The 115,343-nt window shown below is 55.9% G+C and carries 99 protein-coding genes and 4 pseudogenes (2 of these 103 only partly in view); 69 read left to right on the top strand and 34 right to left on the bottom strand.

The features are described from left to right. Together AC4ICF_RS13835 and yebS are read right to left on the bottom strand one after the other, a co-directional pair. Nucleotides 1-2,571, bottom strand: partial view of a PqiB family protein gene (locus tag AC4ICF_RS13835; protein WP_163329877.1) — the 5' portion only. Its footprint begins 63 nt before the window's first position; 2,571 of the gene's 2,634 nt are visible here — the first part of the coding sequence; its start codon is at nt 2,569-2,571; its stop codon lies off the left edge, out of view. Next, complete coding sequence (gene yebS / locus AC4ICF_RS13830) at nt 2,540-3,823, bottom strand: membrane integrity lipid transport subunit YebS (protein WP_320720316.1); 1,284 nt, start codon at nt 3,821-3,823, stop codon at nt 2,540-2,542. The genes AC4ICF_RS13835 and yebS overlap by 32 nt, the downstream gene beginning before the upstream one ends. Nucleotides 3,824-3,955: 132 nt before the next feature. Here yebS and AC4ICF_RS13825 point away from each other — a divergent pair, with 132 nt between their 5' ends. The 4 genes from AC4ICF_RS13825 to htpX all read left to right on the top strand — a co-directional run bounded on the left by AC4ICF_RS13825 (nt 3,956) and on the right by htpX (nt 8,379). Next, a complete protein-coding gene (locus tag AC4ICF_RS13825) occupies nt 3,956-4,453 on the top strand; it encodes a GAF domain-containing protein (protein WP_116339238.1) in 498 nt (165 codons plus the stop codon). A 96-nt stretch (nt 4,454-4,549) separates the two neighbouring features. After that, nucleotides 4,550-5,236, top strand: coding sequence for an RNA chaperone ProQ (proQ, locus tag AC4ICF_RS13820; protein WP_014884292.1), 687 nt, complete (start codon nt 4,550-4,552; stop codon nt 5,234-5,236). 19 nt (nt 5,237-5,255) lie between these two features. After that, nucleotides 5,256-7,304 (top strand): carboxy terminal-processing peptidase, encoded by a 2,049-nt coding sequence (gene prc, locus AC4ICF_RS13815; protein ID WP_116339242.1) that lies wholly within the window; start codon nt 5,256-5,258, stop codon nt 7,302-7,304. A 193-nt stretch (nt 7,305-7,497) separates the two neighbouring features. Next, nucleotides 7,498-8,379 (top strand): protease HtpX, encoded by an 882-nt coding sequence (htpX, locus tag AC4ICF_RS13810; protein WP_010432647.1) that lies wholly within the window; start codon nt 7,498-7,500, stop codon nt 8,377-8,379. 50 nt (nt 8,380-8,429) lie between these two features. Here the strand turns inward: htpX and AC4ICF_RS13805 are convergent, their stop codons facing one another. Continuing rightward, nucleotides 8,430-9,803, bottom strand: coding sequence for an MFS transporter (locus AC4ICF_RS13805; protein WP_116339244.1), 1,374 nt, complete (start codon nt 9,801-9,803; stop codon nt 8,430-8,432). A gap of 178 nt (nt 9,804-9,981) precedes the next feature. Here AC4ICF_RS13805 and kdgR point away from each other — a divergent pair, with 178 nt between their 5' ends. Further along, complete coding sequence (gene kdgR, locus AC4ICF_RS13800) at nt 9,982-10,773, top strand: DNA-binding transcriptional regulator KdgR (protein ID WP_116339246.1); 792 nt, start codon at nt 9,982-9,984, stop codon at nt 10,771-10,773. Nucleotides 10,774-10,838: 65 nt separating this feature from the next. Here kdgR and AC4ICF_RS13795 read toward each other — a convergent pair whose 3' ends face one another. After that, entirely contained in the window at nt 10,839-11,078 is a 240-nt protein-coding gene (locus AC4ICF_RS13795; RefSeq protein ID WP_163329881.1) for a YobH family protein, read from the bottom strand. Between the two features lie 159 nt (nt 11,079-11,237). Here AC4ICF_RS13795 and mgrB point away from each other — a divergent pair, with 159 nt between their 5' ends. The 7 genes and pseudogenes from mgrB (at nt 11,238) to rlmA (ending at nt 16,470) form a co-directional block, all read left to right on the top strand. After that, nucleotides 11,238-11,381: a PhoP/PhoQ regulatory lipoprotein MgrB gene (gene mgrB / locus AC4ICF_RS13790; RefSeq protein WP_006175995.1), complete on the top strand. Its 144-nt coding sequence runs from the start codon at nt 11,238-11,240 to the stop codon at nt 11,379-11,381. Nucleotides 11,382-11,455: 74 nt separating this feature from the next. After that, nucleotides 11,456-11,746, top strand: a complete 291-nt coding sequence (locus AC4ICF_RS13785; protein ID WP_316379581.1) for a YebO family protein — start codon at nt 11,456-11,458, stop codon at nt 11,744-11,746. A gap of 23 nt (nt 11,747-11,769) precedes the next feature. Continuing rightward, nucleotides 11,770-12,759, top strand: coding sequence for an MBL fold metallo-hydrolase (locus tag AC4ICF_RS13780; protein WP_316379582.1), 990 nt, complete (start codon nt 11,770-11,772; stop codon nt 12,757-12,759). Between the two features lie 524 nt (nt 12,760-13,283). After that, a pseudogene (locus AC4ICF_RS13775) lies at nt 13,284-13,428 on the top strand (DUF2627 domain-containing protein). Between the two features lie 13 nt (nt 13,429-13,441). After that, on the top strand, nt 13,442-13,651 hold the full coding sequence (gene cspE / locus AC4ICF_RS13770) for a transcription antiterminator/RNA stability regulator CspE (protein ID WP_001062678.1): 210 nt from the start codon (nt 13,442-13,444) through the stop codon (nt 13,649-13,651). 217 nt (nt 13,652-13,868) lie between these two features. Continuing rightward, nucleotides 13,869-15,587 carry a peptidoglycan glycosyltransferase FtsI gene (gene ftsI, locus AC4ICF_RS13765; protein ID WP_116339254.1) on the top strand — a complete coding sequence of 573 codons (1,719 nt, stop codon included), beginning with the start codon at nt 13,869-13,871 and terminating at the stop codon, nt 15,585-15,587. 67 nt (nt 15,588-15,654) lie between these two features. After that, nucleotides 15,655-16,470 carry a 23S rRNA (guanine(745)-N(1))-methyltransferase gene (gene rlmA, locus AC4ICF_RS13760; RefSeq protein ID WP_316379585.1) on the top strand — a complete coding sequence of 272 codons (816 nt, stop codon included), beginning with the start codon at nt 15,655-15,657 and terminating at the stop codon, nt 16,468-16,470. Here the strand turns inward: rlmA and mntP are convergent. The 5 genes from mntP to manX all read right to left on the bottom strand — a co-directional run bounded on the left by mntP (nt 16,467) and on the right by manX (nt 20,626). Further along, on the bottom strand, nt 16,467-17,033 hold the full coding sequence (mntP, locus tag AC4ICF_RS13755; RefSeq protein WP_316379587.1) for a manganese efflux pump MntP: 567 nt from the start codon (nt 17,031-17,033) through the stop codon (nt 16,467-16,469). The two genes, rlmA and mntP, sit on opposite strands and share 4 nt — an antisense overlap. A gap of 399 nt (nt 17,034-17,432) precedes the next feature. Continuing rightward, nucleotides 17,433-17,891 carry a DUF986 family protein gene (locus AC4ICF_RS13750; protein ID WP_316379589.1) on the bottom strand — a complete coding sequence of 153 codons (459 nt, stop codon included), beginning with the start codon at nt 17,889-17,891 and terminating at the stop codon, nt 17,433-17,435. Between the two features lie 54 nt (nt 17,892-17,945). Next, nucleotides 17,946-18,797, bottom strand: a complete 852-nt coding sequence (locus AC4ICF_RS13745) for a PTS mannose transporter subunit IID (RefSeq protein WP_006810994.1) — start codon at nt 18,795-18,797, stop codon at nt 17,946-17,948. Between the two features lie 12 nt (nt 18,798-18,809). Next, nucleotides 18,810-19,610, bottom strand: coding sequence for a PTS mannose transporter subunit IIC (manY, locus tag AC4ICF_RS13740; RefSeq protein WP_003859914.1), 801 nt, complete (start codon nt 19,608-19,610; stop codon nt 18,810-18,812). Nucleotides 19,611-19,657: 47 nt separating this feature from the next. Continuing rightward, a complete protein-coding gene (manX, locus tag AC4ICF_RS13735; RefSeq protein WP_163329887.1) occupies nt 19,658-20,626 on the bottom strand; it encodes a PTS mannose transporter subunit IIAB in 969 nt (322 codons plus the stop codon). Between the two features lie 461 nt (nt 20,627-21,087). On the opposite strand from manX, the gene yoaE reads away from it, so the two are divergent. Further along, a complete protein-coding gene (yoaE, locus tag AC4ICF_RS13730; protein WP_116339262.1) occupies nt 21,088-22,647 on the top strand; it encodes a CNNM family cation transport protein YoaE in 1,560 nt (519 codons plus the stop codon). Nucleotides 22,648-22,897: 250 nt separating this feature from the next. On the opposite strand, the gene sdaA is transcribed toward yoaE, so the two are convergent. From sdaA to pabB, 3 genes are all read right to left on the bottom strand, one after another. Then, on the bottom strand, nt 22,898-24,262 hold the full coding sequence (gene sdaA, locus AC4ICF_RS13725) for an L-serine ammonia-lyase (protein ID WP_166711534.1): 1,365 nt from the start codon (nt 24,260-24,262) through the stop codon (nt 22,898-22,900). Between the two features lie 184 nt (nt 24,263-24,446). After that, nucleotides 24,447-25,025: a CoA pyrophosphatase gene (locus AC4ICF_RS13720; RefSeq protein ID WP_316379590.1), complete on the bottom strand. Its 579-nt coding sequence runs from the start codon at nt 25,023-25,025 to the stop codon at nt 24,447-24,449. Between the two features lie 2 nt (nt 25,026-25,027). Continuing rightward, complete coding sequence (pabB, locus tag AC4ICF_RS13715) at nt 25,028-26,356, bottom strand: aminodeoxychorismate synthase component 1 (RefSeq protein ID WP_316379592.1); 1,329 nt, start codon at nt 26,354-26,356, stop codon at nt 25,028-25,030. 61 nt (nt 26,357-26,417) lie between these two features. On the opposite strand from pabB, the gene AC4ICF_RS13710 reads away from it, so the two are divergent. After that, the gene (locus AC4ICF_RS13710) at nt 26,418-26,600 is read left to right on the top strand and encodes a YoaH family protein (RefSeq protein WP_008500497.1); all 183 of its coding nucleotides are present in this window, start codon (nt 26,418-26,420) and stop codon (nt 26,598-26,600) included. A gap of 6 nt (nt 26,601-26,606) precedes the next feature. On the opposite strand, the gene AC4ICF_RS13705 is transcribed toward AC4ICF_RS13710, so the two are convergent. Next, nucleotides 26,607-26,951 carry a RidA family protein gene (locus tag AC4ICF_RS13705; RefSeq protein ID WP_008500498.1) on the bottom strand — a complete coding sequence of 115 codons (345 nt, stop codon included), beginning with the start codon at nt 26,949-26,951 and terminating at the stop codon, nt 26,607-26,609. Nucleotides 26,952-27,084: 133 nt separating this feature from the next. Here AC4ICF_RS13705 and yoaA point away from each other — a divergent pair, with 133 nt between their 5' ends. The 5 genes from yoaA (at nt 27,085) to rnd (ending at nt 33,464) form a co-directional block, all read left to right on the top strand. Continuing rightward, nucleotides 27,085-28,995: a DNA repair helicase YoaA gene (gene yoaA / locus AC4ICF_RS13700; RefSeq protein WP_023325496.1), complete on the top strand. Its 1,911-nt coding sequence runs from the start codon at nt 27,085-27,087 to the stop codon at nt 28,993-28,995. Nucleotides 28,996-29,061: 66 nt separating this feature from the next. Further along, nucleotides 29,062-29,757, top strand: a complete 696-nt coding sequence (gene tsaB, locus AC4ICF_RS13695) for a tRNA (adenosine(37)-N6)-threonylcarbamoyltransferase complex dimerization subunit type 1 TsaB (protein ID WP_163329890.1) — start codon at nt 29,062-29,064, stop codon at nt 29,755-29,757. A gap of 37 nt (nt 29,758-29,794) precedes the next feature. Next, complete coding sequence (locus tag AC4ICF_RS13690; protein ID WP_163329891.1) at nt 29,795-30,376, top strand: Slp family lipoprotein; 582 nt, start codon at nt 29,795-29,797, stop codon at nt 30,374-30,376. 203 nt (nt 30,377-30,579) lie between these two features. Next, nucleotides 30,580-32,265: a long-chain-fatty-acid--CoA ligase FadD gene (gene fadD / locus AC4ICF_RS13685; protein WP_162874940.1), complete on the top strand. Its 1,686-nt coding sequence runs from the start codon at nt 30,580-30,582 to the stop codon at nt 32,263-32,265. 83 nt (nt 32,266-32,348) lie between these two features. Next, nucleotides 32,349-33,464: a ribonuclease D gene (gene rnd / locus AC4ICF_RS13680; protein WP_316379675.1), complete on the top strand. Its 1,116-nt coding sequence runs from the start codon at nt 32,349-32,351 to the stop codon at nt 33,462-33,464. Between the two features lie 86 nt (nt 33,465-33,550). On the opposite strand, the gene minE is transcribed toward rnd, so the two are convergent. Genes minE through minC form a run of 3 tightly spaced genes read right to left on the bottom strand, consistent with a single transcriptional unit; the run spans nt 33,551 to nt 35,364 of the window. Next, nucleotides 33,551-33,817 (bottom strand): cell division topological specificity factor MinE, encoded by a 267-nt coding sequence (gene minE / locus AC4ICF_RS13675; RefSeq protein ID WP_024909868.1) that lies wholly within the window; start codon nt 33,815-33,817, stop codon nt 33,551-33,553. Nucleotides 33,818-33,820: 3 nt separating this feature from the next. Continuing rightward, entirely contained in the window at nt 33,821-34,633 is an 813-nt protein-coding gene (gene minD, locus AC4ICF_RS13670) for a septum site-determining protein MinD (RefSeq protein WP_008500505.1), read from the bottom strand. A gap of 23 nt (nt 34,634-34,656) precedes the next feature. After that, nucleotides 34,657-35,364, bottom strand: coding sequence for a septum site-determining protein MinC (gene minC / locus AC4ICF_RS13665; RefSeq protein ID WP_192984522.1), 708 nt, complete (start codon nt 35,362-35,364; stop codon nt 34,657-34,659). 123 nt (nt 35,365-35,487) lie between these two features. Between minC and AC4ICF_RS13660 the strand changes: the two genes are divergently transcribed. The 3 genes from AC4ICF_RS13660 (at nt 35,488) to ycgN (ending at nt 37,004) form a co-directional block, all read left to right on the top strand. Continuing rightward, complete coding sequence (locus tag AC4ICF_RS13660; RefSeq protein WP_024909870.1) at nt 35,488-35,763, top strand: YcgL domain-containing protein; 276 nt, start codon at nt 35,488-35,490, stop codon at nt 35,761-35,763. A gap of 47 nt (nt 35,764-35,810) precedes the next feature. Then, nucleotides 35,811-36,470: a fumarylacetoacetate hydrolase family protein gene (locus AC4ICF_RS13655; RefSeq protein ID WP_116339277.1), complete on the top strand. Its 660-nt coding sequence runs from the start codon at nt 35,811-35,813 to the stop codon at nt 36,468-36,470. 93 nt (nt 36,471-36,563) lie between these two features. Next, on the top strand, nt 36,564-37,004 hold the full coding sequence (gene ycgN, locus AC4ICF_RS13650) for a cysteine cluster protein YcgN (RefSeq protein ID WP_023336059.1): 441 nt from the start codon (nt 36,564-36,566) through the stop codon (nt 37,002-37,004). Nucleotides 37,005-37,037: 33 nt separating this feature from the next. Here the strand turns inward: ycgN and dsbB are convergent, their stop codons facing one another. Both dsbB and nhaB read right to left on the bottom strand, forming a co-directional pair. Continuing rightward, a complete protein-coding gene (dsbB, locus tag AC4ICF_RS13645) occupies nt 37,038-37,568 on the bottom strand; it encodes a disulfide bond formation protein DsbB (protein ID WP_028013517.1) in 531 nt (176 codons plus the stop codon). 46 nt (nt 37,569-37,614) lie between these two features. Beyond that, the gene (nhaB, locus tag AC4ICF_RS13640) at nt 37,615-39,153 is read right to left on the bottom strand and encodes a sodium/proton antiporter NhaB (protein WP_116339278.1); all 1,539 of its coding nucleotides are present in this window, start codon (nt 39,151-39,153) and stop codon (nt 37,615-37,617) included. 199 nt (nt 39,154-39,352) lie between these two features. Between nhaB and fadR the strand changes: the two genes are divergently transcribed. Beyond that, nucleotides 39,353-40,072, top strand: coding sequence for a fatty acid metabolism transcriptional regulator FadR (fadR, locus tag AC4ICF_RS13635; RefSeq protein ID WP_023336056.1), 720 nt, complete (start codon nt 39,353-39,355; stop codon nt 40,070-40,072). A 114-nt stretch (nt 40,073-40,186) separates the two neighbouring features. On the opposite strand, the gene AC4ICF_RS13630 is transcribed toward fadR, so the two are convergent. Next, nucleotides 40,187-41,719 (bottom strand): SpoVR family protein, encoded by a 1,533-nt coding sequence (locus tag AC4ICF_RS13630; protein ID WP_100170101.1) that lies wholly within the window; start codon nt 41,717-41,719, stop codon nt 40,187-40,189. A 321-nt stretch (nt 41,720-42,040) separates the two neighbouring features. On the opposite strand from AC4ICF_RS13630, the gene AC4ICF_RS13625 reads away from it, so the two are divergent. The 3 genes and pseudogenes from AC4ICF_RS13625 to AC4ICF_RS13615 all read left to right on the top strand — a co-directional run. After that, nucleotides 42,041-43,339, top strand: a complete 1,299-nt coding sequence (locus tag AC4ICF_RS13625) for a D-amino acid dehydrogenase (RefSeq protein ID WP_116339282.1) — start codon at nt 42,041-42,043, stop codon at nt 43,337-43,339. A gap of 9 nt (nt 43,340-43,348) precedes the next feature. Then, nucleotides 43,349-44,419 (top strand): catabolic alanine racemase DadX, encoded by a 1,071-nt coding sequence (gene dadX / locus AC4ICF_RS13620; RefSeq protein WP_163329895.1) that lies wholly within the window; start codon nt 43,349-43,351, stop codon nt 44,417-44,419. A gap of 9 nt (nt 44,420-44,428) precedes the next feature. Beyond that, a pseudogene (locus AC4ICF_RS13615) lies at nt 44,429-44,533 on the top strand (hypothetical protein); the annotation flags it as partial. Here the strand turns inward: AC4ICF_RS13615 and AC4ICF_RS13610 are convergent. Together AC4ICF_RS13610 and ldcA are read right to left on the bottom strand one after the other, a co-directional pair. Continuing rightward, nucleotides 44,534-46,168 (bottom strand): annotated as a pseudogene (locus AC4ICF_RS13610) (potassium/proton antiporter); the annotation flags it as partial. Between the two features lie 121 nt (nt 46,169-46,289). Beyond that, nucleotides 46,290-47,204 (bottom strand): muramoyltetrapeptide carboxypeptidase, encoded by a 915-nt coding sequence (gene ldcA / locus AC4ICF_RS13605; RefSeq protein ID WP_316379600.1) that lies wholly within the window; start codon nt 47,202-47,204, stop codon nt 46,290-46,292. Nucleotides 47,205-47,310: 106 nt separating this feature from the next. On the opposite strand from ldcA, the gene emtA reads away from it, so the two are divergent. Next, on the top strand, nt 47,311-47,922 hold the full coding sequence (gene emtA / locus AC4ICF_RS13600) for a membrane-bound lytic murein transglycosylase EmtA (protein WP_116339290.1): 612 nt from the start codon (nt 47,311-47,313) through the stop codon (nt 47,920-47,922). A 36-nt stretch (nt 47,923-47,958) separates the two neighbouring features. Here the strand turns inward: emtA and ycgR are convergent, their stop codons facing one another. Continuing rightward, nucleotides 47,959-48,690 carry a flagellar brake protein YcgR gene (gene ycgR, locus AC4ICF_RS13595; protein WP_116339292.1) on the bottom strand — a complete coding sequence of 244 codons (732 nt, stop codon included), beginning with the start codon at nt 48,688-48,690 and terminating at the stop codon, nt 47,959-47,961. A 207-nt stretch (nt 48,691-48,897) separates the two neighbouring features. Here ycgR and AC4ICF_RS13590 point away from each other — a divergent pair, with 207 nt between their 5' ends. Together AC4ICF_RS13590 and AC4ICF_RS13585 are read left to right on the top strand one after the other, a co-directional pair. Continuing rightward, a complete protein-coding gene (locus AC4ICF_RS13590) occupies nt 48,898-49,152 on the top strand; it encodes a GlsB/YeaQ/YmgE family stress response membrane protein (protein ID WP_192984515.1) in 255 nt (84 codons plus the stop codon). A 112-nt stretch (nt 49,153-49,264) separates the two neighbouring features. Continuing rightward, a complete protein-coding gene (locus AC4ICF_RS13585; RefSeq protein ID WP_316379603.1) occupies nt 49,265-51,367 on the top strand; it encodes a TonB-dependent siderophore receptor in 2,103 nt (700 codons plus the stop codon). Between the two features lie 62 nt (nt 51,368-51,429). Here AC4ICF_RS13585 and AC4ICF_RS13580 read toward each other — a convergent pair whose 3' ends face one another. After that, complete coding sequence (locus AC4ICF_RS13580; protein WP_316379604.1) at nt 51,430-53,115, bottom strand: alpha,alpha-trehalase; 1,686 nt, start codon at nt 53,113-53,115, stop codon at nt 51,430-51,432. Nucleotides 53,116-53,529: 414 nt separating this feature from the next. On the opposite strand from AC4ICF_RS13580, the pseudogene AC4ICF_RS13575 reads away from it, so the two are divergent. After that, a pseudogene (locus tag AC4ICF_RS13575) lies at nt 53,530-54,870 on the top strand (carbohydrate porin). A gap of 14 nt (nt 54,871-54,884) precedes the next feature. On the opposite strand, the gene AC4ICF_RS13570 reads toward AC4ICF_RS13575, so the two are convergent. Further along, complete coding sequence (locus AC4ICF_RS13570) at nt 54,885-55,841, bottom strand: AraC family transcriptional regulator (protein ID WP_116339300.1); 957 nt, start codon at nt 55,839-55,841, stop codon at nt 54,885-54,887. Nucleotides 55,842-55,956: 115 nt separating this feature from the next. Between AC4ICF_RS13570 and AC4ICF_RS13565 the strand changes: the two genes are divergently transcribed. Beyond that, nucleotides 55,957-57,144 (top strand): MFS transporter, encoded by a 1,188-nt coding sequence (locus AC4ICF_RS13565; RefSeq protein WP_116339302.1) that lies wholly within the window; start codon nt 55,957-55,959, stop codon nt 57,142-57,144. Nucleotides 57,145-57,185: 41 nt separating this feature from the next. Here the strand turns inward: AC4ICF_RS13565 and gap are convergent, their stop codons facing one another. Next, nucleotides 57,186-58,196: a type I glyceraldehyde-3-phosphate dehydrogenase gene (gene gap, locus AC4ICF_RS13560; protein ID WP_316379607.1), complete on the bottom strand. Its 1,011-nt coding sequence runs from the start codon at nt 58,194-58,196 to the stop codon at nt 57,186-57,188. 78 nt (nt 58,197-58,274) lie between these two features. Continuing rightward, on the bottom strand, nt 58,275-59,255 hold the full coding sequence (locus AC4ICF_RS13555; protein ID WP_163329905.1) for a GlxA family transcriptional regulator: 981 nt from the start codon (nt 59,253-59,255) through the stop codon (nt 58,275-58,277). A 149-nt stretch (nt 59,256-59,404) separates the two neighbouring features. Here AC4ICF_RS13555 and AC4ICF_RS13550 point away from each other — a divergent pair, with 149 nt between their 5' ends. The 3 genes from AC4ICF_RS13550 to AC4ICF_RS13540 all read left to right on the top strand — a co-directional run bounded on the left by AC4ICF_RS13550 (nt 59,405) and on the right by AC4ICF_RS13540 (nt 63,729). Then, the gene (locus tag AC4ICF_RS13550; RefSeq protein WP_316379609.1) at nt 59,405-60,376 is read left to right on the top strand and encodes a fatty acid desaturase; all 972 of its coding nucleotides are present in this window, start codon (nt 59,405-59,407) and stop codon (nt 60,374-60,376) included. Next, nucleotides 60,369-61,127, top strand: a complete 759-nt coding sequence (locus tag AC4ICF_RS13545; protein ID WP_316379611.1) for a phosphate/phosphite/phosphonate ABC transporter substrate-binding protein — start codon at nt 60,369-60,371, stop codon at nt 61,125-61,127. The genes AC4ICF_RS13550 and AC4ICF_RS13545 overlap by 8 nt, the downstream gene beginning before the upstream one ends. Nucleotides 61,128-61,467: 340 nt before the next feature. Next, nucleotides 61,468-63,729 (top strand): GGDEF domain-containing protein, encoded by a 2,262-nt coding sequence (locus AC4ICF_RS13540; RefSeq protein WP_316379612.1) that lies wholly within the window; start codon nt 61,468-61,470, stop codon nt 63,727-63,729. Between the two features lie 178 nt (nt 63,730-63,907). On the opposite strand, the gene AC4ICF_RS13535 is transcribed toward AC4ICF_RS13540, so the two are convergent. Together AC4ICF_RS13535 and AC4ICF_RS13530 are read right to left on the bottom strand one after the other, a co-directional pair. Next, nucleotides 63,908-64,810, bottom strand: coding sequence for a LysR family transcriptional regulator (locus AC4ICF_RS13535; RefSeq protein ID WP_316379613.1), 903 nt, complete (start codon nt 64,808-64,810; stop codon nt 63,908-63,910). Between the two features lie 23 nt (nt 64,811-64,833). Continuing rightward, the gene (locus tag AC4ICF_RS13530; protein WP_316379615.1) at nt 64,834-67,122 is read right to left on the bottom strand and encodes an FdhF/YdeP family oxidoreductase; all 2,289 of its coding nucleotides are present in this window, start codon (nt 67,120-67,122) and stop codon (nt 64,834-64,836) included. Nucleotides 67,123-68,101: 979 nt separating this feature from the next. Here AC4ICF_RS13530 and AC4ICF_RS13525 point away from each other — a divergent pair. The 31 genes from AC4ICF_RS13525 (at nt 68,102) to AC4ICF_RS13375 (ending at nt 104,854) form a co-directional block, all read left to right on the top strand. Then, the gene (locus AC4ICF_RS13525; RefSeq protein WP_163329910.1) at nt 68,102-68,596 is read left to right on the top strand and encodes an SH3 domain-containing protein; all 495 of its coding nucleotides are present in this window, start codon (nt 68,102-68,104) and stop codon (nt 68,594-68,596) included. Between the two features lie 23 nt (nt 68,597-68,619). Further along, nucleotides 68,620-69,123, top strand: a complete 504-nt coding sequence (gene tssJ / locus AC4ICF_RS13520; RefSeq protein ID WP_116339318.1) for a type VI secretion system lipoprotein TssJ — start codon at nt 68,620-68,622, stop codon at nt 69,121-69,123. Between the two features lie 28 nt (nt 69,124-69,151). After that, on the top strand, nt 69,152-70,495 hold the full coding sequence (gene tssK / locus AC4ICF_RS13515) for a type VI secretion system baseplate subunit TssK (protein WP_316379617.1): 1,344 nt from the start codon (nt 69,152-69,154) through the stop codon (nt 70,493-70,495). A 17-nt stretch (nt 70,496-70,512) separates the two neighbouring features. Then, nucleotides 70,513-71,751, top strand: a complete 1,239-nt coding sequence (locus AC4ICF_RS13510; RefSeq protein WP_166711502.1) for a DotU family type VI secretion system protein — start codon at nt 70,513-70,515, stop codon at nt 71,749-71,751. A 3-nt stretch (nt 71,752-71,754) separates the two neighbouring features. Further along, nucleotides 71,755-75,375: a type VI secretion system membrane subunit TssM gene (tssM, locus tag AC4ICF_RS13505; protein ID WP_252075305.1), complete on the top strand. Its 3,621-nt coding sequence runs from the start codon at nt 71,755-71,757 to the stop codon at nt 75,373-75,375. A gap of 16 nt (nt 75,376-75,391) precedes the next feature. Next, nucleotides 75,392-76,108 carry a type VI secretion system-associated protein TagF gene (tagF, locus tag AC4ICF_RS13500; protein WP_116339326.1) on the top strand — a complete coding sequence of 239 codons (717 nt, stop codon included), beginning with the start codon at nt 75,392-75,394 and terminating at the stop codon, nt 76,106-76,108. Between the two features lie 11 nt (nt 76,109-76,119). Next, on the top strand, nt 76,120-77,136 hold the full coding sequence (gene tssA / locus AC4ICF_RS13495; protein WP_163329920.1) for a type VI secretion system protein TssA: 1,017 nt from the start codon (nt 76,120-76,122) through the stop codon (nt 77,134-77,136). Between the two features lie 75 nt (nt 77,137-77,211). Then, entirely contained in the window at nt 77,212-77,736 is a 525-nt protein-coding gene (tssB, locus tag AC4ICF_RS13490; protein ID WP_008502644.1) for a type VI secretion system contractile sheath small subunit, read from the top strand. 3 nt (nt 77,737-77,739) lie between these two features. Beyond that, a complete protein-coding gene (gene tssC / locus AC4ICF_RS13485; RefSeq protein WP_014884232.1) occupies nt 77,740-79,239 on the top strand; it encodes a type VI secretion system contractile sheath large subunit in 1,500 nt (499 codons plus the stop codon). 374 nt (nt 79,240-79,613) lie between these two features. Next, entirely contained in the window at nt 79,614-80,096 is a 483-nt protein-coding gene (locus AC4ICF_RS13480) for an Hcp family type VI secretion system effector (RefSeq protein WP_008502640.1), read from the top strand. Nucleotides 80,097-80,154: 58 nt separating this feature from the next. After that, complete coding sequence (locus tag AC4ICF_RS13475) at nt 80,155-80,646, top strand: type VI secretion system amidase effector protein Tae4 (RefSeq protein WP_121424099.1); 492 nt, start codon at nt 80,155-80,157, stop codon at nt 80,644-80,646. After that, entirely contained in the window at nt 80,643-80,996 is a 354-nt protein-coding gene (locus AC4ICF_RS13470) for a T6SS amidase immunity protein Tai4 family protein (protein ID WP_316379620.1), read from the top strand. The genes AC4ICF_RS13475 and AC4ICF_RS13470 overlap by 4 nt, the downstream gene beginning before the upstream one ends. An 86-nt stretch (nt 80,997-81,082) precedes the next feature. Then, nucleotides 81,083-82,843, top strand: a complete 1,761-nt coding sequence (gene tagH, locus AC4ICF_RS13465) for a type VI secretion system-associated FHA domain protein TagH (RefSeq protein ID WP_163329924.1) — start codon at nt 81,083-81,085, stop codon at nt 82,841-82,843. After that, a complete protein-coding gene (locus tag AC4ICF_RS13460) occupies nt 82,840-83,637 on the top strand; it encodes a PP2C family protein-serine/threonine phosphatase (protein WP_023336024.1) in 798 nt (265 codons plus the stop codon). The genes tagH and AC4ICF_RS13460 overlap by 4 nt, the downstream gene beginning before the upstream one ends. A gap of 16 nt (nt 83,638-83,653) precedes the next feature. Continuing rightward, nucleotides 83,654-84,646, top strand: a complete 993-nt coding sequence (locus AC4ICF_RS13455; protein ID WP_302218064.1) for a hypothetical protein — start codon at nt 83,654-83,656, stop codon at nt 84,644-84,646. A gap of 9 nt (nt 84,647-84,655) precedes the next feature. Then, nucleotides 84,656-85,468 (top strand): type VI secretion system accessory protein TagJ, encoded by an 813-nt coding sequence (locus tag AC4ICF_RS13450; RefSeq protein ID WP_316379623.1) that lies wholly within the window; start codon nt 84,656-84,658, stop codon nt 85,466-85,468. Beyond that, the gene (tssE, locus tag AC4ICF_RS13445) at nt 85,461-86,024 is read left to right on the top strand and encodes a type VI secretion system baseplate subunit TssE (RefSeq protein ID WP_116339346.1); all 564 of its coding nucleotides are present in this window, start codon (nt 85,461-85,463) and stop codon (nt 86,022-86,024) included. The genes AC4ICF_RS13450 and tssE overlap by 8 nt, the downstream gene beginning before the upstream one ends. Before the next feature lie 2 nt (nt 86,025-86,026). After that, on the top strand, nt 86,027-87,898 hold the full coding sequence (gene tssF / locus AC4ICF_RS13440) for a type VI secretion system baseplate subunit TssF (protein ID WP_316379624.1): 1,872 nt from the start codon (nt 86,027-86,029) through the stop codon (nt 87,896-87,898). Further along, nucleotides 87,895-88,938 (top strand): type VI secretion system baseplate subunit TssG, encoded by a 1,044-nt coding sequence (gene tssG / locus AC4ICF_RS13435; protein ID WP_316379626.1) that lies wholly within the window; start codon nt 87,895-87,897, stop codon nt 88,936-88,938. Before tssF ends, tssG begins: the two co-directional genes overlap by 4 nt. 38 nt (nt 88,939-88,976) lie before the next feature. Continuing rightward, entirely contained in the window at nt 88,977-91,592 is a 2,616-nt protein-coding gene (gene tssH, locus AC4ICF_RS13430) for a type VI secretion system ATPase TssH (protein WP_116339352.1), read from the top strand. A gap of 24 nt (nt 91,593-91,616) precedes the next feature. Continuing rightward, on the top strand, nt 91,617-93,038 hold the full coding sequence (locus AC4ICF_RS13425; protein ID WP_316379628.1) for a serine/threonine protein kinase: 1,422 nt from the start codon (nt 91,617-91,619) through the stop codon (nt 93,036-93,038). A gap of 20 nt (nt 93,039-93,058) precedes the next feature. Then, on the top strand, nt 93,059-93,862 hold the full coding sequence (locus AC4ICF_RS13420) for a DUF8093 domain-containing protein (protein WP_045630818.1): 804 nt from the start codon (nt 93,059-93,061) through the stop codon (nt 93,860-93,862). Then, nucleotides 93,846-94,298, top strand: a complete 453-nt coding sequence (locus tag AC4ICF_RS13415; RefSeq protein ID WP_041909560.1) for a hypothetical protein — start codon at nt 93,846-93,848, stop codon at nt 94,296-94,298. The genes AC4ICF_RS13420 and AC4ICF_RS13415 overlap by 17 nt, the downstream gene beginning before the upstream one ends. 71 nt (nt 94,299-94,369) lie before the next feature. Further along, nucleotides 94,370-96,955 (top strand): type VI secretion system Vgr family protein, encoded by a 2,586-nt coding sequence (locus tag AC4ICF_RS13410; protein WP_316379630.1) that lies wholly within the window; start codon nt 94,370-94,372, stop codon nt 96,953-96,955. A 1-nt stretch (nt 96,956) separates the two neighbouring features. Continuing rightward, the gene (locus AC4ICF_RS13405) at nt 96,957-97,463 is read left to right on the top strand and encodes a hypothetical protein (RefSeq protein ID WP_226857675.1); all 507 of its coding nucleotides are present in this window, start codon (nt 96,957-96,959) and stop codon (nt 97,461-97,463) included. Nucleotides 97,464-97,557: 94 nt separating this feature from the next. Next, nucleotides 97,558-98,112, top strand: a complete 555-nt coding sequence (locus AC4ICF_RS13400; RefSeq protein WP_316379632.1) for a hypothetical protein — start codon at nt 97,558-97,560, stop codon at nt 98,110-98,112. Nucleotides 98,113-98,115: 3 nt separating this feature from the next. Continuing rightward, complete coding sequence (locus AC4ICF_RS13395) at nt 98,116-98,817, top strand: Ivy family c-type lysozyme inhibitor (RefSeq protein ID WP_316379633.1); 702 nt, start codon at nt 98,116-98,118, stop codon at nt 98,815-98,817. A 75-nt stretch (nt 98,818-98,892) separates the two neighbouring features. After that, complete coding sequence (locus AC4ICF_RS13390; protein WP_163329930.1) at nt 98,893-99,333, top strand: DcrB-related protein; 441 nt, start codon at nt 98,893-98,895, stop codon at nt 99,331-99,333. Nucleotides 99,334-99,336: 3 nt separating this feature from the next. Beyond that, the gene (locus tag AC4ICF_RS13385; RefSeq protein WP_316379634.1) at nt 99,337-103,752 is read left to right on the top strand and encodes an RHS repeat-associated core domain-containing protein; all 4,416 of its coding nucleotides are present in this window, start codon (nt 99,337-99,339) and stop codon (nt 103,750-103,752) included. A gap of 8 nt (nt 103,753-103,760) precedes the next feature. Then, complete coding sequence (locus AC4ICF_RS13380; protein WP_316379635.1) at nt 103,761-104,204, top strand: DUF6386 family protein; 444 nt, start codon at nt 103,761-103,763, stop codon at nt 104,202-104,204. Between the two features lie 434 nt (nt 104,205-104,638). Continuing rightward, nucleotides 104,639-104,854, top strand: coding sequence for a hypothetical protein (locus AC4ICF_RS13375; RefSeq protein ID WP_439209866.1), 216 nt, complete (start codon nt 104,639-104,641; stop codon nt 104,852-104,854). A gap of 498 nt (nt 104,855-105,352) precedes the next feature. Here the strand turns inward: AC4ICF_RS13375 and ychF are convergent, their stop codons facing one another. Continuing rightward, on the bottom strand, nt 105,353-106,447 hold the full coding sequence (gene ychF / locus AC4ICF_RS13370) for a redox-regulated ATPase YchF (protein WP_010432886.1): 1,095 nt from the start codon (nt 106,445-106,447) through the stop codon (nt 105,353-105,355). 126 nt (nt 106,448-106,573) lie between these two features. After that, nucleotides 106,574-107,158: an aminoacyl-tRNA hydrolase gene (gene pth, locus AC4ICF_RS13365; RefSeq protein WP_047652242.1), complete on the bottom strand. Its 585-nt coding sequence runs from the start codon at nt 107,156-107,158 to the stop codon at nt 106,574-106,576. Nucleotides 107,159-107,432: 274 nt separating this feature from the next. On the opposite strand from pth, the gene ychH reads away from it, so the two are divergent. Continuing rightward, nucleotides 107,433-107,708 (top strand): stress-induced protein YchH, encoded by a 276-nt coding sequence (ychH, locus tag AC4ICF_RS13360; RefSeq protein ID WP_008499505.1) that lies wholly within the window; start codon nt 107,433-107,435, stop codon nt 107,706-107,708. 121 nt (nt 107,709-107,829) lie between these two features. Then, nucleotides 107,830-108,888 (top strand): MerR family transcriptional regulator, encoded by a 1,059-nt coding sequence (locus tag AC4ICF_RS13355; protein WP_316379636.1) that lies wholly within the window; start codon nt 107,830-107,832, stop codon nt 108,886-108,888. On the opposite strand, the gene dauA is transcribed toward AC4ICF_RS13355, so the two are convergent. The 4 genes from dauA to lolB all read right to left on the bottom strand — a co-directional run bounded on the left by dauA (nt 108,874) and on the right by lolB (nt 113,228). Next, nucleotides 108,874-110,553, bottom strand: a complete 1,680-nt coding sequence (dauA, locus tag AC4ICF_RS13350) for a C4-dicarboxylic acid transporter DauA (RefSeq protein ID WP_491466094.1) — start codon at nt 110,551-110,553, stop codon at nt 108,874-108,876. The two genes, AC4ICF_RS13355 and dauA, sit on opposite strands and share 15 nt — an antisense overlap. Nucleotides 110,554-110,677: 124 nt before the next feature. Further along, nucleotides 110,678-111,625, bottom strand: coding sequence for a ribose-phosphate diphosphokinase (gene prs / locus AC4ICF_RS13345; protein ID WP_003856663.1), 948 nt, complete (start codon nt 111,623-111,625; stop codon nt 110,678-110,680). A 125-nt stretch (nt 111,626-111,750) separates the two neighbouring features. Further along, nucleotides 111,751-112,620 carry a 4-(cytidine 5'-diphospho)-2-C-methyl-D-erythritol kinase gene (gene ispE, locus AC4ICF_RS13340; protein ID WP_316379637.1) on the bottom strand — a complete coding sequence of 290 codons (870 nt, stop codon included), beginning with the start codon at nt 112,618-112,620 and terminating at the stop codon, nt 111,751-111,753. Beyond that, nucleotides 112,617-113,228, bottom strand: coding sequence for a lipoprotein insertase outer membrane protein LolB (gene lolB / locus AC4ICF_RS13335; protein WP_316379639.1), 612 nt, complete (start codon nt 113,226-113,228; stop codon nt 112,617-112,619). Before lolB ends, ispE begins: the two co-directional genes overlap by 4 nt. A gap of 201 nt (nt 113,229-113,429) precedes the next feature. Here lolB and hemA point away from each other — a divergent pair, with 201 nt between their 5' ends. After that, on the top strand, nt 113,430-114,686 hold the full coding sequence (gene hemA / locus AC4ICF_RS13330) for a glutamyl-tRNA reductase (RefSeq protein ID WP_316379640.1): 1,257 nt from the start codon (nt 113,430-113,432) through the stop codon (nt 114,684-114,686). A gap of 41 nt (nt 114,687-114,727) precedes the next feature. Then, nucleotides 114,728-115,343, top strand: the 5' portion of a protein-coding gene (prfA, locus tag AC4ICF_RS13325; RefSeq protein WP_021240360.1) for a peptide chain release factor 1. 467 nt of this gene lie beyond the right edge of the window; 616 of the gene's 1,083 nt are visible here — the first part of the coding sequence; its start codon is at nt 114,728-114,730; its stop codon lies off the right edge, out of view.

Genomic DNA, 115,343 nt, shown 5'->3' with positions numbered 1-115,343 from the left:
GTGTTTACCCGGCTGCGCTTTCGGCGCCAGCGGCGTTCCCGGCGGGGTGGCAAACGCAATACCGCCGCGGATGAACTGGTTGAAGGTACCGGTTTTCACCACGCCACCCGTCAGGCCGAAGTCCAGCGAATAGCCAGACGCCAGCCAGAACACCGAGTTATTACGGACCAGGTGCTGGTAACGCTCGCTGATGCGTAACGCCACCATCACGCGGTCGGAGAGCGTGCCGAGCGTGAGACCCGTTACCGTACCCACCTCAATGCCGCGGAACAGTACCGGCGTACCGATGCCAAGCGAGCCTGCTTCCGGTACTTCGACCACAATGCTCAGGCCGCCAAGGTAGCGTGAGTCGGTGATGGTGGCTTCCTGCAGCTCGAAATCACGACGGGCTTTACCCTGGCCGGGCTCGACGTTGATGTAAGGCTGCAGAATGGTGTCGAGATGCTCAACGCCTGCGGCTGAAATCTGCGGGGTTACCACCGAGAAGCGTGAACCCGTTCGGGCGAAGGTCTGCACATATTCCGGATAAAGCACTGCGGTGGCCTGCACCTCGTTGCGCGAGGTGATCAGCGTCAGCTTCTGGATCTGCCCGATATCAATGCCCAGGTAGCGAATTGGCATGCCTTCTGCCAGCTTGCCGGCATCGAACGCATGCAGGGTAATCTGTCCACCCACGGCACGTGCGGCGGTTTCGGACGGGAAGAGAATTCGCTTATCGCCTTTGCGCAGGTTCGCGCCTGCGCCGCTGAGGTTATCGAAGCTGATTGCCCCGCGCAGCGCGCGAGAGAGCGGGGAGGCCTGCACGGTCAGCCCGTTACCGTTAAGCTGCACCTTCGCGCCGCCCTCGGCCCAGAAGACGCTGTTTGGCGTCAGCAGCTTACGGTATTCGGGTTTGATATGCAGTTCGATATCAAACGCGTCCGCACGAGGGCGAACGGCGATCACCTCCCCGACCTCAAACTTGCGGTAGAGCACCACGGAGCCCGCCTGAACGTCCGGCAGCGTCTCGGCGCTTAAGGTCAGGGTAGTAGTTGGCAAATCGCTCAGGCTGTTTTCAATCGCTTTGTCCAGGTTGGCGTAGAGCGGGTAGCTGTCGCGAACGGGGCCTTTATTGCCCGGCAAAATGCGAATGCCGCCGTTAACCCATTCGCTGGCGCTCGCACCGAGGAACTCCACGCCGTCCAGGCCCACCTTCACATCGACGCGGCTGTTCACCACGAATTTACTGTCGCCATGGACGAGGTTGCTGTATTGCGGATCGATAGCAACCGAGAAGCTCACGCCATTTTCGGAGAGCGTTCGCTCCAGCACCTGACCCACCTGTACGCCGTGCAGAATCAGCGGCTGACCGGCCTCAATGCCGTAACTTTCGGGCGCATTCAGCGTAACCGTCACGACGCCCGGTTTTTGCAGCAGCGCTTTATCCGCCGGGGCAATGACGAAGCTGTTGCTTGGCTCACCTTCACCAGGGATCAGTTCAAAGGTATTTCCGGTAAGCAGTGCGCTGAGGCTGGCATCGTTCAGGGAGAGCTTCGGACTGCGCATTTCGATGCGCGTTTTCTCGCGCAGGAGATCGACCACGCTCGGGTCGACCGTCATTTCGCCGGTCACCGAACCGCCCGGATTAAGCGTCATTTTGGTGAGCTGGCCGACCTGCAGTCCCTGGTACATCAGCGGCGTGGAACCCGCTTTCAGTCCTTTAGCATCAGGCAGAACAAGCTTAACGATCACGCCACGCTGGCTGTGCGCCAGGTCCGGGTATAAACCGAACGTGTCATCGGCCGTGGCAGGGCTTGAATTTTCCGGGGAGTCAAAGGCAATGGCACCATTCACCAGCGCGGCCAGGCTCTCAAGCTTCACTTTTGCACCGCTCAGGCTGAGGTCGGCGTCCACGCCGGAGACATTCCAGAAGCGGCTGCCTTTTTTCACCAGATTGGTGAACCGACGTTCGATCAGCACATCAATGGTTACGCCCTGTTTGTTCGGGTTGATGGTGTAATCATACACGCGGCCAACCGGAATCTTGCGGAAGTAAACCAGCGAGCCGCTGTTCAGCGAGCCCAAATCCGGTGCCTGAAGATGGATCATCAGATCGCCGTTATTGAGGCGGTATTTCGGCTGCGTATCCAGCGCGACAAAGTGATCCTGCGGTTCACCTTTACCCGGCATCATACCAATGTAGTTACCGCCAACCAGCGCATCCAGCCCGGAGACGCCGGCCAGAGAGGCTTTCGGCGTCACCAGCCAGAACTGCGTTTCGCTGCGAAGAGCATCCTGCATGTCAGATTTGATACTGACCCGCACCTGAATCTTGTTAAGCCCTTTGCCAAGGGAGATGTCCTGAACCGTACCGACTTCTACCCCCTGAAAACGAACGGGGGTTCGCCCGGCGACGATGCCGTCGGCGGTCTGAAAATCAATGGTGACGGTACTGCCGCGATCTTCATAGCTCGTCCAGATAAGCCAGCCTGCAATCATCAGCGCGATGACGGGCAGCAACCAGAATGGCGAAATGCGGCGTTTAGTTTTAATTCTCGCTTCAGTCGGCGAAGCGGGGGTTTCCTGACTCATGTGCATCCCAAAGTAAGCGGCTATCCAGCCATTCCACAGCAAGAATAGTCAATATCACCGCAGAGCCGAAATAAAAAGCCGCGGGTCCCATAGTAAAAGCAAGAAGCTGGTCGCGATTGATCAGCGACATCATCAGCGAAATCACAAACAGATCCAGCATTGACCAGCGGCCAATCCAGGTGACGAATCGCAGAAGCAGAATACGGGTACGTAAACCTTGTTCACACTTAAAGTGAATGCTGACCAGCAGGGTAAACATCACCACCACTTTGGTAAAGGGAACCAGGATACTGGCAATAAACACGATGGCCGCCACCCCAACGTTGCTGTGCGCAAGGGAGATAATACCGGAGAGGATAGTATCTTCCTGACGGCTACCGTTCACGTAGATAATGGAAATCGGCAGCATATTGGCCGGGATCAGAAACACCAGTGAGGCAATCAGCGCCGCCCAGCATTTTTGCAGGCTGTTGTTGCGCCGTAGCCTCAACGGTATATGGCAGCGCGGGCAGCGTCCACGCTTGTCGGGCAGCCCGGTGTAATGGCATCCCAGACAGACGCGAAGGTTCTCATCCGGGCGGGTGGCAGGGCGCTGAGGGTAAAAACGCTCCCAAAGCTGCTCAACGTTCAGATGGATCAGCGTCAGGATACTGAGCAATACCAGGCAGATAAAAGCAAAAAGCCCGACGCCCGGCTGCAGAAAGGCATAGTCCTGCACCTTGATGGATGCCACGCCCACGCCCACCAGATAGATATCCAGCATGACCCACTCTTTGAGCTTTTCCAGCATCAGCAATACCGGACGCAGGTTCATCCCCAGAATGTTGCCAAACCACAGGTAAGCAATGGCGGCAACCAGCACCAGCGGCGCGCCGACAACGCAGAACAGCACCATGGCAGCGGTGAGAGGATCGCCCTGGCTCGTCATCTGCCAGATACCCTGCAGCACGTTGGCGTCAATGCGCACACCAAGCAGGTAGAGTTTTAGCAGCGGTTCGCTCCACGCGAAGGGCATCAGCAGCAGCATGGTGACGGCCATGGCGGCGAGGCGCGTTAACGACCAGTCGCGGCCGTCACGAATTTTAGCGTCGCAGCGGGGACAAAAGGCGCTTTGGTGCGATTTCATCTTCGGCAACATAAAAAGCGTATCGCACTGGGGGCAACGCTGATAATGTGCACGAGGCAAAGCTTCGCTTACCGTATGGACAGTTATCTTTTTTGTCGGCGTAATTTTGGTTGTTTTTAAGGCCATCAGCTGCGCGCAAATAAGTATTGTTGAACGTTATATTAACTCATGAACGGATTCATCTTGAGCATGAGCGCATTTATTGCTTATTTTAATAGGCTATGCGGTAATTTTGTAAGACAACTAAGTGATTGAATAATGAACAAAACAGAATTCTACGCGGATCTGAACCGCGATTTTAAGGCATTGATGGCAGGTGAAACCAGCTTCTTAGCCACTCTGGCAAATACTAGCGCATTGCTGTTCGAACGGCTATCCGATGTGAACTGGGCTGGCTTTTATCTCCTGGAAGGTGAAACGCTGGTGCTGGGCCCGTTTCAGGGCAAACTGGCCTGCGTGCGCATTCCGGTAGGGCGCGGCGTATGCGGTACCGCGGTGGCCGAGAATCAGGTTCAGCGCGTGGAAGACGTGCATGCGTTTGACGGGCATATTGCCTGTGATGCTGCCAGCAATTCAGAAATCGTTCTGCCGCTGGTGGTAAAAAATCAGATTATTGGCGTTCTGGATATCGACAGTACGGTCTTCAGTCGCTTTACAAGCGAGGACGAACAGGGGCTGCGCGAGTTGGCAGCGAATCTGGAAAACGTCCTCGCTGCAACCGATTATCAAAAATTCTTTGCGAGCGTCGCAGGATAATCAACGGATAACGTAGCATTTACTGATAGCGTCATTATAATGACGCCTGTTCATGCCTGCGCTTGTTGGCAACGTCCGTTGTAATCAGGAAATTTCATGGAAAATCAACCTAAGTTGAATAGCAGTAAAGAAGTTATCGCATTTCTGGCCGAGCGTTTCCCGCAGTGCTTCAGCGCGGAAGGTGAAGCTCGTCCCCTGAAAGTCGGTATTTTTCAGGATCTGGTGGCGCGTGTTGAAGGGGAAATGAACCTCAGCAAAACTCAGCTGCGTTCTGCCTTACGTCTTTATACTTCGAGCTGGCGTTACCTGTACGGTATCAAACCGGGCGCAACCCGCGTGGATCTCGACGGCAACCCTTGCGGTGAGCTGGACGAGCAGCATGTTGAGCACGCGCGCAAGCAGCTGGAAGAAGCCAAAGCACGCGTTCAGGCACAACGTGCAGAACAGCAAGCGAAAAAACGCGAAGCCGCAGCGGCAAACGGCCAGGAAGAAGCGCCTCGTCGTGAGCGTAAACCACGCCCAGCGCCGCGTCGTCACGACAATAACGATCGCAAACCGCGTGCAGACAAACCAGCAGCGAAAGCCCCTCGCGCGCCTCGTGAAGAGCCGCGTCATACTCCGGTTTCTGACATTAACGCCCTGAGCGTGGGTCAGGCTCTGAAGGTAAAAGCGGGCAACAACGCTATGGACGCCACCGTACTGGAAATCACCAAAGATGGCGTTCGTGTACAGCTGACTTCTGGTATGTCAATGATTGTACGCGCAGAACACTTGTTGTTCTGAAACGGAGGCCAAGCCTGGCATGAACACTTTTTTTAAGCTCACCGCGCTGGCGGGCCTGTTTGCCATAACAGGCCATGCTTTCGCAGTGGACGATATCACACGTGTTGATCAAATTCCGGTACTCAAGGAAGAGACGCAGCACGCGACGGTAAGCGAGCGTGTAACCTCTCGCTTTACCCGCTCGCACTATCGTCAGTTCGATCTCGATCAGGCCTTTTCGGCCAAAATCTTTGACCGCTATCTGAACTTGCTGGATTACAGCCATAACGTTTTGCTCGCCAGCGATGTCGAGCAGTTCGCTAAGCGCAAATCCGAGGTGGGTGATGAGTTGCGGTCAGGCAAGCTGGATCTGTTCTACGATCTCTACAACCTGTCGCAAAAGCGCCGCTTTGAGCGCTATCAGTACGCGCTGAAAGTGCTCGAACGTCCGATGGACTTCACCGGCAACGACACCTTTAATCTCGATCGCAGCAAAGCGCCCTGGCCGAAAGACGAAGCCGAGCTGAACGCGCTGTGGGATGGCAAGGTCAAATACGACGAACTGAGCCTCAAGCTGACCGGTAAAGATGAGAAAGAGATCCGCGACACGCTGACGCGTCGTTACAAATTTGCCATTCGTCGTCTGGCGCAGACCAACAGTGAGGATGTTTTCTCACTGGCGATGACCGCCTTTGCGCACGAAATCGATCCGCACACCAACTATCTTTCTCCACGCAACACCGAACAGTTCAATACCGAGATGAGCCTGTCTCTGGAAGGTATTGGCGCGGTGCTGCAGATGGACGATGACTACACGGTGATCAACTCCATGGTTGCAGGCGGCCCGGCATCCAAAAGCAAAGCGATTAGCGTAGGCGATCGCATTGTGGGCGTAGGACAAACCGGTCAGAGCATGGTTGACGTTATTGGCTGGCGTCTGGACGATGTGGTTGCGCTGATCAAAGGTCCGAAAGGGAGCAAAGTTCGCCTCGAAATTCTGCCGGCCGGTAAAGGCACCAAAACCCGTATCGTGACCCTGACCCGTGAGCGGATCCGTCTGGAAGACCGCGCGGTGAAAATGTCGGTGAAAACCGTGGGTAAAGAGAAGGTGGGGGTCCTGGATATTCCTGGCTTCTACGTGGGGCTGACCGACGATGTAAAAGTTCAGCTGCAGAAACTTGAGAAGCAGAACGTGAGCAGCGTTATCATCGACCTGCGTACGAACGGTGGCGGTGCGCTGACTGAAGCGGTGTCGCTCTCTGGCCTGTTTATCCCGTCTGGCCCGGTGGTACAGGTGCGTGATAACAACGGTAAAGTTCGTGAAGATGCCGATAACGACGGTGTGGTCTATTACAAAGGCCCGCTGGTGGTCCTGGTTGACCGCTTCAGCGCGTCCGCATCTGAAATCTTTGCCGCTGCAATGCAGGACTATGGCCGCGCGCTGATCGTGGGTGAACCCACCTTCGGTAAAGGTACCGTTCAGCAGTATCGCTCGCTGAACCGTATTTACGATCAGATGCTGCGTCCGGAATGGCCTGCGCTGGGCTCCGTTCAGTACACCATTCAGAAGTTCTACCGCGTTAACGGCGGCAGTACGCAGCGTAAAGGCGTAACGCCGGATATCATGATGCCGACCGGCACGGAAGAGACCGAAACCGGCGAGAAGTTTGAAGATAACGCGTTGCCGTGGGACAGCATCAACGCTGCGACGTTCGTTAAAGCCGGTGATATGACGCAGTTTGGTCCTGAGCTGCTGAAAGCGCATAATGACCGCATCGCGAAAGATCCGGAATTCCAGTACATCATGAAGGACATTGCGCGTTTCAATGCCCTGAAAGATAAGCGGAATATTGTTTCTCTGAACTACGCTCAGCGTGAAAAAGAGAACAACGAGGACGATGCAACGCGTCTGGCGCGTATCAACGATCGCTTCAAGCGAGAAGGTAAACCTCTGCTCAAGAAACTGGACGATCTGCCAAAAGATTACCAGGAGCCGGACCCGTACCTGGACGAGACGGTGCATATCGCGCTCGACCTGGCGAATCTGGAAAAAGAGAAGCCTGCCGTACAGCCCGCTCCGGCAAAATAATCTCCCAACAGGCACAAGAAATTGTGCCTGTTTCTTTTTGTTATGCATCCTTCCGTCAGGCTGATTTCCAATTGTGTAAAGTTGTGTCTTTCTGGTGACTTACGCCTATCGGATGCTTGAAAATAGCCGTAATACCCATACGATGTGGGTAATCGCATAGTGCGTTTTGTTAAACTGAGGTTAAAAGAAAATTATGATGCGAATCGCGCTCTTCCTGCTCACCAACCTGGCGGTGATGGTGGTTTTCGGGCTCGTGCTAAGCCTGACAGGAATTCAGTCGAGCAGCGTTCAGGGTCTGTTGATTATGGCGCTGCTGTTTGGTTTTGGTGGCTCTTTCATTTCCCTGCTGATGTCAAAATGGATGGCGCTGAAATCCGTAGGCGGTGAGGTGATTGAACAGCCGCGTAACGATATGGAACAGTGGCTGATGAATACGGTGGCACAGCAGTCTAAGCAGGCAGGCATTGCGATGCCGCAGGTTGCTATTTACCATGCCCCGGATATTAACGCGTTTGCCACGGGTGCCCGTCGTGATGCGTCACTGGTTGCCGTGAGCACCGGATTGTTGCAGAACATGAGCCGTGACGAAGCCGAAGCGGTTATCGCGCATGAAATCAGCCATATTGCCAACGGTGACATGGTAACCATGACGCTGATTCAGGGCGTGGTGAACACCTTCGTTATCTTTATCTCCCGTATCCTGGCGCAGATTGCGGCTGGCTTCATGGGCGGCAACCGCGATGAAGGTGAGGAGAGCAACGGTAACCCGCTGATCTACTTCGCCGTATCCATGGTGCTGGAACTGGTGTTCGGTATCCTGGCGAGCATTATCACCATGTGGTTCTCTCGTCACCGTGAGTTCCATGCGGATGCTGGCTCTGCGAAGCTGGTGGGGCGTGAGAAGATGATTGCAGCCCTGCAGCGTCTGAAAACCAGCTACGAGCCGCAGGAAGCGAACAGCATGATGGCCTTCTGCATCAACGGCAAATCAAAGTCGCTGAGCGAGCTGTTTATGTCTCACCCTCCGCTGGATAAACGTATTGAAGCGCTGCGCAGTGGGGAATACCTGAAGTAACGCTAAGAGCGTAAATAAGCCGGGCAGGAGAAGACTCCGCCCGGCTTTTTTTATGCCTGAACGCCGGGTTGGGTCACGCGCAGACCGCTGACGATGGCTGCCAGGGTGGCAAGGGCGCCTGCGGTGAGAAGCGCAACGTGATTACCGTTTTGCCCGGCAAGGTTAAACATCAGGGCAACCAGCGCCGCACCGGTGCTTTGTCCCAGCAGACGCGCGGTCCCCAGCATGCCACTGGCACCTCCGCTGCGATGTCGCGGCGCCGCGGTAATAATGGTGTGGTTGTTGGGGGACTGGAACAGGCCAAACCCGGCACCGCACAGAACCATGCGCCAGATAATGTCCAGATCGCCTGGCGATGACGGAAGCAGCGCCAGCGCAAAAAGACCGGTTGCCATCACTGCCAGCCCCACCGCACCCAACAAACCGGCATGTACACGTTCTATTAAATAACCGGCAAGCGGTGCCATCACCATCGTCGCCAGCGGCCAGGGGGTTAACAGCAGCCCGGTCTCCACTTCGGAACGTCCTATCACGCTTTGCAGGAAGAAGGGCAGAGAAACCAGAGCCAGCATCTGGGCGCAGAACGAGCAGACGGAGGTGCAGATGGAGAGCGAAAAGAGGGGGATACGCAGCAGATCGACCGGCAGTAAAGGTACCGGCAGGGCAAGCTGTCGGCGAACAAAGAAGAAGCCCGTCACCAGCAGGGCAACAAGCTCCGCGGCGGTAAGCAGCAGAGATTGACCCTGCGCAAAGCCGCTCAGGGCGGTAATCAGCAGACCAAAGGTGAGCGCATTCATCACTGCACTTGCCACGTCAAAGCGCGGCATGGTGCTTTTCGGGCCGTTAGCGGGGAGATAACGCAGGGCAAAGAAGATGGCCACGATACCCAGCGGCACGTTTATGGCGAACAGCCATTGCCAGGAGGCGACAGAAAGTATAGCGGCCGCAATGGTTGGCCCGGCGGCAGATGAGACCGCGACAATAAACGAGTTTATCCCCATGCCGCGCCCCAGATGACGCTGCGGATAGATTAGGCGGATTAGCGCCGTATTGACGCTCATCAGCGCCGCGCCGCCAAAACCTTGCGCGATGCGCGCCAGCGTCAGCGTATGCAGAGAGTCCGAAAGGGCGCACAGCAGTGATGTGAAAGTAAATACCACCAGCCCGCACTGATATACCCGACGGTAGCCGAACATATCGCCCAGAAAAGAGAAGGAGAGCAGGGAAACCACAATCGCAATCTGATAGGCATTAACAATCCATATCGAACTGGCCGGGGAAGCATGCAGATCGGTAGCAATGGTGGGAAGGGCAACGTTCGCAATCGCGCCGTCAAGGACGGCCATTGAGATACCAATAATTATCGTAGCGATAGCGCCATACCGCTGGGGCAAAGGCAGGCCATCGGAAAGGTTCTTTTCCATTGGGGATAAATAGCTCAGAGTGAAATTATTCTCAGGGTAACTATTTTAGCATCGTCAACACCGTTTTATGTCGCAGATTTGTAACGAAGTAAACGCGGATTGATTGCAGGTAACATGACGGGAATTTATAATAAAAACCGGTTCTGATTTTTATAAAACACTCTCTATGAGGTGGTAAATGGCAATTGCGGATTTGGATAAACAGCCAGATTCTGTTTCTTCCGTGCTGAAGGTGTTTGGCATCTTACAGGCGCTCGGGGAAGAGCGTGAAATTGGTATCACAGAGTTGTCACAGCGCGTGATGATGTCGAAAAGCACCGTTTATCGCTTTTTGCAAACCATGAAATCACTGGGTTACGTTGCACAGGAAGGGGAGTCTGAAAAATACTCTCTGACGCTGAAACTGTTTGAACTGGGTGCCAGGGCATTACAAAACGTGGATCTGATCCGTAGCGCGGATATTCAGATGCGTGAGATTTCCCGCCTGACCAAAGAGACTATCCACCTGGGTGCGCTGGATGAAGACAGTATTGTTTACATCCATAAAATCGACTCCATGTATAACCTGCGTATGTATTCACGCATTGGTCGTCGCAACCCGCTTTACAGCACAGCAATTGGTAAGGTTCTGCTGGCGTGGCGCGATCGTGAAGAGGTAAAACAGATCCTCGATGGCGTGGAGTACAAACGCAGTACTGAACGCACCATAACCAGCACCGAAGAGTTATTAACGGTGCTCGACAAGGTGCGTGAACAAGGGTATGGCGAGGATAACGAAGAGCAGGAAGAAGGGCTGCGCTGTATTGGCGTTCCGGTGTTTGACCGCTTTGGCGTCGTGATTGCGGGGTTGAGCATCTCTTTCCCAACGCTGCGCTTCTCGGAAGAGCGCCTGCACGAGTATGTGGCTATTCTGCATACCGCCGCGCGCAAGATTTCAGAACAGATGGGTTACCACGACTATCCGTTTTAAGCCTGGTTAGCATAAAAAACGCCGCATCTTTGCGGCGTTTTTTTATTCGGCATTCACGCTGTGGATCAGCCATTATCAATCACGACGGAAGTCTTACGCAGTACCGGGCAGTTGGTTAAACCAACGATCCCGCTGTCCGAATGGAGATACTGCGCGGTGCTGACTCCCTGTGCTGTTAAGTATTTACATTGTATGCCCAGCCCTGCTGCGTTTTCGGTGCTTCCCACCAGCACGCCATAACCCGTTAACAGAAGGCCTATCCAGAGAATCGCCAGTGCAACAATTGTTCGAATAATTAAGCGCATTATTACCTCTTTTTCATTGTTATCATAACGCCAGACTAAACGGTTTACGTAATGAAACAAGTGCAGGATTCTGAAAAGAGCCTGATGGCGCTACAGTTAGTCCTTGTTTAAGATAACCGTGATAACCTGGTTGCATCAGGTCTTTATACGGAGTGTGGAGTGAAAAAAATACGCTGGGTGATTCTGATTATCGTGCTGATAGCGTGCGTGGTGTTATGGACGCAGACTATCAACGTGATGTGCGATCAGGATGTACAGTTTTTTAGCGGCGTTTGCGCAATCAATAAGTTTATTCCGTGGTAGCACGCATTTTTTCTTCAGGTGATTTCCTTCCTTCGCGCCAGTGGTAAAATAGACGCTTTTATTGAGGTGGTGAAATGGGTGAGTTACTGAATTCAGGGCTGCTAAATATGGCATCCCTGACGATCTCTTTGGTTGTTCTGCTGGTGGGGCTGGTCATTTGGTTTTTCGTAAACCGTGCCAGTTCACGTACTAATGAGCAGATCGAACTGCTGGAAGCGCTGCTTGAACAGCAAAAGCGACAGAATGCGCTGTTGCGTCGTCTGTGCGAGGCTAACGAGCCGGAAGAGAAAGACGTGCCAAAAGAGGCGGTCGCTGAAGAGAACAACAACCAAGACGATTTTATCCGCCTGGTGGCTGAGCGCTAATCGTATCATTCCGGGAGGTGGCTGTGGTCTGGAAAAATCCCTGGTATGACCCCTCCCTGAAACATCACACCCCAAACGGTTTTCGTAATACGACTTCTGCAGGACACCAGCCCGGCGACCTTGACCGCTGGCGCAAAGAACGTAAAGAAGCCGGCCTGCCGAAGCCGCCCGCCCTCGGTTACGATGACTTTATCCGGCAGTGGTGGCAACCGGCCAATCTTCAGCAACCACAGGGGGATGGGGCGTGGTGGCTCGGACATGCGAGCATACTGCTGCAGCTGGACGGCAATATCCTTCTTACCGATCCCGTTTTTTCACGGCGCGCTTCTCCGCTCCCTTTCTTAGGGCCGCAGCGTAAAACGCCTCCGGCACTGTCTGTCGATCAACTGCACCAACTTGACGCAGTCGTCATCTCGCATAATCATTACGATCATCTTGATGAACTCACCATTCGCCACATTCTCAAACGCTTTCCCGACGTCAGCGTATTTGTTCCTTTAGGTCTGGGCGGCTGGTTTCGTCGCCGGGGTGCAAAACAAGTGGTTGAGCTCGACTGGTGGCAGAGTTTTACCTGGCAGGGGATGACATTGTCAGCCGTACCGGCGCAGCACTGGAGTATGCGCACGCTCTGGAACCGCAATCGCTCATTATGGTGCGGCTGGGTCTTTGAAGGGCGACATCACCGGTTCTGGTTTAGCGGCGATACCGGCTATTCGCCTGAGCTGCTGTTGATACCGGAACGTCTGGGGCAGATTGATGTGGCAGCATTGCCCGTTGGTGCCTATGCCCCGCGATGGTTTATGGCCGTACACCATATGGATCCCCAGTCTGCCGTTGCGTTGTGGCAGCAGTTAGGTTGCCCTCTGGCGTTCCCTGTTCACTGGGGCGTGTTTGAACTGGCAGATGAAGCGCTGGATGACCCGATAAAAGAATTAACTGACGTGCTGGATAATGTAGCGTCAGTTAATAATCCTTTCAGGATACTGAAAATTGGCGAATATTTACCCTTATAAACGAAGCGATGCATTGTTGCATATATTGTGTATGTATTCGTTGTCAGGAATGTTTTATTTTTATCGAAACGTTTTGCTTGCCTTGTTTTGATGCAGAGTCATAAAAATTTCATTATTTTGGTGCATAATCCTGTTTATTATCTGGTGCATTTTAATACAGCGGGTCGTGGTTTATTAACATCGTTTTTGCCTGAAACAATACGGTCACGTTACAATGATTTAAGCATAAGTTTTCACAATTTGTTCTAACTCAATCAACGCCGAAGATTTCTTTTCCCGTCTGCTGGACGCATTGTAATGATTGAGCTATGTTAAAAAAGTCTTAGATTACAGCGGTTGCGCAAGCAGCGTTGAGTCTGTGTAAGGGAGTAAAGCCGTCTGTTTGTGAAGCGCATAATTGTGCAAATCCTTACAGACAGTGTTCGAATTTGTGCGGCGGATCGAGACATGTTTAAAAATGGCTTGCCATATTAAACATAGTGTGTGATAACACGTTTTGGGTCAAACGAGGTACAGTTCTGTTTATGTGTGGCATTTTCAGTAAAGAAGTCCTGAGTAAACACGTTGTCGTTGAATACCGCTTCTCTGCCGAACCTTATATTAGTGCCTCATGCAGTAATGTCTCAGTTTTATCTCAGTTAATGCCTGCGGGCTAAGAAAACACTCTAAGGAATTTTGCAAAATGGCAAAGATTAAAGGTCAAGTTAAGTGGTTCAACGAGTCTAAAGGTTTTGGTTTCATTACTCCTGCTGACGGCAGCAAAGACGTGTTCGTACACTTCTCTGCAATCCAGGGTAACGGCTTCAAAACTCTGGCTGAAGGCCAGAACGTTGAGTTCGAAATTCAGGACGGCCAGAAAGGCCCAGCTGCAGTTAACGTAACTGCTATCTGATCGAACCGCTGCTGACTGGGGCGCATAGCGCTTCAATCTCAGACATAAAGCCTCGCATCATGCGGGGCTTTTTTATTCCCTTTCTTTCAAAATATTGCAATCTCCGGCCTTGTTAGCAACTTGTTGCAAAGCTGCGAGGTTAGTTGCACAGTTTCGCCTCCCAAAGCGCATCTTTTCTCGTTAAATCAGGGCGTTGTTTAACAGTCCCGGGGTTCAGGTGAAGAAGAAATTGATAATAACCGCTGGCAATTTCACGCCGGCGCGTTTTGCGCTGCTCTGTTTCGCTATTTTCTGCAGTCTGGCCTTCTTACTTGGCCGCGTTGCCTGGCTACAAATCATTAAACCCGACAATCTGGTGAAGCAGGAAGATATGCGATCCCTCCGTCAGCTGGCGATTGATGCGCCGCGTGGGATGATTATGGATCGCGAAGGCCGCCCGCTGGCGGTCAGCGTGCCTGTCCGGGCCGTTTGGGCCGATCCTAAAACCGTGCGGGCGAAAGGGGGCGTCGGTTTTGATGAACGCTGGCAGGCGCTGGCAAATGCGCTGCATCTTTCACTGAACACGCTTGCTTCGCGAATTAACGCTAATCCCCAGGGCCGCTTCATCTACCTGGCGCGTCAGGTCGATCCAGCACAGGCAAAGTGGATTGATAAACTCAATTTGCCCGGCATTAATTTACGCGATGAATCCCGCCGTTTTTACCCGGCAGGCCACGTGGCGGCAAATCTGATTGGCTTCACCAATATTGACGGACAGGGCATTGAAGGGGTGGAAAAAAGCTTCAATGCGCAGCTGACGGGTAAAGCGGGTATCCGACAGGTAAGGGAGGATCGCTACGGGCGCGTGGTTGAAAACCTGACGGAAGTGGCGCCCACGCCGGCGCATAACATCCAGTTGAGCATTGACGAGCGGCTGCAAACCATTACCGAAGACGCGCTGGATAATGCCGTCGCCTGGAATAAGGCCGAGTCAGGGGCCTCCGTGTTAATCAATATCCCCACCGGGGAAATACTCGCCATGGCGAGCTATCCTGATTTCAACCCCAATAACCGGGAAGGTGCGACGATAAACGATTTTCGCAACCGCGCGATCAGCGATACGTTCGAGCCTGGTTCGACCGTCAAGCCGCTGGTGCTGATGACGGCCCTGCAGCAGGGGCTGGTCCAGCCGGACAGCGTTATTGATACCCACCCGTATACCCTTGACGGGCATCGTATCCGCGACGTGGGTTATTATCCTGAGCTGACCATGACCGGGATCCTGCAAAAATCGAGCGACACCGGCGTATCCCGACTCTCGCTGGCGATGCCTGTTCAGCATCTGATTGATACCTATCGAAACTTTGGTTTTGGTACCAACACGGGGCTTGGCCTAACGGGTGAGAGCGCGGGGCTGCTGCCACAGCGTAAATACTGGAGCCAGCTCGACCGCGCGACCTTTGCCTTTGGCTACGGCCTTATGGTCACGCCGCTCCAGCTGGCCCACGTCTACGCGACGATTGGCGGCTTCGGTCTTGAGCGTCCACTCTCCATCACCCGCATCGATCCCCCCGTTATCGGACACCGCGTCATGCCGGAAGAGATCGCGCACGAGGTGGAGCACATGATGGAGAGCGTTGCGCTGCCCGGCGGCGGGGGCGTTAAGGCGGCCGTTCGCGACTATCGCGTGGCGGTGAAGACCGGGACGGCGAAGAAAATTGATGATAGCGGCAAATATGTCGATAAATACGTCGCCTATACCGCAGGCGTTGCGCCTGCCAGCGACCCGCGTTTTGCCCTGGTGGTGGTGATTAACGATCCTCAAAACGGGGCCTACTATGGCGGGGCAGTTTCCGCACCGGTCTTCAGCGAAATTATGGGCAACGTTCTGCGCCTGGAGAACGTGAAGCCTGACGGGCTGCCTGCCGGTTCTGACCACCTTATCGTGATGCGGTAATCCAGCCGTTTTATAGCGGGGCGAATAGCGGTACACTTCGCCCTTTGGTTTATCTCCCGGAGTTGTCATGTCCTTCAGCTGTCCCCTTTGCCACGCGTCCCTGACGCGCTCAGATAAAAGTTATGCCTGTCCGCAGGGACACCAGTTTGATATGGCGAAAGAAGGGTATGTGAATCTTCTTCCGGTGCAGCACAAGCGCTCCCGCGATCCGGGCGATAGCGCAGAGATGATGCAGGCGCGCAGGGCGTTTCTCGATGCCGGACACTATCTGCCGCTGCGGGAAACGGTAGCGCAGATGCTGAATGACATGTTGCCTGATTCGGCGTCCGCCATGCTTGATATCGGCTGCGGGGAAGGGTACTACACCGCACGGTTTGCGGATGTGGTGCGTGAAAAGGGGGCCGTGACATTCGGTCTCGACGTGTCGAAAGTGGCGATCCGCGCGGCGGCTAAACGTTACGCTGGCGTGACGTTCTGCGTGGCATCCAGCCACCGGCTGCCGTTTGAGGATGTCAGTATGGACGCCGTTATCCGCATTTACGCGCCGTGTAAAGCAGAAGAGCTGGCGCGCGTGGTGAAGCCCGGAGGCTGGGTGATAACCGTCACGCCGGGCCCGCGTCACCTGATGGAGCTGAAAGGGCTCATTTACGACGAGGTGCGTCTGCATGCCCCGCACTCTGAACAGCTGACAGGCTTTACGCTGAAGCAGGAGCAGTCAGTGGTGTATGAAATGAATTTAAACGGGGAAGAGGCGGTAGCCCTGCTGCAAATGACGCCGTTCGCGTGGCGGGCAAAACCGGAAGTATGGGATGCGTTAGCGGCTCGGACGACGTTTGGCTGCCAGACGGATTTCAGTATCCACGTCTGGCAGCGCGACGCTTAAGGCGCGAAGTGTGCCCAGAGGATCTGGGCACCAATGCCGATCAGCACAATACCGCCTAAGATCTCGGCGCGTTTACCCAGCAGCGGGCCGATAAACCGTCCAACCATCATGCCCAGCGTGGACATAATCAACGTTGCACAGCCGATGGCCAGCGCGGTAGCGATAATATTGACCTGCAGGAACGCCAGACCCACCCCGACGGCCATGGCGTCCAGGCTGGTGGCGATTGCCGTAGTGACCAGCAGCCAGAAACCGTGGCGGTGCAGCGGTGTTTCATCTTCATCATCATTCCCGCGAAAACCTTCAATCACCATTCGGCCACCGAGAAATACCAGCAGGACGAACGCAATCCAGTGGTTCCACTCCAGCACGAACTGGCTGGCGAGCATGCCCAAACCCCAGCCAATGAGCGGCGTCAGCGTTTCGATGGCACCAAAGATCAGACCGGTGCGCAGAGCTTCTGAGAATTTAGGTTTGTGAAGCGTGGCGCCTTTGCCGATGGAAGCCGCAAATGCGTCCATGGACATGCCAAAAGCGAGAAGGATCGTAGCGGAGATGTTCATAAGAGCGTCCAGACCGGGGATATCCATATGACACATCACTGCCCCCAGTAAACAGCAGTTGATGTATCTATGGTCTCGCCTGATCCCTTTTGCACGGTAAGTGTGCTGAAAGCGATCCGTACGCGCCACGTTTTTCAACGAGTATGTTGACACGTACATTTCCTGCGTGCAGGAAATCGGCTACTCCCCAACGACGGGCGCAACCTTAACATATTTTGAGAATATAAAACAACAATGATAAAGGCTTAATTTATTCGCCTTTTTGATAACGATTTTCATTTAGATTTATGCGTGAAAATATCGTTAATAAATATAAGTCAATGAGGAGGGAAGATATAGCAACGGCTATATTTTTTGCGAAAGAATATCACAATATATAGCCGAGGTTATAATAATAACTCATTGAGTTTTAACGAGTAAGTTGTAGATTTTTTCAAGGTCATCAATATTTTTGACCCGGATGAGCAGGCGGCGTTGTTCTAATTGCATCACTAACACGCCGTCTTCGGATAAATTCATCTCTTTAATACGGTTATATTCTATCCATATGTTGGCGAAGAAGAATCCGTGTTTTTTAAAAATGAGTTTTGGCGAGCGGATCCAGAAAAGGTAAATCGCCATTAATGCCAGCGCACATAATAACCATGTGGTTAATATTGCACCGTGGCTGGTCACGTTACTGTATATCAGAATGACCACCAGGCCCGCGAAGATAAACGCATCAATGCGTCCTCGGCGCAAGAGGGGAAGGGACAGCAGCGTCTCGCCGTGGCGGCGAGGCATTATGAACTCGTCATAGATCGCGTAAGCCAGAAGGGCAACAATAAATAAAACCAGTACGATGTCCGTAACAGTCATTCATCCTCCAGATAAAAAGACCGGGGGCAAGCCCCCGGTCGATAACGCAATGTCTTACAGGCCCAGCAGGCCGACAGCGTAGCCCGCGATACCGATGACGAAGAAGCCAACGATGATCCACAGCGGGTTCACTTTCTTACGCAGCAGCCACATACACGCGAAGGTCAACAGCAGCGGCACCAGGCCAGGCATCAGCTGGTCCAGAATCGTCTGCACGGTGGTGACGCGGGTCTGACCATCCTGACCGGTGATGGTCGAAACCACCAGCGGGATGTTCACGTGCGTCCACTTGTTAACCAGCGCCCCCATCACAAACAGGCCGAGAATTGACGCCCCCTCGGTCAGTTTCTGCAGGAAGCCGCCGCCCATATCCTTAACGATGTCCACGCCCTTACGGTAGCCGTACGCCACGCCGTAGTAACGGGTCAGCAGACGCACCGCGTTGAACAGGATGAAGAACAGCAGAGGACCGAGCAGGCTGCCGCTCATCGCGATCCCGGCACCCAGCGCCGCGAAGACCGGGCGAACGGTACCCCAGAAGATAGGGTCGCCCACGCCGGCCAGCGGACCCATCAGACCGACTTTGATACCGTTGATGGCACCATCGTCAATCTCCGCGCCGTTCGCACGCTGCTCTTCCATCGCCAGCGTCACGCCCAGAACAGGAGCCGCGACGTAAGGATGGGTGTTGAAGAATTCCAGGTGACGCTTAATCGCCTGACGACGCGCTTCGTTGTTTTCCGGATACAGGCGTTTGATCGCCGGTACCATGGAGAAGCAGAAGCCCAGCGCCTGCATACGTTCGAAGTTCCATGAACCCTGAAACAGGTTAGAACGGATGAACACGCCACGAATATCACCCGGAGTGAGTTTTTTCTCGGTGGTAGTTTTTGTCATATCAACCATTTCGCTCACCTGTTAGTCCAGTTCGTTATCGAGATCGTTGTTACCAGCAGCCTGCGCTGGGGCACCCGCAACGCGGTTATATTTCGGGCTGAGCTGGATGTAGAGAATCGCCATCACGGCACCAATCACACCCAGTGCAACCAGGTTGAAGTTGGTGAAGGCGGCGGTGACGAAGCCGAGGTAGAAGAACGGCATCAGGTAGCCTGCGCGCATCATGTTGATGACCATTGCGTAACCCACCACGACGATCATACCACCCGCGATGTTCAGACCGCTGGTGACCACTTCAGGGATCGCATTCAGCATGCCCTGAACTTCGCTTGTGCCGACAGAAATCGCAACGATAACCGCCGGGATCGCGATACGCATCGCCTGCAGGAACAGGGACGAAACGTGGATCCAGGAGAGTGCCGTGAGGTTGCCATTTTCGGCCGCCTTATCCGCCGCATGCTGGAACGCAACGGTGATGGTACGCACGATAATAGTCAGCACCTGGCCCGCTGCGGCAAGAGGAATGGCCAGGGCGATACCTGCACCGATACTCTGATGACCGGCAATAACCAGAACGGTCGAGATGATAGAGGCCAGCGCGGCATCGGGCGCAACGGCAGCACCGATGTTCATCCAGCCGAGGGCGATCATTTCCAGCGTACCGCCGATGATGATACCGGTTTTCATATCACCCAAAACGGCACCAATCAACGTACAGGCCACCAGAGGGCGGTGGAACTGAAATTCATCAAGTACGGATTCCATACCCGCAATACACGCGACGATGAACACCAGCACAATCTGAAGAGTGGTAATCTCCATTGTACTTCTCCTATGACATAAGCTTTATGTGAAAAACCGGCGCGGGCTTATTTCCCAACTTTACCGATCAAATCCATCATTTTCAGTTTCGGGTCAGTGGAAACTTTACGGGCTTCCAGCTCAATACCGCGGGCATTCAGCTTGTTGAACGCCTCGATATCTTTCGCATCGACTGAAATCGCGTTGTTGACCTGCGTTTTGCCCTGACGGAAAGCCATACCGCCGATGTTCACGGAGGTAATTTTCACGCCGCCTTCAACAATGCGCTCGACGTCTGTCGGGTTAGTAAACAGGAGCATCACGCGCTCACCCGCATATTTCGGGTTGTTGTAAACGCGGATCATCTTGGCGACATCCACCACGTGCGCGGTAACGCCCGGTGGAGCAACCTGGGTCAGAAGGGTTTTACGGACGGTATCAGCGGCCACTTCGTCGCTGACGACGATGATGCGGCGAACGTTGGTCTCTTTGGTCCAGCGTGTCGCCACCTGCCCGTGGATTAAGCGGTCATCAATACGCGCAAGGCCGATAACCATGTAATCGTTCGGTCCCATCGGTTTTGCCGGTGCCGCCGCTTTCGGTGCCGCCGCAGCCGGGGCAGGGGCAGGTTTTTCAACCGGCTGCGCTTTCAGGGCTTTCACGCCTTCACGACCGGTTTCAACGGCCAGCGCGACCAGCTCATCGAAGCTCGGGTTGTCGTCGCGCGCCATAAAGGTTTCCACCAGCATGGGAATGTTAACCCCGGCGACGACTTCATAATGCTCTTTATCGACGACAATGCGGCTGGCAGCGTTAAACGGACTGCCGCCCCATGTATCGACGAGAAACAGCACGCCTTTGCTGGTATCCAGCTTCGCGAGTTGAGCGTTGTACTTCTCAATCAGCGTCTCGGCATTTTCACCGGGAACGAAATCGATCCAGCCGACGTTTTCCTGCTCGCCCAACAGCATCTCTGCCGTTTTGAGTAGCTGCTCAGCAGCCCAACCATGTGTGCCTATGACAATAGCAATGGTCACTTGCTACCTCCTTTTATTATCATTAATACGCCTGCCGGGCAGACGTACTGAGAATCGTATTGGCGAACCGAATCGATTCAGATAAGGGTTAGAGTTCAAAAACTAAGACTTCCGCGAATTATTTTAGATAGTGAAAAAATAATTTATGTGATGAAGATCCGTAATTTAGCTACACGCAACAGATTTATCTTAAGGGTACAGCCACTGTGTTACAGATCTTTGCAAAGGAACGTAAATCTTTGCTAAAAATGCATTGTGTCTGATATGTTTAGCCTCCGTTTAATTGTTCAGGAGTATAGGGCCACAGCCCACTATATGGACCGTCACCGACGTCAGTCATCTACCAGGCCATTCCGCGCCTTTTTCACCGGCGAACCACGCCACGTATCGACTCTGTCTGCCTTATATTTGCCCACGTTGAGTGGGGCACCGTTTTGTCATTCCTTTAGCAGGAGCTTGTCATGGAATTCTTAATGGACCCGTCAATCTGGGTGGGACTGCTCACGCTGGTCGTACTGGAGATCGTTCTCGGTATTGATAACCTGGTGTTTATCGCCATCCTTGCGGACAAACTGCCGCCAAAACAGCGTGATAAAGCGCGTCTGATTGGTCTGTCGCTGGCGCTGGTCATGCGACTGGGGCTGCTCTCCGTCATCTCCTGGATGGTCACGTTGACCAAACCGCTGTTCTCCGTCATGGATTACACCTTCTCCGGGCGTGATTTGATCATGCTGATCGGGGGGATATTCCTGCTGTTCAAAGCGACGACGGAGCTACATGAACGGCTGGAAAACCGTCAGCACGATGATGGGCACGGTAAAGGCTATGCCAGCTTCTGGGTCGTGGTACTGCAAATTGTGGTGCTGGATGCGGTCTTCTCGCTGGATGCGGTTATTACTGCAGTCGGTATGGTGAACCATCTGCCGGTGATGATGGCGGCTGTGGTCATTGCTATGGCGGTAATGCTGCTGGCCTCGAAACCGTTGACGCGCTTCGTCAACCAGCATCCGACGGTGGTCGTGCTCTGTCTGAGCTTCCTGCTGATGATTGGTCTGAGCCTGGTGGCGGAAGGTTTTGGCTTCCATATTCCGAAAGGCTACCTGTACGCCGCGATTGGCTTCTCGATTCTGATCGAACTGTTCAACCAGATTGCGCGCCGTAACTTTATTAAGCAGCAGTCAAATCAGCCGCTGCGCGCCCGTACGGCGGACGCCATTCTGCGCCTGATGGGAGGGCGTCGCCAGGTGAACGTCCAGTCTGATTCCGAAAACCGTAACCCGGTGCCGGTCCCGGAAGGGGCGTTTGTGGAAGAGGAGCGCTACATGATTAACGGCGTGCTCTCCCTTGCCTCCCGCTCGCTGCGCGGCATCATGACGCCGCGCGGGGAAATCAGCTGGGTGGATGCGAACCTGAGCGTAGATGAAATTCGTCAACAATTGCTCTCTTCACCGCACAGTCTGTTCCCGGTATGCCGCGGTGAGCTGGATGAGATCATCGGCGTCGTGCGGGCAAAAGAGATGCTGGTGGCGCTGGAAGAGGGCGTCAACGTAGAGGCGATTGCAGCTTCGTCGCCGGCGATTGTCGTGCCGGAAACGCTGGATCCGATCAACCTGCTGGGCGTATTGCGTCGCGCGCGCGGTAGCTTTGTTATCGTCACCAACGAGTTTGGTGTGGTACAGGGGCTGGTGACGCCGCTGGACGTGCTCGAAGCGATTGCCGGTGAATTCCCGGATGAAGACGAAACGCCTGAGATTGTGGCCGACGGCGAAGGCTGGCTGGTCAAAGGTGCGACCGACCTGCACGCGCTTTCGCACACGCTGGGGCTGGAAAACGTGGTTAACGACGAAGAAGACATCGCAACCGTGGCGGGTCTGGTTATCGCCGTAAACGGTCAGATCCCGCGCGTCGGAGATGTAATCGAGCTTCCTCCGTTGCACATCACTATCGTGGAAGCCAACGACTACCGCGTCGATCTGGTCCGCATTGTTAAAGAACAGTCTGCACACGACGAAGATGAATAAGTCTGCTTAACGGGTACGATGTGCCCGTTATGATGTGCTGGCGGGGAGGAGTTTCCCGCCTGCCATTGTGGCGTTAATACCGCCTCCGCTTCTCTCAACCCCTTTCGCAACGAGTCCAATACTTAGCCGCTGCCTGATATCAGGCAGTGCGCGAGCAGCCGCGACCGTAAAAGTGTAGTGGGGAAAGAAGGAAGAGACGAGAATGAAGGGAGAAATTCGCCCATCCGCTGCGGATGGGCGAAAGAGAGGATTAGTCGCACTGCACCTTAATGGCCAGACCGCCGCGCGACGTCTCACGGTACTTCGCGTTCATGTCTTTGCCGGTTTCGTACATGGTTTCGATTACCTTATCCAGCGACACGCGTGGTTCGCTGGTACGGCGCATCGCCATGCGCGAGGCGTTAATCGCTTTGACGGAAGCAATCGCGTTACGCTCAATGCACGGCACCTGCACCTGGCCAGCGACCGGGTCACAGGTCAGACCGAGGTTATGCTCCATGCCAATTTCCGCCGCCACGCAAACCTGTTCAGGGCTTGCACCCAGCAGCTCGGCCAGACCGGCCGCCGCCATGGAGCAGGCTACGCCCACTTCACCCTGACAGCCCACTTCAGCGCCTGAAATGGACGCATTCATCTTGTACAGCGCGCCAATAGCGCCTGCCGCGAGGAAATAACGGATATAGATATCCGGCGTCACGGGCTCAATAAAGTGATCGTAGTAGGCCAGCACAGCCGGGACGATCCCGCACGCACCGTTGGTTGGCGCAGTCACGACGCGACCACCCGCAGCGTTCTCTTCGTTTACCGCGAGGGCAAACATGTTAACCCAGTCGACCACGTTCATCGGGTCGTTAGAGAACTTGTCGGTGGTCACCAGCATACGGCGCAGGGCAGAGGCACGACGCGGCACGCGCAGTGGCCCAGGCAGGACGCCTTCGGTGTTCATCCCGCGGTCAATACAGGCGCGCATGGTTTGCCACACGTTGGCAAAATAGTCCTCGATCTCTTTTTTGCTGTGCAGCGCCAGTTCGTTCTGCATCACCATGCCGGACAGCGACAGACCGGTTTCTTTGCAGTAGCCCAGCATTTCGGTGGCCGATTTGAACGGATAGGGCACATTCACGTCGCCCGCGCTCTCTTTACCAAAATGCTCTTCGTCAACGATGAAGCCACCGCCGATGGAGTAGTAGGTTTTGCTGTAGATCTCTTTTTCGGCGCTCCAGGCGTGGATAGTCATGCCGTTTTCATGCAGCGGCAGGTTGTCGCTGCGAAAACGCATGCCGTCATCCTGCGGGAAATCCACTTCGTGCTGACCGTTAGCCAGCAGCAGGCGGCCGCGCGCTTCCACGTCGCGGATGAATGCCGGGATGGCATCAATATCAACAGTGTCCGGCATATTGCCCGCCAGACCCATAATAATGGCGATATCGGTGTGGTGGCCTTTACCCGTTAATGACAGTGAACCGTAAACGTCTACGGCGACACGGGTAACGCTTTCCAGTAATCCTTTTTCGACCAGATCATCGACGAACTGTTTACCGGCCTTCATCGGCCCTACAGTGTGGGAAGAAGAAGGACCAATCCCCACTTTGAACATGTCGAATATACTAATCACTTTCACACTCCTGACAGGGTTACCGGGGTTCCAGTAACGATGTTATAACTGCGCATAGTGTAAGAGGGAACACCGACCTCGGCTTAACTATTCACATGAATTAAACTAATGGTTGACGATGGGTTTTGCTAATAGCGCGACGCGGATCGCAAACCTGCAAAAAAGGATGGAATGTAAAGTATAGTCAAGGCTTCAGGCCGATTTGCAGCGCCAGTTCACGAATAATGCCCGCCGTCATGCCCCAGACAAAATAATGCTGATACCAGGACAACCAGACCCGATGGTCATGCCCCCGGCGATGGATATCCAGCGGATGATAGCGACTTAGCCGGAGCGCCTCTTCAAGCGGCATTTCAAACACCGCCGAGACTTCGTTGACGCTGGCGTGATACTGCAGGCCAGGCGGGATAATGCCGACCACGGGTGTGACCTGAAAGCCGGTGACGCTGTCGACCGGCGGCAGCACGCCGATGACCTCGACCTTTTCAGGAGGAATAGCCACCTCTTCCTGCGCTTCCCGCAGCGCGGCGGCAATCAGCGACGCATCGGTGCTGTCCACCGCGCCTCCCGGGAAGGCCACCTGACCGGCATGTTTGCGCATATGCGGCGAGCGCTGCGTAAGCAGCAGGCCTGGCTGTTCCCGACGCACCACCGGGATCAGCACCGCCGCCTGGCGCTGATTCAGCGCCTCGCGGTTGACCTGTGGCCGCAACAGCTGAAAGCGCGACAGAAAATCATCCAGCGTCAGGTTCTCTTTCTCCACCGTTAGTTCTCCAGTTGTTTCAGGATACGGTTCACCTTATCAAAGGTTTCCTGATATTCCGCCTCGACCTGGCTGTCCGCCACAATGCCGCCGCCCGCAGAGCAGTACAGATTGCCGCCGCAGGCCGTCAGCGTGCGAATGGTAATGCTGGTATCCATGGTGCCGCACAGGCTGATATAGCCGATGCTGCCGCACCAGGCGTTGCGGCGGTGCGGTTCCAGCTCGTCGATGATTTCCATGGCGCGAATTTTTGGCGCGCCGGTGATGGAGCCGCCCGGAAATGCGGCGCGGAGCAGATCGCAGGCGGTGCGAGAGGCGGGCAGACGCGCGGTAATGGTACTGACCAGATGATGCACCGCCGGGAAAGGCTCGACGACGAACAGTTCCGGCACGCGCACGCTGCCTGGCTCGGCGACCCGGCCAATATCGTTACGCATCAGGTCGACAATCATCAGGTTTTCGGCACGATCTTTCGGTGATGCGGCGAGTTTTTCCGCCTGCCGGCGATCGGCATCAGGGTCGGCAAGACGCGGTAGCGTGCCTTTAATCGGGCGGGTTTGAATCATGCCCTCCGCGAGATGAATAAAGCGCTCCGGCGACAGGCTAAGGACCGCCCCCTGTTCCAGACGTACGAACGCGCTGAACGGCGCCCTGTTGCTGGCATTGAGACGGATAAAGGCCTGCCACTCGTCCCCCTGATACGTCGCCTGAAAACGCTGGGCGAGGTTAACCTGATAGCAGTCGCCGCTTTGCAGATACGACTGAACGCGCGCGAATTTTTCGGCGTATTCCGCTGAGGTCATGTTCGAGCGCCAGCCGGAGGTCAGGGTAAACGCCTCGGCTGGGGCAGGCTGCTGCGCCTCAAGCCAGGCCAGACGCGCCTGCACGTCTTGATGGCTCAGCAGGGAGACCGTTTTTTTCTGGTGATCGACAATTAACGCCCAGTCGTACAGCCCCACGGCCATGTCCGGCAGGGAAATATCCGCCTGCGCATGCTCCGGCAGCGTTTCGAAGCGGCGACCCAAATCGTAGCCAAACAGGCCCAGCGCACCGCCCTGGAAAGGCAGGTCCAGGTTAGGGGTAGCGGATAAGCCCAGTGCGTTAATGGCTTGCTGAAGCTGCACCAGCGGATCGTCCGTCGTCGACAGATCGTCGGTTGTCAGCGTCTTCACCGGATCGGCCACCAGAATATCGAAGCGGCTATAGGGGTGGTCCGCATGACCGGAATGCAGCAGCATCGCAAACGGACGATGGCTCAGGCGGGCAAACCAGAATTCAGCGGCGTCTGCACGCCAGGGCAAGGTAATAACAGTGGGGAAGCGCATGTTCATGTGTGGCATACTACCGGGCAGCGTGAAATAATTAGCGCGAATAATTTAGCAGGAGTTGACGATGTTTGCAGGTTTACCTTCTCTGAGCCATGAACAGCAGCAGAAAGCGGTTGAGCGAATCCAGGAACTGATGTCCCAGGGGATGAGCAGCGGACAGGCGATTTCCCAGGTGGCGGAAGAACTGCGCGCCACGCATACCGGCGAGCGGATCGTGGCGCGTTTCGAGGATGAAGATGAAGAGTAATCGGGCTTAAACTGCCGCGATAATCTTAATCTCAACCTTATATTCCGGTTTCATCAACGTGGCCTGTACGGTGCAGCGTACGGGGGCGTGCCCCGCCACTACCCATGCATCCCAGGCTTTGTTCATCGCCGCGAAATCATCTTTATTGGCCAGGAAAATGGTCGCATCCAGAATCCGGGATTTGTCGCTGCCCTGTTTTTCCAGCACGGCATCAATCTGCGCCAGGGTATTAGCCGTTTGTTCGAACGCGTCCGCGTCCAGGTTAGCGGGTACGCCGGTGTAGTAGAGCGTCTGGTTATGGATCACCACATCAGACCAGCGGGCTTCGGCATCAATGCGCACAATTGTCATAAACGTTTCCTCGTTATTTTTCGTCGTCAGGCGGCAAGACTGCCATATTGTTCCACTGTCGTCACTATTTGGGGTGGCACAGGAGAGAATGGGCTGACATAATCCCTGTGCAAAAATACAGTGAGAGAGCAACGTGGCAGACGATTTTTCCCCTGAAGGTCAATTAGCGCAGGCGATCCCCGGCTTCAAGCCCCGTGAGCCTCAGCGTCAGATGGCGCACGCCGTTGCACGCGCCATCGATAAGGCTCAGCCGCTGGTGGTCGAGGCCGGAACCGGCACGGGTAAAACCTATGCTTACCTTGCGCCTGCGCTGCGCGCGAAAAAGAAGGTGATTATTTCCACCGGATCGAAAGCGCTGCAGGATCAGCTCTACAGCCGCGATCTGCCTACCGTAGCAAAAGCGCTGAAATACAAAGGACGCCTGGCACTGCTGAAAGGGCGCTCAAACTACCTTTGCCTGGAGCGACTTGAACAGCAGGCGCTGGCGGGTGGCGATCTGCCGGTACAAACCCTGAGCGACGTCATTATTCTGCGTGCCTGGGCGAACCAGACCGAAGAGGGCGATATCAGCACCTGCGCGAGCGTGCCGGAAGATTCCCCGGCCTGGCCGCTGGTAACCAGCACCAACGACAACTGCCTCGGCAGCGACTGCCCGCTGTATAAAGACTGCTTTGTGGTGAAAGCGCGTAAAACCGCGATGGATGCAGACGTTGTGGTGGTGAACCACCACCTGTTCCTCGCGGACATGGTGGTTAAGGACAGCGGTTTTGGCGAGCTGATCCCGGAGGCGGATGTGATGATCTTCGATGAAGCCCATCAGCTTCCGGATATCGCCAGCCAGTATTTCGGCCAGTCGCTTTCCAGCCGCCAGCTTCAGGATCTGGCAAAAGATTTCACCATTGCCTACCGGACCGAACTCAAAGATACCCAGCAGTTGCAGAAGTGCGCCGACCGCCTGGCACAAAGCGCGCAGGATTTCCGCTTACAGCTTGGCGAGCCGGGCTATCGCGGCAACCTGCGCGAGCTGCTGGCGGACAAAAATATCCAGCGCGCGCTGCTGCTGCTCGATGATGCCCTGGAACTATGCTACGACGTGGCGAAGCTGTCCCTCGGACGCTCGGCGCTGCTTGACGCCGCCTTCGAGCGCGCCACACTGTATCGCGGTCGGTTGAAACGGCTGAAAGAGATCAATCAGCCTGGGTACAGCTACTGGTACGAATGTACCTCGCGCCACTTTACCCTGGCGCTCACGCCGCTGACGGTGGCCGATAAATTCAAAGAGGTGATGGCGCAGAAGCCGGGAAGCTGGATCTTCACCTCCGCCACCCTGTCGGTCAATGACGATCTGCACCACTTCACCGAGCGCCTCGGCATTGAGCAGGCGGAATCACTGCTGCTGCCCAGCCCGTTTGATTACGAAAAGCAGGCGCTGCTGTGCGTGCCGCGCAATCTGCCGCTGCCGAACCAGCCGGGTGCGGCGCGGCTTCTCGCGGCGATGCTCAAGCCGATGATTGAGGCCAACAACGGGCGCTGCTTTATGCTCTGCACTTCACACGCCATGATGCGCGACCTCGCCGAGCAGTTTCGCGCCACCATGACCCTGCCGGTTTTGCTGCAGGGGGAAACCAGCAAAGGGCAGCTGCTCCAGCAGTTTGTCAGCGCCGGTAACGCCCTGCTGGTGGCGACCAGCAGCTTCTGGGAAGGGGTGGACGTGCGCGGCGACACGCTCTCGCTGGTGATCATCGATAAGCTGCCGTTCACGTCGCCGGACGATCCGCTGCTCAAAGCGCGGATGGAGGACTGCCGCCTGCGCGGGGGCGATCCGTTTGACGAGGTTCAGCTACCGGATGCGGTCATTACCCTGAAGCAAGGGGTAGGGCGCCTGATCCGCGACGTCACCGATCGCGGCGTGCTGGTCATTTGTGATAACCGGCTGGTTATGCGTCCTTACGGTGCGACCTTCCTCGCCAGCCTGCCGCCCGCCCCGCGTACGCGGGACATTAAACGCGCGGTGCGCTTTCTGGCAAACCCAACGGCGGAGTAATTCGTCCCGGAGTGTGCTAAGATGCGCGCCATTTTGTGACTGACCCTTGCGAGAGCGCGACGACTGATGCGAATTCTGGCTATTGATACCGCGACAGAGGCTTGCTCTGTTGCTCTGTTGAACGACGGTGCTGTTTCTGCCCATTTCGAAGAGTGTCCCCGGGAACACACCCAGCGTATTCTGCCCCTGGTAAAAGCCATTTTAACCCAGGGCAATACCGCCTTAACCGACCTCGATGCCCTGGCCTTTGGCCGCGGTCCCGGCAGCTTTACGGGCGTACGTATTGGCATTGGTATTGCGCAGGGGCTCGCGCTCGGCGCTGAACTGCCGATGATCGGCGTCTCTACGCTCGCCACGATGGCGCAGGGGGCCTGGCGCATGACGGGCGCGACCCGCGTGCTCGCCGCTATTGATGCCCGCATGGGCGAAGTTTACTGGGCGGAATATACCCGCGATGAAAACGGCGTCTGGCACGGCGAAGAGACGGAAGCGGTGCTTAAGCCTGAAGCCGTGACTGAACGCCTGAAGCAGCTGTCCGGCGAGTGGGCGACGGTCGGCACGGGCTGGCCGGCGTGGCCGGAGATGGCGAGCGGCACAGGCGTGACGCTGGTGGACGGCAACATGCTCCTGCCAGCGGCAGAAGATATGCTCCCGATTGCCCGTCAGCTGCTTGCGGAAGGAAAAACCGTTGCCGTTGAACATGCGGAGCCGGTTTATTTGCGAAACACCGTCGCGTGGAAGAAACTTCCGGGCCGCGAGTGAATCTCAGTAACAGGAACTGAGAAAAAGGAGTCGCATCATGGCGGTTCAGACTAAAGTAGTACGCCTTTTTATGGCAGGCGCGGTTGCCATAGCACTGAGCGGTTGCGTAACCGTACCTGATGCGATCAAGGGCAGCAGCCCGACGCCACAGCAGGATCTGGTTCGGGTGATGAATGCGCCCGAGCTTTACGTCGGCCAGGAAGCCCGCTTTGGCGGGAAAGTGATCGAGGTGCAGAACCAGCAGGGGAAAACCCGTCTGGAAATCGCCACCGTACCTCTCGACAGCGGCGCGCGGCCCGTCCTCGGTGAAGCCTCTCGCGGGCGTATCTATGCTGACGTGAATGGCTTCCTCGATCCGGTCGATTTTCGCGGACAGCTGGTGACCGTCGTCGGACCGATTACCGGTTCGGTGCAGGGCAAAATCGGCAACACGCCGTACAAATTTATGACCATGCAGGTGAACGGCTATAAGCGCTGGCGGCTCGCACAGCAGGTGGTGATGCCGCCTCAGCCAATCGATCCGTGGATGTGGGGTCCACATCCTTATCGTTACGGTTATCCGGGATGGGGATGGTATAACCCGGGCCCTGCACAGGTGCAAACGATCGTAACTGAGTAACTTACTGTTATTATTAGGAAAGAGACAGCGGCTCAGCCGCTGTCTCTGTTTTTTTACGGATAAAACGAAAAAAAAGAGTGACGCGCTTCGCAACCTGCAATCTGAACAATTAATAAACTGGTACGCTGAGTTAATATAATGTTAACAAACTGTTTATTATCGGGGCTGTGATGACGACGAACACTCATTTCAGAGGTGATGCATTGAAAAAGGTTTGGCTTAACCGTTATCCCGCAGATGTGCCTGCGGAGATCAATCCTGACCGTTATCAATCCCTGGTTGAATTATTTGAGCACTCGGTAAGACGTTACGCAGACCAGCCCGCGTTTGTGAATATGGGCGAGGTGATGACGTTCCGTAAGCTTGAGGAGCGTAGCCGGGCGTTTGCGGCTTATCTGCAGGAAGGGCTTGGGCTGCAAAAAGGGGATCGCGTCGCGCTGATGATGCCGAACCTGCTGCAATACCCGGTGGCGCTGTTCGGCATCCTGCGTGCCGGGATGATTGTCGTCAACGTCAACCCGCTTTATACGCCGCGCGAGCTGGAACACCAGCTGAACGACAGCGGGGCGGTGGCGATTGTGATTGTTTCTAACTTTGCCCATACCCTGGAAAAAGTGGTCGACAAAACCCAGGTGAAGCACGTCATCCTGACGCGCATGGGCGATCAGCTTTCCACCGCCAAAGGGACGCTGGTTAACTTTGTCGTTAAATACGTCAAACGTCTGGTGCCCAAATACCATCTTCCGGACGCTATCTCTTTCCGCCGCGCGCTGCATGCGGGCTATCGCATGCAGTACGTCAAGCCGGAAGTGGTCTCAGAAGACCTGGCCTTCTTGCAATACACGGGCGGCACAACCGGCGTGGCCAAAGGGGCGATGCTTACACATCGCAACATGCTGGCGAACCTTGAGCAGGTCAATGCCACCTACGGGCCGCTGCTCCATCCGGGCAAAGAGCTGGTGATCACCGCGCTGCCGCTGTATCACATTTTCGCGCTGACCATGAACTGCCTGCTGTTTATTGAACTGGGCGGGCAAAACGTACTGATCACCAACCCGCGCGATATCCCGGGGCTGGTGAAGGAGCTGGCGAAATATCCGTTCACCGCCATGACCGGGGTGAACACCCTGTTCAACGCGCTGCTCAACAACAAAGAGTTCCAGCAGCTCGATTTCTCCACGCTGCATCTCTCTGCGGGCGGCGGCATGCCGGTTCAGCAGGCGGTGGCCGAGCGCTGGGTGAAGTTAACCGGGCAATATCTGCTGGAAGGCTATGGCCTGACGGAGTGCGCGCCGCTGGTGAGCGTCAACCCGCACGATATCGACTACCACAGCGGCAGCATCGGCCTGCCGGTGCCGTCCACGGAAGCAAAGCTGGTGGATGATGAGGGTAACGAAGTGCCGCACGGTGAGCCAGGCGAGCTGTGCGTCAGAGGGCCTCAGGTGATGCTGGGTTACTGGCAGCGCCCTGATGCGACCGACGAGATCCTCAAAGACGGCTGGCTGCACACCGGCGATATTGCGGTGATGGATGACGAAGGCTTCCTGCGCATCGTCGATCGCAAAAAAGATATGATCCTGGTCTCCGGCTTCAACGTCTACCCGAACGAAATCGAAGACGTGGTGATGCAGCACAGCGGCGTGCTGGAAGTGGCGGCAGTCGGCGTCCCTTCCGGCAGCAGCGGTGAAGCGGTGAAGATTTTTGTGGTCAAGAAAGATCCTTCTCTTACCGAGGAAGCGCTGATAACGTTTTGTCGTCGTCAGCTGACGGGCTATAAAGTACCGAAGCTGGTGGAATTCCGCGATGAGCTGCCGAAATCCAACGTCGGGAAGATATTACGACGAGAATTACGTGACGAAGCCCGTGCCAAAGTAGACAATAAGGCCTGAGCTTCACGTTAATCGCCCAGACGCCGGTTAAGCCGGCGTTTTTTATGGGCGCAAACAAAAGAGAATCCGATTTGAATTACCAGATGATCACGACCAACGACGAGCTGGCTTCGCTCTGCGAAGTAACGCGCGACTTTCCTGCCATCGCTCTGGATACCGAGTTTGTCCGTACTCGCACCTATTATCCACAGCTGGGTTTGATTCAGATATACGACGGTAAGCACGTCTCGCTGATCGACCCTCTCGGCATTACCGACTGGGCGCCGATGCGTGACCTGCTGCTGGATACTGCGGTAACGAAATACCTGCACGCGGGCAGTGAAGATCTGGAAGTCTTTCTGAATACCTTTGGCATCATGCCTCAGCCGCTGATTGATACGCAGATCCTTGCGGCGTTCAGCGGTCGTCCGCTGTCGTGGGGATTTGCCGCCATGGTGGAGGAGTACACGGGCCTGACGCTGGATAAAAGTGAATCCCGTACCGACTGGCTGGCGCGTCCGCTTACCGAGCGCCAGCTGGAATATGCGGCGGCAGACGTGTTTTACCTGCTGCCGATTGCCGGACAGCTGATGAAAGAGGCGGAAGCCTCCGGCTGGCTGTCAGCCGCGCTGGACGAGTGCCGTATGACACAGCAGCGTCGTCAGGAAGTGGTTGATCCGAAAGAAGCCTGGCGCGACATCAGCAACGCCTGGCAGCTGCGTACGCGTCAGCTGGCGTGCCTCCAACTGTTAGCCGACTGGCGCTTACGCAAAGCGCGCGAACGCGATTTGGCTGTTAACTTCGTGGTTCGCGAAGAGCATCTCTGGGCGGTCGCACGCTATATGCCGGGCAGCCTGGGCGAACTGGACAGCATCGGGCTTTCGGGGAGCGAGATCCGCTTCCACGGTAAAACCCTGCTGGCCCTCGTCGCCAAAGCGCAGGAGCTTCCGGAAGAGGCGCTGCCTGAGCCGTTGCTGAATCTGATGGATATGCCGGGCTACCGCAAAGCGTTTAAGGATATCAAAGTGCTGGTGCAGGATGCCGCAACGGAAAGCAAACTGAGTGCAGAACTGCTGGCGTCACGCAGGCAGATTAACCAGCTGCTGAACTGGCACTGGAAGCTAAAACCGCAGAATGGCGTGCCGGAACTGATGGCGGGCTGGCGCGGGGAATTGATGGCCGATCGCCTGAATACGCTGCTGGAAGCATACCCACGCTAAAGAATTGTAGCCCCGGTAAGCGTAGCGCCACCGGGGAGATTGCCGGGCGGCGCTACGCTTGCCCGGCCTACAAAACCACAAACGGTTTAACGCGACTCTTCCGCTTCCGGTAGCGTCACGTTCAGCTCCAGTATCGAAATATCCCCGTCTTTTTGCTCCAGTTGCACCGTCACCATCTCCGGGTCAATCTGTACATACTTACAGATCACTTCCAGGATGTCTTTGCGCAGCTGCGGCAGGTAGTGAGGCTCGGCGTCGCTACGACGACGCTCCGCAACGATAATTTGCAGACGTTCTTTTGCGATGTTGGCGGTGTTCTTTTTCCGCGAGAGAAAAAAGTCCAGTAATGCCATAACTTATCCTCCGAACAGGCGTTTGAGGAAACCTTTCTTCTCTTCTTCAATGAAGCGGAAAGGACGTTCTTCTCCCAGCAGACGGTCAACGGTATCCGCATACGCTTTACCTGCATCTGCCATTGTATCAAGGATCACGGGCTCGCCCTGGTTAGACGCGCGCAGCACGGACTGATCTTCCGGGATGACGCCAACCAGTTTAATGCGCAGGATCTCCAGCACGTCTTCCATGCTCAGCATGTCACCTTTGTTTACGCGACCCGGGTTATAGCGGGTCAGCAGCAGGTGCTCTTTAATCGGATCCTCGCCATTTTCCGCACGACGGGATTTGGAGGCGAGGATGCCGAGAATACGGTCTGAGTCACGCACGGAGGAGACTTCAGGGTTGGTGGTGATAATCGCTTCGTCAGCGAAGTAGAGCGCCATCAGGGCACCGGTCTCGATGCCGGCAGGGGAGTCGCAGACAATGAAGTCGAACTCCATTTTTTTCAGCTCGTCGAGCACCTTTTCCACCCCTTCACGGGTCAGGGCGTCTTTGTCACGCGTCTGAGAGGCCGGAAGGATATAGAGGTTCTCGGTGCGCTTGTCTTTAATCAGCGCCTGGTTCAGCGTGGCATCGCCCTGAATGACGTTCACGAAGTCATACACGACGCGACGCTCGCATCCCATGATGAGGTCGAGGTTACGCAGACCGATATCGAAGTCGATAACGACGGTTTTCTTTCCCTTCTGGGCCAAACCAGTAGCGATGGCCGCGCTGGAGGTGGTCTTGCCAACGCCTCCTTTACCCGAAGTAACAACAATAATGCGTGCCATAGAAATTCCTTGTTAAAAAGGGATCAATTCAACGGTTGAACGGTCAACGCGTCGTCTGCCAGAAGCAGGCGAGCCGCTTTGCCATAAAATTCGGCTGGGATCTTGTCGCTCAGCCAATATTCACCTGCGATGGACACCAGTTCCGCCGTCAGGTGAGTACAAAATATTTGCGCGTCCCGATCGCCACTTGCGCCTGCGAGCGCACGTCCACGCATCATACCGTATACGTGAATATTGCCATCTGCAATCAGCTCTGCGCCAGCGCTGACGTGGCTTGTAACAATCAGATCACAGTTTGGTGCATAAATGCGCTGACCGGAACGAACCGGCACATCAATCATTCGCGTTTTTGTGAGAGCGGTAACGTTTTGCGCCGCAGGAGGGGGCGTTTGCACGGCAGCAGGTGCTGCACGTGGGGCTTTTTCTTTGCCTTCATTAAGAAGCGGCAGCCCCGCGCGCTCAATTTCTGCTTTCAGCTCGGTATCTTTGCAGCCGCTGATGCCGACAATACGCAGCCCGGTTGAGGAGACCGCCTGCTGGAGAAGTTTCCAGTTCACCGGCGCCTCAAGACCGCTGACGTTGATAACAACAGGGGCGTGCTTCAGAAAGGCGGGAGCCTGGGCGATTTTGTCTTCTAACGCCTGACGAATAACCTCGGGTTTTGCATCATGCAAATGTACCACTGATAAGGTGAAGCTACTGCCTTTAAGCTCGATGGGCGTGTTTGACATCCTGGCCTTACTCAATTTGCTATTAACCGCAGCCATTCGCTGCGATATTCCGAAGAGTATCAGGCATGTTATAGTCAGGAGTATATTGAGGCAAGCAACCACCCATTAATTCAGAGTAAAAACATGTTTTGTGTGATCTACAGAAGTACAAGCCGTGACCAGACCTATCTTTATGTCGAAAAGAAAGACGATTTTTCACGCGTGCCGGAAGAATTAATGAAGAACTTTGGCCGACCACAGCTGGCGATGCTGCTGCCGCTGGACGGCCGTAAGAAACTGGTGAATGCCGATCTGGAAAAAGTGAAAACGGCATTAGCCGAGCAGGGCTATTATTTACAGCTTCCACCGCCGCCTGAGAATTTATTAAAACAGCATCTTGAGGCGAACGGGAAAAAATAGCCTCAGCTGTTTTCGGGCATAACACATCAACCGATTAGGGGTCGAGCATGTATCAACATCATAACTGGCAAGGTGCATTACTGGATTATCCCGTCAGCAAAGTGGTCTGCGTGGGCAGCAACTATGCTAAGCATATTCAGGAGATGGGCAGCGCAACGCCAGAAGAGCCGGTCCTGTTTATTAAGCCCGAGACGGCACTGTGCGACATCCGCCAGCCGCTGGCGCTGCCGCAGGGGCTGGGGTCGGTGCATCACGAAGTGGAGCTTGCTGTGCTGATCGGCGCGACGCTGCGCCAGGCTTCCGAAGAGCATGTCGAGAAAGCGATTGCCGGTTACGGCGTGGCGCTGGATCTGACCCTGCGTGACGTGCAGGGCAAAATGAAGAAAGCGGGGCAGCCGTGGGAAAAAGCCAAAGGCTTTGATAACGCATGTCCGATTTCAGGATTCGTTCCGGTGAGTGAATTTACCAACGATCCGCAGGACACCCCGCTCAGCCTGAAGGTGAATGGCGAGGTCCGCCAGCAGGGCACTACGGCGGACATGATCCACAAGATTGTGCCGCTGATCGCCTACATGAGCCGTTTCTTTACCCTGAAGCCGGGCGATGTGATCCTCACCGGCACGCCGGAAGGCGTGGGCCCGCTCGCCAGCGGGGATGAGCTTGAGGTCGGTTTTAACGGCCTGTCGCTAAAAACCCGCGTGCTGTAACCGCATTTTGCCGCCTGAAGAGGGCGGCAAAACTTGCAACAGCGTGCCAGACTCGTTATAAGGTGCGCTTTCTTTTGACGTGTGGACATCCTGATGAACGACATCCCTTTCTGGCAAAGCAAAACTCTTGACGACATGACCGACGCGGAATGGGAATCCCTGTGCGACGGCTGCGGTCAGTGCTGCCTGCATAAGCTGATGGATGAGGACTCCGACGAGATCTATTTCACCAACGTTGCCTGCAAGCAGTTGAACATTAAAACCTGCCAGTGCCGCAATTACGAACGCCGCTTCGAGTACGAGCCGGACTGCATCAAGTTAACCCGTGAAAATCTGCCGACTTTTGAGTGGTTACCGCATACCTGCGCGTATCGTCTGCTGGCGGAAGGAAAAGATCTGCCGAAATGGCATCCGCTACTGACCGGTTCAAAAGCGGCGATGCACGGCGAGCGTATCTCTGTGCGCCACATTGCGGTGAAAGAGTCTGAGGTGCGGGACTGGGAAGACCACATTATGAATCACCCGAATCGGTGAGAATAAAAAACCCGCCGAGGCGGGTTTTTGCTTTTACCTTCCAAACAAATCGCGTTTCTTCGGTTTGAACGGCTGAGCGATCAGCACCAGCAGCGCCACCACGAAGTAGGCCACAAAAATCCCCACCAGCCACTGCGGCATCTCCAGCGTCAGGAATTCCCACTGACGTACGGAGCAGTCACCGGATGCGACGAACACCTGCGGCAGCCACTTATCCAACGGCAGCCAGCTCGGGAAGCGGGCGGCGAAATCACAGGTCATAAACGGTGACGGATGCAGCTGCATCATGGTGTGCTGCCAGGAAAGCTCAATCCCTTTCCAGGCGCTGTACAGCCAGATTGCAATACCCACATAGCGCAGCGGCGTTTTCGGGGCAATCGCACCCACCAGGCCTGCCCCCATAATGCCGAACAGTGCGCAGCGCTCATAGATGCAGAGCACGCAGGGCTTGAGTCCCATTACGTGCTGGAACCACAGCGCAACCATTTCCAGCGCAAAGGCGGTCAGGGCCATCAACAACCACGCTCCGCGACCGCGGGAGCACTGGTTTAAAAATCTCAACATAATCATTTCCCTGGAACATGCTTAGAAAGCGCAGTGTAAACGAATTTTAATGCGCCGCAAGTATACCCGCTTGTAGCAGCCATTGCGTACAGGGAACAAGAGTAATTTTGATGCACAGCAAACCAACAGCGGTAAGCACCAGCGTGTATGGCAGCGCCATCCAGACCATTCTCCCATAAGAAAGTCGTATGAGTGGCGCCAGTGCCGAGGTCAGCAGGAAAAGAAATGCCGCCTGGCCGTTCGGTGTTGCAACGGAGGGCAGATTTGTTCCGGTGTTAATGGCCACCGCCAGCAGTTCAAATTGCCCGGTGCTGACAATACCTTGCTCCATCGCCGCTTTGGCCTCATTGATGTACACCGTCCCGACAAAGACGTTATCGGAAATAGAGGACAACAGCCCGTTAAATAAATAGAACAGCGTAAGCTGCGAGTCCGGCGAGGCCTGGAGCACAAATGCGATAATCGGTGCGAAAAGGTGTTGGTCAATAATCACCGCCACGACCGCGAAGAAGACCGCCAGCAGCGCGGTAAACGGCAGGGCTTCGGTAAAGGCTTTGCCGATAGCATGTTCGTCCGTTACCCCGCTAAAGGTGGTCGCAAGAATAATGACGGAGAGGCCAATCAACCCGACTTCGGCAAGATGCAACGCCAGCGCGGCGATAAGCCAGATGCCGATGATCCCCTGCGCAATCAGACGCAGCGTCTCCTGGCGCGTGCGCTGTTTGCGGCTCTGCTCGTCAAATTTATGCAGTTCGTTGCGGACCGGCTCAGGCAACTGTGCGCCGTAGCCGAACAGCCTGAATTTTTCGACAAGAATGCAGGTTGCTAACCCGCAGACCAGCACAGGCACGCTGACGGGGGCCATGCGCAGGAAAAATTCGCCAAAATGCCATTCTGCCGCTTTCGCGATGATCAGGTTTTGCGGCTCGCCCACCATGGTCATCACGCCGCCCAGCGCCGTACCGACCCCCGCGTGCATCATCAGGCTGCGCAGAAATGCGCGGAACTGTTCCAGCACGTCGCGGTTATGCGCCTCGACGTGGCTATCGTCCTGCAAATCATCACTCGGGCGAGAAGAGGCCACGCGGTGATAAATGCCGTAAAATCCAACGGCGACGCTGATCACCACCGCGACGACGGTGAGCGCATCCAGGAAGGCCGACAGAAAGGCGGCGGCAAGGCAAAACGCCAGCGAGAGGATGGTTTTTGACGGAATGCTCAGCAGCAGGCGGGTGAAGATAAACAGCAGCAGCTGTTTCATAAAATAGATACCGGCCACCATAAAAATAAGCAGCAGGAGCACTTCAAGATTGGAGGCCAGCTCTGCTTTGACATGCTCTGCTGACGTCATGCCGATGACCACGGCCTCAAACGCCAGCAAACCGCCGGGCAGCAGGGGATAGCACTTCAGTGCCATTGCCAGGGTGAAGATAAACTCCGCCACCAGCAGCCACCCGGCGATAAACGGATCCACACTAAAAATGAGGGGATTAACGACCAGGAAAACCAGCAGTATCAGTTTGTACCAGTCAGGAGAATGACCTAAAAAATTGCGCCATAGCGCGCGCCCAAAAGAAATTTCCACAACAGACGTCCTTCCCGTCAAGTAATACAAAACATCAGTATACGCAAAAATCGCGGCCCGGAGGCGGATAAGCCCGCATTGTAAATTTCACAAAAATGAAACGGCGATCCCCTTTTCTCACTTTGCCGCGCTACCTGCCGCTGCGCGCCTCTGGTATGATGAGTCCAATTTGCAAAAGCTGTGTAATGGAAATCTCACTATGGTCATTAAGGCGCAGAGCCCGGCGGGTTTCGCGGAAGAGTACATCATTGAAAGCATCTGGAATAATCGTTTCCCTGCGGGGTCCATTCTTCCGGCTGAACGCGAACTCTCTGAACTGATTGGCGTCACTCGCACCACGCTGCGTGAAGTGCTTCAGCGACTGGCGCGTGATGGATGGTTGACGATCCAGCACGGCAAGCCAACAAAGGTAAATAACTTCTGGGAAACCTCGGGGCTGAACATTCTTGAAACACTGGCGCGCCTCGACCACGAAAGCGTGCCGCAGCTGATTGATAATCTGCTCTCCGTGCGCACCAACATCGCGACTATCTTTATTCGTACCGCTTTCCGTCAGCATCCGGAGGATGCGCTTGCGGTGCTGGCCAGCGCGAATGAAGTTGAAGATCACGCCGATGCCTTTGCCACCCTCGATTACAACGTGTTCCGCGGCCTGGCGTTTGCCTCCGGCAACCCGGTTTACGGCCTGATCCTCAACGGCATGAAAGGGCTCTATACCCGCATTGGTCGCCACTATTTTGCCAATCCTGAAGCCCGCAGCCTGGCGCTGGGCTTCTACCATAAGCTGAGCAAGCTCTGCACAGAAGGCCTGCACGATCAGGTTTATGAAACCGTGCGCCGCTACGGCCACGACTCCGGCGAAATCTGGCACCGTATGCAGAAAACGCTGCCGGGCGATTTAGCGATTCAGACCCGCTAAAAGAAAAAACCTCTCATACGAGAGGTTTTTTTTGTCGGGTGGCGGCTACGCCTTACCCGACCTACGGGTTTTGTAGGCCCGATAAGCGCAGCGGCACCGGGCAAAAAAGCTGCACTACAGGGTATTCAACCGCGCCGGGCACCGATCCAGCAGCTCCACGCTGCCGTCTTCATTCTGCTGCTCCAGCTGCACGTCAAAGCCCCACAGGCGGTGCACGTGCTTCAGCACCTCTTTACGTCCTTTATCGAGCGGCGCGCGGTTATGCGGGATATAGCGCAGCGTCAGGGAACGGTCGCCGCGCAGGTCCACGTTCCACACCTGAATATTGGGTTCAAGGTTGCTCAGGTTGTACTGGGAAGAGAGGCGAGAGCGGATCTCACGGTAGCCTTCCTCGTTGTGGATCGCCGAGATTTCCAGATAGTTGTTACGGTCATCGTCCAGCACGGTGAAGAAGCGGAAATCACGCATGATCTTCGGCGACATAAACTGGCTGATAAAGCTCTCATCCTTAAAGTCGCGCATCGCAAAATGCAGCGTTTCCAGCCAGTCAGAGCCGGCGATATCCGGGAACCAGTACTTGTCCTCTTCCGTCGGCGACTGGCAGATGCGTTTAATATCCTGGAACATCGCAAAGCCCAGCGCATACGGGTTAATCCCGCTGTACCACGGGCTGTTGTAGGGCGGCTGGAACACCACGTTAGTATGGCTGTGGAGAAATTCCATCATGAAACGCTCGGTGACTTTCCCTTCGTCATACAGGTGGTTGAGAATGGTGTAGTGCCAGAATGTCGCCCAGCCTTCGTTCATCACCTGGGTCTGTTTCTGCGGATAGAAATACTGGCTCACCTTGCGCACGATGCGCAATATCTCACGCTGCCATGGCTCCAGCAGCGGGGCATTCTTCTCCATAAAATAGAGCAGGTTTTCCTGCGGCTCGGACGGATAACGACGCGCTTCGGCGATCGTTTTTTCCTCCTCACGCTTCGGCAGGGTACGCCACAGCATGTTCACCTGGCTCTGAAGATACTCCTCGCGGCTTTTCTGCCGGGCTTTCTCCTCCTGCAGAGAGATTTTCTGCGGGCGTTTATAGCGGTCCACGCCGTAGTTCATTAGCGCGTGGCAGGAGTCGAGCAGCTTCTCCACCTCGTCCACGCCGTAGCGCTCTTCGCAGTCGGTAATGTATTTACGCGCGAAGATCAGGTAATCAACGATGGAGCTGGCGTCCGTCCAGCTGCGGAACAGGTAGTTATTTTTAAAGAAGGAATTATGCCCGTAGCAGGCGTGCGCCATCACCAGCGCCTGCATGGTAATGGTGTTCTCTTCCATCAGATAGGCGATACACGGATTGGAGTTAATGACGATCTCATACGCCAGCCCCTGCTGGCCGTGCTTATACAGCCGCTCCGTTTCAATGAATTTTTTACCAAACGACCAGTGCGGATAGTTGATCGGCATCCCGACGCTGGAGTAAGCGTCCATCATCTGTTCGGAGGTGATCACCTCAATCTGATGGGGATAGGTATCCAGGCGATACAGCTTTGCCACCCGGTCGATTTCGGCGAGGTAGACATCCAGCAGCTCGAAGGTCCAGTCGGGTCCATCGCTCAGACGTGTGTTGTCCTTGTTCAGGGAATCAATAGTAGCCATTAGCGCGCCCTCGTTGTGGGTGCTCTCTCTGTCTGGAGAGCCTCCTTTCAAGCATAGATCAACGTGTTAAAAAGCGTGCTGGCGCAGAAATTTTTTCTTTGCGATTTCTCGTTTTTGATACGGCAAAAAAAGGGTGTGCATCAGCATTTTATGCTGGTTAAAAATAAAGCTCAGCAGGAGATCCCAAATTATCCCTGTCCCCTGATGCTGGGGGATGTGTGAGGTAAGTCACCATAAAAAAGTCGTATGTTGAATAATATTTTCAACTAGGTTATCAATCTGTAATTAGATGATTGTTCTTTTGCTCATAATGGAGTGGCTATGCGTGTTGTCATACTGGGAAGTGGTGTCGTTGGCGTAACCAGCGCCTGGTATTTAAGTCAGGCGGGACATGAGGTTACCGTTATCGATCGTGAATCCGGCCCGGCGCTTGAAACCAGCGCGGCAAACGCCGGTCAAATCTCTCCCGGCTATGCGGCCCCGTGGGCGGCACCGGGCGTGCCGCTGAAGGCGATCAAATGGATGTTCCAGCGCCACGCGCCGCTGGCCATCAGCCTTGACGGCACGCAGTTCCAGCTGAAGTGGATGTGGCAGATGCTGCGCAACTGCGACACCCGCCATTACATGGAAAACAAAGGGCGTATGGTACGTCTGGCGGAATACAGTCGCGACTGCCTCAAAGCCCTGCGCGCCTCGACGGGTATCGAGTACGAAGGCCGTCAGGGCGGCACGCTGCAGCTGTTCCGCACCGAACAACAGTATGAAAACGCCACCCGCGATATCGCCGTGCTGGAAGATGCCGGCGTACCTTACCAGCTGCTGGAGGCCAGCCAGCTGGGTCAGGTTGAACCCGCGCTGGCCGAAGTGGCCCACAAGCTGACCGGCGGTCTGCGTCTGCCGAACGACGAAACCGGCGACTGTCAGCTCTTTACCCAGCGTCTGGCGCACATGTGCGAGCAGGCAGGCGTGACGTTCCGCTTCAACACCTCTGTCGATAAATTGCTGTCGGAAGGCGAAAAAATTTACGGCGTGAAGTGCGGCGACGAGGTGATCAAGGCGGACGCCTACGTGATGGCGTTTGGCTCATACTCCACCGCCATGCTGAAAGGCATTCTTGATATTCCGGTCTACCCCCTGAAGGGCTACTCGCTGACCATCCCGGTGAAAGAGGAGAGTGGGGCGCCCGTGTCGACCATCCTGGATGAAACCTACAAAATCGCCATTACCCGCTTTGATAACCGTATTCGCGTCGGTGGCATGGCGGAGATTGTCGGCTTTAACACCGAACTGCTGCAGCCGCGTCGTGAAACGCTGGAGATGGTGGTGGGCGATCTCTTCCCGCGCGGTGGTTTTGTTGAGCAGGCGACGTTCTGGACCGGCCTGCGTCCGATGACGCCGGACGGCACCCCGATTGTCGGGCGCACGCCGTTCAAAAACCTGTGGACCAATACCGGACACGGCACGCTCGGCTGGACGATGGCCTGCGGATCGGGCCAGCTGCTGAGCGACCTGATTTCCGGGCGCACGCCGGCAATTCCGTTTGACGATTTAAGTGCTGCGCGCTATCAATCAGGATTCACGCCAGCGCGTCCTCAGCACCTGCACGGCGCGCATAACTAAGGAGTTGTCATGTCCCGTCCTGTTCTGGCTCAGCTGGATCTGCAGGCCCTGAAGGAAAACCTGCAAATTGTTCGCCGGGCAGCACCTGGTTCGCGCGTCTGGTCGGTCGTCAAGGCGAACGCCTACGGCCACGGTATCGATCGTATCTGGAGCGCGCTCGGCGCGACCGACGGCTTTGCGTTACTCAATATCGAAGAGGCCATCCTGCTGCGCGAGCGCGGCTGGAAAGGGCCTGTTCTGCTGCTGGAGGGGTTCTTCCACGCGGACGATCTGCCGCTGCTGGATAAGTACCGATTGACCACCAGCGTGCACAGCAACTGGCAGATTAAAGCCATTCAGGATGCGAAGCTCCACGCTCCGCTGGATATTTATCTCAAGGTAAACAGCGGCATGAACCGCCTGGGCTTCCAGCCCGAGCGGGTTCATACGGTCTGGCAGCAGCTGCGCGCTCTGAAAAACGTCGGCGAAATGACGCTGATGGCGCACTTTGCCGATGCGGAAAAACCGGACGGCATTGCGGATGCCATGGTCCGCATTGAGCAGGCGGCAGAAGGGCTCGATTGCCCGCGCTCGCTGTCAAACTCGGCGGCCACGCTGTGGCATCCTGAAGCTCACTATAACTGGGTACGTCCGGGGATCGTTCTGTACGGTGCGTCTCCTTCAGGGCAGTGGCAGGATATCGCCAACAGCGGCCTGAAGCCGGTTATGACCCTGCGCAGCGAGATCATCGGCGTGCAGACGCTGAAGACGGGCGACACGGTAGGCTACGGCAGCCGCTACCGGGCGAAGGGCGAGCAGCGTATCGGCATCGTCGCGGGCGGTTATGCCGACGGCTACCCGCGCATCGCGCCGACCGGTACGCCGGTCTGGGTGGATGGCGTTCGCACGGGCACGGTAGGGACGGTCTCAATGGATATGCTGGCGGTTGACCTCACGCCATGCCCGCAGGCAGGGATCGGTTCTCCGGTCGAGCTGTGGGGCAACGAAATCAAAATTGATGACGTGGCGGCCGCGGCGGGAACGGTTGGCTATGAACTGATGTGTGCGCTGGCACCGAGAGTGCCGGTTGTGACGGTGTAACTTGTACGTGTGCCGGGTGACGCGAAGCCGCCACCCGGTAAAAAAACGCTACTCCGCGTCCTCTTCCATCGGCCTCAAACCGACCTTCCGCACCGCGTTATCTTCTTTTTCGGCAACCGTCCAGATCATCCCGGCAAACTCAACCTGATCGCCCACGACCGGGGCAGCGCCAAGCCGCTGCTGGATGATTTCGCCCAGCGTTTGCGGGTTATCACCCTCTTCAGCTCCTTCATCCAGGCCATAAATCAGCGCCACATCTGCAAATTTTGCGCTGGCTTCCAGAATAAAGTCGCCGAAGAAGCGCTGATCCAGCGCCACGGGAGGCGACTGGCTGAACAGCTTGCCCAGCGCGGGCAGGTCGCGCTCGCGGCCAATCACGCAGAGAATATCCCCTTCGCGCAGGCGGGTGCTGCCGGTAGGGTGCAGCAGGACATTATCGCGGAACAGGGCGGCAATGCGCGTTTCGGCCGGCATATGCAGATCGCGCAGCGAGGCCCCCACGCACCATTTATCAGCGCTCAGCTGGTAGACGAACTGTTCCCACGGGTTTTCCGGATGAATATCCAGCCCCACGCGCGAAACCGGCCAGCCCACGGGGGGCACCACCACTTTGGCTTTTTTTGCCGCCCATCCGAGCGAGGTTCCCTGGAACAGCAGGGAAATCAGCACCACGAAGAACGCCACGTTGAAGAACAGCCGCGCGTTATCCAGACCGGCCATCATCGGGAAGACCGCAAGAATAATCGGCACCGCGCCGCGCAGGCCAACCCAGCTGATAAAGACGCGCTCGCGCAGGTTAAAGCCGCGAAACGGCAGCAGACCCGCAAACACGGACAGCGGACGGGCGAAGAAGATCATCCACGCCGACAGCAGAAGCGCCGGAACGGCAATCGGCAGCAGGTCAGATGGCGTCACCAGCAGGCCCAGCACCAGGAACATGCCGATTTGCGCCAGCCAGGCCAGCCCGTCGAAGTTCTGCAAAATGGCGTGACGGTTACGAATAGGGCGGTTGCCCATCAGGAACCCGCAGAGGTAAACCGCAAGAATACCGCTGCCATCCAGCGCGGTGGTGACGGCAAAAATCAGGATCCCACCGCTCAGCGCCAGCAGAGGGTAAAGTCCCGAGGGCAGCGAGATGCGGTTGATCGTCTGCTGTAACAGGTATCCCCCCGCCAGGCCGATGACAATCCCCAGCCCGAACTGCTGCAGGATATGTAAGGCAAACATCCAGCTCAGGCCCGTCTCGTGCTGCTGAATCATCTCTATCAGTGTGATGGTCAGGAACACCGCCATCGGATCGTTACTGCCGGATTCAATCTCAAGCGTTGAGCCAACGCGTTCGTTAAGCCCTTTACCGCCAAGCAGGGAAAAGACCGCCGCCGCATCGGTAGAGCCAACGATTGCGCCAATCAGCAAGCCTTCCATCAGATTGAGATGGAAAAGCCATGCGGCCATCATCCCGGTGAGGCCGGAGGTGATCAACACGCCGACGGTCGCCAGCGACAGCGCAGGCCCCAGGGCCACGCGGAAGGAGCTTGCCTGAGTGCGCATCCCGCCGTCGAGCAGGATCACCGCCAGCGCGAGGTTACTCACCATGTAGGCGAAGGGATAGTTATCGAAGGGGATACCGCCGATGCCGTCAACGCCAGCCAGCATGCCGATGGCAAGGAAAATAACAAGAATGGGTATGCCGAGACGCGATGAAAATGAACTTAATAAAATACTGCTGGTTACAAGTACAGAACCCAAAATGAAAAGGCTGATTATCGCTGCGGCATCCAATGTTCTCTTACTCCCACCTCAATGTTAACGCTGTTACTAAAACCCTAACATATTAACAACGGTAACAGCGTTTTATTAAGGGGGTTTTTTATGCTTTTATGACTGGATGACCGCCGATCGTTAACCGACTGCCCGAAACATCATGTGTAAGCGTCGCCTGCGCGCCCAGCGCAAGGGTAACGGTCTTCTGCTCATGGCCGAAATCCAGACCGGTGATAACCGGAATATCCAGCCGCGAGCGGATGAAGTCGACCATCGTTTCCAGGGAGTAGCCCGCGTCATAGTCATTCGGGGCCGAGCCGCTGAAGCTGCCCAGCACAATCGCGGACTGGCGATCGAGAATACCGGCATGATAAAGCTGTAATAACATGCGCTCGACGCGGAACGGGTGTTCGTTGATATCTTCCAGCACCAGAATGCCGTCTTCGATTTGAGGCATCCACGGCGTGCCGATGAGCGAGACCAGCATCGCCAGGTTACCGCCCCACAGCTGGCCCTCACATTCCCAGTGCGGCCCATTCCCCTGCCACTCGACGCTGTAGGTGGGATTGCGCAGCGCGCGCCAGAAATGCTCCACGGTGAACGCGTCCAGTTCCGGCGCGCCGAAGTTACCGGCCAGCATCGGGCCGCTAAACGTAATGACGTTATGCTGCGCCAGCAGACCAAGCTGGATGGCGGTGAAATCGCTGTGGCCGCATATCAGCAGCGGATCCTGCTGCTGGCGCTGCGCCAGGCCCTGCCAGTCGATGCTCTCCATCAGCCTGCTCGCACCGTAGCCGCCGCGCACCGCAAGGACTATTCGGTTTTCGCCCTTCAGGTTCACCAGACTATTGATATCATTCAGCCTCTGCGCTTCTGTTCCTGCAAAACGCTGCTGGCGGCGCGGGATAATTGTCTGATTTTCTACCTGGTGGCCGGATTCCAGTAAGCGCTGAACGCCCCGCTGCGCCGCGTCCTGGTTAATGCAGTAGCCCGACGGCGCGATGAGATGAAACTGAGACATGGCAATTCCTTGCTGAATGAGAAACTAATTGTCTATATCATGCCGCGTATACGCTGCCTGCTTCAAGGGCGGCGCACCGCGATGACCGGCTATAAGGATAGATGACGTGAAATTGAGATGGTTTGCTTTTTTGATTGTTTTGCTGGCTGGCTGTAGTTCAAAACGTGATTATCAAAACCCGCCCTGGAACCCGGAAGTGCCGGTGAAACGGGCCATGCAGTGGATGCCGATCAGTGAACAAGCCGGAAAGGCCTGGGGCGTCAGCCCGCGTCTGATCACCGCCATTATTGCGGTGGAGTCCGGCGGCAATCCCACGCTTGTCAGCAAATCCAACGCGGTGGGTCTGATGCAGCTGAAAGCCTCAACGGCGGGGAGAGAGGTTTACCGCTATATGGGCTGGAGCGGCCAGCCGTCGACCAGCGAGCTGAAGAACCCGGAACGTAACATCTCCATGGGGACCGCTTACCTGAGCATTCTGGAACATGGCGTGCTGAAGGGCATCGAGGATCCGGAAGTGATGCAATACGCGCTGGTGGTCTCGTACGTGAACGGCGCAGGGGCGCTGCTCAGAACCTTCTCCTCTGACCGTAAAGAGGCGATCGAGGAGATCAACGACATGGACAAAGATGAATTCGTCGAGCATGTGGCGAAAAATCATCCGGCACCGCAGGCGCCTCGCTATATCTGGAAAGTACAGAAAGCGATGGATGCCATGTAATGCCGCAAACGGGCGGCGTTCGCTGCCCGACTTCTCTCAAAGTACCTTATTCGCACGTTCCCGTGCTTCCCGCTCCAGCGAATAGATAATGCGCTGCAGCTCGCGCTCGGCGCCCGGACCGACGTTCAGAAAACGGAAGCTCAGCCGCGGCGAGGTAATCGTTTCATTTTTGCTGTCCACAACCGTGCGCTCGCTGATGGCAATCAGCTGTGCATCGAAATAAAAACGGCCCCAGCCCGCCATATCCAGTTCAATTTGCGTAAACCGCATGCCTTCTACCAGGCCCTCCGGTTTAGGGGTATCCATCAGCGCGCCCATTCCGCCCAGCGACAGGTCAAAGAGACGGAAGCGGATCTCTTTTTTGTCCGGCATTTTAGCCTTACAAAAATAGGCAGGATGAAGCGGGGCGCTGATGCGGAAATATTCACGACGCTGGACAAACCAGAGGTTGCCAGGAAGGGGGGTAACAAAAGCCGGGAGCCCCTGGTATTCACTCATTTCCAGTCGCAGGAGGACAAACTCCACTTTGGCCCCATGGGTTTCGGCCATGACGACGATATTCTCTGCTTTCAGCGCCGCGCGGTTTTCATACTCCTGGCTGCCCAGGTCAATAACCAGCCGCTCCTGCGAGACGTCAAGGATCTTGCTGATAAACTGATTATTTGACCAGCTGATGCGCAGCGGCACTTCGCCTTTTTGCAGGTCGCGTAATACCCCTAACACAGCCAGCGGATTTTGCTTGAGGAACTGCTCACTGTAATGACTCACGCCGGGTGGCTCCTTGATTGATGACGGACTGTCTTAGCGTTATCGGCAATCCATCCTCAAACTTAATACAAACCGGTGAGTTTTTTTGCCTGTTTAAGCAAAGATAAGTCGGTGAGCTGAAAATGGTTTTTCGGAGATGACCTATACTTAAGCTAGCTGTGCAGAAGGTTTTCTGCACATGCGTTTAATCTGCAAGAGGGCATTGCTATGGGTATCATCGCCTGGATTATCTTTGGCCTTATTGCTGGCGCTATCGCTAAACTGATCATGCCGGGAAACGATGGCGGCGGCTTTATTTTGACCTGCGTACTCGGGGTCGTTGGTGCGGTTGTAGGCGGCTGGCTGGCGACGATGTTTGGTTTTGGAGGCAACATAAGTGGTTTCGACCTGCACAGTTTTCTGGTCGCTGTCGTGGGTGCCATTGTGGTGCTGGTCATATTCAGGTTACTGCGACGAGCATAAATTGACGTAAATGGCTCTCTGCGGAGGGCCGTTTTTTTGCCTGAGTATTGATTTGTTAATCTAAATGATAATAATTGTCGTTCCGTATTGCATCTAACAACAAGACGACATTATGAACTCCTCACGTTTTACGTTATGCGCCCTGGCGGGTGCCGTCACGCTGGCACTGCAGGTCCAGGCTTTCGCCGAAGAATCCACCATTGTCGTCACGGGCTCAGAGCAGGGCAGCGCACTGCCGGCCTGGACGAACAGCGCCACAAAGTCGGCCGTTGCCGAAAGTAAAACGCCGCAGGTCATCAACACGCTCTCGGCGCCTGAAATTGAAAAGCGTCACGCGAACTCCGTGAACGAAATCCTGCGCTATGCTCCCGGCGTCTCGACCGAGGTGCGGGGTAACACCTCCTATATGAGCGAATACAAAATTCGTGGCTTTACCGTTGACCAGGAGTTCTACAACGGGCTGCAGTTGCCCTATAACGTCACCGGCAACACCAAGGCGCGCATCGATCCGTTGTTAATAGACAGCGTCGATATCCTGAAAGGGCCTTCATCGGTGCTTTACGGCGGCGCTTCGCCGGGCGGGCTGGTAAATATTCAAAGTAAAAAGCCGCAGCGGGAAGCCCGAACCGAGGTCGGTTTTAACACCGGGAACCGTAATCTGAAAGAAGGCTACTTCGATTCGACCGGACAAATAGCTGACAGCGACTGGAATTACCGTCTGCTGGGTAAGGCGACGGAGAATGACGATCAGCCGCACACCAGCCGCTATGAAAATTACCTGGTCGCCCCGTCCGTCACCTGGCAACCCGACAGCAAAACCCGCCTCACGCTGGATGCGCTGGCGCAAAACTCCCCGAGCCTGACGCCGTCGAACCCGCTGCCGCTCGCTTATTTGCGCTCGAAATATGCCGATCGTCGGGATTACGCCGGCGATGAGTGGAGCGGGTTTAAGCAGCGCCAGTGGATGCTGGGCTACAGCTTCGAACACGAGTTCGACAGCGGCTGGGGCTTTAGCCAGAAAGCGCGCTATTTCGACGTCGATACCCACCAGAACAGCGTCTACGCGACGGGAACGGGGAGTGAGGTCTATCAGCTTAACCGCTTTGCCTATACCACCGATGAAGATCTTAAGAGCTTCAACATTGATAACCAGGTGACCAAAACCGTTGCGCTGGGCGACTGGAAACACCATCTGCTGGCCGGGTTTGACTACCAGAGGCTGAATTCCCATTTCCACTACCGTTACGCGTCCTCCACGCCGGGCATGGATATGCGTAATCCTGACTATTCGCAAATCCATGAAAGTGCGCTGGGACTCTACACCGCCCAGAAAAACCGCCTTAGCTATCAGCAGAACGGGTACTACCTCCAGGATCAGGTGGAATTTGGCGGCTTAAATCTGCTGGGTAGCCTGCGCTACGACGATTACCGCTCCGTCACCACCGATTACCTGCAAAACGGCGATAAGGCCTGGGTATCGCAGGATCGCGTCACCAAACGCCTGGGCGCACTTTACGCCTTCGATAACGGTATTTCGCCGTTTATCAGCTATTCAGAAGGTTTTGCACCGGTGTCGCCGCAGGGAACGCTCGTGGCGAAAGACGTCAAGCCAACCACCAGCAAGCAGGTGGAAGGTGGGGTAAAATATCTTCTGGCCGAGTACGCCACGACGTTTACCGCCTCGGTGTTTAACATCCGGCAGAAAAACGTTGTCACCTCCGATCCGGGCTTCCTGAACTACCGTCAGACTGGTGAAGTGGAATCCAAAGGCGCGGAGCTCTCCGCCATCAGCCGTCCGACGGATAACCTGACGCTGATTGCCAACTATGCGTACACCCACGCGATCAACCGGGAAGATGACAAGTACAAAGGTAAACGTCCAACGCAGGTCCCGGAGAATGCCTTCAACCTCTGGGGTGATTACACCTTTGAGAACACGCCGCTGAAAGGACTGATGCTGGGAGCGGGCGCACGCTACACCGGGCCGATGGAAATCTCTCCGGCAAACGATGCGGGTAAACTCGGGGGCACTACGCAGTACGATCTGGCGGCCTCGTACCGGATGGGCGAAATTCTGCCTTCGCTGGCAGGTCTAACGCTTAAAGCCAGCGCGCAGAACATCACCAATAAAGAGACGTTGACCTGCTATGACGCGACCAACTGCTGGATTGGGCGTGACAGGACGTATCAGCTAGGGGCGAGTTACAGTTTCTAAGTAACTCCCTGTGAGTTCAAAATGTAGGCCGGGTAAGGCGAAGCCTCCACCCGGCAATACCCTTACTGCGCCGCAGCTTTCACCGGCGCAGCCTCATCGTTCGCCGCAGGCTGATTTTCCGGCACGCTGTCGCACGGTTTCTCTTTAGGACAAACCAGATCCAGCATTTTCAGCGTCACGCCGTTGCTCCAGCCGAACCCATCCTGCAGCGGGTACTCTCCGCCGCCACCGCCGGTACCGGTAGAAGAGACATCATACTTTTCCACCAGCTTCTTCTCGCGGTCGTAAGTATGCTGAACGTTCTTCAGGAAGCGCCAGGTTACGTCCATCGCCACCTTGTTCTGCCCATAGTTCTGCAACCCTTCCGTTGCTACCCACTGCAGCGGCGCCCAGCCGTTTGGCGCATCCCACTGCTGGCCGCTGTTGATGGTAGTGGTTGTAATACCGCCCGGTTTCAACAGGCGCGCGGAGGTGGCCGCGGCGACTTTATCGGCACGATCCTGCGCCGCCGCCTTCACGTAAAGTGGGAAGAGGGCCGCTGCCGTGAGCTGGTTGCGCACCTTCTTGCTCTTGAGATCGTAATCGGCGTACCAGCCCTCTTTATCATTCCACAGATGGCGCTCAATGGCTTTCTGACGTGCGGTTGCCAGTGCTTCATATTTACTCGCCGCCTCGCTGTCCCCTGCCTCCTGGCTCGCTCGCGCAAGCAATTTTTCCATTTTGAACATCAGGGCGTTGAGATCGACGGGCACAATGCTGGTGGTGCGGATGGTGCCGAGCTTTTGCGGATCGTCCATCCAGCGGGAGCTAAAGTCCCAGCCCGAGGCGGCTGCGGAGCGCAAATCTCGGTAGATCTCCGTGGCGGGGCGGTTAGGATTACTCTTCGCCGTGGTGATATCGTCAAGCCAGGACTCCGGGCGCGGGGTATCGCGATCGTCCCAGTAGCGGTTGAGGACCGAACCGTCATCCAGCTTCACCACGCGCTGGTTAGCTTGCCCAGGCTGAAGGCTATCTACGCCCTCCATCCAGTAGGCGTACTCTTTCTCCATCTGCGGACGATATTTCTTCAGTGCATCGTCGTCGTGGGTCGCCAGCAGTTCAACCATCAATGAGAAGAACGGCGGCTGGGAGCGGCTCAGGTAGTAGCTGCGGTTGCCATTGGGGATATGGCCGAAGGTATCAATTTCCCAGGCGAAGTTATCCACCATATCGCTGATTTTGTCCCAGTGGCCGCTCTCCGCCAGGCCCAGCATGGTGAAATAGCTGTCCCAGTAGTAGACCTCGCGGAAGCGCCCGCCGGGCACCACGTAAGGCTTCGGTAACGGCAGCAGGGAATCCCATTTGTTGCTGGCTTTATCCGTGGTGCGCGTCAGTACAGGCCAGAGGTCGTCAATGTGTTCACGTAAACTTTGTCCCGCAGGCGGCACATATTTTTCACCTTCCTCAGGCAGCGTGAAGTTCATCTCCACAAAGTGGCGCAGGTCAAAACTTGTCTGGGTGTGCTGCATCCGATAATCCGCCAGAATCATCAGCGGGTCGCTTTTGGGAACGGCATCAGCGAAGGTTTTCTGATCGGGAAACAGTTTGGCACTCTGCACGTCATTAAACAGAGGGCCAAGCAAAATATCGGGTGAATTTTTCTGATAGGCTGGCTTTTCGTCGGCATAGCCCATCGTTGCCACACCGAGTAGCGCGCCTCCCAGCGCGAGGTGCAAAAGGGCAGGGCGTAAAGTACGAGGTCTTATCATCGGTTCGTCTCCTGTATTCCTGAGCAGCGTGACCGCTGTTATCAATCACCTGAAAACCTTAGACGAATATCGCCCGCTTCGCGTGTTGAATATCCCATTTTGCGCAGAACCAGACAATTTACCGCTTCGCACGCCCTGTCCGGAAGGATTTGTTGTGTAAATGGTGTTAGAACAATTATGCCTTTAAATAATTATATACATTACGCATTAAAATATTGATGTAATTAATGGAATAAGAGTGTGAAGTAAATGGTGTTTCTTTTGCTCATCGTGAGATGTTTTCTCTGCGTCGATCACACAAGTTAAAATTCATAATTCACTTATCAAAAAACATAATAGCACCCCAGTGGGTATTTGGTCGAAATGGCGATGCTCAATATTTGTGTATTCACTTTTATAATCAGGATGGATTCTATGAAATTAAAAAAAACGGTAATACTGATAAGTGCATTCTATTCCGGCGCGCTTTTCGCGGCACAACCCGCGACGAACGTGGAAGAAAAGTTGGCGCAACTGGAAGCGCAAATTCAGGCGCTTAAACAGCAGCAGGCGGCCGCCGCGCAGGCAGCATCCGCCGTTGTTGTGCGGTCGGAAGAGCCGGTGAGCAAAGCCGAACCGCCAAAGCTGACGCTTTCAGGGTATGGTGATATTAAATTTTATGGCGACGTCGAGTTTAATATGGATGCCGCGAGTAAGACCGGCAGTCTGACGTCCGTCAGGCAAAGCGCTAATAGTGACTGGGCACCAGGAGATAAAGAACGCTGGGATATTAACGGACGTATTTTATTAGGCTTTGATGGTTATCGTAAAATGGATAACGGCAATTTTGCCGGATTTTCTGTTCAGCCCCTCGGCGATCTCGTCGGGAAAATGTACCTCGATGATGCGGTATTCTTCTTTGGTTCTGAGAACGACTGGGAAATTAAAGTCGGACGCTTCGAAGCGTACGATATGTTCCCGCTCAATCAGGATACCTTTGTGGAATACTCAGGAAATACCGCAGACGATCTCTACAGCGATGGCTACGGTTATATCTATATGCTGAAAGAGGGCCGCGGGCGAACCGACAGCGGGGGCAACTTCCTGATGAGCAAGACGCTGGATAACTGGTATTTTGAGCTTAATACCCTGTTTAAAGACGGCAGCGATTTGTACGTCGACCAGCGTTATCACGGCGCAGAACTTGAGAACGATAAAAATGTGACCTACGTGCGCCCGGTCATCTCGTGGCAGGACGGGCCGTTTTCCACCGCGGTCGCCATGGAGACCAACCTGGTGAACAACGCATACGGCTATCGCGACGACGCAGGGCGCTGGGTCGATCAATCCGACCGTACCGGCTACGGGTTTACTATGACCTGGGACGGGCTCAAAACCGATCCGCAGGACGGGGTGGTTATAAACCTCAACACGGCTTACCTGGACGCGACGGGCGAAACCGACTTTACCTCAGGCATCAATGCCCTCTGGCATAATTTTGAGCTGGGTTATATCTACGCCCATAACGAAATCGACGAATTCAATACCTCGACGTTTGACGCAGAGTGTGAGAACGACTGCTGGATCTCTGACCCGGGCGAGTATGACATTCATACCATCCATACGTCGTACCTGATCCCGAACGTCATGAAGATGAAAAACTTCAACATCTATCTGGGCGCGTATGCGTCCTAGGTCAACGCTTCCCCGAAAGAGGGTGATAATAAAAACGACGACCGCTACGGTGGCCGCGTGCGCTTTAAATACTATTTCTGATGCCCGCCTGCCGGTCAGATCTCTTCCGGGGTCTGGCTGGCTTCCCGCAGCGTGCCCGGCGCATGGCCAATGATGCGCTTAAAGGCCCGGCTAAACGCTGCCAGCGATCCGTAACCCAGCCTGAGTGCAACCGTTTCAATCGGCTGGTTTTCGTGACGAATGTACTGAATCGCCAGCCGCATTCTCAGTTCGCTGAGATACTTTGCCGGGGTGGTTCCCGTCGCGGCCAGAAACCGTTCGGCAAACACGGAGCGGGAGGTGCCCGCTTCTTTTGCCAGTTCCGCCACGCTCCAGTTCAGGCCAGGCTGCTGGTGCATGGCATAAATGGCCCTGCTCAGCCGCGGGTCGCGTAAGACCTGCACCCAGCCGGTGGCTTTCCCGCAGCCAGCCTCAACCCAGCCGCGGACGATCAGCGCCGCCACCACGTCAGCCAGCCGGGCGAGGATCCCGGCAAACCCGACCTGTCGCGTCATTGACTCGCGCTCCATGGCCGCCAGCAGCGGATGGATTTCCGGCCAGGTGGACATCAGTCGGCTGACCATCATCACTTCCGGCATCGCTTTAATCAGCGGCTGCATCCCGCCGAGCTCAAAATCCATACACCCGCTAAAGATGATGGTGTTCTCGTTCTCCGGACAGGGCTCGCAGGTAATCGCACAGACCGAGCCGCAGATAGGCTCGCTGGGAAAGGCATTCACCGGGGTAATGGCTGCCTGCGCGTCAGAGAGCAGGGCATGAGAATTACCGCCAGGAATAAACAGCGCGTCGCCGCTGCTCAGTTCAAACGTTGCGCCGCTGTCCATTCGGAGCAGGGCGCTTCCGTGGCTCACAAAATGGAACTGCGCCTTACCGGGTGCCTGGTGGAACGCCACGCCAAACGGCGCGCTGGCTTCAATCCGCCGGTATTTCACGCCCGACAGGCGCATGCCGCGTAAAAGTTCGCTGATCAAATCGGGGGACTGTACGGTCATGGCGCAACTCCGGACGAATAATCAATAAGTGGAGATTATATGTCATAGATCGTCCACGGTGAACCCTCTATGCTTTTGCGACAGTTGTCACATTTTTATAACGGGAGAATAACAGATGAATTCATGTGTCGCGGCGAGAGAGGCCGTTGCGCCTGCCAGACCCGCCTGGCGGGCCGTCTATTCACTGGGGCTGGGCGTGTTTGGTTTGATAACGGCAGAGTTCCTGCCGGCCAGTTTGCTGACGCCGATGGCCGCGAGCCTTGGCGTCAGTGAGGGCATGGCCGGGCAGGCCGTCACCGCCACCGCGCTGGTGGCGCTGGTCACCGGCCTGTTGATCGCCCCGGCGACCAAAAATATCGACCGTCGCTGGGTATTGATGTTTTTCTCCGTGCTGCAAATCATCTCCAGCCTGCTGGTGGCCTTTGCGCCCACGCTGCACGTCCTTCTGATGGGGCGCCTGCTGTTAGGGGTCGCCATCGGTGGGTTCTGGGCGATGTCGACGGCCACGACGATGCGTCTGGTTCCGGCGGATAAGGTGCCGAAAGCGCTGGCGGTGATCTTCTCCAGCGTGTCGATTGCCACCGTGGTTGCGGCCCCGCTGGGGAGCTATCTGGGCAGCCTGATTGGCTGGCGCAACGTCTTTGTGCTCTGCATTCTGCCGAGCATGCTGGCGCTGCTGTGGCAGATCTGGGTACTGCCGTCCATGAAGCCAGAGAGCAGCGGTAGCCTGAGCACGTTGTTCCGCGTGCTGCGTCGTCCGGGGATGATCGGCGGCATGCTGGCCACTATTCTGATCTTCAGCGGCCATTTCGCCTTCTTTACCTACCTGCGCCCATTCCTGGAAACGGTGGGGCAGGCGAACGTTGAGACCATTTCACTGATCCTGCTGGGCTTTGGGCTGGCGAACTTTGTCGGCACTTCCGTTGCCGGGCACCTGCTGGCACGTAATCTGCGCCTGACGCTGGCGCTGGTGCCTTTCGCCATGGGCATACTGGCGCTGGCGATGGTGGCGTTTGGCCATCTGGCGATGCTGGACGGGTTCCTGGTGGCGCTGTGGGGCTTTGCGTTTGGTCTGGTTCCGGTAGGCTGGTCAACCTGGCTTGCTACCACCGTTCCGGATGAAGCCGAAAGTGCAGGAGGGCTGCTGGTGGCCTCAATTCAGCTGGCAATCAGTGCCGGTGCGGCCGTGGGCGGAGCGGTATTTGACCTTAACGGTGCCAGCGGAGTATTCGCCGGAAGCGGGTTGCTGCTGGTGACGGCGATGGTGGTTGTGTTGATGGGCGTGAAGGTCAAAGCGGAGTAATTTATTTGCCGGGTGAGCGCTTGCGCCACCCGGCCCCAGGCTTACAGCCCTTTCTTATCCATCCACACCGCCAGATCCACCAGGCGGTTAGAGAAGCCCCACTCGTTGTCATACCACGCCAGGATCTTCACCATGTTCCCGCCAATCACCAGCGTGGAAAGCCCGTCGATAATGGAGGAGCGCGGGTCGCCCTGATAGTCGCTGGAGACCAGCGGTTCATCGCTATAGCCCAGAATGTCTTTCAGCGGCCCGCTGGCTGCCGCGTTACGGAACGCGTCATTCACCTCTTCGGCGGTTACGTTCCGGCTGAGCGTTACCGTTAGATCCACAATCGACACCACCGGAACCGGCACGCGCAGAGAGTACCCGGTGAGTTTGCCGTCCAGTGAGGGAATGACTTTGCCCAGCGCTTTCGCCGCGCCGCTGGAGTAAGGGACAATCGACAGCGCCGCCGCGCGCGCGCCGCGCAGATCTTTCTCCGGCTGGTCGTGCAGCGCCTGGCTGTTGGTGTAGGCGTGCGTCGTGTTCATCAGACCATGCTCAATCCCGAACTGCTGATGCAGCACCTGAGCCGCCGGCGCCAGGCCGTTCGTGGTGCAGCTCCCGTTACTGACGACCACATGCTGAGCCGGGTCGTAGCGATCGTGGTTCACCCCCATCACAACCGTCAGATCGTCATTCTTGCCGGGCGCGGAGATGATGACGCGCTTTGCACCACCGTGCGTGACGTGCACCGCCGCTTTTTCCCGCTCGGTAAAGAAGCCGGTGGCCTCTATCACCACGTCAACGCCGACATCGCGCCACGGGATATTTGCCGGATCGCGCTCGCTAAACACCGTGATCCGCTGACCGTCCACCTGCAGCGCGCCGTCAGCCGCTTCAACGGGCGTGGGCAGTTTGCCCAGAAGGGAATCATGTTTCAGCAAATGGGCGAGGGTTTTACTGTCCGTCAAATCGTTAATGGCCACAATCTGAAGAGCCGGGTTACCCAGCGCCGCGCGCAGGAAATTACGTCCGATACGGCCGAAACCGTTAATACCGACCTTAACCATGGTGCACTCCTTATCTCTGTTGTCTGGAGTCACTGTAGGCGTCGGGCTGGTTGGCGTAAATGACAAAAAAGGATCAGATTACGCCATCTTGCGGCAGTGGAATCGCTGGCGGTACTCGCCGGGCGTGAGGTGAAGCTGCTTCTCAAAGATGCGGCGCAAATTAATGCTGGTGCCAAACCCGCTTTGCTCGGCAACGCGATCAAGGGGATCATGTGTCTGCTCAAGCAGCTGCCGGGCGGCGGCCAGGCGCGCTTCGGTCACGTAGCGGGCAGGCGAGACGCCCGCGTCGCGGGTAAATACCCGGGTAAAATTGCGCGGGCTCATCGCCACCTTTTCGGCAAGATTTTCCACGCACAGGTCGGCGGTGAGGTTCTGCAGGATCCAGGTTTGCAGCTCGCTTATGGGCCCCGATGTGCCAGGCTGCTGCAGGCTATAGCGGCTAAACTGCAGCTGTCCGCCGGGACGTCGCAGGTACATCACCATATCCTGCGCCACGTCGCGGGCGAGGGTAAATCCGTAGTCGTCCTCCACCAGCGCGAGGGTCAGGTCGAACCCGGAACTGACGCCGCCGGAGGTCCAGATGGGGCCATCCTGAATGTACAGCGGGCCCGCTTCGACATGGATAGACGGATACCGGGCTTGCATTGTCTCCAGCAGCCGCCAGTGGGTGGTGGCGCGACGACCGTCCAGAAGGCCGGTCTGGGCCAGCAGCATCGCGCCGCCGCAGATAGAGGCTACCCGCCGGGCATGCGGCGCAGCGAGGTGCAACCAGTCCACCACCGCCGTGCTTTCCTGCTCGTTCATCCCGCGTCCGGTGATGATAATGGTGTCCAGCGGTTCGCGCGGATCCAGCTCCGGCAGACGATAGTCCGCCAGCAGGTTCAGACCGGACTGGCCGTGGATCACCTGGTGAGGCTGCGTGGTGGCGATGATAATACGGTAGCGGGGCCGGGAAAGCCCTTCCGGATGCAGCCGGTTGGCCTGCATCAGAATGTCGGCGATACCGGCGGCTTCAAACAGCATGCCACCGTCGGGAACGATAATTAAAATTTTCTTCATGTCCTGAAAAGTACCTTTACCACAAAATAAGTCAAGCGGCGCGTGCCCCCCACATTTCTGGCAAAGCAAAGCGATTTAAGTTCTTTGTTATTTCAGGCGTTATCCCCGATCGTCAGGGCACTGTCTCTGGCGAAACGGCGTCTGAAGGAATGAGTCAACGAAGCTCCCTCTATTTACATCCGCAACAACGCGAACAAATCCGCCATCTCGCATCGGGTTTTATATGGCGAAGCGAACTGCCCACGTGGCTGTTGATCGTCACTATTTATGCCGGCTGGTTTGCCACGCTGGCGTTCTGGCAAACGCTGGGCCTGCTGCCCGCCACGCTGCTGCTCATCGGGTTTACCGCCTGGTACATGTCGCTGCAGCATGAGCTGATCCACGGACATCCCACCCGTTTCGCCTGGCTTAACCAGCTGCTTGGCACGCTCCCGCTGGCGGTCTGGTATCCGTACGGCCTGTACCGGGATTCCCATCTTGCGCATCATCGGCACCATAGCCTGACCGATCCGGTGGATGACCCGGAGTCGTACTATTTTACCGACGAGAGCTGGTCACGTTTTTCGCCGTGGCAGAAACGCGCGATCCGCGCCCGGAATACCTTTTTCGGGCGGCTGGCACTGGCGCCGCTTCTGGATATCCTTCAGACGCTGGGCAGCGCCGTGACGTCGTTTCGTCATCGTCAGCCGCGGGCAATGGCGATGTGGCTGGTTCACGCTCTGCTGCTGGCGGCGCTTTTCGCTTGGATGGCGCATCTCGGCTTTTCACCCGTCTGGTTTGTGCTGGCGGTAAGCTATCCGGCGCTGGCGCTGACCAAGGTCCGGTCGTTTTACGAACATCGGGCGGCGGACGATCCGCTCGCGCGATCGGTCATTAACGAGGCCGGGCTGTTCTGGCGGGTGCTGTTTTTGAATCTCAACTACCATTCCATTCACCACGATTTACCGGGTGTTCCCTGGTACGGGTTACCGACGATCTACCGGCAAAATCGGGAGGCGTACCGGCAGCGTAACCACGGCTTTGTGGTCAGGGGCTACGGTGACTGGCTACGCCAGTTCTGGACCCGGCCTGTGGAGGTCACCGTTCATCCCGGAAAACAACAGGAGGAGAGGTATGAGTAACCTGCTGGCGCTTCCCATGTACGCCGTGGATCGCGCCGACACCCGCGCGCTCTGGCTGGCGGTGCAGCGTCTGCTGGCCGCACGGGATGTGCCCGTCGATCCTGTTCCCGGCTGGCCGGAGTCTGACCTGCTGACCCACTGGCGGCAGCCTGAGCTTATCCTCAGCCAGACGTGCGGCTACCCGCTGGTCACGCAGCTCCCGGACGTGCAGGTGGTGGGCTGTTTTCACTACACCGCGGAGGGCTGCGAAGGGTTCCAGTACCGCAGCTTTCTGGTGGCGCGCGAGGAGGATCGGCACCTGACGCTGGCGGATTTTCGCGGACGTCGGGCGGTCTGTAATTCGGTAGACTCGCAGTCCGGCTATAACGCACTGCGAAAAAAGGTGGCTCCCCTGATTGTTGACGGGCCATTTTTCTCACAAACGTCATTCAGCGGCAGTCACCGTCAGTCCCTGATTGACGTCCAGCGCGGGAAAAGCGATATCGCCGCCATCGACTGCGTGACCTGGGCGCTGCTGGAGCGTCATGAGCCGGAACGGCTTGCGGGGCTGGCGGCGATCGACCGTACCCCGCTTACGCCTGGGCTGCCATTAATCACGTCGCAACGCACGTCCCCCGAAACACTCAGTGCCATTCGCGATGCGCTACGCGAGCTGGTGAGCGCGCCGGAATACCGGGAGGTTTGTGCCGCGGTTCTCATCGGCGGTTTTAGCGTGGTGACGCGCCAGGCTTATTTTCAATTAAATGATTAAATTGAGTGATTAAGCACATTTCTAAAATTAAGTGCAAAACTACCGAAGGTGAGGGCATTGAATCAATGCGAGTTGTAATAGTGAGCGAGATGTTATGAGTAACTTAATAGTTATACACAAACTATAGGCTCGCGCCTTCTCAGGATGATAAGGTTAATTATAACCCAGAGTGATTATTTTTATTAGAGGTACTCACAATAAATTTTGTGAGTGATGTCATAGCTTTATACTTTTTCGTTCAAATTGTAATTCCTATAAATAATTATAAGTTACAATGGTATGTTTTACCATTGAGCCGTTCACACAGTAAAATAATTCATATAAAAATGAGAGTGCAAAGATGAAACTGGAAAAGTTGCGACTATTATACAATGAAATAATTGATGAAATGAGTCTCGAAGGGGTTTCGGTTGGAGTGTATTATTTATATAATAACACTTGGTTTGAACTAGACAATGATTTACAACCAAATAAGCAAATTAGAGCAAATCTTGAAAAATGTTATATAAGAAGGGAAATATTCAGGCCAGTTAAAAGTAAAACCGCTTGGTTTATTTGTCAAGGTATTGATTGTATTGTTTCCCTTACTTTTCAAAGTAATGTGCAAAGCAGGACATTGGAGGTTTTTAATACAAGACTAAATAAGGCAAGTCAGAGAGCCATTAATTCATACAAAGTATCGTATAATCAGCTTACTCAATTATTAGCAAGAGATTCTTTTCGAGAAAAGTTACTGTTAAAAATTCAAGGAGGACATGAATTACCTTTGAGCGGTGAAATTCAAGAGGATGGACAAGATAAAATACTAGCAGTACTTGCTCTTGATATAGACCATTTCAAACAAATAAATGATACATATGGACATCTCTATGGTGATCAAGTCTTAAAAACTTTTGCAATACGTTTAGAGCAATGCGCAAAAAAAATAAATAATGATAAAGATGTGGAAATTCATATCGGACATCCCTCGGGGGAGGAATTTTTAATTTCAATTTGCGGGAACTATAGTAAAGAACAAATTATTGATTGGGCTAATATTTTTAGAAGCAGTATTTGTGATGAACCATTACCCACAGACATAGAATGGATGAGATTGTGCGACAAGGAAAACCTTTCATCAGTTGTCCCACCACACTTACATGAAAGGAATGTAACAACAAGCATCGGCGTAGCATTTTATAACCTTTCAATTGGAGAGATAAACAATGAAATAAATTCAATACTTGAAGATGCTGATACAGCATTATATCGCGCTAAATCCGCTGGTAGGAACCAAGTAGTTAAATTCGAGGAGATATTACATATATGCGGGCGTGTTTTAGAACATGATGCTGTTACAAATATTGTTGCTATTGATATTGGTAAAAATGTTGGTGTTCTTTTGGGGCAGGAGTTTAAGGTATACCCACCAGGTTATACAGGTAAAAGAAAGTTTATTATTAACGATGGCAGAACAACAAGAAGCATAGGTACTTATCCACGGATAGAACTAACAACAATTACGATTTTTAATGTACAACCTGAAATGGCCTTTGCTTATGTTTCTGACACAAAAAATACCTCTATTACCATAGAGCAAGGATCAAGTCTTGAAGCTATACCTACTGGGAGTATAAGTCATCTATTAACTTCTTCATCTCGTTTTTTACCTGACTCTACAGCATATGCTCATATTGGCGATTCATCATTACTACAAAAATTCGTTCATGACAATATAAATAATTCAGGGAATGTATTTTCTGTTGTGTATAGATTTTCGGCAGAAGAGGATTATCTTAAACGTTATGGTAGTGCAGCGCTAAATAAATCTTTAGCTAAGCTCTTTAATGAAGTCAGTGGCAACTATAATTCTGACTCAAGAGTAGGTATTTTGGATTCAGGGTCTATATGTCTTGTTGGTAAAGGAGATGTTTATGATGAGGATATATTGGTTAATCATTTTAAGGCTCTTAAAAACATGTTTTCAGAGCTTCAACTTAGAATAGGTGTGTTTTGCCAAAAGGATATCGGCGAAGCTGATCCCGAAAAACTTGATCCAAGATACTCAATAGAATTTTCAAGATATGCTGCCTCTGATAATGCTGCTGATACGAACTCAGAATTAGTACATTTTAATTACGATACGGTTGGTGTTATATTAAATTCTCATAGGAAGAAAAAAGCCTATAAACAAGGTATTGTTGACTTCGAAAATTTGAGAAAGCTTGGAGTTGAAAATGCATATATTCTTAATTTAGCAGGTTTGATTTATTATAATGATGGTGACAGCAGAACTGCTGCTGATGTTTTTGAAAAAGCTGTTAATAGAGAACCAAAAGAATATATATATAAAACAAACTTTGGTACGGTTACTTATTATCTTTCCGAATATGAACGTGGGCTTAGAGTCCTCAATGACATCAGTGATTCTGATCTCGAGAAAGCTCTAACGCAACATGCTTTTGGATATTATGTTTACACATTAATGCTTGCTAAAGCTAAAGTTAATAATCTTAGTTGCTTTAATCTTGAAAGGTTTAAATTAATGGCGGAAAAAGTATTTGGCATGGCTGAATACAAAAATAGAGAGTCTTTGAAGATCATTAGGGCTGCTTTGGAGTAAAGCTAATACCGAGGGGTTATCGTGACGGATGCCCCTTTTCAAATAGACGCTAACTGGTTGATAAATGATTGTTTTTTTAAATCTTTAACTCTAAAGAGAAATGTATTTTTTTACATTTTATATATGCAATAATTCAATTTCACGTCTACAATAAAATTTTAAATTGAGCTAATGATAATTAAGGCCTATTTGCATTGATCGCATGATAAATCGCCTGGGCGTCGGTAAAACAGCGCAGCGCCAGCGAGGAGACGGGCTTCTGCCTGCGCATAATCAGGCCGACGGGGGCCTCAACGTTCGCATCGGCGATGGGGACGATCCTGAAATTGTTGTTCAGTTCCTCAAGCCCGTTGTTCAGCGGCATCACGGCGCAGCACACGCCGCTCTGAACCGCCTGAATGATCTGGTATGTGGAGTCGCTCTCGAAAACGGACCTGGGTTCGATGCCGGCTGATTTAAAGCTGGCCTCCATATGCGCCCGGTAGTGCATCCCTTTGGTCAGGAACCCCAGCGGAAAATCCGTCAGGTCGCGCCAGGTGAGCGGTGTCTGGTCCAACTGGAAATGGCGGGTGTCGTGCAGCAGGCCCATCTTCGTTTTAGGTAGCTGGATAATATCAAACAGGCTGGTGTCGATGCTGTTGAGATAGCAAATCCCCAGTTCCAGCTGGTTGCGGCTGACGCCGTCCGCAATCTGCGCCGAAGACATAGAATAGAGGCTGTAGGTCAGCTCCGGGTACTTTTGCGTCAGCTGGCGGATAAAGATCATCGGATCCACGCTCGCCAACGGCACCATCCCCAGACGTAATTCCCCCACCACCTGACCTTTGCACAGCGCGGCTTCCGCCTGCAATCCGTCGTGCGCGGCGAGCAGCGCGCGCGCCCACGCCAGAATACGTTCACCCTCCGGCGTAAACCCTTCAAAGCGCTGTTCGCGCACAATCAGCACCAGCCCGAGTTCCTCTTCCAGGCTGCGGATGCGCATGGAGAGGGTCGGCTGGGTGATATTGCACCGCGAGGCCGCTTTACCAAAATGGCGGGTTTCGTCGAGCGCGAGTAAATATTTTAACTGTTTTATGTCCATCACTCTTCTCTGCGCGTGAAGCCTTACAGCATGCGGATCTCTTTCGAGCGCAGGGTAATGCGAACCGGAACCGATTTATACGACGGCGTGCCGCTGTCCTTATCGAGATAATCGAGCGGCACCAGCACGTTGGCCTCCGGGTAATAGGCCCCGACAGAGCCCTGGGCGATGTTGTACGCCACCACGGTAATATCCTCCAGACGCTGAGCGCTGCCGGGCAGGGCGGTTTCAATATCCACGCGATCGCCGTGTTCCAGCCCCGACAGCGCCATATCCTCTTCGTTCATAAACAGCACGTCGCGGCGGCCAAACACGCCGCGGTAGCGGTCGTCCAGGGCATAAATGGTGGTGTTGTACTGATCGTGGCTGCGCAGCGTAATCAGGCGCAGAACATGCTCGCCTTCGCCGCTGGCGTTCTCGTGTACGCCGTCGAATACCGAAAACATCGCTTTGCCCGTCGCGGTCGGCCAGATACGCTGCGTCGGCGGCAGCGGCATGCGGAAGCCGCCGGGAACGCGGATCCGCGCATTGTAGTTCTCGAACCCCGGGATGGTCTGCTCAATCAGATCGCGGATGCGGTCGTAATCCTCGACCAGCGTCGTCCAGTCTACACGGGTATCCGACAGCGTGGCTTTCGCAAGGCCTGCCACGATGGCGGGCTCCGAGCGGAGTAACGGCGAGGCGGGTTTTAGCTTGCCGGAGGAGGCGTGCACCATCGACATGGAGTCTTCAACGGTAATGGACTGACGGCCGGTGGCCTGCATATCCAGCTCGGTGCGGCCGAGGCACGGGAAAATAAAGGTCTCTTTGCCCACCAGCAGATGGGTACGGTTGAGCTTGGTCCCAACCTGCACGCTCAAATCAAGGTTACCCATCGCCGGAAAACCCCGTTCGTGATCGGGCATCGCAACGGCAAAGTTACCGCCGAGGCAAATGAGCGCTTTTGCGCGACCGTCGATCATGGCCTGCGTCGCCTGCACCGCATCATGCCCGTGACGGGAAGGGGGCTCAAAGCCAAACACCTCTTTCAAACGCGTCAGGAAGGCGGGGGTGGGCTTCTCGCTAATCCCGACGGTGCGGTTCCCCTGAACGTTTGAGTGGCCGCGCAGGGGGCAGATCCCCGCGCCGGGCTTGCCGATATTCCCGCGCAGGAGCAGCACGTCAGCAATCAGGCGGACGTTGGCCGTGCCTTTATTGTGCTGGGTAATCCCCATTCCATAAGTAATGATGGTGGCGTTTGATTTTGCATAGGCCTCGGCCACCTTTTTGAGCGCTGCCTGGCTGAGCCCGGACTCGCGCTCGATGTCATCCCAGCGGGTCTGCGTGATATCGGCAGCAAAGTCGTCAAGGCCCTGGGTGTGTTCTGCTATAAAGGCACGATCGAGCACGTTACCGCGTTCGGCCTCCATTTCAAGAAGATGTTTAGCAATACCTTTCAGCGCGGCAGCATCGCCCCCGGCCTTCACCTGGAAGTAGGTTGAGGCGATATCCGTAGAGCTATAGGTTGCCATTTCAATCACGCTTTGCGGATCCGCAAAACGTTCGAGGGCGCGCTCGCGAAGCGGGTTGAAGACGATAATCGGCACGTTGCGACGAGCCAGCTCATGAAGGGTCCCCATCATTCGCGGATGGTTCGTGCCGGGGTTATGGCCGATGGAGATCACCAGCTCGGTCTTGTCGAAGTCGTCCAGCGAGACGGTACCTTTCCCAATACCGATGGAGCGCGGCAAGCCGACGCTGGTGGCCTCGTGACACATATTCGAACAGTCCGGGAAGTTATTGGTGCCGTACTCCCGGGCGAACAGCTGGAACAGATACGCCGCTTCGTTGGAGGCACGTCCGGAGGTATAGAACTCGACCTGGTCCGGTTCGAGCCCGCGCATGATTTCCCCGATACGTTGAAACGCCTCGTCCCAGTCGACGGGCCGGAAGGTATCGCTAGTCCGGTCATAGCGCAGGGGATGCGTCAGACGCCCGTAACCCTCCAGCTCAAAGTCCGATTTTGCCAGCAGCGAGGAGACGCTGTTTTCCGCCAGAAACGCGGGCGTCACGCGCTTACTGGTTGCTTCCCATGTCACCGCCTTGGCGCCGTTTTCACAGAACTGGAACGTTGATTTGTGTTCTTTATCGGGCCACGCGCAGCCCGGGCAGTCAAAACCGTCAGGCTGGTTGGTGCGCAGCAGCGTAGCGGGGGCTTCAAAGGTATCCATTTGAGTCCGTACCGCAATGGCCGTCGCTTTTAACGCGCCCCAGCCGCCGGCAGGACCATCATAGTGTCTGATACCGGGAACTGAGCGTCTTTTCGTGTTCATACATACTCCTGACGTGTTTGGTCGCGCAACGGCTGGGTAATAAGCAAAAGCAATGACTGGCATAAAGGTTAACCCATGCGATCGAGTTATAGCTCTTGCCTGCAATCATATTTATAACAATGGGTTAAAGCGGTTCATGTGTAACTATTTAAAGAAATTATAACGAAATTTTATCATTTTAATAATAAATTATATCTATCATGTGTTCAGTCTGAGCGATGGCGGTAGCGGCGCGATGATGTAGTCAGGGTGAAATTTCAAATGAAGGTTGCGTGGTTTGCAGCAAAGCGAATCCGAACAGAAAAGGGAATGCTTCACAATTTCATCGAGGGAAACGTCATAAATGGTGTAGCAACGCTTAATTGTTATAATATCCAGGTGATAATAACGGGGAAAAAGTAGTGGCTAAAAGAGAAACTTATTTTGAAGTGCAAAATTAACTTTTTTCAACCCTGCTGAATAAGCTTCATATATTCATCTTACCCCTTCCAGTAATTAATGTTACATGGCTAATGCAACAAATAATTCATACTGGATATATTTTCTGCACCTCACAAAAAGCCAAATTCTACTAGTTATGGTAGTAGCAATAATAGAGTGACTGCGGTAATGAAAGTAATTCTTTTTTGTGGTTAATCTTTAAATATCAATTGGATAACTGGTTGTCTGGCGGGTGAAATAGAGGGTCGCACTTAAACCATATTTTTTTCTCAGATTAATCCTATAATCATTCATATGCTTCTTTAAGCACCACTTGTCAGGCAGGAAATATTGAATTGCAGGCAAGCTCATGTAAACTTGTTTACCGTTTGTCAAAATATGTCAGGAAGACGCTGGGCCTTATTCTGAAGGGCTCGTGCGGTAGCTATGCCTTAAAATTAGTAACACCCCGAAATTATCCTGACTATTTTAACAATAGCACCTAAGTCAAATTTCATCCCCTTATCTCCATCATCAAAATATCGCTACGGAAAAGCATATGAAAATGCGCGTACTGTTTTCACTTCTGTTTGTAATGGCGGTGGCGGGCTGTAAAGCGCCACAGAAACCGGCAATCACCGACGACACGATTGTGACCAGCCAGGTCAACGGCGTCACCCTGACTCACCGTCACGCCGTGGTGCCGCCAACGGAATTCACCCCGCTTAACGAGCCTTATCGCGCCATGTACCCGGCCTCCCTGATGAGCCGTCCTGATTTTGGCGGAAAGGTTATCCGTACGCTGGATACCGGCAAAACTTATGTGGTGCTGGGGCAGGTTGAACACTACTGGATGGCGCTCGCCGATGAGGGGAACGACCAACTGATTGGCTACGTCCCGATGCGTGCCGTTATCAAAGCCGACCAGTACGAAGCGACCGTTCGTAAACAGGCCATTCGTCCTAAGGCGCGTAAAAAGGCGACCTGCGTCGATGTGGATGGCAACAGCAAAGCCTGCAAAGACAGCGCTAACGGTACCTGGATCCTGAACTAAACGGCTTTCGTGGGCGTATTTTTATGAATAATAAAAAGTTTCATCGGCTGTGGTTAGTCTTTTACGCGGCGTTTTTCGCCCTTGTCAGTGGTTGTACGTCGTCTTCACACAGCGACCCTTCCCGCTACAATCTGCAGTTTCAGGCTCATCCACAAATCAATGATTCTGCGCCACTTAAAGTCCGGGTGCTGTTGTTGAAATCCGATGCGGATTTCATGTCCAGCGACTTCTATTCCCTGCAGAACAACGCGTCAGCAACGCTTGGCGCGAATCTGCTGAACAGCGATGTTTTCTTCCTGATGCCGGGACAGCTGTCCAAAACCCTCAGCGGTCAGAGCGATCCCGAGGCGCGCTATATCGGCGTGATGGCGGAATATCAGAAGCTGGACGGTAAAAAATGGCGCGTTTCACTCCCGCTGCCTGTGCCAGGCGAAAATCATATCTACCAGTTCTGGAAATGGTCCGCGGATGAACTCCAGGCCAACGTTTTTCTCGACGTAAACGGCATTCGGGTCATCAGCCAGTAACGCGCTTCACAACAGGAAACACATCATCATGACCAAAGCAGAAAAGGTCGTCTGGACCGAAGGCATGTTCCTGCGTCCACACCATTTTCAGCGGACTGAAAGTTATCTGCTCAACCATGTTCGTGAGTGGGGTGCGCTGCAGCGTTCTTATCTCTGGGGCTTTCTCGACGTAGAGCTGGACGAAGCAATGCTTCGCCAGGGCTGCATTGCCCTGAGCTACTGCAGCGGGTTACTGCCGGACGGCACCTTTTTCCAGGTGCGCAACGGACGCAACGGTCCCGCACCGCTAAAAATTCCTGACAACCTCACCAACGAAAAGGTGGTGCTTGCGCTGCCGGTTCGTCGTGGCGAGCGGGAAGAGGTGATCTTCAGCGAAGAGCCGGCCTCGCTGGCGCGCTTCGTCGCGTTCGAGCAGGAGGTGGAAGACGATAACGCCATGTCGGTAGGGGATGCTACCGTACAGTTTGGCCGCCTGCGTCTGACCCTGATGCTGGAAAAAGACCTCACGGCAGAATGGACCGCCATCGGCGTGGCGTTTGTGACTGAAAAACGCAACGACAACCACGTGCGGCTCGATAACAGCTACATCCCGCCGATGCTGAACGCCAACAACAGCCCGCAGATCTACAGCATGATTAACGATCTGCACGGCTTGCTGGTGCAGCGCAGCCAGCAGATTGGCGGCCGCCTGCGCCAGCCTGGCCGCTTTAACACCTCTGAACTGATTGAATTTACGCTGCTGTCGCTGGTGAACCGTCATCTGGGCGAGATTTCACATTTGAAAACGCTGCCGCTGCTGCACCCGGAAACGCTCTGGCGCAGCTGGCTGCCGTTTGCCACCGAGCTCGCCACCTGGACGTCGCAGCGTACAACCGAGAGCGTGCTGCCGATTTACGATCACGACGATCTGGCGAACTGCTTCAGCAAGCTGATGCTGATGCTGCGTCAGGGGCTGTCGCTGGTAATGGAAGACCACGCGATTCAGCTGCCGCTTAACGAGCGCTCCCATGGCCTGAACATTGCCACGGTGCCTGAAACCAGCATGGTGCGTGAGTTTGGCTTCGTGCTGGCGGTAAAAGCCAACGTGCCGGGCGAACACCTGCAGACCCATTTCCCGGCGCAGATGAAGGTCGCACCGGTCTCGAAAATTCGCGATCTGGTTCAGCTACAGCTGCCGGGCATTATGCTGCGCGCCATGCCGGTCGCGCCACCGCAGATCCCGTGGCATGCCGGCTACAGCTACTTTGAGCTGGAGAAGGGCAGCGAGCTGTGGCACGAGATGGATAAGTCCGGCGCATTCGCCCTGCACCTTGCAGGGGAGTTCCCGGGGCTGGATATGGAGTTTTGGGCCATCCGTAGCCCGACAGAATAATAAAGCGAGCGCTTAATATGCAGGAACGACAGGATAGCGGCAGTGATGCCGCGTTTACCGGAGCCAGTAGCAACAATCAGCTGGTGGCGGCCGCCAATCCGCTGCTCAACGCGATTCCGCAGATCCGTCATTCGGTATCACATGACGATCAGGTGGCGTTACGCCAGCGCCTGATCGATGAGATTCGCCGTTTTGAAGTCCGCTGCCAGCAGGCGGGGCTGCCCTACGAAGTGATCGTCGGGGCGCGCTACTGCCTGTGTACGGCGCTGGACGAGGCCGCCGCGCTTACCCCCTGGGGCAGCAGCGGCGTCTGGTCCAGCAATGGCCTGCTGGTGACGTTCCATAACGAAACCTGGGGCGGGGAGAAGTTCTTCCAGCTGCTGGCGCGCCTGTCGCAGAACCCGCGCGAGCATATTCTGCTGCTGGAGATGATCAACTACTGTCTGCTGCTGGGCTTCGAGGGGCGCTACCGGGTACTGGACAATGGTCGTACCCAGCTTGAAACCATCAAGCAGCGGCTGTGGCAGATGATCCGCGGCGTGCGCGGTAGCTATCCGCCGCCGCTTTCTCCTCATCCGGAAGATCGTCCGGTGCTGCGCAAGCTGTGGCGGCCGATGGTTCCCCTGTGGGCCTGCGTGGCGCTGGCCGGGTTTATCGCCTGCCTGTTTTATATCGTGCTTAACTGGCGTCTTGGCGACAGCACCAACCCGGTGCTGGCGAAGATTTACCAGTCCCAGCTGCCGGAAACCACCATCCAGCAGCCGGCGCGTCAGCTGCCCGCTGTGCTGAACCTGCGCGGCTTCCTGAAGCCTGAAATTGAGGCGGGCCTGGTGGCGGTGAAAGACGAAGCGGATCGCAGCGTCGTGATCCTGAAGGGCGACGGGCTGTTTGCCTCCGCCTCTACCGTCGTGCGCGACCGCTATGAACCGGTCATCAACCGCATTGCGCAGGCGATGAATAACGTCAGCGGCAAAATTCTGGTGGTGGGCTACAGCGATAACGTGCCGATCCGCAGCGCACGCTTTGCCTCTAACTACGAGCTCTCACTGGAACGCGCGCGCTCCGTACAGAAAATGCTGCAGGGAAGCCTCTCTCAGCCTGGCCGCGTGAAGGCGGAAGGGCGGGGCGAGATTAACCCGGTGGCGCCGAACACGACCCCGGAAAACCGCGCCCGTAACCGCCGTGTGGAAATTACTCTGCTGGTGTCGCCTGAAAACACTCAGGCCGAGCTGAACGGATTGCCGCAAGGAAACTAAGGAATGCTGACGACTCTTCTTTCCATACTGACTAACCGCATTCTGTGGAGCTTCCTCGGCGTCACGGCGCTGGCGGCGGTGATCTGGATGATAGGTCCGCTGTTGTCCATCGTGGACACCCGACCGCTCGAATCCGAGCAGAACCGCATCATCAGTATTGCCGTGGTCTACCTGCTGTGGGCTCAGGGCCATATTCTGCCGCGTCTTTATAACGCCTGGCTGAACCGCAAGCTGATGGACAAGCTCAACGAGAACACCACCAGCCCGGAGGCGGCGGATCCGCAGCAGCGCCTGAACAGCGAGGAGCAGATCCTCGCCAGCCGTTTTGATGAAGCCGCGCAGATGCTGAAAAAAGCGCACTTCAGCAAAGCGGGACAGGGTGCCCAGTGGACGCAGCGCTTCAGCACGCAATATCTCTACCAGCTGCCGTGGTACGTCATTATCGGCGCGCCGGGTTCCGGTAAAACCACGGCGCTGGTTAATTCCGGGCTGCAGTTCCCGCTGGCCGACCGCTTCGGTAAAACCGCGCTGCGGGGCATCGGCGGCACGCGCAACTGCGACTGGTGGTTTACCAACGAGGCCGTGCTGCTGGATACCGCGGGTCGCTATACCACTCAGGAAAGCGAACAGGTGCAGGACGCCGGTGAATGGCTGCAGTTCATGGGGCTACTGCGCAAGTACCGTCGCCGCCAGCCGATCAACGGCGTCATCGTCACGATCAGTATTTCGGACCTGCTGACCCAGTCCGCCGAGGCGTCCCGCCAGCAGGCGGTGAACCTGCGCCAGCGCCTTTCTGAACTGCATGAGCAGCTGGGTATCCGTTTCCCGGTGTACGTGATGGTGACCAAGGCCGACCTGCTTAAAGGCTTCCGCGCGTGGTTTGCCGACTACGACAAAGCGCAGCGAGACCAGATCTGGGGCTTCACGCTGCCGTGGGAGCAAACCAAACACGCCGATTACGACCTGATGGGTAACTTCCAGCAGGAGTTTTCTCTGCTGCAGCAGCGCCTTGATGCCGGGCTGCCGGAAACCATGCTCAAAGAGCATGATGCGAAAACCCGTGCCGAAGCGTATCTCTTCCCACAGGAGTTCGCCGCGCTGCGTCCACTGCTGGCGGATTACCTCAGCACGGTCTTCGCCCGCTCCAACTTCGAAACCGAGTTCTCGCCGCGCGGGATCTACTTCGCCAGCGGTACCCAGGAAGGCATGCCGTTCGACCGCGTAATGGGCGAACTGAACCGCGCGCTCTCCCTGCCGGAAGGGGGAGAGAACGATAACTGGGATTCGGTAAGCAAAGAAGCGCCTATCCCCGGCGCGAAGGGCCAGAGCTTCTTCATCAAGAACCTGCTGCAAAACGTCATCTTCCAGGAAGCCGGGATTGCCGGCGAAAACCGCTGGTGGGAACTGCGCAACCGGGCAGTGATCTGGTCCGGCTACGCGGCGCTGCTGGCCCTGCTGGCGATCCTCGGCGGGCTGTGGCTGACCAGCTATGCAAAAAACAAGGCCTATCTGGAAGAGGTGGATGCGAAGGTGCCGCTGCTGGACCAGCAGAGCAAAGCGTTGCAGAACCAGCCGCAGCGTGACCTGTTCGATCTGCTCCCGCTGCTGAATGGCCTGGTGGACCTGCCGAAAAGCGACGCGTTTGATGTCAACGATCCGCCAGTCTCCCGCCGCATGGGGCTTTACCGTGGGGATGACGTCAGCGATGCCTCTCAGTCCCTGTACCAGAAAGCGCTGGATCAGCTGCTGTTGCCCGCCGTTGCAATGCACATCACCACCTGGCTGCGCAACGACAACGGCAGCGACGTGGAGTACAGCTACGAGGCGCTGAAAGCCTATCAGATGCTGTATCAGCCGAAACACTACGACGGCAAATTCCTGCATTCGTGGGTGATGCTCAACCTGCAGCGTAACCTGCCGCAAAACGTCACGAAGGCGCAGCTGCAGCAGCTCGAATGGCATCTCACCCAGCTGCTGGAGCCGAAAATTCAGGCCTCGCCGTACGCTCAGGACGAATCCCTGGTGGCACGCGAAAGGGCTTTGATCAACCAGCAGCCACTTTCAACCCGCGTCTACGGTCGCCTGAAGCGCCTGCTGGAACATGACGAAAACCTCAAGCCGGTCTCCCTTTCCGATCTGGGCGGCCCGCAGAGCGAGCTGGTGTTTTCCCGCAAAAGCGGCAAGCCGGTAAGCGAAGGCGTGCCGGGGCTCTATACGCCGGACGGTTACTGGAAAAGCTTTAACAGCCAGATTGACAGCGTAACCACCGCCCTGCATGAGGACGACGCCTGGGTGCTGGGCGCCGCAACCGCGCAGGAAGATAAACAGCAGATCGATAACGCCGTGCGCCAGCTCTACATGCGCGACTTTATCGCGAACTGGGATCGCTTTCTCGCCGACATTCAGCTTAATAACAGCGCCGATCTCTCCCAGCGCATCAACACCGCGCGCCTGCTCTCTGGCGCAAACTCGCCCCTGCGTCGTCTGGTCCAGAACCTGAGCCAGGTGCTGACGCTATCCCGCGATACCCCGGCGCCGGAAGATGCCGGTAAAGCGCAGGCGCAGAGCAACCGCGCCACCCGCACGCTGGAAGCGCTGTTCAGCAATAATGACAATGCCCCGACGCAGGCCGCCGCGATTACTCAGGCGCCGGAGCAGCTGGTGACCGACCACTATGCGCCGATGATTGAGCTGGCGCAGCCGCTGGAGAAAGGCGGGAAGACGATTGTATTTGATGATTTTCTCAAGCAGGTGGATGAGCTTTATCGTTACCTGACCGCGGTTCAGGATGCGGCCAACAGCGGTATGCCAGCACCCGGCGGTGAGGCGATCAGCCGTCTGCAGGCCAGCGCCGGTCGTTTGCCGGGCGGACTGCAAACCATGTTCAGCAACATGGCGGTGGGGGCCAGCAGCGATACCCAGCGCCGCGACCTGGAAAACGTGCGTAAGCGGATTAACGTTGAAGTCGGCGGGTTCTGCCGTCAGGCAATCGCCGGCCGCTACCCGCTGGTGCGCAGCGCCAGCACCGAGGTCACCCCGGACGATCTTGCCCGCATGTTTGCCCCCGGTACCGGGCTGATGGATACCTTCTTTCGCGACAACCTGACCAGCAAAGTCGATACCACGCAGGCAAACTGGCGCTTTATGCCGGGCATCGACGGTAAAACCCTGCCGGGCAGCGAAGGGCTGTTGAGACCGTTCCAGCAGGCCCAGTCGATTCGCGACGCTTTCTTTGCTAACGGCGCCACCACGCCGTCTTTCAAGGTAACGGTACGCACTGTGAGAATGGATAACACCATTCTGAACCTGACGCTGGACGTCGACGGCCAGCTCCTGCGCTACAGCCACGGCCCGCAGGCCGTGCAGATCATGAACTGGCCGGGGCCGGGCGGCACCAATCAGGTACGCATGCAGCTGGGGCTGGCTAACGGCAGCACGGCGACGCTGGTAACTAACGGTTCCTGGGCGCTCAACCGCTTTTTCGACAAAGCGAGCACCAGCCCTGGCGCGGGTAGCCTGAGCCGTCAGGCCACCTTCAACGTCGACGGACATCAGGTCACGCTGGAGTTTGCGCCAAACAGCATTCGCAACCCGTTCCAGCTTCCCCGTTTCTCATGCCCATAACCGCAAGGACAGCCGTATGACGAATACCCCTGCGATGAACCGCTACAGCTGGTATGGCAAATTACCCAGCGCCGGAGATTTCCTGCAGCGTCGCTTTCCTGACACCTTACAGCGCCAGTGGTCGCACTGGTTTCAGGTTGGCCTGCTCGCCTGGCAGCAGGAAGAGCAGCGCGGTGGCGAACGCCAGTTCACCAAAGCACCGGTCTGGAATTTCGTCGTCCCGCCGATGCTGGGCAGCCAGATGATCCAGATGGGCTGCCTGCTGCCCGGCCGCGACAGCGTTGGCCGACAGTACCCGGTTTGCATTCAACTGAGCTTTGCCCCGTCAGAGTGGTCGACCAGCCTGCTCAGCCAGGCGGAGAGCTGGTATCAGCAGATTGGTCGTCTGGGGCTGCACGCGGTGCGCAATAGCTTTTCCGCCTCGCAGCTGGATGAGATGCTGATGTCCATTCCGGCGCCGCAGCCCGTCGAGCCGCAAAAGCGTTCCGACATCCTTGACGTCATTGGCTATGACGAGGACGGCCAGAGCACGCTGGGCTGGCCGCAGGCGGCAGAGTGTTTTGACCCGCTGCGTCAGACCAGCTACTGGTGGACCAACCGCTGCGACGGTTACCCGCTCTACACCCACGTGCACAGCGGTAACTTTACCGGGCAGCTTTTCACCCTGCTGTTCGACCCGGCAGGAGGCGCCCGTCCGGGCCGTCACGGTCTCTATCCGCCCATGTTTGAATAAGCAGGGATCTCATGAATATCGAAGAATTTCTCGCGCCAATAAGCCCCGAAAAGCCCTGCGGCGAAAACCTGGAGTACGACGCCGACTTCCAGATCATGAATCAGGCAAGTCTTGGGAAAGCGGAACAGCAGTTTGGCGACACCATTATCCCGGCAGAGCCAGCTGACTGGAACACGGTTGAAAAATTCGCCACCAGCCTGCTGACCCGCACCAAAGATCTTCGCGTGATGCTGGCGTTAACCCATGCCTGGACCCGCCGCCGCGGGCTTGCGGGCTACGCGGACGGATTATTGTTGGTGCAGGAGGCGATCGCGCGCTACTGGGAGCCGCTCTACCCGCTGCTTGAAGAGTATGGCGAAACCGACCCGTTCTACCGCATTAACGCCCTGGCCGGGCTGAGCGATAAATCCGACCTCACCGTCGCGGTACGCAACGCCTCGCTGCTGCGTTCTAACGGCGATGAAATTTCGCTGCGTGACGCCCAGGCGCTGCTGGACGGCAGCAAGACGGAATGTCCGGACTATCCCGGCGGCCGTCCGCGGCTGATTGACGAGCTGGCCCGCGGCGACCAGCCGGGAACCGCAGCGGTTATCGTCATTAACGAACGGCTGCTTGCCATCCGTGAGCTGCTCACCGGGCATCTCGGTGAAAGCGGCGTGCCGGAGATGGAGCAGTTGCTGAAAACCGTGGGGCTGGTCGCCAGCGCGTGTCAGGTGACCGACATCAGCAAGCTGCTGCCGAACCGTGAAGCGCAGGCAGAGCCACAGGCTGAACAGCAATCGGCGGCAACGCAGCCGATTCAGCAGGTGACCGACTGGCGCAGCGTGCAGGTCACCAGCCGCGCCGACGCGCAGCTGATGCTGGAAAAAGCGAAGCAGTATTTTGCGCAGTACGAACCGAGCCACCCCGCACCGCTGATGATTGAACGGGTGCAGCGGCTGTCAGAACTTAACTTCATGGACATTATTCGCGACCTGGCGCCAGACGGCGTTAACCAACTGGAAAACATCTTTGGACGCCGCGAATAACGCGTCCAGGCATTATGACGACAGGCATGGAGCCTGCCGTTTCACCTTCACCGCGCATCTTTGATGGAGAACATCATGGCAATGAGTAACAGTGGGCAGAAATTCATCGCACGTAACCGTGCCCCCCGCGTGCAGATCGAGTACGACGTAGAGATCTACGGTGCAGAACGTAAGATTCAGCTGCCGTTTGTGATGGGCGTCATGGCCGATCTGGTCGGCAAACCGGTTGAAAATCTGCCGGCCGTCGACGAGCGTAAATTCCTCGAAATCGACATCGACAACTTTGACGAACGCATGAAGGCGCTGAAGCCGCGCGTGGCGTTCCAGGTGGATAACACCCTGACTGGCGAAGGTAAGCTCAACGTGGATCTGACCTTCGACAGCATGGACGACTTCCTGCCGGATGCGGTGGCCCGCAAGGTAGAGCCGCTGAACAAGCTGCTGGAAGCGCGTACCCAGCTCTCTAACCTGCTGACCTACATGGACGGCAAAAACGGTGCGGAAGAGCTGATCGCTAAAATTCTGCAGGATCCGACGCTGCTCAAATCCCTGAGCCAGTTGCCGAAAAATGACGAAAGCGCGAAAGGTAGCGAGGAATAATCGATGAGCAACCAGACTCAACAACACGAGCAGCAGGCGGGGCAGGCGTTCAGCCAGGATGAGTTCAGCGCGCTGCTGAACAAAGAGTTCCGCCCGAAAACCGATCAGGCCCGTTCCGCCGTAGAAAGCGCGGTCAAAACCCTGGCGCAGCAGGCGCTGGAAAATACCGTTACCTTCTCGAACGACACCTATCGCACCATTCAGAACCTGATTGCCGGTATCGACGAGCAGCTGTCGCAGCAGGTGAACCAGATCATTCACCACGAAGAGTTTCAGAAGCTGGAGAGCGCCTGGCGCGGCCTGAGCTATCTGGTGAACAACACTGAAACTGACGAGATGCTGAAGATCCGCTTTATGAGCATCTCCAAGCAGGAGCTGGGCCGCACCCTGAAGCGCTTCAAGGGCGTGGGCTGGGACCAGAGCCCGATCTTCAAGAAAATCTACGAGCAGGAGTACGGTCAGTTCGGCGGTGAGCCGTTTGGCTGCATCGTGGGCGACTACTACTTCGACCACAGCCCGCAGGACGTGGAGCTGCTGGGCGAAATGGCGCGCATCGGCTCTGCGGCGCACTGTCCGTTTATCACCGGTACTGCACCGGGCGTGATGCAGATGGAGTCCTGGCAGGAGCTGGCTAACCCGCGCGACCTGACCAAGATCTTCCAGAACACCGAATACGCGGCCTGGCGTTCACTGCGTGAATCCGAAGATGCCCGCTATCTGGGCCTGGTGATGCCGCGCTTCCTGTCGCGCCTGCCGTACGGCATTCGCACCAACCCGGTCGACAGCTTTGACTTTGAAGAGCAAACCGACGGCGCGAACCACAACAGCTACTCCTGGGCGAACGCCGCCTATGCGATGGCGGCTAACATCAACCGCTCCTTCAAAGAGTACGGCTGGTGCACCTCGATTCGTGGCGTGGAGTCCGGCGGAGCGGTGGAAAACCTGCCGTGCCACACCTTCCCGAGTGATGACGGCGGCGTGGACATGAAGTGCCCGACCGAGATCGCCATCAGCGATCGTCGTGAAGCCGAGCTGGCGAAAAACGGCTTTATGCCGCTGGTTCACCGTAAAAACTCCGACTTTGCCGCCTTCATCGGCGCGCAGTCTCTGCAGAAACCGGCCGAGTACCACGACCCGGATGCCACCGCCAACGCGCGTCTGGCCTCTCGTCTGCCGTACCTGTTCGCCTGCTGCCGCTTTGCCCACTACCTGAAGTGCATCGTGCGCGACAAAATCGGCTCCTTCCGCGAGCGCGAAGAGATGGAGCGCTGGCTGAACGACTGGGTGATGAACTACGTGGACGGTGACCCGGCTAATTCCTCCCAGGAAACCAAGTCCCGCAAACCGCTGGCGGCTGCGGAAGTGCAGGTGCAGGAGATTGAAGACAACCCGGGCTACTACGCCGCGAAGTTCTTCCTGCGTCCGCACTACCAGCTGGAAGGTCTGACCGTTTCTCTGCGTCTGGTATCTAAGCTGCCGTCACTGAAGACGAAAGACGCGTAAAAGCGTCAGACTGCTGACAACGTGCGTTTTGTGAGTTTCGCCCGGCGGCGCTACGCTTGCGCGGCCCTACAATGAAACATGCAATTTATTGATATTGCTGATCAATGTAGGCCGGGTAAGCACAGCGCCACCCGGCAAGAAAGACGGCAAAATTGTTAATGCTGCCCTTAACAGGTTCCAGAATAACGCACGGTAATAATGACTTCACATTCCTTCCGTTATTTCGAAGGAATGTAAGACTGTCAAATGACACGCGTCATTTGATGTGAGGCAGAGGTAAAATATGGACGGTTTTATTCAGCCCCATGCTTTCCTGTTTGCCATATAAGTGCTTTTTCGAAAGCAATATTGTTCATCCACGAAGAGTAGATATTATGGCTATTGATATGTTTCTGAAGGTCGAGGGTGTTACGGGCGAATCTAAAGATTCTAACCACACCGGCTGGACTGATATTACCTCCTTCTCCTGGGGCGCTTCCCAGCCTGGTAATATGAGCGTTGGCGGTGGCGGCGGTGCCGGTAAAGTCAACTTTAACGACCTGCACGTTAACGCGCTGATCGACAAATCCACCACCGCTATCCTGAAACACTGCGCCAGCGGTAAACACCTGACCAAAGTTGAGCTGTCCGTATGTAAAGCGGGTGGCCAGCAGGTGGAATATTCCCGCATTACGCTGGAAGATGTGCTGGTGACTTCCGTTCAGTACACTGGTGCAGACAACGGCGATACCGTTGGTGTGACCTACGCATTCCAGGCTGCGAAAGTGAAACAGCAGTACTGGGAGCAGACCACGTCTGGTGGTAAAGGTGCTGAAAGCAGCGCTGGCTGGAATATCAAAGAAAACAAAGAAGCATAATAATAGTGGGCCCGAAAGGGCTCACTTTACCCTGAGCTTCTTATCAAGGAGAAATTAGATGTCTCAAATGCGTCCTGCTTTTGGTGCCGCCTGGAACAGATTCAGAGAAGTTAACGTAAACGTAGAACAGGTTGGCAAATTATTGGGTGGAAAAGTTCAGCATAATATCGACGCCGGTATTTTTAAAAATGCCTGCCCAATTCGTATGAGTTACGTTTTAAATTACTGTGGCATTCCGATTCCTTCTAACAGTAAATATGCGACAGTGACCGGGAACGACAAAAAGCGCTATATGTTCCGCGTTAAAGATATGATTGCATTTCTACCCACGGTACTGGGCAATGCAGATATGTCGGTTTCTTCCCCAACGCCTGCGCAATTTGCAGGCAAGCAAGGCATCATCATTTTTACCGGGCACGGCTGGAGCGACGCAACCGGTCATGTAACACTCTGGAATGGAAATATTTGCTCTGATGATTGCCATTTCCTCGGCTCACCGGGTAATGGTTCGTTTATTCCGACCAACGCCACCTTCTGGAGCCTGAAATGAAACGTTTATTACTGCTGGTATTGGCTATCAATGCCTCTGCTGTTTATGCCCAAAATCTGCCTGCCGTCAGCGCTTTTTCTCAGCAACAAATCTTTGAAAATTGGGTGCAAAATCGGTGCATCAGCAAGATCGCAGACAGTAAAAGTCTGAAAGATGATGCAGAGGCCAGCGCGGCCGCCTGGCTGGAAGCAAGCGATCTGCCTGCTGAAAATTTTGAAAAAGCTGACAAGGTGATTGCAACTTTACTGAAAGAGAACGTGGGCGGTACTCAGTCGGGTCAATATCAGGTTTTAAAGTGCAGCTTAATCGCCAACAGCGACGAGATTCGTCCGCTCAAAACCGCAAAATAGAAGCAGTGGAAGCGGCCCCAAACGCCGCCGTTCTCGCCCCGAGAGCGGCAGCGTTTGAGCGCTAATCATACCAGCAGGAATACGCCATGCGATTCACGATTATTTCTACGAAACCCGGTCATCAGCCGCCGCAGAGCAGCTGTGATTTTTACGCCCCGGGCGGCACCATTGGGCGCGGTACGGATAACAATCTGGTATTGCCGGACAATGACCGCACCATCTCGCGTCTGCAGGCCATTGTCCACGTTGATGCCCAGGGCGAATGCCGCGTTACCAACCGTGGCAGCGTCACCCGCGTGGTATTAAATGACATTCCGCTGGAGCGGGGGCGTCAGGTTGAACTCCAGGATGGCGACATTCTCGGTATTGATGACTACCGCATTGAAGTTACTGAGCTTATCCACGATACGCAGCCGGTAAGCCGTATGGCGGCAAGCATGCAGCAGCCGCCACGTCCGACAGCCGCGCCAACTGCACCCGCAGCGCAAGCGAAGCCTGCTAACCCTGCGCCACGCGGTAAAGCGGAACCGACCGCCGTGCCGTCGGAAATCTGGGACAGCCTGATGCAGGAGTTCTCCATCTCTGACAGCATCTCCAGCAACCGCGCAAAACCTCAGCCTGCGACATCGCACGATCCGTTCTCCCAGCCTGCGGCCCCGGAGCGTAATGCCGAAGATCCGCTCGCGATGTTCAACGACAGCGATCCATCGCTTGAGCGTAAGAACGTCGACCCGGACACGCTGTTCAGCGACGAAGCGCTGTTCAAAAAAGAGAGCATTTTTGACGACGTGACGCCTTCCACGCTGGTGCCGCCGGTTGAGGGGCAACCCACCGCTAAAGAAGAAGCGTCGGACGAGCTCGACCCGCTGGCGCTGTTTGGTGGAAAGGCCAGCGCGCCAGCCGCGCGCAATGATGACCCGCTCGGGCTGATGGGCGGGGCACCGTTAACCCATCCGGATGACATTGCTGACGACAAGCCAGCACCAGCGCCTGAATCAGAGCAGGAAGAGGATGTGCTGGCTGATTCTCCGCTGTTCGCTCCTGAGCCGCAGGAAACGGCGCGTGAAGAAGAGCCGGCGCGGCCGGATTACGCGGGCTTCACCATGCCAACACCGCAGGCCGTTGCGCGCAGCAGCGCTCAGGCACCGAAGGGACGTCTGCGCATCGACCCGGTCAACAACGCGGCAACCCCAACCGCCACCGCGAATAACGGCGAGAAGGGCGAAGTGCTGCAGGGCGAACTGCTGCAGGCGCTGCTCGAAGGTATGGGCCTGAGCGAAATGCAGCCTGTTCCGCAGTTTGACCGTGAAAATATGCGTCAGCTGGGGCAGATTCTGGGCATGTTCTCGCAGGGCACAGTGGCGCTGCTCTCGTCGCGCTCTATCCTCAAGCGCGGCGTGAAAGCCGATATGACCATGGTGCTGGACGATGCCAACAACCCGTTCAAGCTGTTGCCGACCGGCAAAACCGTACTGATCCAGATGTTTGGTACGCCGATGCCGGGCTTTATGCCGCCGACCAAATCCGTGCGCGACGCGCTGATCGACCTTCAGGCGCACCAGCTGGGGATGATCTCCGGTATTCGGGCCATCATCGCCGCGATGCTGCAGTCCTTTAACCCGGAACAGCTGGAGGAGCAGGCGAAGCAGAACGGCATGACCTCTCGTCTGGCGCTGCCGGGCAGCCGCAAAGCCGCCCTGTGGGACTATTTTGTTCGCAGCTATGGCGAGACGGCGGGCGAGATCGAGGATGACTTCCACACCCTGTTCGGCGAAGCCTTCCTTCATGCGTACGACATGGAGGTGAATCAGTACAAAGACTCACAGAGCGGATCGGAAGACAAATGAATATCGCAACCGCTTCTCTCTCCCGCCAGGGGACGCGCGCCAGCAACCAGGATCAGACGGGAGAAACCATAGGGGAACGCTCGGCCTGCTTTGTCGTCTGTGACGGCATCGCGGGGCTGCCGGGCGGTGAGGTCGCCGCGGAACTGGCCCGCAACAGCATTATCTCCCGCTTCGATGGCGACAAGCACCTGAACGCGCAGCATATCCGAGATTATGTACAGACGGCGAACCGCACCATTCTGAGCGAACAGCAGGCCGTTCAGGACTATCGCCGGATGGGCACAACGCTGGTCAGTCTGTTCATTGACCGGGACTACGGGCTGGCGTACTGGGCGCATGCCGGCGATAGCCGCCTGTACCTGTTTCGCCGGGGATGGCTGTGGCACGTGACCACCGACCACAGCCTGGTGCAGCAGATGAAGGATGCCGGGCATCAGACGGACGATCTCAACAGCAACCTGCTTTATCTGGCGCTGGGGATTGAAAACGGCGGGCCGGAGGCGAGCTACAGCGACGTGGTGCAGGTGGAAGACGGCGATGCCTTTTTACTCTGCACCGACGGGTTCTGGCACGGCGTCAGTGAAGAGCAAATGAAGCAGTCACTTCACATGGTCAATACGCCGCAGGAGTGGCTGACCTTAATGAACCAAATCATTCAAAAGAATGGCGAACAGGAAGGGAATGCTCAGGATAACTATACTGCCCTGGCGGTATGGATGGGCAATCCTCAGGACACTACTTTGCTGCACACCCTCTCTGACGCAGCACAATTTCTTCCCTGCGGAACTGATTAGACACACAAGGAACGATATGAAACTTTGGCTATCGGGTTTGGCACTTCTGGCGGTGACCTCCACCGCGCAGGCTGAGAATTTCCGCATCGTGCAGTCTCCTGCGCAGAAGCTGGATATCTGGATCGACAACATCAAAGACAACACGCCGCAGAGCTGGTGTAAGCCTGAGGTGGCGCTGCGTATCGTGGCGAACGGCAAGAAAGACGTCTCGGTGCTGGAAAACTTTGTGCCGCGCCTTGGCTCGCTGCTGGAGCACCAGTGCAGCAAAGTGAATAAGCTGAGCTGGACGCTCAACGATCCGGAGGGGACGACGCTGGCGCAGGGTACGGCCGCCAAAGCGCAGGAGTGGGCGCTGGTGGTGAAACAGCAGCAGGCTGCGCCTGCCGTCACCACGGCCACGTCCAGCGGCGCGTTACTGCCACCGGATCAGAACGTTGCCGCCCATACAGTCGCCGCGGACCGCACGCCGTGGCAGGAATTTACCCTGCAGGACGGCTGCCACCTGCGCACCTTCTGGGAAGGGGGCGCATCCGCACCGGCGCTCTTTATCCCGGATTCTGACACCACCCGCTGCGGTAACGGCAGCTGGCTGAGCGGTCACACCGTTGTCTCTCAGTCCCGCAACGGCGGACAGAAAGAGATGGCGGTGACGTACATTCACGGCTTCCCGGTGATGGGGCTGAATCAGAGCGCCGATCCGGAAAACGCGCTGATCACCTCCGTTAACAAAGAGCGCATGGTATTCAGCACCCCGAACAGCGACCAGAGCTGGATGATCCTGCCTTACGATAGCGCCCTGAACAGCTGGAAGAGCAACGGCACGGTGGCGGTGGAGATTTCCCGTGAGATTGCCAGCGACGATGCAAAGCTGCAGGCGCGTATTGCGGCGGTGAAGAAAACCTGGAGCGCCTGGGTCGCACCGGGCACGCCGCTGAATATCGTTCTGATTGATACCCTGCGCCCTCAGCTGCGCGATCCGGCAGTGGGCGCCTGGCGCGCGGCGAATTAAGGAATGGCTATGAATACGCTCTATCAACAACTGGCGGGTGAAACGCTCAACGACGCGCTGGCGCGCCTCGAAGCACAGATCAAAGCCCGTCCGGCAGATGCCGACCTCCGCGCCGCGTTCGTGCAGTTTTTAACCCTCAGCGGCAACTGGACGCGTGCGCTGGCCCAGCTGAAAAGCTGGCTGGCGCTGAAGCCGCAGGCGAAGCCGACCGTCACGCTGCTGGAGCAGTCTATTCAGGGCGAGCTGCAGCGCGCGCAGGTGATGGCGGGGCAGGCGCGTCCGGCCATGCCTGAAACCCAGTGGCCTTGGCTGACCACCCTGGCTATGGCGCTTAGCGAGGACGGCGAGCGTGCGCATGCGCTGCGGCTGGAGGCCCTCGAACAGGCGCAGGCCACTGCCGGTCTCATCACCCTCGAAAATGAGGAGACGCAGGCGTTCGAGTGGCTGATGGACGGCGATGCCCGGCTTGGCCCGGTGTGCGAAACCCTCGTGAACGGCCGTTATTTCTGGCTGCCGTTTAACGCTATCGCGGAGATCCGTTTCCAGGCCCCCGCCAGCGTGACCGACCTGGTCTGGCGTCATGCGCTGGTGCGCCTGACCGACGGTACGGAGCAGGTGTGTCAGATCCCGGCGCGTTACCCGTTTGCTGCCGAGGCTTCGGATGCGATCAAACTGGGCCGCACCACCGAATGGCGGCCGCTCGACGAGGACGGCACCCTCTACGAAGGGATGGGCCAGAAAGCCTGGCTCAGCGAGCAAAGCGAAAGCCCGCTGCTGTCGTTAAGCCTCGTGACGTTTGCGACGGATGGAGCCGATGAGTAATCCCGCTGGCGAAGGCGATCTGCTGCGCAGCGGCTGGCAAGCTCGCAGCAGGCAGGAGAAGGTGGGGGCGCGCGACAAAATGCAGCCCTCGCTGCTGGATCGTCTCACCGATAACGACCCGGAAAAAAAGCGCGAGCCGGCTAACAGCAATCTGATCACCCACGCCGCCCTGCGCCGCAACGTGCTGCGGGATCTGCAGTGGTTGTTTAACACCATCAACCACGATGCCTCCGGCGATTTGAGCGCCTTGCCGCACGTGAGCCGCTCGGTGATTAACTTTGGCGTCGCGCCGCTCGCCGGGAAAAGAATGTCGGATATCGAATGGCACGATATTCAGCGCAAGCTTACCGAGGCCATCATCAATTTTGAACCGCGCATTTTGCCGCAGGGGCTGCAGGTCCGCTGCGTGTCGGATACCTCCTCGCTGGATCTGCACAACGTGCTCTCCATCGAGATCAAAGGGCGTTTATGGTGCGTGCCGTACCCGCTGGAGTTTCTGTTTCGCACCGATGTCGATCTGGAAAACGGCCATTTTGAACTGAAAGATGCGGGGTAATCATGGAAAGTAAACTGCTCGAATATTACAACCGCGAGCTGGCCTACCTGCGCGAAATGGGGGCCGAGTTTGCCGAACGTTACCCAAAAGTCGCCGGACGGCTGGGCATGCGCGGCATCGACGTGGCGGATCCGTATACCGAGCGTCTGATGGAGGGCTTCGCCTTCCTGACCTCCCGCGTGCAGATGAAAATGGACGCGGAGTTTCCGCGCTTCTCCCAGCGTCTGCTGGAGATGATCGCGCCGAACTACCTCGCACCCACGCCGTCGATGGCGATCGCGGAGATTGAGCCCGACAGCAGCCGGGGCGACCTGAGCAAGGGCTTCATTGTGCCGCGCGGCACCATGATGGACAGCCTGGCGCTGAAAAAAACCGGCGTGACCTGCAGCTATACCACGGCGCACGAGGTCAACCTGCTGCCGCTGAAAATCGACAAGGTCGAGCTGGGCGGCGTGCCCGCCGATCTGCCGCTCGCGCAGCTGGGGTTGAGCCAGCGGGGGATCAACAGCGCCCTGCGGATCCGCATCGCCTGCGATGGCCCGCAAAACCTCGGGCACCTGGATTTCGACCGGCTGGAGTTTTTCCTGAGCGGCCCGGACATTGAGGCGCTGAAGCTGCTGGAGCTGGTCATGGAGCATCACGCCGGGATCGTCTGCCAGACGGTCAGCCCGCAGCCGCAGCGACAGCTGCTGGCGTCGGACGCGCTTCGCCAGGAGGGCTTTGAGTCTGACCAGGCGCTCCTTCCGGACGATCTGCGCAACTTTGACGGCTACCGTCTGCTGCAGGAGTATTTTGCGTTTCCGGCCCGCTTCCGCTTCATCAGCCTGAGCGGTCTGAGCACGCTGATCCAGCGCTGCGAGGGCGAAAAAGCCTTCGACATTTTTATTCTGCTGGATAAGTCGGATGAGCAGCTGGAACGCGTGGTGGACGCCAGCCATCTGGCGCTGCACTGTACGCCGGTCATCAACCTGTTCCCGAAAGTGGCGGCCCGGCAGAAGCTGAATGAAGGGCAGCACGAATACCATCTGGTGGTCGATAACATCCGGCCACTGGATTATGAAATTTACGCGGTAAATAAAATTTTTGGCAGCGCCGATGGTCAGCGCGACGACCAGACGTTTCGTCCATTCTGGAGCACCTGGAGCGGCGACGCGGGCAACTACGGGGCCTATTTTTCCCTGCGCCGGGAACAGCGCGTGCTCTCTGAACATGCCCTGCGCTACGGCACCCGTACCGGCTATATCGGTTCAGAGGTGTTTGTTTCGCTGGTGGACGAGCAGCATGCGCCGTGGCAGGAAAACCTGCGCTATATCTCTGCCGAGGTGCTCTGCACCAGCCGCGACCTGCCGCTGATGCTGCAGCAGGAGCTCGGGCAGTTCATTATGGCCGACTCTATGCCGGTGAAATCACTCACCCTGCGTAAAGGGCCGACGCCACCACGTCCGGCGCTGGCTGAAGGGTTCAGCACCTGGCGGCTCATCAGCCAGCTGCAGATGAACTACCTCAGCCTGATGGACAGCGAGAATGAAGAGGGGGCAGCCGCACTGCGCCAGCTGTTAGGGCTGTACGCCAACCTGGCCGAGACGCCGGTGGCGCGTCAGGTAGAGGGCGTTCGCCACTGCGTGCTGGAGCCGGTTCACCGCCGCGTGCCTGAACCCGGCCCGGTCGTTTTCGCCCGTGGAATTGGCATCAGCCTGACCGTAGACGAGCGGGCGTTTTCCGGCGCCAGCCCGTGGCTTTTCGGCAGCGTGATGGAGCGCCTCTTTGCCCGTCTGGTCTCTATCAACAGCTTCACCGAGTTCACCCTGAAGAGCCAGCAGCGCGGCGAGATTGGCTACTGGGCGCCTCGCATGGGTAAAAGGGCGCTGGTATGAGTGACGCCGCTACTGCACCGCTGCGCGTACATCGCCTGACGAAGCTGCCGGATGCGTTCTGGCACGGGGTCCGTGAGGCGCCCTGGCGCTACGATCTGTTTCAGCTGTTAAGGCGCATTGATGCCCAGGGCGGCGAGCGCTACCCGCTGGGACGCGCGCCGCTGCCGAAGTTTGAGCCGCTGCGCATTGGCCAGCAACCGTCGATGAGCTTTGCGCCGTCGACGCTGGCTCAGGTCGGCCTGCGTGAGGAAAGCGGGATTCATGAAGTATCAATTTTAAGCTTCGGCCTGTTTGGCCCGAACGGTCCGCTGCCGGTCCATATGACCGAATACGCCCGCGAGCGTATTCATCATCATCAGGACACCAGCCTCAGCGCGTTTGCCGATCTGTTTCATCATCGTCTGGCGCTGCTGTTTTACCGCGCGTGGGCGGATGCGCAACCGGCTGTCTCTCTGGATCGCGCCGATAACAGGCGCTTTGAGCGCTACCTGGCGTCGCTGATTGGCATGGGGCAGCCGGGGCAGATGAACAAAGGCAGCCTGAGCTCCCATGCCCGCTTTACCCACGCCGGACACCTGACCCGTCACGGGCGGGATCCGGAGGGGCTGGAGAAAATCCTGCGCAGCTACTTTAAAGCGCCGGTCAAACTGGTCAGCAACGTGCCGCAGTGGATGCCGCTTTCCACGCGCGAGCAGGCGCAGCTGGGGGAAGGCCGCCGCATGCCGCGTATGGGTGAATCCGCCTTTCTTGGCGTCGCCGTCCGCGACGTGCAGCATAAGTTTCGCATTGAGATTGGCCCGCTGAGCGCGGAGGAGTACAACCGCTTTCTGCCGGGTGAAGCGTGGGTCACCGAGCTGCGCGACTGGGTGCGCCAGTACGCCGGGATTGAATTTGAATGGGAAACGCGGGTGATCCTGCATGAAGACGCGGTGCAGGGTACCACGCTCGGCAGCAATGGGCGATTAGGCTATAACACCTGGCTGGGCCTGCAGCCGCAGCCTGTCCCGCGTGGCGATCTGGTGTATCGCGCAGAGCGGTAATCCTTCCGTATACCGAATCATTGTTAATGGAAACTAACATGTCAGAAATTAGCCGTGCCGTGCTTTTCGGCAAACTGGATACGCTGTTATTTACCTCTCTGGAAAGCGCGACTGCCTTCTGCAAGCTGCGCGGCAACCCCTACGTTGAGCTGGTGCACTGGCTGCATCAGCTGATGCAGCAGCAGGATGGCGATCTGCAGCAGGTCATCCGCCATTTTGCCCTTGATGAACAGCAGCTGGCGCGCGATATCGTGGCGGCGCTGGACGCTCTGCCGCGCGGCGCAAGTTCCGTTTCCGATCTCTCTGAACATATTGACAGCGCCGTGGAGCGCGCCTGGGTCTTCGGCTCGCTGAAGTTCGGCGTCAGCCGCATTCGCGGCGGCCATTTGCTGATCGGCATCCTCAAAACCTGGAATCTGGCCAACGTGCTGAAAAGCATTTCGGCGCAGTTCACTCGCCTTAACGTTGAGGTGCTGATTGAGCAGTTCGACGCCATCTGCGCCAACAGCAAAGAGACGCAGCAGGCCGCTGCCGCCGTCGACGCGCCCGCGGGTGCGGTCCCGGCGGCTCAGGGTACGCTGGCCCAGTACGGCCAGGACCTGACCGCCCGCGCACGCGACGGGAAGATTGACCCGGTTGTCGGGCGCGACGAGGAGATCCGCCAGATGGTCGATATCCTGATGCGTCGCCGCCAGAACAACCCGCTGCTGACCGGGGAAGCCGGGGTTGGGAAAACGGCGGTGGTGGAAGGGCTGGCGTTGCGTATCGCCGACGGCGACGTCCCGGAGCCGCTGCAAAATATTCAGCTGTGGCTGCTGGATATCGGCATGTTGCAGGCCGGCGCGGGCATGAAAGGCGAGTTTGAAGCCCGTCTGCAGGCGCTCATTAACGAAGTCCAGTCCAGCGCCACGCCGATCATTCTGTTTATCGATGAGATCCACACCCTGATTGGCGCAGGCGGCCAGCAGGGTACCGGCGATGCGGCGAACCTGCTGAAGCCAGCCCTGGCGCGCGGTCAGCTGCGCACCATCGGCGCCACCACCTGGGCGGAATACAAAAAGTACATCGAGAAAGACCCGGCGCTGACCCGTCGTTTCCAGACGGTTCAGGTTCACGAGCCGGACGAAGCGAAAGCCATTCTGATGCTGCGCAGCACCGTGTCGCCGCTGGAGACGCACCACCAGGTCCTGCTGCTCGACGAGGCGGTCAGCGCGGCGGTGAAGCTGTCCCACCGCTACATCCCGGCGCGTCAGTTACCGGATAAAGCCGTTGCGCTGCTCGACACCGCCTGCGCCCGCGTCGCGGTCAGCCAGAGCGCGCCGCCTGCGCAGCTGGAAGACTGCCTGCGCCACCTTGCTGCGCTTGACGTGGAAATTGAGATCGCAGAACGCGAAGCGCGCGTGGGGGCCGGTGAGGCCGAGCGCGTCACGGCGTTACGCGCAGAACGCGACGCGTACGAAACAAAACGCGAAGCCCTGGCCCAGCGCTGGGAAGAAGAGCGCAGCCTGGTGCAGGAGATTATTCGCCTGCGCGCCGCGCTGTTCGCAGCGGGTGAGGAAGACACCGCTGAGCTGCACAGCCAGCTGGCGGAGCAGCAGCAGGCGCTGAACACCTTACAGGGAGACGAGCCACTGCTGTTTGCGGCGGTAGATGAAAACGTGGTCGCCGCGGTGGTCTCTGACTGGACCGGGATCCCGCTGGGCCGGATGGTGAAAAACGAGATCGACGCGGTACTCAACCTTGCCGACACGCTGAACCAGCGCGTTATCGGCCAGCGTCACGGGCTGGATCTCATTGCCCGCCGCGTGAAAACCTCGCGGGCGAAACTGGACGATCCGAACAAACCGGTGGGCGTATTTATGCTGTGCGGCCCGTCCGGCGTCGGGAAAACCGAAACCGCGCTGGCGCTGGCGGAATCCCTGTACGGCGGCGAGCAGAACGTTATCACCATCAACATGAGCGAGTTCCAGGAAGCGCACACCGTTTCCACCTTAAAAGGTGCGCCTCCGGGGTACGTAGGGTATGGTGAAGGCGGCGTGTTAACCGAGGCCGTGCGCCGCCGCCCTTACAGCGTGGTGCTGCTGGATGAAATTGAAAAAGCGCACCCGGACGTCCATGAGATTTTCTTCCAGGTCTTCGACAAAGGCTGGATGGAAGACGGCGAGGGGCGCCACATTGATTTCCGCAACACCATCATTATTCTGACGTCCAACGTGGGCACCGAGCTGATTAGCGCCATGTGCGCCGATCCGGAGCTGATGCCTGAGCCGGACGCCTTGAGCGGCGCGCTGCGCCAGCCGCTGCTGGAGGTATTTCCGCCGGCGCTGCTGGGCCGTCTGCTGGTGGTGCCCTACTACCCGCTCAGTGACGAGATGCTCGGGCAGATTGTTCGCCTGCAGCTCAAGCGCATTCAGCGTCGTCTGGAAGAGAATCACAGCATTATTTCTGAGTTTGACGACAGCGTGGTGGAACAGATTGTTCAGCGCTGCACCGAGGTGGAGTCCGGCGGCCGCATGGTGGATGCTATCCTGACTAACACCTTGCTGCCTCAGATGAGCCAGATCTTACTTACCGCCAGCCGCAGCGACGAGCAGTACCGACGTCTGCACGTCACCTGCGAGCAGGGCGAGTTTCACTGTCAGTTTGCCGCGTAATAATCATCAAGAGAACTGTAAAAGATGACGGATAATGATAACAATCGGACTGTCCCAAACGCGCTCCCGGTCGGGTACCGCTTCAACGAGTTTGAAATCAAAGAGGTGATCGGCGGCGGCGGTTTTGGCATTGTCTATCGCGCGTGGGATCACCAGCTCGAACGCACTATCGCTATCAAAGAATTTATGCCTGCCTCGCTCGCCGTGCGCGGCGACGACATGACCCTGGTGCTGCGCAGCGAACGCTTTGGCAAAGCGTTTTCCGCGGGACTGAACAGCTTCATTCAGGAAGCGCGTCTGCTGGCGCGTTTTAACCACCCGAACCTGCTGCACGTCCTGCGTTTCTGGGTGCAAAACGACACGGCCTACATGGGGACGCTGTTTTACAGCGGCACCACGCTTTCGCGCCTGCGCGAAGAAAAACCGGAGCTGATCAACGAGGCCTGGATCCGCCGCACGCTGCCGATGCTGTTCGGCGCGATCAAGACCATCCACGACGAAGGCTATCTGCACCGCGACATCTCGCTGGATAACATTCAGATCCAGGATAACGGCCTGCCGGTGCTGCTCGATTTCGGCTCCGCGCGCCGCACCATCGGTAACCTTTCCGACGAAACGGAAACCATGCTGCGCCCCGGCTTTGCGCCGATTGAGCAATACACCGACGACAACGAAAGCGAGCAGGGCCCGTGGACGGATATTTACGCCCTCGGCGCGGTGCTGCGTACCCTGATTGTGGGTTCTCCGCCGCCGGTCAGCGTGGTGCGCTCTATTCAGGATACCTGCAAACCGCTGGTGGAAATCATGCCGCAGGGCTACTCCATCCCGCTGCTGCAGGCCATCGACCGCGCGCTGGCGCTGCACATGGAGGACCGTCCGCAGTCTATCGACGAATTCGCGGCGCTGATTGAGATGCCGGTCGCCGGGATCAACGACGTGCTCACCGCCAAAAAGACCGGCACCATGCTGGTTCCGGTTGAGGAAGAGAAGCCAGCTTCGGTGCTTGACTGGCGTCGCTATAAGATCCCGGGCATGGTTGCCGCGGGCGTGCTGGCGGGCGTTGTCGCCGGGGCGATGCTGTTCAGCGGTGGGAATGATGCGCCTGAGCAGGCTGCCCAGGCTCCGTCAGAGACGCGTCCGACAGAAACTGCCGCGAACGCGCCAGAGGTGAAGCCAGAAACGGCGACGGTGAGCGAGCCAGCGACGGCGCAACAGACGCCACCACCTGCCGACGCCAGCCCGGTCGCGCTGGTTTATATCCGTATCCAGGACGGTGAAACGCTGAAAGTGAACGGCGAACCAAAAGCGCTGCGTCCGGCGGCGAACGGCTATGCCTCGCTCAAGCTGCCAGCCGGTGAGTCGAAGATTGAACTGCAGGGCAACGGGAGAACGCGCAGCCAGACGCTGGATATCAGCAAGCCGGGCACCTGGCTGGTGAATCCGTAGAAATATAAACAGGAGAAACTATGGAAGTGTACGATCTTCGAAGCCAAAGGCTTCATCCAAAGGAATTCGAAAAGATTGTCTCTCCTGTTTATGCACGGAGCGACGTAGGGCGTGAATTTGTTGTGGTGCGCGGTGCTTTAAATCCATTTCACAGCATTGATGGTTTAACGTTGCGACGTCGCTTCGAATTTAATCCTAATGCCGTGTTTGATCCTCTCTACGCACAAAATCTTAGTAAAATTGAACGGTTAATTGACTCAGGAGAAGTCGTTTTAACAGACCACCGTCAACGGACAAAAGCCATATATCCCTTTTTCATCTCTGAGTCAGGAGAGTTGTTTTGTGTAGATGAGAAGATGTACAGCTCAGCTTTCGTGAGTTACATCCTCGAACGTTACCGAAACAATGTCGCTCTATTTGGAAAACCAGCCCCAACGCGTGATGCTTTTATTCCCTTGACTGCTCACTATGGGCCAGGTTACTGGAAAACTGTGGAAGATGATTATCATGGCACAAAAAATGTTGTGATCATGGCGATTAATCGTCTGACGAGCATGGGGGATGAGGGAAGAGTATTTGGATCGGACGGTAAAGATTACATGAATACGTCGCGCGACAAAATCCAGCGCTGGACAGCACTACCCGCAGACCTGGACGGAGTATCACGCGCGTTGATATCTGAAAAATCTGTAATTAGACGATTCGGAGAACAACGATCCATTTATCAGAAATACCTTGAGAGCGATGATGCCTGGGCAGTAAGTGGTAAATCATGGCAATGGATACCTGGAGTCAGAGAAGAGGATTATGAATTTAAAAAATAAATTATGGTATTTCTGGGGATGCATGGATGTACTGGCTCTTTTGCTTTACTCGATAAATTCACTTCGCCAGAACAGGATCCCCTTCATTTCAGATATAATCGCGTTCACAGGGAACTCAGATGTCATTTCAGGAGGCGGTTACAGCTTTATCGTAACCCTCTTTTTTATATTTGATTTGCTTTTGTTGCTTTCTCTTTTTGCTTCGGCCTGGCTGTTTTTTAAGAGAAAAAATGTTGCGATTAAGTTTGCCCTTATTCAGGAAGTCTTTCGTCTCATTTCATTCAGATGTTCGGTTTCTCTTTTCCCACTTCTGATAAGTGTGTTTGGTATTTCAAATGTGTGGGTGAATTTAGGGTTGTTTGTTATCTCGGAGTTTCTGAAGATATATTCTCTCATTTACGTAATGGGCAAAAGAGAAAAAACTCATTCACTTTGATATATAAATGACGCTCATGCATAGATGCGAACCTCTTTTCTGAATCGCATAAGCAATATGGAATAAAGATTATGCTCAACCGAATTACCGTTCAGCTCCCGGTGGAGGGGCTGCTGTTCTGGAAACTGACGGGCCGCGAGGCGATGTCCGAATCGTTCGCGCTGGCGCTGACCGTGCTAGGCACGGACGCACGCATCGACCGCAGTAAGCTGCTGGGCCAGCCGGTCACGGTGACCATCCCGACGCAGAACCTGCTGACCTCCCGCTATATTAACGGCAAGATTACCCGCGTGGCGGTCAGCGCCGTTGAGCTGACGGGCACCCGCTATGCGGTGTACCAGCTGACGGTGGAGCCGGACCTGTGGCCAATGAAGCGCGACCGTAACCTGCGTATTTTCCAGGGGCAGACGGTGCCGCAGATTGTGAAAACCCTGCTGGGTGAGCATCAGGTCAACGTTGAGGATAAACTCACCGGCAGCTACCGGGTGTGGGACTACTGCGTGCAGTATCAGGAGTCGAGCCTGGACTTCATCAGCCGCCTGATGGAGCTGGAGGGGATTGCCTATCACTTCCGCCATGAGGCGGACAAGCACACGCTGGTGCTTACCGACGCCGCCACGCAGCATCAGCCGTTCAGCGGCTACGAGGTTATTCCTTACCACCAGACGCCGTCCGGCGGCAGTACGGACGAAGAGGGCATCAGCCAGTGGGCGCTGGAGGACAGCGTGACGCCGGGGATTTACAGCCTCGACGACTATGACTTCCGCAAGCCGAACGCGTGGCTGTTCCAGGCCCAGCAGAACCCGGCGTCGCCGAAGCCGGGCAGCATCGACGTGTACGACTGGCCGGGTCGCTTTGTCGACAAAGGGCACGGGGAGTTCTATGCCCGTATTCGTCAGGAGCGCTGGCAGGTTGAGCATCAGCAGATTCAGGCCACCGCCACGGCGGCGGGGATAGCGCCGGGGCACACCTTCACGTTAACCAACGCGCCGTTCTTCAGCGACAACGGGGAGTATCTGGTGACGGCGGCGGGCTACCACTTTGAAGAGAACCGCTATGCCAGCGGCGAGGGGGAGACCATTCACCGCACCGATTTCACAGTCATTCCGTCGGCGGTGGTGTACCGCCCGGCGCAGTCCACGGCGTGGCCGCGCACCTACGGCCCGCAGACGGCGAAAGTGGTCGGGCCGAAGGGCGAGAGTATCTGGACGGACAAATACGGTCGCGTGAAGGTGAAGTTCCACTGGGACCGTCTGGCGAAAGGCGATGACACCAGCTCCTGCTGGGTGCGCGTGTCGAGCGCGTGGGCAGGCCAGGGCTACGGCGGGGTGCAGATCCCGCGCGTCGGCGACGAGGTGGTGGTGGACTTTATCAACGGCGACCCGGACCGTCCGATTATTACCGGGCGCGTGTATAACGACGCGAGCATGCCGCCGTGGGCGCTGCCGGCGGCGGCGACGCAGATGGGCTTTATGAGCCGCTCTAAGGGTGGCTCCGTGGACAACGCCAACGCCCTGCGCTTTGAGGATAAAGCGGGCGCAGAGCAGGTGTGGATCCAGGCCGAGCGCAACATGGACACAAGCGTTAAAAATGATGAAACGCACAGCGTCGGCGGGGCGCGCAGCCATTATGTGAAGAAAAATGAGCTGCATCGTGTGGAAGCGAACCAGACTCAGGCGGTGAAAGGCGGAACCGAGATCCTGACGGGGAAAGGCAAACTGGATGCGGCGGTCGAGCAGTATGTTATTGCTTCCGGGACGAAGCTGCGGCTGGTCTCGGGTGAGAGCGCTATTGAGCTGAACGCTAACGGCAAGATTAACCTGATCGGCAAAGAGTTTAACTTCTTCGTGGAAGGGGATGGTTATATCACCACGGGCGGTAAGCTGCATCTGAATACCTCGGGAACCAAGCCGGGCACAACGGCACCGGGATCGGGGCATAAAGGGGATATTGATGCGGCGGTGCAGGCGAAGTTTTCGCCGCAAGAGAGCGCCAGTCGTCCTGCCCCCGCTGCGGCTCCAGCAGCAGGCCAATCGAAACCTGCCCCAGCTTCGGCGTCAACAACAGCCCCGCCTTTGAAAGGGAATTATGTTTATAAAAATAATCCGAATAGCTCAGACGTTATGCCTTTCAATGATGATGTTGTTAAACAAATCAACAAGTCACCGACCCTTCAAACTCAGCTAAAAGATTTGAAAGACAAGGGATGGGCGATTCAACCAGGAGCGGCTGGTGGGGGAAGTTATGCTGAGGCGGATAATAAATTGATCGTTATGGATCCTGAACACATGGAAGACACGGCCACGACGGTACAAACTTTAGCTCATGAAGCAGGACATGCCACATATCCTGTTGCTGCAGATTATTCGAGTAAAGAAAACTTCATTAACAGCCAGCTAATGGATGAAGGTGGTGCAACCTTGAATAATATCAAAATACAGCGTGAAATTCTGGGGAATGGCGGTATTGATATTGATATAGCAGGAAGCCCGGAAAATCTCAAAGCTTACAATGCAGCCTATGATAAAATGGTAAGTGGAGAGCTGTCGCGGGTTGACGCTGCAAAAGCTATAGGTAAAGTCTACGGTAAAGGCGAAATAGCTTCGGGTACTGATCTCAATTACAGCGATTATTACGGGGGTTTCTATGGTAAGTAGAATGACAAAAAATACCATCCTCTTTTTGCTCCCACTATTTTCAACTTTTTCTTACGCAGGACAAACAAACATGAACCAAGATTCTTTATGGCATATTGTTAAAGAACTCAAAACAGTCTGGGGAAAACAGACCGAGGATGTCAGTAAACTTTTCCATCAACCACTGGTCCAAAAAAATCCAGAAGTGAAAGACCGTTATACGTCAGTTCCATTCACATTATCTGATGGAACGCGTATCAGTGATTTAGATGTTCGTTTATGGGGAAACGGAGATAATAGCGTTTCACTTGTCTCGTTTGTAATCGAACAGCCTTGCATTACGCTCGAACAAGTCAAAACTCATTTCCCTGATGTGAAAATTTCTAACATTCCTCGTGGGAATACCGCAGGACAATCTGTTGGATACCGAACCGTTACTGATGAGAGAGGACTTGCATGGGCATTTAGTTTTCCGGTGATGAACCAGGAATGCCTAAATAGAGTCGTTATGTCGCGTTACGATCGTTAATAAGTGTTGTGTTTTCATGCCGGCACGGGTATTTCGTTGCCGGTTTGCTGCATCCGTGAAAAGCGTAATTTACATCAAGTCAGTGACGTTTAACGTGAAAAAACACACGCCCATATTTCTTAGTTTTTCCCTGATGTTAAGTTGTCTGAGTAGCAATGTGGTTTTGGCAGAGGCTATGCCGCCCGTTCTGACAAAACAGGATTTTTCCGTGAAGGTCAAAGACCAGTCCATCGTCCTGGGCGACAGATGGACTCCTGATATTGCCTGTAAAATTGAAATGCCAGTGGAAGGCAGTTTTACCGGTGAGGTTCCTTTTGACGGAATGAACTATAAATTCTTCCAGCATCAAAGGGCTGGGTTAGAAATATTCAGCTCCAATCTCTGGTGGGAAAAAGCGGAAAGAAGCGTTGATGATTATATCGTGTCTCAAATTACGCTGACTGACGAAGGCTTCGCAACGCCGCGTGGTATCCATGTGGGTTCAACGAGAGAGGAACTGAACAGCGCATACGGTACCGGTCAGGTCGACAATGATTCGGGGGAACAGTGGATTACCTACGAGTTGGGTAAAAAAGCGCTCTCGTTTGAGATGAAAGACGGCAACGTTTTGAAAATAACCATGAATTACAATAATGGCTCTTCCGAGTAATTTATGACCAAGAAATATTTGGCAGTCGTCTTGTTCACCGCTTTATTGGCAGGCGTCGTTGAAACGTCATCGGCGCTTGAATTATCGCAATACAATAAGCTCAATACGGTTAGTCGCATCGTTAATGATAGCGAAGTGACAGACAATCTCAGGAAGACGCTGGGAAATCATTACCAGACCTTTATTGATAACTTTGATGTCTTCGGGGAACCGTATACCACCCCAGGTGGCGGATTGTTTGTTGAAGGCTGGCTAAAGGATCTCTATCAGGAGAACGCGTCCGCGCTGGTCATCAATCCTGACGGCAAAATCTTTGCGGCCTGGGTGATTTCGGAGTCGGACGTTATTCATTACCAGTCTTCTAATAATAGCCCGGTTATTCATGCCGATATTCTGCAGTGGGCCGCCAGATTCAATGCGAAGCATTTTGCAACGAACAGCCAATCAGGCCTCGCGTTTGACGGAGCTTGGGTCGGCCATTTCGAGAGCGAATGTGACCAAATGTATTATCTCGGCGCGCGCAAAAGCGATAACAGTTCAATCTCCTTAATGGGAAAAACGTTGCGAGACTCCGCAGGTAAAATAATCGGCTCAATGTACAAAAATGGCGAGATCGCTTACACCATGACGTACGCACCCGTGAAATTGGTTGTCAGCAAAGGCAACTATGTTTTAGTTGAACAGTCAGGCCAGTGGCTTAAATAACTATACAGCCAGCCAAAGGGCCGGCATGGATTGGCCTCTTTTTTTCTCCTCATATTAATCATCCCGAGTTCACTTATGAAATACACCCTCCAGGAAGGTTCGTTTTCCCTATTTCCTGCTGCCTGGCAGGATAACAGCATGAACATTATTCGCGATGACGAAAGCGGGCTGTCCGTGGTGGTCAGCCGCGGCGTTATCCCGGACGGCAACGACTACGAACAAGAGTTTCATCGCCAGTGGGACGTGCTGCGTCCTCAGATGGGTGAGATAGCCCAGAGCGAATTCCGGAACGTAAAAGCCGGTCCTGATGGAAAAATCAGCGGACTGGAAGTCGAGACCACCTTTGACCGTAACGGACAGCGCCTGTGGCAAAAACAGCTTGCCGTTCAGACGCCGGGCAAACCGGTATTGATGATTTTTACCCTCTCGGCATTAAGAACATTCACCGAAGAGGACGAGGTGCGCTGGAGCGCGCTTAAGCAGAGTCTGACGCTAAACGACAACCGGAATGTGTAAGGCATGAGCGATAACAACGCGGCTCGTAAGGGCGACGAGATTATTCACTCCAGCATTTTTGCTGACATCACCAGCATTGTGGCGGAAGGTGCCGCCTATGCGGTGATTGGCGCGGCGGTAGGGCTGGCGGCAACGGCTGCCGCGCCTCTACTCGGTGCGGGTGCTGCCGCCGCAGGCGTGGCGGCAATTGGATCCAGCTGTTTGTTAAGCGGGATTATCGGTGGCGTGCTGGCGAACGTGGCGGGTATTACCGACGATATCAGCAACGCCGCGGAAGGATTAGGCAATGCGCTTTTCCCGCCATCGCCTGCGGGTAAAATCACCACCGGTTCAAATAACGTGCTGACCAACGCAATCCCCGCCGCACGCGCGGCAGGAACGCTCACGCCCGCCGATACCCCTTCCCCTGAGCCGCAGGCGCCGGGCAGCTTTGCCGATTACGCGGGCATGCTGCTTTCCGCCGCCGGACAGTTTGGTAGCGAAATGTGGCAGCCGAGCGTGGCCTCTGCCGCCGCGGGAACCTCGCCGCTGGAAGAAGATAAGGTGGCGTGTGAAAAACACTCCGGGCCGCAGTACCTGGCGGAAGGCTCTAAAAGCGTCTTTATCAACGGGCAGCCCGCGGTGCGTGCGAAAGATCGCACCACCTGCGAAGGCACCGTTTCTGACGATGTCTCCCCGAACGTGATCATCGGTGGGGACACGCTCACGGTCCGCGATATTAAAAGCGGTAAAACGCCGGGCCTGGCGCTGGGGATGATTGCGCTCTCCCTGCTGCGCGGGCGCCCGGGCAAGATCCTCAAAAACATGCCCTGCGCGCTGGCAGCGGCTGGCGGTGGGATGCTGGCCGATATGGCGGTGAATGCCGTATTTGGCTCCTCTCACCCGGTTCACGCCGCCACCGGCGTGAAGGTGCTGAATGACGACGACGAACTCGATTTCTCGCTGCCTGGGCGCTTCCCGCTTCGCTGGCAGCGCAGCTACAACAGCCTGACCACTCGCGAAGGGCTGTTCGGTCTGGGCTGGGCAACCACCTTTGACAGCTATCTGGCGCTGGAAGAAGACAACGCCACCTGGTTCGACGAAACCGGGCGCGAGCTGAGCTTCGAACTGCCGCCTGTCGACCGCGCGTTTTACAGCATCAGCGAAGGCATCATTATCCGCCGCAATGAGAGTGGCGACGTGGCGATTGCCGACGATGACGGCGCGGTGTGGCGTCTGTATAAACCAACCCGGGTGAATCCCTCCATCCTGCGTCTGGCCTCCCTCAGCGATGAATACGGCAACGCGCTGCTGACGGCGTGGGACGAGCACGGCAGGCTGATCGGTCTTCACGACGAGCCGCGGGCTATCGACGTCACCCTGCGCTATGAGGATGAACGTTTCCCGCAGCGGGTTACCGCAGCCAGCCATTTCGACGGCAACCAGACCTGGCCGCTGATGCAATGGGGCTACGACGCGCGCGGCCAGCTGGCGAGCGCGACGGATGCCTCCGGCGTGGTAACGCGTGAATACCGCTATAACGACCACGGCCTGATGGTCTGGCACCGGATGCCGGGCGGTCTGGAGAGCGAATACCGCTGGAAAAAATTCGATCACTGGCGCGTGGTGGAAAACCGCACCAGCACCGGTGACGGCTGCCGCTTTAGCTATGATTTAGCAGCCGGGCTGACGACCGTCGAACACTACGACGGTCAGACGCGCCGCCACTACTGGAACGCGCAAAATCTGATTGTCCGCTACGTTGACGAGCGTGGTGAAAACTGGCGCTACGAGTGGGATGAGAACGAACTTCTGACGCGTCGCATCGATCCGCTCGGAAATGCCGTCACCTTCGTCTACGACGAAATGGGCAACCGGGTTCAGGAGAACGACGCCGACGGTAACACCCGCACCACCACCTGGCTGGAACACCGCGCGCTTCCTGCGGCCATTATTGAAGCCGACGGCAGCGCCACCCGGTTCTGGTACGACGAACACCATGGGCTGAAGCGCGTGGTGGATCCGATGGGGCAGACGACGTCGCTGCGGCGGGACGAGTTTGGCCAGGTTGTAGAAGAGGTCGATGCCGCAGGCAACAGCCGCTATCAGGAGTACAACGAGGCCGGGCAGATCGTACGTTCGACGGACTGTTCCGGGCGTATTACCCGCTATCGCTATCACCCGCTGGGCTGGCTGGTGGCCGAGACTAGCGCCGACGGGGAAGAGACGCGATATCGCTACGACGCCGCAGGGCGTCCGGTGCAGCTCGATCGCCCGGAAGGCTGGACGGAATCGCTCAAATGGAACGAACGTGGCCTGCCGGTGAAGCATGCGGGCGCCGACGGGAAAGAGAGTGAGTTCAGATACGATGAGGCCGGGCGCTTAACCGCCACCCGTAATACCCAGGGCGAAGAGGTCCGTCGCCGCTGGGACAGCCGCGGGCGTCTGATTGCCCTTGAAAACGAAAACGGCGAAGCGTATCAGTTCCACTGGGGCGCGGACTCGCTGCTGCTGGAAGAGGTGGGGCTGGATGGCGTAGCCTCGCAGTATCGCTATGACGCCTGCGGGCGCACAATAGCACGCACGTTTGCCGCCGGTCATCCGGAGGCCATCACCCACGCCTTCGCCTGGAGCGCGAGCGGCCAGCTGGTCGCCCGCACCACGCCGGAAGGGCAGACCCGCTATCACTACACTCCGTCCGGGCTGTTAAGCCGGATTGGGCTGCACCCTGCGCTTGCAGCCGACGCGTGGACCACCGAGGCTGAGCAGGAGCTCGCCTTTGACTATGACGCGCTTGGTCGCGTGACGCGCGAGGCGGGTGAGCACGGCGAGCTGGCGTGGAAGTATGATGCGCTGGGCAACCGTACCTCCGTCACGCTGCCCGATGGTCGCGAGCTGAAGCAGTTCTACTACGGCAGCGGGCATCTGCTCAGCATTGCTCTGGATAAGCTCTCGGTTTCCGATTTTACCCGCGACGAGCTTCACCGCGAGACCAGCCGCACCCAGGGTCTGCTGACCACCCGCAGCGAGTACGATCGTCTTGGACGCCTGCATCGCCGGGACGTTTTTACCGGCAATGCCCAGCGCCCGTCGCCGCGCCGCTGGTCCCGCCGCTGGGATTATGACTACCGCAATAACCTGGTGCGGGAAGAGCGGGACGATAACCCGTTCAGCTGGTACCGCTGGCAGTACGACAGCGCCGGGCGTCTGCTGGTTCAGGACGGTACGCTGCCAGGCCAGGAACAATGGCGCTGGGATGCTGCCGGTAACCCGCTTGAAGGCTCTGCTGAGAAGGTCACGCACAACCGCCTGACGCAGCTGAACGGCATTCGCTGGCGCTATGACATCCACGGCCGTACCGTGGAGAAGGATAACGGCCAGACCCGCTGGCACTACCGCTATGACGGCGAGCATCGCCTGACGGAGGTCATCAGCCAGCCGCGGGACCGCAACAGGCCGCAGACGCAGGTCAGCTTCCGCTACGACCCGCTCGGGCGACGCATCAGCAAAACGCGACGCCAGATGCTGGGCGGACAGCCAGCCGGCAAGCCGGTCACCACCCGGTTTGTCTGGGAAGGATTTCGCCTGCTGCAGGAGGTGCACGGAGATGTGCCGCTCACCTACGTCTACAGCGATCAGGACAGCTATGACCCGCTGGCGCGTATTGACGGCGTTGATGCCCCGGAGATTTTCTGGTTCCACTGCCAGCCGAACGGCACGCCGGAGCGGATGACGGATATCGAAGGGCAGGTGCGCTGGGAAGGGGTGAACAGCGCCTGGGGCAAGCTGCTGCGGGAAAGCGAGACGCAGGTATCAGGATATTCTCAGAACCTGCGTATGCAGGGGCAATACCTGGACCGTGAGACAGGGCTGCACTACAATCTGTTCCGGTATTATGACCCGGACTGCGGAAGGTTTACGCAGCAGGACCCGATAGGGCTGGCGGGGGGGATAAACCTTTACCAGTATGCGCCGAATGCGCTGGGGTGGGTGGATCCGTGGGGGTTGAGTAGGTGTTCTGGAGGTACCCGCTTAACTGTCAATAAACCGAAGATTTTAAGCAGCACAAAGCTGTCATCAACTGAGATAAAATTCCTCGAAAGACAGTTTATGAAAAAAATGAATGCCTTAAACCGAGCGGCTCAAAGAGGAGAGTTAGTTTGGTCTCCTGGCACCCATGAGGTTAGGATTTCATCTTTGCAAAGTTCTTACAGGCAGGCTGTTTCTGCACGCTTTGAAAAAATGTTCGGCTCAGCACCCGATCTAAGTAAGTTAAACGCTGATCATCCTGTTGATTTAATTGTTGGAGGTTCGCCTACACAAAGATTACAAATGCTGAATGAAACTATTAATAAAAGTGTCGGTAGTTCTTTGAAAAATGCAGGCAGAAAGGCGGGGCTTCAGCCCGGAGATGCCATCAGTGAGATAATATTTCAATAGGGGGTAAGATGAATAAATCTATTAATATACAGACGGATACTGCCACATTAGTAATTTATGATTTGATGTCATTAAAGCATAGGATTAATGATGATGCAGATTGGTGGAGTCTTCCAGAAGATGAAGTTGAAGAAATAAATAAAGGGAATGTGTTATTTCTCAATCTTGGAGATGATGGTAACTATAAAGTTGATATTAAAAATGACATTGGTGAATATACCGGATCGTTATTTTTAAACGTACCTACTGGAAAGGTTTTCATAGGGGCGGGAGAGGATGTCACTGGCGGAGATCTGGAGCCAGATGATTCAGATGCTATTTCAGGCGAGTTTATTACTTTAGAACCAGGTAGTTACGAGGTTAAATATAAAAAGCATGGTTCAGATGTGCTAATTTCCTTTACAAAAACAACGTTTACTGAAAATTCATTAGAAGAGGGTGTTTATCTCTGAATGAAAATCCACGCCCTGGCGTGGATTTTTTCATCCAAAAAATGTTAAATAATTAATTAGTTCACCACGTAGCCATTTTTAACACTATTCTTTTTTCCTTCTGCACGCATCTTGCTTGCTTTTTCGCGCGCCTTGCTTACCCTTGTCTTCAGTAAGCTGTCAGTATACTCGCGACGAACAACTCTACCCTGAGAAAAGCCCCCGGTGACGGCTGATCCCCGCAGCGAGTAATACCGCCTTGGGCGACGGCATCGCCGGGACGTCTTAACCTGCAATGTCAGAAATTTATGGGAAGAACCCCGGGGAAAAATAGTAAAACTGGACGTGAAGTAATTGCACGAATGCGAGGAGAAGGACGTATTCGTGGTACGGGCGATAGGATGTAATTTAAAAGCTCAACTGATGGTAAATGGTACCGTATTCAGGATGCGGACATGGCTCATTTAATAGATGCAGTTAAATACTGGAATCAGAAGGGTGGCTACTATGGTCCTAAATCTCGTGAGGTCAGAGCCTTTATGAGAGATTCCAGGAATTATGAGCTTGAATATTATGGCCACAATCGGTCTCAGGGGGCACTGCTACCTGATAGATATAAAGATTCCGCTGATTTTATTGGCCCACAGGAAAAATCCCAATATTTCCAATGAAGGAGCATTGTTCCATGAAAGGCCTTGAAGACCCAAAAATTGAATCCGAAATTAACTCCTTTGTTGAAAAAGGAAACGAGTTTCACGATGAAAAAAATATGCCGAGGCTTTAGAGCAATACCAAAAAGCCTGGCAAGCTCTCCCTGAACCAAAGCTTGAATGTGAACTTGCCAACTGGATCTCTGCCTGCATGTACAGCGCATATTTTGATCTCGCGGATTACGCTGAGGCAAAGAAATGGGGAGAGACGACATTACGAACAAGTGGATCGGTTATAGACACTGCACCATTAATCGATCTCGGCATGGTCTGTTATGAGTTGAATCAATTCGAGGAAGCGTATAAATATTTTAACGATGCTTAAAACTACGGCAAAGAGCGTGCGTTTCAGGATAGACCTAAAAAATATCTAGAGTTCTATCTGCGCAAGAGGGGATAAGTTCGTTACGCTATAAAAAAATCCACGCCAAAGCGTGGATTTTTTTCATTCAAAACCAATCAAACGTTAAACAAGAAGTTCATCACATCGCCATCTTTAACGATGTAATCTTTCCCTTCCGCACGCATCTTGCCTGCTTCTTTCGCGCCTTGCTCACCCTTGTAGGTGATAAAGTCTTCAAACGCGATAGTCTGCGCGCGAATAAAGCCTTTCTCAAAGTCGGTGTGGATCTTACCAGCCGCCTGAGGCGCAGTCGCACCTACAGGAATCGTCCACGCACGCACTTCTTTCACGCCAGCGGTGAAGTAGGTCTGCAGGTTCAGCAGCTCGTAGCCCGCGCGAATCACGCGGTTCAGGCCCGGCTCTTCGAGACCCAGCTCGGCCATGAACTCTTCACGGTCGGCGTCGTCCAGCTCGGCGATGTCGGATTCAACGGCAGCGCAAACCGCCACAACCACAGAACCTTCCGCCGCTGCGATTTCACGCACTTTGTCCAGGTACGGGTTGTTCTCAAAACCGTCTTCGTTAACGTTGGCAATGTACATGGTTGGCTTCAGGGTCAGGAAGCTCAGGTATTTGATCGCCGCCTTGTCTTCTTCAGTCAGGTTTTTCAGCGCGCGCAGCATGCCCGCGTTTTCCAGCTGTGGCAGACATTTTTCCAGCGCAGCCAGTTCCGCTTTCGCGTCTTTGTCGCCGCCTTTGGCTTTCTTCTGCACGCGGTGAATCGCGCGTTCGCAGGTGTCGAGGTCAGAGAGCGCCAGCTCGGTGTTGATGACGTCGATGTCGTCAGCCGGATCCACTTTGTTGTTTACGTGGATGATGTTGTCGTTCTCGAAGCAGCGCACAACGTGGCCGATCGCTTCGGTTTCACGAATGTTGGTCAGGAACTGGTTACCCAGACCTTCGCCTTTGGAGGCACCTTTTACCAGGCCCGCGATGTCCACGAACTCCATGGTGGTTGGCAGAATGCGCTGCGGCTTCACGATTTCCGCAAGCTGGTCCAGACGCGGGTCCGGCATTGGCACCACGCCGGTGTTCGGTTCGATGGTACAGAACGGGAAGTTCGCCGCTTCGATACCCGCTTTGGTAAGCGCGTTAAACAGGGTGGATTTGCCCACGTTTGGCAGACCGACGATACCGCATTTGAATCCCATTTCTAAATCACCTTAATATCTTGATAATCAATCCGTTAACGATAACCGATTGATGAAAAGTAAATAACTACGCCTATTATACACGTAACCCGCATGACGCGCGGTAAAAAAGCCGTATCGGGCGGATTATTGCGCTTTGAAAGCGTGTAAGCGGTTTGTCGCTTTCGTTAACCCGTCTTTCAGCCAGATTTCGGTGCAGCGCGCCGCTTCGTCTACCGCTTCGTCAATCAGTTTCTGTTCAGAAACCGGGGGCTTACCGAGTACGAAACCGACAACTTTGTTTTTATCGCCCGGATGGCCGATTCCCACGCGCAAACGGTGGAAATTCGGGTTATTGCCCAGCTTGCTGATGATGTCTTTAAGACCGTTGTGGCCGCCGTGCCCGCCGCCCAGCTTGAATTTCGCCACGCCTGGGGGGAGATCCAGCTCATCGTGGGCGACCAGAATTTCATCCGGACTGATGCGATAAAACGTTGCCATGGCCGCCACGGCTTTGCCGCTCAGGTTCATAAAGGTGGTGGGCACCAGCAGGCGAACATCTGCGCCAGCAAGGTTGATACGTGAGGTATAGCCGAAGAATTTTGGTTCTTCACGCAGGGGAGCACGTAACCGTTCGGCCAGCAGATCGACGTACCATGCCCCGGCATTGTGGCGGGTGGCTGCATACTCTGCGCCCGGGTTGGCGAGGCCGACAATCAGTTTAATCGTCACGATTCAATTCCTAATGGGTTCCAGATCTGGCGCGTAGTTTACTGTCTGGCGCGCCGGTTGACAAAATTCTGCGATCGTAACAGCGAAATACAAATAATTACTTATCTGAACAATTAGAATTTCAAGCTGTTCAACATGTTATTTGTAAATTTTTGTCTGGGAGTTATCTGTAATTGTGATCATTCACGCAACTCATAAAAGGGGCGTTGTCTATACTTTACACACAAGGATTAGGGGCTTTTCCCCTGACAACCCAAAGTTCCGGAGGTGACACATGAAACGCAAAAACGCTTCGTTACTCGGTAACGTGCTGATGGGGTTGGGGCTCTTCGTGATGGTAGTCGGCGTGGGTTATTCCATTTTAAACCAGCTGCCGCAGCTTGATCTCCCGCAATACTTCGCGCATGGCGCGGTACTGAGTATCTTCCTCGGTGCGGTGTTGTGGCTTGCCGGGGCGCGCGTAAGCGGACATGAGGAAGTCTGCGATAAATACTGGTGGGTGCGCCATTACGATAAACGCTGCCGCCGTGACCAGCATAAGCACAGCTAGTGCCCGATACAGAATACCGAAACGACTCCATCTGGAGTCGTTTTTTTTTGCATAGCATATTGACCCTCACGTAACGTAAGGCTCCAGAGTGGCGGCACTGGCAACGAAAAAAGGAGCAGTTATGTTGATTCAGGTGGGTGAACTGGCGAAACGAGCCGGTATCACCGTGCGGACATTGCATCACTACGAGCAAACAGGGCTGCTGCTGCCTTCTGCCAGAAGCGCGGCAGGTTACCGGCTTTACAACCTGGCGGATGTGCAGCGACTGCACATGATCCAGGCGCTGGCAAAAGCGGGGCTGGAACTTGCTGAAATCAGGGACTTTCTGGAAAAGGAGTCGCTGTCGTTAACCGAGCTACTCGATGCGCAAATCACGCTGCTGGATAAACAGCTGCGCAGCATACACACGCTGCGAGACCGGCTGGTGGAGCTGCGTACCGGGCTTACCGATGATGCGACGCCGGATCTGGAATCCTGGCTACAGACTCTGGAGTTGATGAATATGTACGATCGCTGGTTTAGCAAAGAAGAGTTACAGCAGCTGCCGTTTGCGGTGCAGAAGGACGCGCTGTCGGCTATCTGGTCAGGGCTGGTGGCAGAGGCCAACGCGCTGCTGGAACAGGATATACCCGTTGCTGACACGCGGGCGATGGATCTGGCGACCCGCTGGATGGAACGCCTGGAGCAGGACACGGCGGGCAGGCCGGAGTTTCTCACCCGCCTGAACGAGATGCACAGCGTGGAGCCTCAAATGCGCGAGCAGACCGGCATCACGCCGGAGATGACCGATTACATCACGCGCGCGTTTGCGGAATCTAAGCTCAGCATATGGGAGAAATACCTCACTGCCGAAGAGATGGCCTTTACCCGGGCGCACTACTTTGACCGCATGATGGAGTGGCCACCACTGGTGGCGAAGCTGCATCAGGCACAGCGGGAAAATCTCGATCCTGCTGCGGAGGAGGCGCAAAAGCTGGCGGAAAACTGGCTGACGTTATTCCAGTCGTACGCAGGGACGAACCCGGAGACCCAGCAAAAGTTTCGCGCTGCCATGCAGCAGGAACCGCATCTGATGAAAGGGACGTGGATGACGCCTGCCGTGCTTGCATGGCTCCAGCAGGCGATCGGGGTGATGATGCAGAGACGTTTCTCTGCATCGGGTAACTCACAGATCCGCTAACGCGGCTTCCCGGTTAGGGTAGAAGGATAAGCGGCCAGGGATTGGCTGCACGCCCGCGCGCGCCATGGTGCGCAGGGGCTGGAATTCGAGGTTACTCACCCGCAGCTCGCAGCCTTCCGGCAGACGTTTCACAAAGCGCTGGAAGGCATCCAGGCCGCCAGCATCCAGCACCGGTACGGCATCCCATTTTAGCACCACAACCCGTTTGCCCATGATGCGGGACTCCAGATCGCTGAACAGACCTTCCGCCGCGGCGAAGAACAGCGGGCCAATCACGCGCAGCACCAGCACATCGTCAGGCACCTCTACGTTAACCGGGGAAAGGCGCGTCATCTGCGCGATGCGGCGCATAAACAGCAGGGAAGCGAGTACGATCCCGACGCTGATGGCGATAACCATATCAAACAGCACGGTCAGCGACATGCAGATCAGCATCACGATGATGTCGTCTTTCGGCGCGCGACGCAGCAGGTTAACCACCTTGTGCGCCTCACTCATATTCCAGGCCACCATCAGCAGAAGGGCGGCCATGGCGGAAAGCGGCAGCCAGGAGAGCAGCGGGGCGAGGATCAGCAGGGCGAGGATCACCAGCACGGAGTGGATAACCGCCGAAACGGGGGAGGTCGCCCCCGCGCGCACGTTTGCCGCAGAACGGGCGATGGCTGCCGTTGCGGTAATACCGCCAAAGAACGGTGCGATGAGGTTGCCTAACCCCTGACCGACCAGTTCGCTGTTGGCTTTGTGTTTGGTACCGGTCATACCGTCGAGCACGACGGCGCAGAGCAGAGATTCAATCGCCCCCAGCATCGCCATCGAGAACGCGGCGGGCAGCAATGCGCGCAGAGAATCCCTGCTCAGTGTGAAAGTGGAGCCCGGCATGTCCCACGGCAACACCAGCTGAGGTAACAGTTGCGGAATACCGCTACCCTGCGAGCCGTCGGCCAGAACATAGTGGAACTGCGAGCCGATAGTCGCGACATGGCCACCGAACATATTGACGATGGCCATCACCGCGCAGCCCAGCAGCAGCGCGGGCAGATGGCCCGGAAGGCGAATACCGAGGCGAGGCCAGACGATCAGCGTCCCGAGCGTCACAATCCCGATGGCGGCGTCGCCCAGGTTGGCGGTCGGCAGCGCCATAAACAGCGCCCCCACTTTTTGCAGGTAGTGCTCCGGTACGTGGGGCAACTGCAGGCCGAGGAAATCCTTGATCTGCATGGTTCCGATGGTGATCCCAATCCCCGAGGTGAACCCGAGCGTGACGGAAAGGGGGATGTACTCAATCAACCGACCAAAGCGGGCCAGGCCAAACAGAATTAAAAAAAGGCCGGACATCAGGGTGGCAACCAGCAGGCCTGCCAGACCAAACTGTTGCGAAACCGGGTAGAGGATCACCACGAAGGCGGCGGTCGGGCCGGAGACGCTGAAGCGCGAGCCGCCCGTCAGAGCAATAACAATACCGGCAACGGCCGAGGTGTACAGACCGTACTGCGGCGCAACGCCGCTGCCAATCGCCAGCGCCATCGCCAGCGGGATGGCAATAATGCCGACAGTGATCCCGGCAATCAGGTCACGGACAAAACGTGACGAGGTGTACTTTTCTTTCCAGCAGGCGTCGATGAGGGCGCGAAAGGGCAGAACATGTGAGGAGGCTACGTTTTTCACAATTATCTATCATCCGTATGCGCATCATCTGTCATGTGAATGGCAGGTGAAGGAGGCATTAATCATACAAATAAAACCCAGAGACAAAAAAACCCGCCGCAGCGGGTTTTTTGGCCGTGTTCGATTAGTGTTCGAACATTGCAGAGATGGATTCTTCGTTGCTGATACGACGAATCGCTTCGGCCAGCATCCCGGACAGGGTCAGGGTACGCACGTTTGGCAGTGCCTTGATCTCGTCGCTCAGTGGGATGGTATCGCATACCACAACTTCGTCAATGACGGAGTTGCGCAGGTTGTTCACCGCGTTACCGGAGAAGATCGGGTGAGTCGCGTAAGCAAATACGCGCTTGGCACCACGCTCTTTCAGCGCTTCGGCGGCTTTACAGAGCGTGCCGCCGGTATCGATCATGTCGTCAACCAGCACGCAGTCGCGGCCAGCAACGTCACCGATGATGTGCATCACCTGAGAAACGTTAGCGCGCGGACGGCGTTTGTCGATGATCGCCATATCGGTATCGTTCAGCAGCTTAGCGATAGCACGGGCACGTACCACGCCGCCGATGTCCGGAGAAACCACGATTGGGTTGTCTAGGTTCAGCTGCAGCATGTCTTCCAGCAGGATTGGGCTGCCGAATACGTTATCAACCGGGACGTCGAAGAAGCCCTGGATCTGCTCTGCGTGCAGGTCAACGGTCAGTACGCGGTCAACGCCGACGCTGGACAGGAAGTCAGCGACAACTTTAGCGGTAATTGGCACACGCGCGGAACGGACGCGACGGTCCTGACGAGCATAGCCGAAGTAAGGGATTACAGCAGTGATACGGCCTGCTGAAGCGCGACGCAGGGCGTCGACCATAACAACCAGTTCCATCAGGTTGTCGTTCGTTGGAGCACAGGTGGACTGGATGATGAAAATATCACCACCGCGTACATTTTCGTTAATTTGTACGCTGACTTCGCCGTCGCTAAAGCGACCTACAGCGGCGTCGCCGAGGGAAGTGTACAGGCGGTTGGCAATACGTTGTGCTAGTTCCGGGGTGGCGTTACCAGCAAAAAGCTTCATATCAGGCACGAGAAGAACCTCAGGCATGCGTCCAGTGGTGGATAGCGTTCGCCGTAAACTGTGCGGGCCAGGCAAAGGCTATCCAGGCGGTGTATTAAAGAGCGCGATGCAACGTCTGGAACAGGGTGACGTTGTCACCGAAACTCAGTCTGCGCCAGAATTGCCTGCTGTAGCGGGGAAGTGTTCATCCCGCGCGCTACGAAACCATGCAGCCAATCCGGCGCTTGCTCAAGCACCTGACGAGCGGCGGATTCGGTGTCAAATTCAGCAAAGACACAGGCCCCTGTACCAGTCAGGCGCGACGGCGCGTATTCTAACAGCCAGGAAAGCACCGCATCAACCTCGCGAAAACGTTTTCTTGCGATATCCTCGCAATCGTTGCTGAATTCACAATTTAATAACGTTTCTATTGACCGTTCCGGGGTATTTCTTTTCAGGTCAGGATCTTTAAAGATGACCGGGGTCGGAATGCTCACGCCGGGGTGGGCAACCAGATACCATTTTTCCGGCGGGTTGACCGGGGAGAGGATCTCGCCCACGCCCTCGGCAAAGGCCGCGTGACCGCGAACAAACACCGGGACATCTGCGCCCAGCGTTAAGCCCAAAGCAGCCAGTTCGTCCTTCGCCAGCCCGCAGCCCCAGAGGTGATTCAGCGCAACCAGCACGGTGGCGGCGTTGGATGAGCCCCCGCCGAGACCGCCACCCATCGGCAGACGCTTATCGATGCGGATATCCGCACCGCTTCCCGCCGGCAGACGCCCTGATTCCGCGGCGGCGTTCATCAGCAGACGCGCGGCGCGCACGATCAGGTTGTCTTCATGCGCCACGCCGTCGACCGGTGTCAGCAGGCAAATCTGCCCGTCCTGGCGCAGTTCAATGGAGATCGTGTCGCCATAGTCAATAAACTGAAACAGCGTCTGCAGGGTGTGATACCCGTCAGCACGCTGGCCGGTGATGTATAAAAACAGGTTCAGCTTCGCCGGAGAAGGCCAGTGGGTCATCATTTAACGATCCAGTTGTCCATCTTCAGCTTGATGCGCTGGCTGCCCTGGGTCAGCTCCATGTTCGATGGCAGCGACGGTTTACTCTTGCTGTCATAGGCGCTGTACACCACTTTCCAGGTTTTGCCGCTCTGGGTGTAGTTGACCTGGCTCAGACGATACTGGTCGTCAAGCGTATAGTCGGTTGCTTCTCCCGGCAGGCCGAGGATCCACTGGCGTAGGCTGTTCAGCGGAATAGGCATCCCGGTCAGCTTGCCAATCATCTCTTCGGCATCGGTCGCGGTGTAGTGCTGGCCTTTGTTATCGGTGATCTGCGCTTCGCCCGGTTTGGCGATAAGCTCCAGCTCGGTGCTGCCCAGTGGGTTCAGCAGCAGCAGGCGATAGTTGTCCTGCCCCGTTTGCTGCCAGAAGAAGCGGGCATAAACCTTTTGTTCGTCAGAGAGATAGGCGAAGGCGCCCCGCGTCTGGTACTGCTTCAAATTAAGGACGTCCTGCTGGTGCTGACGCCACTGCGGTGAATCAGGGCTTTTGCCCGGGCCTTTTGGTTGGGTGACAGTACAGGCGGTCAGAACCAGTGCCGCCAGCGGCAGCAGGCGAATCAGTCGGGTCATAATGAGGACAAATCCTTGAGATACGTTGCAGTTATAACTGTTAATGCTAGCGCCCCGCAGTGCTACCGTCTACGTTCAAATTATCTCAAAGCGTTGAGTAACCTATTACTCCGAAAGGAGGCGGTCTCTTTTATTGATCTCGCGCATCCTGTATGATGCGTCCTGCTAACCTTATTAACGCTGGTACTACTCCCGCTCAACATGACCCTATTAGCACTCGGCATCAACCACAAAACGGCCCCGGTTTCGCTGCGAGAACGCGTTACGTTTTCGCCGGATACGCTTGACCTGGCGCTGGACAGCCTGCTTGCACAGCCGATGGTGCAGGGTGGCGTGGTGCTCTCGACGTGCAACCGTACCGAGCTGTATTTAAGCGTGGAAGAGCAGGATAACCTGCACGACGCGCTGATCCGCTGGCTATGCGACTACCACAATCTTAACGAAGACGAACTGCGTAACAGCCTGTACTGGCATCAGGATAATGATGCGGTCAGCCATCTGATGCGCGTCGCCAGCGGGCTGGATTCGCTGGTGCTCGGTGAGCCGCAGATTCTGGGGCAGGTGAAAAAAGCGTTTGCGGATTCGCAAAAAGGGCATCTGAAGGCCAGCGAGCTGGAGCGCATGTTCCAGAAGTCCTTCTCCGTGGCGAAGCGTGTGCGAACCGAAACCGACATTGGTGCCAGTGCGGTTTCTGTTGCTTTCGCGGCCTGTACCCTTGCACGCCAAATCTTCGAATCCCTTTCCACCGTCACCGTGATGCTGGTAGGCGCGGGCGAAACCATCGAGCTTGTGGCGCGCCATCTGCGCGAGCATAAAGTGAAAAAGATGATTATCGCGAACCGAACCCGCGAACGTGCGCAGGTGCTGGCGGATGAAGTGGGTGCAGAGGTGGTTGCGCTGAGCGACATCAATGAACGCCTGAAGGAGGCGGACATTATTATCAGCTCTACCGCCAGCCCGCTGCCGATCATCGGTAAAGGGATGGTAGAGCGCGCGCTGAAGTCGCGTCGTAATCAGCCTATGCTGCTGGTGGATATCGCCGTTCCGCGCGATGTTGAGCCAGAAGTCGGCAAGCTGGCGAACGCCTACCTCTACAGCGTGGATGACCTGCAAAGCATCATTTCGCACAACCTCGCCCAGCGTAAAGCGGCGGCGGTGCAGGCGGAAACTATCGTTGAGCAGGAAACCAGCGAGTTTATGGCCTGGCTGCGCGCGCAAAGCGTCAGCGAGACCATCCGCGAGTACCGCGGGCAGGCGGAGCAGGTGCGTGATGACCTGACTGCCAAAGCGTTAGCGGCCCTGGAACAGGGCGGCGACGCGCAGGCGATTATGCAGGATCTGGCGTGGAAGCTGACCAACCGCCTGATCCATGCCCCAACCAAATCTCTTCAACAGGCTGCCCGTGACGGGGATGATGAACGCCTGACTATTCTGCGCAACAGCCTCGGGCTGGAATAGCGCCCTATACCCATTTTCTAAGACAAGGTGCACTTACGCCTATGAAGCCTTCTATCGTCGCTAAACTGGAAGCTCTGCACGAGCGCCATGAAGAAGTACAGGCGCTGCTCGGCGATGCCGGGACCATCGCGGACCAGGAACGTTTTCGCGCGCTTTCGCGTGAATATGCGCAGTTGAGTGATGTGTCTAAATGCTTTACCGACTGGCGACAGGTTCAGGAAGATATTGAAACCGCGCAGATGATGCTCGACGATCCTGAGATGCGCGAGATGGCGCAGGAAGAGCTGCAGGATGCAAAAGCGCGTTCCGAAGAGATGGAGCAGCAGCTTCAGGTGCTGCTGCTGCCGAAAGATCCGGACGACGAGCGTAACGCGTTTGTGGAAGTGCGCGCCGGTACCGGCGGTGACGAAGCGGCGCTGTTTGCCGGGGATCTGTTCCGCATGTACAGCCGCTACGCCGAATCGCGCCGCTGGCGCGTCGAGATCATGAGCGCCAACGAAGGCGAACACGGTGGCTACAAAGAGGTTATCGCTAAGATCAGCGGCGACGGCGTGTACGGCCGTCTGAAGTTTGAATCCGGCGGTCACCGCGTGCAGCGCGTGCCGGCCACGGAATCTCAGGGCCGCATTCACACCTCCGCCTGTACGGTGGCGGTGA

It is taken from the genome of Enterobacter sp. ECC_219_Taxon_10 (genome assembly GCF_058354905.1).
Note: the sequence above shows the minus strand (reverse complement) of the source record. Positions and strands in the feature narration are given on the sequence as shown.

Coding starts and splice junctions, on each gene's coding strand:
- yebS (WP_320720316.1), bottom strand. CDS start 3,823: ATGGCCTTAAAAACAACCAAAATTACGCCGACAAAAAAGATAACTGTC.
- AC4ICF_RS13825 (WP_116339238.1), top strand. CDS start 3,956: ATGAACAAAACAGAATTCTACGCGGATCTGAACCGCGATTTTAAGGCA.
- proQ (WP_014884292.1), top strand. CDS start 4,550: ATGGAAAATCAACCTAAGTTGAATAGCAGTAAAGAAGTTATCGCATTT.
- prc (WP_116339242.1), top strand. CDS start 5,256: ATGAACACTTTTTTTAAGCTCACCGCGCTGGCGGGCCTGTTTGCCATA.
- htpX (WP_010432647.1), top strand. CDS start 7,498: ATGATGCGAATCGCGCTCTTCCTGCTCACCAACCTGGCGGTGATGGTG.
- AC4ICF_RS13805 (WP_116339244.1), bottom strand. CDS start 9,803: ATGGAAAAGAACCTTTCCGATGGCCTGCCTTTGCCCCAGCGGTATGGC.
- kdgR (WP_116339246.1), top strand. CDS start 9,982: ATGGCAATTGCGGATTTGGATAAACAGCCAGATTCTGTTTCTTCCGTG.
- AC4ICF_RS13795 (WP_163329881.1), bottom strand. CDS start 11,078: ATGCGCTTAATTATTCGAACAATTGTTGCACTGGCGATTCTCTGGATA.
- AC4ICF_RS13785 (WP_316379581.1), top strand. CDS start 11,456: ATGGGTGAGTTACTGAATTCAGGGCTGCTAAATATGGCATCCCTGACG.
- cspE (WP_001062678.1), top strand. CDS start 13,442: ATGGCAAAGATTAAAGGTCAAGTTAAGTGGTTCAACGAGTCTAAAGGT.
- rlmA (WP_316379585.1), top strand. CDS start 15,655: ATGTCCTTCAGCTGTCCCCTTTGCCACGCGTCCCTGACGCGCTCAGAT.
- mntP (WP_316379587.1), bottom strand. CDS start 17,033: ATGAACATCTCCGCTACGATCCTTCTCGCTTTTGGCATGTCCATGGAC.
- AC4ICF_RS13750 (WP_316379589.1), bottom strand. CDS start 17,891: ATGACTGTTACGGACATCGTACTGGTTTTATTTATTGTTGCCCTTCTG.
- AC4ICF_RS13745 (WP_006810994.1), bottom strand. CDS start 18,797: ATGGTTGATATGACAAAAACTACCACCGAGAAAAAACTCACTCCGGGT.
- manY (WP_003859914.1), bottom strand. CDS start 19,610: ATGGAGATTACCACTCTTCAGATTGTGCTGGTGTTCATCGTCGCGTGT.
- yoaE (WP_116339262.1), top strand. CDS start 21,088: ATGGAATTCTTAATGGACCCGTCAATCTGGGTGGGACTGCTCACGCTG.
- pabB (WP_316379592.1), bottom strand. CDS start 26,356: ATGAACATGCGCTTCCCCACTGTTATTACCTTGCCCTGGCGTGCAGAC.
- AC4ICF_RS13710 (WP_008500497.1), top strand. CDS start 26,418: ATGTTTGCAGGTTTACCTTCTCTGAGCCATGAACAGCAGCAGAAAGCG.
- AC4ICF_RS13705 (WP_008500498.1), bottom strand. CDS start 26,951: ATGACAATTGTGCGCATTGATGCCGAAGCCCGCTGGTCTGATGTGGTG.
- tsaB (WP_163329890.1), top strand. CDS start 29,062: ATGCGAATTCTGGCTATTGATACCGCGACAGAGGCTTGCTCTGTTGCT.
- AC4ICF_RS13690 (WP_163329891.1), top strand. CDS start 29,795: ATGGCGGTTCAGACTAAAGTAGTACGCCTTTTTATGGCAGGCGCGGTT.
- rnd (WP_316379675.1), top strand. CDS start 32,349: ATGATCACGACCAACGACGAGCTGGCTTCGCTCTGCGAAGTAACGCGC.
- minE (WP_024909868.1), bottom strand. CDS start 33,817: ATGGCATTACTGGACTTTTTTCTCTCGCGGAAAAAGAACACCGCCAAC.
- minD (WP_008500505.1), bottom strand. CDS start 34,633: ATGGCACGCATTATTGTTGTTACTTCGGGTAAAGGAGGCGTTGGCAAG.
- minC (WP_192984522.1), bottom strand. CDS start 35,364: ATGTCAAACACGCCCATCGAGCTTAAAGGCAGTAGCTTCACCTTATCA.
- AC4ICF_RS13660 (WP_024909870.1), top strand. CDS start 35,488: ATGTTTTGTGTGATCTACAGAAGTACAAGCCGTGACCAGACCTATCTT.
- AC4ICF_RS13655 (WP_116339277.1), top strand. CDS start 35,811: ATGTATCAACATCATAACTGGCAAGGTGCATTACTGGATTATCCCGTC.
- ycgN (WP_023336059.1), top strand. CDS start 36,564: ATGAACGACATCCCTTTCTGGCAAAGCAAAACTCTTGACGACATGACC.
- dsbB (WP_028013517.1), bottom strand. CDS start 37,568: ATGTTGAGATTTTTAAACCAGTGCTCCCGCGGTCGCGGAGCGTGGTTG.
- fadR (WP_023336056.1), top strand. CDS start 39,353: ATGGTCATTAAGGCGCAGAGCCCGGCGGGTTTCGCGGAAGAGTACATC.
- AC4ICF_RS13630 (WP_100170101.1), bottom strand. CDS start 41,719: ATGGCTACTATTGATTCCCTGAACAAGGACAACACACGTCTGAGCGAT.
- AC4ICF_RS13625 (WP_116339282.1), top strand. CDS start 42,041: ATGCGTGTTGTCATACTGGGAAGTGGTGTCGTTGGCGTAACCAGCGCC.
- dadX (WP_163329895.1), top strand. CDS start 43,349: ATGTCCCGTCCTGTTCTGGCTCAGCTGGATCTGCAGGCCCTGAAGGAA.
- ldcA (WP_316379600.1), bottom strand. CDS start 47,204: ATGTCTCAGTTTCATCTCATCGCGCCGTCGGGCTACTGCATTAACCAG.
- AC4ICF_RS13590 (WP_192984515.1), top strand. CDS start 48,898: ATGGGTATCATCGCCTGGATTATCTTTGGCCTTATTGCTGGCGCTATC.
- AC4ICF_RS13585 (WP_316379603.1), top strand. CDS start 49,265: ATGAACTCCTCACGTTTTACGTTATGCGCCCTGGCGGGTGCCGTCACG.
- AC4ICF_RS13580 (WP_316379604.1), bottom strand. CDS start 53,115: ATGATAAGACCTCGTACTTTACGCCCTGCCCTTTTGCACCTCGCGCTG.
- AC4ICF_RS13570 (WP_116339300.1), bottom strand. CDS start 55,841: ATGACCGTACAGTCCCCCGATTTGATCAGCGAACTTTTACGCGGCATG.
- AC4ICF_RS13565 (WP_116339302.1), top strand. CDS start 55,957: ATGAATTCATGTGTCGCGGCGAGAGAGGCCGTTGCGCCTGCCAGACCC.
- gap (WP_316379607.1), bottom strand. CDS start 58,196: ATGGTTAAGGTCGGTATTAACGGTTTCGGCCGTATCGGACGTAATTTC.
- AC4ICF_RS13555 (WP_163329905.1), bottom strand. CDS start 59,255: ATGAAGAAAATTTTAATTATCGTTCCCGACGGTGGCATGCTGTTTGAA.
- AC4ICF_RS13550 (WP_316379609.1), top strand. CDS start 59,405: ATGAGTCAACGAAGCTCCCTCTATTTACATCCGCAACAACGCGAACAA.
- AC4ICF_RS13545 (WP_316379611.1), top strand. CDS start 60,369: ATGAGTAACCTGCTGGCGCTTCCCATGTACGCCGTGGATCGCGCCGAC.
- AC4ICF_RS13540 (WP_316379612.1), top strand. CDS start 61,468: ATGAAACTGGAAAAGTTGCGACTATTATACAATGAAATAATTGATGAA.
- AC4ICF_RS13535 (WP_316379613.1), bottom strand. CDS start 64,810: ATGGACATAAAACAGTTAAAATATTTACTCGCGCTCGACGAAACCCGC.
- AC4ICF_RS13530 (WP_316379615.1), bottom strand. CDS start 67,122: ATGAACACGAAAAGACGCTCAGTTCCCGGTATCAGACACTATGATGGT.
- AC4ICF_RS13525 (WP_163329910.1), top strand. CDS start 68,102: ATGAAAATGCGCGTACTGTTTTCACTTCTGTTTGTAATGGCGGTGGCG.
- tssJ (WP_116339318.1), top strand. CDS start 68,620: ATGAATAATAAAAAGTTTCATCGGCTGTGGTTAGTCTTTTACGCGGCG.
- tssK (WP_316379617.1), top strand. CDS start 69,152: ATGACCAAAGCAGAAAAGGTCGTCTGGACCGAAGGCATGTTCCTGCGT.
- AC4ICF_RS13510 (WP_166711502.1), top strand. CDS start 70,513: ATGCAGGAACGACAGGATAGCGGCAGTGATGCCGCGTTTACCGGAGCC.
- tssM (WP_252075305.1), top strand. CDS start 71,755: ATGCTGACGACTCTTCTTTCCATACTGACTAACCGCATTCTGTGGAGC.
- tagF (WP_116339326.1), top strand. CDS start 75,392: ATGACGAATACCCCTGCGATGAACCGCTACAGCTGGTATGGCAAATTA.
- tssA (WP_163329920.1), top strand. CDS start 76,120: ATGAATATCGAAGAATTTCTCGCGCCAATAAGCCCCGAAAAGCCCTGC.
- tssB (WP_008502644.1), top strand. CDS start 77,212: ATGGCAATGAGTAACAGTGGGCAGAAATTCATCGCACGTAACCGTGCC.
- tssC (WP_014884232.1), top strand. CDS start 77,740: ATGAGCAACCAGACTCAACAACACGAGCAGCAGGCGGGGCAGGCGTTC.
- AC4ICF_RS13480 (WP_008502640.1), top strand. CDS start 79,614: ATGGCTATTGATATGTTTCTGAAGGTCGAGGGTGTTACGGGCGAATCT.
- AC4ICF_RS13475 (WP_121424099.1), top strand. CDS start 80,155: ATGTCTCAAATGCGTCCTGCTTTTGGTGCCGCCTGGAACAGATTCAGA.
- AC4ICF_RS13470 (WP_316379620.1), top strand. CDS start 80,643: ATGAAACGTTTATTACTGCTGGTATTGGCTATCAATGCCTCTGCTGTT.
- tagH (WP_163329924.1), top strand. CDS start 81,083: ATGCGATTCACGATTATTTCTACGAAACCCGGTCATCAGCCGCCGCAG.
- AC4ICF_RS13460 (WP_023336024.1), top strand. CDS start 82,840: ATGAATATCGCAACCGCTTCTCTCTCCCGCCAGGGGACGCGCGCCAGC.
- AC4ICF_RS13455 (WP_302218064.1), top strand. CDS start 83,654: ATGAAACTTTGGCTATCGGGTTTGGCACTTCTGGCGGTGACCTCCACC.
- AC4ICF_RS13450 (WP_316379623.1), top strand. CDS start 84,656: ATGAATACGCTCTATCAACAACTGGCGGGTGAAACGCTCAACGACGCG.
- tssE (WP_116339346.1), top strand. CDS start 85,461: ATGAGTAATCCCGCTGGCGAAGGCGATCTGCTGCGCAGCGGCTGGCAA.
- tssF (WP_316379624.1), top strand. CDS start 86,027: ATGGAAAGTAAACTGCTCGAATATTACAACCGCGAGCTGGCCTACCTG.
- tssG (WP_316379626.1), top strand. CDS start 87,895: ATGAGTGACGCCGCTACTGCACCGCTGCGCGTACATCGCCTGACGAAG.
- tssH (WP_116339352.1), top strand. CDS start 88,977: ATGTCAGAAATTAGCCGTGCCGTGCTTTTCGGCAAACTGGATACGCTG.
- AC4ICF_RS13425 (WP_316379628.1), top strand. CDS start 91,617: ATGACGGATAATGATAACAATCGGACTGTCCCAAACGCGCTCCCGGTC.
- AC4ICF_RS13420 (WP_045630818.1), top strand. CDS start 93,059: ATGGAAGTGTACGATCTTCGAAGCCAAAGGCTTCATCCAAAGGAATTC.
- AC4ICF_RS13415 (WP_041909560.1), top strand. CDS start 93,846: ATGAATTTAAAAAATAAATTATGGTATTTCTGGGGATGCATGGATGTA.
- AC4ICF_RS13410 (WP_316379630.1), top strand. CDS start 94,370: ATGCTCAACCGAATTACCGTTCAGCTCCCGGTGGAGGGGCTGCTGTTC.
- AC4ICF_RS13405 (WP_226857675.1), top strand. CDS start 96,957: ATGACAAAAAATACCATCCTCTTTTTGCTCCCACTATTTTCAACTTTT.
- AC4ICF_RS13395 (WP_316379633.1), top strand. CDS start 98,116: ATGACCAAGAAATATTTGGCAGTCGTCTTGTTCACCGCTTTATTGGCA.
- AC4ICF_RS13390 (WP_163329930.1), top strand. CDS start 98,893: ATGAAATACACCCTCCAGGAAGGTTCGTTTTCCCTATTTCCTGCTGCC.
- AC4ICF_RS13385 (WP_316379634.1), top strand. CDS start 99,337: ATGAGCGATAACAACGCGGCTCGTAAGGGCGACGAGATTATTCACTCC.
- AC4ICF_RS13380 (WP_316379635.1), top strand. CDS start 103,761: ATGAATAAATCTATTAATATACAGACGGATACTGCCACATTAGTAATT.
- AC4ICF_RS13375 (WP_439209866.1), top strand. CDS start 104,639: ATGGCTCATTTAATAGATGCAGTTAAATACTGGAATCAGAAGGGTGGC.
- ychF (WP_010432886.1), bottom strand. CDS start 106,447: ATGGGATTCAAATGCGGTATCGTCGGTCTGCCAAACGTGGGCAAATCC.
- ychH (WP_008499505.1), top strand. CDS start 107,433: ATGAAACGCAAAAACGCTTCGTTACTCGGTAACGTGCTGATGGGGTTG.
- AC4ICF_RS13355 (WP_316379636.1), top strand. CDS start 107,830: ATGTTGATTCAGGTGGGTGAACTGGCGAAACGAGCCGGTATCACCGTG.
- ispE (WP_316379637.1), bottom strand. CDS start 112,620: ATGATGACCCACTGGCCTTCTCCGGCGAAGCTGAACCTGTTTTTATAC.
- lolB (WP_316379639.1), bottom strand. CDS start 113,228: ATGACCCGACTGATTCGCCTGCTGCCGCTGGCGGCACTGGTTCTGACC.
- hemA (WP_316379640.1), top strand. CDS start 113,430: ATGACCCTATTAGCACTCGGCATCAACCACAAAACGGCCCCGGTTTCG.